The sequence below is a fragment of the Variovorax sp. MHTC-1 genome (assembly GCF_003984645.1).
Classification (GTDB): Bacteria; Pseudomonadota; Gammaproteobacteria; order Burkholderiales; family Burkholderiaceae_C; genus Variovorax.
On the sequence record NZ_RWKI01000007.1, the window covers coordinates 168,137 to 279,785 of the forward strand.

Annotated in this window: 106 protein-coding genes, 1 tRNA gene and 1 pseudogene (2 of these 108 cut by a window edge); 77 read left to right on the top strand and 31 right to left on the bottom strand. The window is 67.0% G+C overall.

The window, feature by feature from the left end:
• A protein-coding gene (locus EJI01_RS14460; RefSeq protein WP_126837846.1) for an indolepyruvate ferredoxin oxidoreductase family protein crosses the window boundary here: on the top strand, positions 1-22 show its end. The gene continues 3,476 nt to the left of window position 1, outside the view; the window shows 22 of its 3,498 coding nt (coding positions 3,477-3,498); its start codon lies beyond the left edge, outside the window; it ends in the stop codon at positions 20-22.
• A 176-nt stretch (positions 23-198) separates the two neighbouring features.
• On the opposite strand, the gene EJI01_RS14465 is transcribed toward EJI01_RS14460, so the two are convergent.
• Positions 199-729, bottom strand: coding sequence for a dual specificity protein phosphatase family protein (locus EJI01_RS14465; protein ID WP_126837847.1), 531 nt, complete (start codon positions 727-729; stop codon positions 199-201).
• A gap of 63 nt (positions 730-792) precedes the next feature.
• Positions 793-1,704, bottom strand: coding sequence for a LysR family transcriptional regulator (locus EJI01_RS14470; protein WP_126837848.1), 912 nt, complete (start codon positions 1,702-1,704; stop codon positions 793-795).
• A gap of 91 nt (positions 1,705-1,795) precedes the next feature.
• Between EJI01_RS14470 and EJI01_RS14475 the strand changes: the two genes are divergently transcribed.
• The 4 genes and pseudogenes from EJI01_RS14475 to EJI01_RS14490 all read left to right on the top strand — a co-directional run bounded on the left by EJI01_RS14475 (position 1,796) and on the right by EJI01_RS14490 (position 6,747).
• Positions 1,796-3,175, top strand: coding sequence for an acyclic terpene utilization AtuA family protein (locus tag EJI01_RS14475; protein WP_126837849.1), 1,380 nt, complete (start codon positions 1,796-1,798; stop codon positions 3,173-3,175).
• Complete coding sequence (locus EJI01_RS14480) at positions 3,172-3,537, top strand: hypothetical protein (protein ID WP_126837850.1); 366 nt, start codon at positions 3,172-3,174, stop codon at positions 3,535-3,537. The genes EJI01_RS14475 and EJI01_RS14480 overlap by 4 nt, the downstream gene beginning before the upstream one ends.
• A 38-nt stretch (positions 3,538-3,575) precedes the next feature.
• Positions 3,576-4,541 (top strand): Bug family tripartite tricarboxylate transporter substrate binding protein, encoded by a 966-nt coding sequence (locus EJI01_RS14485; protein WP_185878923.1) that lies wholly within the window; start codon positions 3,576-3,578, stop codon positions 4,539-4,541.
• 36 nt (positions 4,542-4,577) lie between these two features.
• A pseudogene (locus EJI01_RS14490) lies at positions 4,578-6,747 on the top strand (alpha/beta hydrolase domain-containing protein).
• Between the two features lie 18 nt (positions 6,748-6,765).
• Here EJI01_RS14490 and EJI01_RS14495 read toward each other — a convergent pair.
• Positions 6,766-8,121, bottom strand: coding sequence for an aspartate aminotransferase family protein (locus EJI01_RS14495; RefSeq protein WP_126837851.1), 1,356 nt, complete (start codon positions 8,119-8,121; stop codon positions 6,766-6,768).
• 92 nt (positions 8,122-8,213) lie between these two features.
• On the opposite strand from EJI01_RS14495, the gene EJI01_RS14500 reads away from it, so the two are divergent.
• The 3 genes from EJI01_RS14500 to dusA all read left to right on the top strand — a co-directional run bounded on the left by EJI01_RS14500 (position 8,214) and on the right by dusA (position 10,550).
• Positions 8,214-9,194 (top strand): LysR family transcriptional regulator, encoded by a 981-nt coding sequence (locus EJI01_RS14500; protein WP_126837852.1) that lies wholly within the window; start codon positions 8,214-8,216, stop codon positions 9,192-9,194.
• A gap of 107 nt (positions 9,195-9,301) precedes the next feature.
• Entirely contained in the window at positions 9,302-9,454 is a 153-nt protein-coding gene (locus EJI01_RS28775; RefSeq protein ID WP_185878924.1) for a hypothetical protein, read from the top strand.
• 106 nt (positions 9,455-9,560) lie between these two features.
• A complete protein-coding gene (dusA, locus tag EJI01_RS14505; protein ID WP_126837853.1) occupies positions 9,561-10,550 on the top strand; it encodes a tRNA dihydrouridine(20/20a) synthase DusA in 990 nt (329 codons plus the stop codon).
• Positions 10,551-10,574: 24 nt separating this feature from the next.
• On the opposite strand, the gene EJI01_RS14510 is transcribed toward dusA, so the two are convergent.
• Complete coding sequence (locus EJI01_RS14510; protein ID WP_126837854.1) at positions 10,575-11,222, bottom strand: GntR family transcriptional regulator; 648 nt, start codon at positions 11,220-11,222, stop codon at positions 10,575-10,577.
• 126 nt (positions 11,223-11,348) lie between these two features.
• On the opposite strand from EJI01_RS14510, the gene scpA reads away from it, so the two are divergent.
• From scpA to EJI01_RS14540, 6 genes are all read left to right on the top strand, one after another.
• Entirely contained in the window at positions 11,349-13,508 is a 2,160-nt protein-coding gene (gene scpA / locus EJI01_RS14515; RefSeq protein WP_126837855.1) for a methylmalonyl-CoA mutase, read from the top strand.
• A gap of 2 nt (positions 13,509-13,510) precedes the next feature.
• Entirely contained in the window at positions 13,511-14,599 is a 1,089-nt protein-coding gene (gene meaB, locus EJI01_RS14520; RefSeq protein WP_126837856.1) for a methylmalonyl Co-A mutase-associated GTPase MeaB, read from the top strand.
• Entirely contained in the window at positions 14,596-16,128 is a 1,533-nt protein-coding gene (locus EJI01_RS14525; protein ID WP_126837857.1) for an acyl-CoA carboxylase subunit beta, read from the top strand. Before meaB ends, EJI01_RS14525 begins: the two co-directional genes overlap by 4 nt.
• Before the next feature lie 132 nt (positions 16,129-16,260).
• Positions 16,261-18,318, top strand: a complete 2,058-nt coding sequence (locus EJI01_RS14530) for an acetyl/propionyl/methylcrotonyl-CoA carboxylase subunit alpha (RefSeq protein ID WP_126837858.1) — start codon at positions 16,261-16,263, stop codon at positions 18,316-18,318.
• On the top strand, positions 18,318-19,346 hold the full coding sequence (gene bioB / locus EJI01_RS14535) for a biotin synthase BioB (RefSeq protein ID WP_126837972.1): 1,029 nt from the start codon (positions 18,318-18,320) through the stop codon (positions 19,344-19,346). The genes EJI01_RS14530 and bioB overlap by 1 nt, the downstream gene beginning before the upstream one ends.
• Entirely contained in the window at positions 19,343-19,810 is a 468-nt protein-coding gene (locus EJI01_RS14540; RefSeq protein WP_126837859.1) for a VOC family protein, read from the top strand. Before bioB ends, EJI01_RS14540 begins: the two co-directional genes overlap by 4 nt.
• A gap of 38 nt (positions 19,811-19,848) precedes the next feature.
• Here the strand turns inward: EJI01_RS14540 and EJI01_RS14545 are convergent, their stop codons facing one another.
• The 3 genes from EJI01_RS14545 to EJI01_RS14555 all read right to left on the bottom strand — a co-directional run bounded on the left by EJI01_RS14545 (position 19,849) and on the right by EJI01_RS14555 (position 23,164).
• Positions 19,849-20,469: an RnfABCDGE type electron transport complex subunit B gene (locus EJI01_RS14545; protein WP_126837860.1), complete on the bottom strand. Its 621-nt coding sequence runs from the start codon at positions 20,467-20,469 to the stop codon at positions 19,849-19,851.
• Between the two features lie 13 nt (positions 20,470-20,482).
• Positions 20,483-21,871, bottom strand: a complete 1,389-nt coding sequence (locus tag EJI01_RS14550) for a polyhydroxyalkanoate depolymerase (protein WP_126837861.1) — start codon at positions 21,869-21,871, stop codon at positions 20,483-20,485.
• A 96-nt stretch (positions 21,872-21,967) separates the two neighbouring features.
• Positions 21,968-23,164 carry an amino acid aminotransferase gene (locus EJI01_RS14555; RefSeq protein ID WP_126837862.1) on the bottom strand — a complete coding sequence of 399 codons (1,197 nt, stop codon included), beginning with the start codon at positions 23,162-23,164 and terminating at the stop codon, positions 21,968-21,970.
• 109 nt (positions 23,165-23,273) lie between these two features.
• Between EJI01_RS14555 and uvrB the strand changes: the two genes are divergently transcribed.
• From uvrB to EJI01_RS14625, 14 genes are all read left to right on the top strand, one after another.
• Positions 23,274-25,406: an excinuclease ABC subunit UvrB gene (gene uvrB, locus EJI01_RS14560; RefSeq protein WP_126837863.1), complete on the top strand. Its 2,133-nt coding sequence runs from the start codon at positions 23,274-23,276 to the stop codon at positions 25,404-25,406.
• A 218-nt stretch (positions 25,407-25,624) separates the two neighbouring features.
• Entirely contained in the window at positions 25,625-26,161 is a 537-nt protein-coding gene (iscR, locus tag EJI01_RS14565; RefSeq protein WP_126837864.1) for a Fe-S cluster assembly transcriptional regulator IscR, read from the top strand.
• Positions 26,162-26,239: 78 nt separating this feature from the next.
• Positions 26,240-27,460 (top strand): IscS subfamily cysteine desulfurase, encoded by a 1,221-nt coding sequence (locus EJI01_RS14570; protein WP_126837865.1) that lies wholly within the window; start codon positions 26,240-26,242, stop codon positions 27,458-27,460.
• Between the two features lie 20 nt (positions 27,461-27,480).
• Positions 27,481-27,894: a Fe-S cluster assembly scaffold IscU gene (iscU, locus tag EJI01_RS14575; RefSeq protein ID WP_126837866.1), complete on the top strand. Its 414-nt coding sequence runs from the start codon at positions 27,481-27,483 to the stop codon at positions 27,892-27,894.
• A gap of 1 nt (position 27,895) precedes the next feature.
• Positions 27,896-28,219: an iron-sulfur cluster assembly protein IscA gene (gene iscA, locus EJI01_RS14580; RefSeq protein WP_026346233.1), complete on the top strand. Its 324-nt coding sequence runs from the start codon at positions 27,896-27,898 to the stop codon at positions 28,217-28,219.
• 147 nt (positions 28,220-28,366) lie between these two features.
• The gene (gene hscB, locus EJI01_RS14585) at positions 28,367-28,885 is read left to right on the top strand and encodes a Fe-S protein assembly co-chaperone HscB (protein WP_126837867.1); all 519 of its coding nucleotides are present in this window, start codon (positions 28,367-28,369) and stop codon (positions 28,883-28,885) included.
• A 93-nt stretch (positions 28,886-28,978) separates the two neighbouring features.
• On the top strand, positions 28,979-30,835 hold the full coding sequence (gene hscA / locus EJI01_RS14590) for a Fe-S protein assembly chaperone HscA (RefSeq protein WP_126837868.1): 1,857 nt from the start codon (positions 28,979-28,981) through the stop codon (positions 30,833-30,835).
• A gap of 8 nt (positions 30,836-30,843) precedes the next feature.
• Positions 30,844-31,182 carry an ISC system 2Fe-2S type ferredoxin gene (gene fdx / locus EJI01_RS14595; RefSeq protein WP_126837869.1) on the top strand — a complete coding sequence of 113 codons (339 nt, stop codon included), beginning with the start codon at positions 30,844-30,846 and terminating at the stop codon, positions 31,180-31,182.
• The gene (gene dnaQ / locus EJI01_RS14600) at positions 31,182-31,901 is read left to right on the top strand and encodes a DNA polymerase III subunit epsilon (RefSeq protein ID WP_126837870.1); all 720 of its coding nucleotides are present in this window, start codon (positions 31,182-31,184) and stop codon (positions 31,899-31,901) included. Before fdx ends, dnaQ begins: the two co-directional genes overlap by 1 nt.
• 86 nt (positions 31,902-31,987) lie before the next feature.
• A tRNA-Val gene (locus tag EJI01_RS14605) sits at positions 31,988-32,062 on the top strand.
• 109 nt (positions 32,063-32,171) lie between these two features.
• On the top strand, positions 32,172-32,318 hold the full coding sequence (locus EJI01_RS14610) for a stereocilin (RefSeq protein WP_126837871.1): 147 nt from the start codon (positions 32,172-32,174) through the stop codon (positions 32,316-32,318).
• Between the two features lie 34 nt (positions 32,319-32,352).
• Positions 32,353-33,450, top strand: coding sequence for an NAD(P)/FAD-dependent oxidoreductase (locus EJI01_RS14615; protein WP_126837872.1), 1,098 nt, complete (start codon positions 32,353-32,355; stop codon positions 33,448-33,450).
• 93 nt (positions 33,451-33,543) lie between these two features.
• The gene (locus EJI01_RS14620) at positions 33,544-33,852 is read left to right on the top strand and encodes a glycine zipper domain-containing protein (RefSeq protein WP_126837873.1); all 309 of its coding nucleotides are present in this window, start codon (positions 33,544-33,546) and stop codon (positions 33,850-33,852) included.
• Between the two features lie 45 nt (positions 33,853-33,897).
• Positions 33,898-34,587, top strand: a complete 690-nt coding sequence (locus EJI01_RS14625; RefSeq protein ID WP_126837874.1) for a phage holin family protein — start codon at positions 33,898-33,900, stop codon at positions 34,585-34,587.
• 13 nt (positions 34,588-34,600) lie between these two features.
• On the opposite strand, the gene EJI01_RS14630 is transcribed toward EJI01_RS14625, so the two are convergent.
• Positions 34,601-35,668, bottom strand: coding sequence for a quinone-dependent dihydroorotate dehydrogenase (locus EJI01_RS14630; protein ID WP_126837875.1), 1,068 nt, complete (start codon positions 35,666-35,668; stop codon positions 34,601-34,603).
• A gap of 40 nt (positions 35,669-35,708) precedes the next feature.
• Here EJI01_RS14630 and rpiA point away from each other — a divergent pair, with 40 nt between their 5' ends.
• Positions 35,709-36,410: a ribose-5-phosphate isomerase RpiA gene (gene rpiA / locus EJI01_RS14635; protein ID WP_126837876.1), complete on the top strand. Its 702-nt coding sequence runs from the start codon at positions 35,709-35,711 to the stop codon at positions 36,408-36,410.
• Positions 36,411-36,507: 97 nt separating this feature from the next.
• Here the strand turns inward: rpiA and EJI01_RS14640 are convergent, their stop codons facing one another.
• The 5 genes from EJI01_RS14640 to EJI01_RS14660 form a co-directional block, all read right to left on the bottom strand.
• Positions 36,508-37,137, bottom strand: a complete 630-nt coding sequence (locus EJI01_RS14640) for a glutaredoxin family protein (RefSeq protein ID WP_126837877.1) — start codon at positions 37,135-37,137, stop codon at positions 36,508-36,510.
• 58 nt (positions 37,138-37,195) lie between these two features.
• Positions 37,196-39,253, bottom strand: a complete 2,058-nt coding sequence (locus EJI01_RS14645; protein WP_126837878.1) for a M3 family metallopeptidase — start codon at positions 39,251-39,253, stop codon at positions 37,196-37,198.
• A gap of 5 nt (positions 39,254-39,258) precedes the next feature.
• On the bottom strand, positions 39,259-40,110 hold the full coding sequence (folD, locus tag EJI01_RS14650) for a bifunctional methylenetetrahydrofolate dehydrogenase/methenyltetrahydrofolate cyclohydrolase FolD (protein ID WP_126837879.1): 852 nt from the start codon (positions 40,108-40,110) through the stop codon (positions 39,259-39,261).
• A 77-nt stretch (positions 40,111-40,187) separates the two neighbouring features.
• Positions 40,188-40,820, bottom strand: coding sequence for a response regulator transcription factor (locus EJI01_RS14655; RefSeq protein WP_126837880.1), 633 nt, complete (start codon positions 40,818-40,820; stop codon positions 40,188-40,190).
• Positions 40,817-43,360, bottom strand: coding sequence for a PAS domain-containing sensor histidine kinase (locus EJI01_RS14660; protein WP_126837881.1), 2,544 nt, complete (start codon positions 43,358-43,360; stop codon positions 40,817-40,819). Before EJI01_RS14660 ends, EJI01_RS14655 begins: the two co-directional genes overlap by 4 nt.
• 226 nt (positions 43,361-43,586) lie before the next feature.
• Between EJI01_RS14660 and aceE the strand changes: the two genes are divergently transcribed.
• Genes aceE through lpdA (EJI01_RS14680) form a run of 4 tightly spaced genes read left to right on the top strand, consistent with a single transcriptional unit; the run spans position 43,587 to position 50,431 of the window.
• The gene (aceE, locus tag EJI01_RS14665; RefSeq protein WP_126837882.1) at positions 43,587-46,313 is read left to right on the top strand and encodes a pyruvate dehydrogenase (acetyl-transferring), homodimeric type; all 2,727 of its coding nucleotides are present in this window, start codon (positions 43,587-43,589) and stop codon (positions 46,311-46,313) included.
• Between the two features lie 46 nt (positions 46,314-46,359).
• Entirely contained in the window at positions 46,360-48,012 is a 1,653-nt protein-coding gene (gene aceF, locus EJI01_RS14670; protein ID WP_126837883.1) for a dihydrolipoyllysine-residue acetyltransferase, read from the top strand.
• Positions 48,009-48,599: an MFS transporter gene (locus EJI01_RS14675; protein ID WP_126837884.1), complete on the top strand. Its 591-nt coding sequence runs from the start codon at positions 48,009-48,011 to the stop codon at positions 48,597-48,599. The genes aceF and EJI01_RS14675 overlap by 4 nt, the downstream gene beginning before the upstream one ends.
• Entirely contained in the window at positions 48,596-50,431 is a 1,836-nt protein-coding gene (gene lpdA, locus EJI01_RS14680) for a dihydrolipoyl dehydrogenase (protein WP_126837885.1), read from the top strand. Before EJI01_RS14675 ends, lpdA (EJI01_RS14680) begins: the two co-directional genes overlap by 4 nt.
• Before the next feature lie 61 nt (positions 50,432-50,492).
• Here the strand turns inward: lpdA (EJI01_RS14680) and EJI01_RS14685 are convergent, their stop codons facing one another.
• Positions 50,493-51,089, bottom strand: a complete 597-nt coding sequence (locus EJI01_RS14685; RefSeq protein WP_409513950.1) for a C40 family peptidase — start codon at positions 51,087-51,089, stop codon at positions 50,493-50,495.
• A 255-nt stretch (positions 51,090-51,344) separates the two neighbouring features.
• On the opposite strand from EJI01_RS14685, the gene EJI01_RS14690 reads away from it, so the two are divergent.
• Together EJI01_RS14690 and EJI01_RS14695 are read left to right on the top strand one after the other, a co-directional pair.
• Positions 51,345-52,406, top strand: coding sequence for a PQQ-dependent sugar dehydrogenase (locus EJI01_RS14690; protein WP_260602466.1), 1,062 nt, complete (start codon positions 51,345-51,347; stop codon positions 52,404-52,406).
• A 70-nt stretch (positions 52,407-52,476) separates the two neighbouring features.
• A complete protein-coding gene (locus EJI01_RS14695) occupies positions 52,477-53,076 on the top strand; it encodes an isochorismatase family protein (protein WP_126837886.1) in 600 nt (199 codons plus the stop codon).
• Between the two features lie 13 nt (positions 53,077-53,089).
• Here EJI01_RS14695 and EJI01_RS14700 read toward each other — a convergent pair whose 3' ends face one another.
• Entirely contained in the window at positions 53,090-54,019 is a 930-nt protein-coding gene (locus EJI01_RS14700) for a LysR family transcriptional regulator (protein ID WP_126837887.1), read from the bottom strand.
• A 106-nt stretch (positions 54,020-54,125) separates the two neighbouring features.
• Here EJI01_RS14700 and EJI01_RS14705 point away from each other — a divergent pair, with 106 nt between their 5' ends.
• Positions 54,126-55,652, top strand: a complete 1,527-nt coding sequence (locus tag EJI01_RS14705; RefSeq protein ID WP_126837888.1) for a CoA-acylating methylmalonate-semialdehyde dehydrogenase — start codon at positions 54,126-54,128, stop codon at positions 55,650-55,652.
• A gap of 6 nt (positions 55,653-55,658) precedes the next feature.
• Here EJI01_RS14705 and EJI01_RS14710 read toward each other — a convergent pair whose 3' ends face one another.
• A complete protein-coding gene (locus tag EJI01_RS14710; protein WP_126837975.1) occupies positions 55,659-56,774 on the bottom strand; it encodes a 3-deoxy-7-phosphoheptulonate synthase in 1,116 nt (371 codons plus the stop codon).
• Positions 56,775-56,886: 112 nt separating this feature from the next.
• Here EJI01_RS14710 and EJI01_RS14715 point away from each other — a divergent pair, with 112 nt between their 5' ends.
• The 8 genes from EJI01_RS14715 (at position 56,887) to EJI01_RS14745 (ending at position 67,978) form a co-directional block, all read left to right on the top strand.
• Positions 56,887-57,918 carry an isocitrate/isopropylmalate dehydrogenase family protein gene (locus EJI01_RS14715; protein WP_126837889.1) on the top strand — a complete coding sequence of 344 codons (1,032 nt, stop codon included), beginning with the start codon at positions 56,887-56,889 and terminating at the stop codon, positions 57,916-57,918.
• A 33-nt stretch (positions 57,919-57,951) separates the two neighbouring features.
• A complete protein-coding gene (locus EJI01_RS28780; protein WP_185878932.1) occupies positions 57,952-58,140 on the top strand; it encodes a hypothetical protein in 189 nt (62 codons plus the stop codon).
• Positions 58,085-60,100 carry a propionate--CoA ligase gene (locus EJI01_RS14720; RefSeq protein ID WP_126837890.1) on the top strand — a complete coding sequence of 672 codons (2,016 nt, stop codon included), beginning with the start codon at positions 58,085-58,087 and terminating at the stop codon, positions 60,098-60,100. The genes EJI01_RS28780 and EJI01_RS14720 overlap by 56 nt, the downstream gene beginning before the upstream one ends.
• A 166-nt stretch (positions 60,101-60,266) precedes the next feature.
• Positions 60,267-63,152 (top strand): 2-oxoglutarate dehydrogenase E1 component, encoded by a 2,886-nt coding sequence (locus tag EJI01_RS14725; RefSeq protein ID WP_126837891.1) that lies wholly within the window; start codon positions 60,267-60,269, stop codon positions 63,150-63,152.
• A 51-nt stretch (positions 63,153-63,203) separates the two neighbouring features.
• Positions 63,204-64,472 carry a 2-oxoglutarate dehydrogenase complex dihydrolipoyllysine-residue succinyltransferase gene (odhB, locus tag EJI01_RS14730; protein ID WP_126837892.1) on the top strand — a complete coding sequence of 423 codons (1,269 nt, stop codon included), beginning with the start codon at positions 63,204-63,206 and terminating at the stop codon, positions 64,470-64,472.
• A 177-nt stretch (positions 64,473-64,649) separates the two neighbouring features.
• Positions 64,650-66,080 (top strand): dihydrolipoyl dehydrogenase, encoded by a 1,431-nt coding sequence (gene lpdA / locus EJI01_RS14735; RefSeq protein ID WP_126837893.1) that lies wholly within the window; start codon positions 64,650-64,652, stop codon positions 66,078-66,080.
• Between the two features lie 153 nt (positions 66,081-66,233).
• Positions 66,234-67,331, top strand: coding sequence for a cell division protein ZapE (zapE, locus tag EJI01_RS14740; RefSeq protein ID WP_126837894.1), 1,098 nt, complete (start codon positions 66,234-66,236; stop codon positions 67,329-67,331).
• A complete protein-coding gene (locus tag EJI01_RS14745) occupies positions 67,328-67,978 on the top strand; it encodes a hypothetical protein (protein WP_126837895.1) in 651 nt (216 codons plus the stop codon). Before zapE ends, EJI01_RS14745 begins: the two co-directional genes overlap by 4 nt.
• A 22-nt stretch (positions 67,979-68,000) precedes the next feature.
• Here EJI01_RS14745 and EJI01_RS14750 read toward each other — a convergent pair whose 3' ends face one another.
• Positions 68,001-68,816, bottom strand: coding sequence for a PP2C family protein-serine/threonine phosphatase (locus tag EJI01_RS14750; protein WP_126837896.1), 816 nt, complete (start codon positions 68,814-68,816; stop codon positions 68,001-68,003).
• Positions 68,817-68,905: 89 nt separating this feature from the next.
• Between EJI01_RS14750 and EJI01_RS14755 the strand changes: the two genes are divergently transcribed.
• Together EJI01_RS14755 and EJI01_RS14760 are read left to right on the top strand one after the other, a co-directional pair.
• The gene (locus EJI01_RS14755) at positions 68,906-69,109 is read left to right on the top strand and encodes a DUF465 domain-containing protein (RefSeq protein ID WP_126837897.1); all 204 of its coding nucleotides are present in this window, start codon (positions 68,906-68,908) and stop codon (positions 69,107-69,109) included.
• Positions 69,109-71,109, top strand: a complete 2,001-nt coding sequence (locus tag EJI01_RS14760; protein ID WP_126837898.1) for an ATP-dependent DNA helicase — start codon at positions 69,109-69,111, stop codon at positions 71,107-71,109. Before EJI01_RS14755 ends, EJI01_RS14760 begins: the two co-directional genes overlap by 1 nt.
• A gap of 37 nt (positions 71,110-71,146) precedes the next feature.
• Here the strand turns inward: EJI01_RS14760 and EJI01_RS14765 are convergent, their stop codons facing one another.
• The gene (locus EJI01_RS14765; protein ID WP_126837899.1) at positions 71,147-71,956 is read right to left on the bottom strand and encodes an outer membrane protein assembly factor BamD; all 810 of its coding nucleotides are present in this window, start codon (positions 71,954-71,956) and stop codon (positions 71,147-71,149) included.
• A 23-nt stretch (positions 71,957-71,979) separates the two neighbouring features.
• Here EJI01_RS14765 and EJI01_RS14770 point away from each other — a divergent pair, with 23 nt between their 5' ends.
• The 20 genes from EJI01_RS14770 to EJI01_RS14870 all read left to right on the top strand — a co-directional run bounded on the left by EJI01_RS14770 (position 71,980) and on the right by EJI01_RS14870 (position 92,438).
• Positions 71,980-72,996, top strand: coding sequence for an RluA family pseudouridine synthase (locus tag EJI01_RS14770; RefSeq protein ID WP_409513953.1), 1,017 nt, complete (start codon positions 71,980-71,982; stop codon positions 72,994-72,996).
• A gap of 128 nt (positions 72,997-73,124) precedes the next feature.
• Positions 73,125-73,889 (top strand): SMC-Scp complex subunit ScpB, encoded by a 765-nt coding sequence (gene scpB, locus EJI01_RS14775; RefSeq protein ID WP_126837900.1) that lies wholly within the window; start codon positions 73,125-73,127, stop codon positions 73,887-73,889.
• Positions 73,886-75,517, top strand: a complete 1,632-nt coding sequence (locus EJI01_RS14780; RefSeq protein ID WP_126837901.1) for a pseudouridine synthase — start codon at positions 73,886-73,888, stop codon at positions 75,515-75,517. Before scpB ends, EJI01_RS14780 begins: the two co-directional genes overlap by 4 nt.
• Before the next feature lie 150 nt (positions 75,518-75,667).
• Positions 75,668-76,087, top strand: a complete 420-nt coding sequence (ndk, locus tag EJI01_RS14785; RefSeq protein WP_126837902.1) for a nucleoside-diphosphate kinase — start codon at positions 75,668-75,670, stop codon at positions 76,085-76,087.
• Positions 76,088-76,106: 19 nt separating this feature from the next.
• Positions 76,107-77,255, top strand: a complete 1,149-nt coding sequence (rlmN, locus tag EJI01_RS14790) for a 23S rRNA (adenine(2503)-C(2))-methyltransferase RlmN (protein ID WP_126837903.1) — start codon at positions 76,107-76,109, stop codon at positions 77,253-77,255.
• 4 nt (positions 77,256-77,259) lie between these two features.
• Positions 77,260-78,093, top strand: coding sequence for a type IV pilus biogenesis/stability protein PilW (gene pilW / locus EJI01_RS14795; RefSeq protein WP_126837904.1), 834 nt, complete (start codon positions 77,260-77,262; stop codon positions 78,091-78,093).
• Complete coding sequence (locus EJI01_RS14800) at positions 78,086-79,027, top strand: helix-turn-helix domain-containing protein (RefSeq protein WP_126837905.1); 942 nt, start codon at positions 78,086-78,088, stop codon at positions 79,025-79,027. The genes pilW and EJI01_RS14800 overlap by 8 nt, the downstream gene beginning before the upstream one ends.
• Positions 79,024-80,316, top strand: coding sequence for a flavodoxin-dependent (E)-4-hydroxy-3-methylbut-2-enyl-diphosphate synthase (gene ispG, locus EJI01_RS14805; RefSeq protein WP_126837906.1), 1,293 nt, complete (start codon positions 79,024-79,026; stop codon positions 80,314-80,316). The genes EJI01_RS14800 and ispG overlap by 4 nt, the downstream gene beginning before the upstream one ends.
• Positions 80,317-80,328: 12 nt before the next feature.
• Positions 80,329-81,639, top strand: a complete 1,311-nt coding sequence (gene hisS, locus EJI01_RS14810) for a histidine--tRNA ligase (RefSeq protein WP_126837907.1) — start codon at positions 80,329-80,331, stop codon at positions 81,637-81,639.
• 6 nt (positions 81,640-81,645) lie between these two features.
• Positions 81,646-82,338 carry a YfgM family protein gene (locus tag EJI01_RS14815; RefSeq protein WP_126837908.1) on the top strand — a complete coding sequence of 231 codons (693 nt, stop codon included), beginning with the start codon at positions 81,646-81,648 and terminating at the stop codon, positions 82,336-82,338.
• Positions 82,335-83,477: an outer membrane protein assembly factor BamB gene (gene bamB, locus EJI01_RS14820; protein ID WP_126837909.1), complete on the top strand. Its 1,143-nt coding sequence runs from the start codon at positions 82,335-82,337 to the stop codon at positions 83,475-83,477. The genes EJI01_RS14815 and bamB overlap by 4 nt, the downstream gene beginning before the upstream one ends.
• A gap of 18 nt (positions 83,478-83,495) precedes the next feature.
• The gene (gene der / locus EJI01_RS14825; protein ID WP_126837910.1) at positions 83,496-84,842 is read left to right on the top strand and encodes a ribosome biogenesis GTPase Der; all 1,347 of its coding nucleotides are present in this window, start codon (positions 83,496-83,498) and stop codon (positions 84,840-84,842) included.
• Between the two features lie 205 nt (positions 84,843-85,047).
• Entirely contained in the window at positions 85,048-85,293 is a 246-nt protein-coding gene (gene hfq, locus EJI01_RS14830; RefSeq protein ID WP_126837977.1) for an RNA chaperone Hfq, read from the top strand.
• Positions 85,294-85,346: 53 nt separating this feature from the next.
• Positions 85,347-86,528: a GTPase HflX gene (gene hflX, locus EJI01_RS14835; RefSeq protein WP_126837911.1), complete on the top strand. Its 1,182-nt coding sequence runs from the start codon at positions 85,347-85,349 to the stop codon at positions 86,526-86,528.
• A gap of 75 nt (positions 86,529-86,603) precedes the next feature.
• Entirely contained in the window at positions 86,604-87,941 is a 1,338-nt protein-coding gene (hflK, locus tag EJI01_RS14840; RefSeq protein ID WP_126837912.1) for an FtsH protease activity modulator HflK, read from the top strand.
• A 92-nt stretch (positions 87,942-88,033) separates the two neighbouring features.
• Positions 88,034-88,939, top strand: coding sequence for a protease modulator HflC (hflC, locus tag EJI01_RS14845; RefSeq protein ID WP_126837913.1), 906 nt, complete (start codon positions 88,034-88,036; stop codon positions 88,937-88,939).
• An 88-nt stretch (positions 88,940-89,027) separates the two neighbouring features.
• The gene (locus EJI01_RS14850; RefSeq protein WP_126837914.1) at positions 89,028-89,216 is read left to right on the top strand and encodes a DUF2065 domain-containing protein; all 189 of its coding nucleotides are present in this window, start codon (positions 89,028-89,030) and stop codon (positions 89,214-89,216) included.
• A gap of 44 nt (positions 89,217-89,260) precedes the next feature.
• Positions 89,261-90,412: an ATP phosphoribosyltransferase regulatory subunit gene (locus EJI01_RS14855; protein WP_126837915.1), complete on the top strand. Its 1,152-nt coding sequence runs from the start codon at positions 89,261-89,263 to the stop codon at positions 90,410-90,412.
• A gap of 20 nt (positions 90,413-90,432) precedes the next feature.
• Positions 90,433-91,764, top strand: a complete 1,332-nt coding sequence (locus tag EJI01_RS14860; protein ID WP_126837916.1) for an adenylosuccinate synthase — start codon at positions 90,433-90,435, stop codon at positions 91,762-91,764.
• A gap of 149 nt (positions 91,765-91,913) precedes the next feature.
• Complete coding sequence (locus EJI01_RS14870) at positions 91,914-92,438, top strand: phosphoribosyltransferase (RefSeq protein WP_126837917.1); 525 nt, start codon at positions 91,914-91,916, stop codon at positions 92,436-92,438.
• 4 nt (positions 92,439-92,442) lie between these two features.
• Here EJI01_RS14870 and EJI01_RS14875 read toward each other — a convergent pair whose 3' ends face one another.
• A complete protein-coding gene (locus EJI01_RS14875; protein WP_126837918.1) occupies positions 92,443-92,886 on the bottom strand; it encodes a VOC family protein in 444 nt (147 codons plus the stop codon).
• Positions 92,887-92,957: 71 nt separating this feature from the next.
• The gene (locus EJI01_RS14880) at positions 92,958-93,776 is read right to left on the bottom strand and encodes a helix-turn-helix domain-containing protein (RefSeq protein WP_126837919.1); all 819 of its coding nucleotides are present in this window, start codon (positions 93,774-93,776) and stop codon (positions 92,958-92,960) included.
• 48 nt (positions 93,777-93,824) lie between these two features.
• Here EJI01_RS14880 and EJI01_RS14885 point away from each other — a divergent pair, with 48 nt between their 5' ends.
• Together EJI01_RS14885 and EJI01_RS14890 are read left to right on the top strand one after the other, a co-directional pair.
• Positions 93,825-95,018 (top strand): PLP-dependent transferase, encoded by a 1,194-nt coding sequence (locus EJI01_RS14885; RefSeq protein ID WP_126837920.1) that lies wholly within the window; start codon positions 93,825-93,827, stop codon positions 95,016-95,018.
• 69 nt (positions 95,019-95,087) lie between these two features.
• On the top strand, positions 95,088-95,291 hold the full coding sequence (locus EJI01_RS14890; protein WP_126837921.1) for a hypothetical protein: 204 nt from the start codon (positions 95,088-95,090) through the stop codon (positions 95,289-95,291).
• Positions 95,292-95,370: 79 nt separating this feature from the next.
• Here EJI01_RS14890 and EJI01_RS14895 read toward each other — a convergent pair whose 3' ends face one another.
• The gene (locus EJI01_RS14895) at positions 95,371-96,003 is read right to left on the bottom strand and encodes an arylesterase (RefSeq protein ID WP_185878926.1); all 633 of its coding nucleotides are present in this window, start codon (positions 96,001-96,003) and stop codon (positions 95,371-95,373) included.
• Positions 96,004-96,041: 38 nt separating this feature from the next.
• On the opposite strand from EJI01_RS14895, the gene EJI01_RS14900 reads away from it, so the two are divergent.
• Positions 96,042-96,746 (top strand): ABC transporter ATP-binding protein, encoded by a 705-nt coding sequence (locus tag EJI01_RS14900; protein ID WP_126837922.1) that lies wholly within the window; start codon positions 96,042-96,044, stop codon positions 96,744-96,746.
• 21 nt (positions 96,747-96,767) lie between these two features.
• The gene (gene rlmB / locus EJI01_RS14905; protein WP_126837923.1) at positions 96,768-97,520 is read left to right on the top strand and encodes a 23S rRNA (guanosine(2251)-2'-O)-methyltransferase RlmB; all 753 of its coding nucleotides are present in this window, start codon (positions 96,768-96,770) and stop codon (positions 97,518-97,520) included.
• 14 nt (positions 97,521-97,534) lie between these two features.
• On the opposite strand, the gene EJI01_RS14910 is transcribed toward rlmB, so the two are convergent.
• The 7 genes from EJI01_RS14910 to EJI01_RS14940 form a co-directional block, all read right to left on the bottom strand.
• Complete coding sequence (locus tag EJI01_RS14910; RefSeq protein WP_126837924.1) at positions 97,535-97,846, bottom strand: hypothetical protein; 312 nt, start codon at positions 97,844-97,846, stop codon at positions 97,535-97,537.
• Positions 97,847-97,912: 66 nt separating this feature from the next.
• A complete protein-coding gene (locus EJI01_RS14915; RefSeq protein ID WP_221885673.1) occupies positions 97,913-98,293 on the bottom strand; it encodes an Hsp20/alpha crystallin family protein in 381 nt (126 codons plus the stop codon).
• Between the two features lie 14 nt (positions 98,294-98,307).
• Positions 98,308-98,745: an Hsp20/alpha crystallin family protein gene (locus tag EJI01_RS14920; protein ID WP_126837979.1), complete on the bottom strand. Its 438-nt coding sequence runs from the start codon at positions 98,743-98,745 to the stop codon at positions 98,308-98,310.
• 121 nt (positions 98,746-98,866) lie between these two features.
• Positions 98,867-99,037, bottom strand: a complete 171-nt coding sequence (locus tag EJI01_RS28555; protein ID WP_139191699.1) for a SoxR reducing system RseC family protein — start codon at positions 99,035-99,037, stop codon at positions 98,867-98,869.
• Positions 99,038-99,128: 91 nt separating this feature from the next.
• Complete coding sequence (locus EJI01_RS14925) at positions 99,129-100,094, bottom strand: aldo/keto reductase (protein ID WP_126837926.1); 966 nt, start codon at positions 100,092-100,094, stop codon at positions 99,129-99,131.
• A gap of 21 nt (positions 100,095-100,115) precedes the next feature.
• Positions 100,116-100,715 carry a chromate transporter gene (locus EJI01_RS14930; protein ID WP_126837927.1) on the bottom strand — a complete coding sequence of 200 codons (600 nt, stop codon included), beginning with the start codon at positions 100,713-100,715 and terminating at the stop codon, positions 100,116-100,118.
• Positions 100,716-100,963: 248 nt separating this feature from the next.
• Complete coding sequence (locus EJI01_RS14940; protein ID WP_126837928.1) at positions 100,964-101,551, bottom strand: chromate transporter; 588 nt, start codon at positions 101,549-101,551, stop codon at positions 100,964-100,966.
• Between the two features lie 77 nt (positions 101,552-101,628).
• Between EJI01_RS14940 and EJI01_RS14945 the strand changes: the two genes are divergently transcribed.
• The gene (locus EJI01_RS14945; protein ID WP_126837929.1) at positions 101,629-102,519 is read left to right on the top strand and encodes a YihY/virulence factor BrkB family protein; all 891 of its coding nucleotides are present in this window, start codon (positions 101,629-101,631) and stop codon (positions 102,517-102,519) included.
• Between the two features lie 16 nt (positions 102,520-102,535).
• On the opposite strand, the gene EJI01_RS14950 is transcribed toward EJI01_RS14945, so the two are convergent.
• The gene (locus EJI01_RS14950) at positions 102,536-103,081 is read right to left on the bottom strand and encodes a DUF924 family protein (protein WP_126837930.1); all 546 of its coding nucleotides are present in this window, start codon (positions 103,079-103,081) and stop codon (positions 102,536-102,538) included.
• Positions 103,082-103,186: 105 nt separating this feature from the next.
• Between EJI01_RS14950 and EJI01_RS14955 the strand changes: the two genes are divergently transcribed.
• From EJI01_RS14955 to EJI01_RS14965, 3 genes are all read left to right on the top strand, one after another.
• Complete coding sequence (locus EJI01_RS14955; protein WP_126837931.1) at positions 103,187-103,636, top strand: CHRD domain-containing protein; 450 nt, start codon at positions 103,187-103,189, stop codon at positions 103,634-103,636.
• Between the two features lie 44 nt (positions 103,637-103,680).
• Positions 103,681-104,898: a DUF3734 domain-containing protein gene (locus tag EJI01_RS14960; RefSeq protein ID WP_126837932.1), complete on the top strand. Its 1,218-nt coding sequence runs from the start codon at positions 103,681-103,683 to the stop codon at positions 104,896-104,898.
• Between the two features lie 109 nt (positions 104,899-105,007).
• Entirely contained in the window at positions 105,008-105,790 is a 783-nt protein-coding gene (locus EJI01_RS14965) for a 3-hydroxybutyrate dehydrogenase (RefSeq protein ID WP_126837933.1), read from the top strand.
• Here the strand turns inward: EJI01_RS14965 and EJI01_RS14970 are convergent.
• Complete coding sequence (locus EJI01_RS14970; RefSeq protein ID WP_126837934.1) at positions 105,780-106,742, bottom strand: helix-turn-helix domain-containing GNAT family N-acetyltransferase; 963 nt, start codon at positions 106,740-106,742, stop codon at positions 105,780-105,782. The two genes, EJI01_RS14965 and EJI01_RS14970, sit on opposite strands and share 11 nt — an antisense overlap.
• A 154-nt stretch (positions 106,743-106,896) precedes the next feature.
• Between EJI01_RS14970 and EJI01_RS14975 the strand changes: the two genes are divergently transcribed.
• The 3 genes from EJI01_RS14975 (at position 106,897) to EJI01_RS14985 (ending at position 111,285) form a co-directional block, all read left to right on the top strand.
• A complete protein-coding gene (locus tag EJI01_RS14975; protein ID WP_126837935.1) occupies positions 106,897-109,230 on the top strand; it encodes a YgiQ family radical SAM protein in 2,334 nt (777 codons plus the stop codon).
• 200 nt (positions 109,231-109,430) lie between these two features.
• Positions 109,431-110,342 (top strand): DMT family transporter, encoded by a 912-nt coding sequence (locus tag EJI01_RS14980; RefSeq protein ID WP_126837936.1) that lies wholly within the window; start codon positions 109,431-109,433, stop codon positions 110,340-110,342.
• Positions 110,343-110,412: 70 nt separating this feature from the next.
• Positions 110,413-111,285 carry a hypothetical protein gene (locus EJI01_RS14985; RefSeq protein WP_260602460.1) on the top strand — a complete coding sequence of 291 codons (873 nt, stop codon included), beginning with the start codon at positions 110,413-110,415 and terminating at the stop codon, positions 111,283-111,285.
• Here the strand turns inward: EJI01_RS14985 and EJI01_RS14990 are convergent, their stop codons facing one another.
• On the bottom strand, positions 111,286-111,649 hold the 3' portion of the coding sequence (locus tag EJI01_RS14990) for a universal stress protein (protein WP_126837938.1). Its footprint extends 83 nt past the window's final position; 364 of the gene's 447 nt are visible here — the last part of the coding sequence; its start codon lies off the right edge, out of view — the gene reads right to left on this strand; it ends in the stop codon at positions 111,286-111,288.

Consider the following 111,649-nt stretch of genomic DNA (forward strand, 5'->3'; position numbering starts at 1 on the left):
GCCTGCCTTGAGGATGGCCTGAGCGCGAAATATTCCGCAGGCGCGCGGCCGAACCGGCCGCCGCCATCGATGCCTGCGGTTTTTGCCGAATCCTTCACGCGGCACTCGGGCCGGTTGCGCCGACACTGCGACCAGGTTCTCTGGGGGATTGCTGACCGCAATCATTCGGCCCGCTTCGTGCGGGCCTTTTTTTGCCTGTCAGCGTGGCCGACGGCCGTAGGCCAGCGTCTTGAAATCGTCGAAGCTCGGCAATGTCCAGTCGACGTCGTCACGGGAGAAGCGATAGTCGTCGAGCCACGCCGTCCAGCAGGCGAACTGCGGCGGCGAGGGCGCCACGATGGGGCGCTGTTTCTTCATCAGTTCGAGCGCCTCGAGCGGCGCATGGCCGCGGTGCACCAGCAGGCACAGCGCCAGCGTGGCGGAACGGCCGATGCCGTATTCGCAATGGATGAGCACGCGCTGCCCCGCGTCGAGGAACTCGTTCGCGAAGCGGATGCCGTGCTCGACGTCCCCCATCCGTACGCCGCACATGTCCTCGGTGGGCAGGTGCAGCAGCGCGATGCCGTGCCGGCGCAGCACATGCGGATCGGGAATCGCTTCGCCGCGCAGGTCGATCACGGCCTGGATGCGATGCTCGCGCGCGAGCTGCTCCGCGGAGTCGTAAGGGAAGCTGCCGCCGACGGCGAGCAGATCGGTGATCCAGCTGAAGTTCGGTTGCCAGGTGTCCATGGACGAAACCTAGCGCCTTCTGGCCGGCGTTCGCGTAGGGCGTTGTTGAAAGAGATCGCCTCGCTAGACTGACAGCGACCCCAGCCGCGCCACCACCATGTCGTGCAGCGCCCGCGCCGCCGCCGAGAGGCTGCCTTCGCGACGCTGCACGAGGTAGATCCGGCGCGTGAGCTGGGGCATCGGAAGCGGCCGGGTCGCGATCGTCTCGCGCCGGAACTGGTAGAGCGTGAGCGTCGGGACGACGCTGATGCCGAGGCCCGCCTCGACCATGCCCATCACGGTGGCGAGCTGCTCGACCTCGAGCACGGTGTTCATGGCCAGCGGATGCAGCGCCGCCTCAAGCGCCTGCCGCACGCTGCTGTTGCGCGTCATGTGGATGAAGGGCCAGGGCGCGAGCTTGCGCAGCGTCAGCCGCGGCTCGGAAGCCAGCGGGTGGTCGGCTCGGCAAACGAGGTGAAAGCGATCGGTGCACAGCACGCGCGTGCGCAGCTCGGCCGCATCCGCGACGCGCGTGCCGCCCGAGGCCAGCGCGAAATCGGCCTGGCCGCCGCGCACCAGGTCGATGCAGGCATCTGACAGCTGGTCGCTCAAGACCAGCTCGATGCCCGGCCAGGTCTGGTGGAACTCCGCGAACAGCGCCGGCAGCCAGCCTGCCGCGAGCGAGGGCAGGGCCGCGATGTGCACGCGCCCCTTGCGCCGCTCCACGTGGTCGCCCAGGTCGCCCAGCGCACGGCCCATGTCGGCGAGCAGGCGGCGCGCAGAGGGCTCGAACAGCCGGCCCTCGGGCGTCAGCTGCACGCTGCGCGTGTTGCGGTCGAACAGGCGCGCGCCCACCGATTCCTCGAGCGCGCGAACCAGGGTGCTGAAGGCCGGCTGGGAGAGATGGCAGGCCTCGGCAGCCCGCGTGAAGTGGCGCAGATCGGCGAGCGCGAGAAAGGCGCGCAGCTGCCGGGCGGAAAGGTCCGGTGATGCCATTGATTCGATTCGTGAATGAATCCATCCAAACTTTCGATTGTACGGATGAAGTCTCACAACCTACATTCGGTCGCACCACGATATCGTAGACATGAGCAACTTGCCCGCTTCCCCCCTGCTTGTCGGCTGTGCGGCCGGCTTTTCGGGTGACCGCACCGATGCCGCCGGGCCGGTGGTGGACACGCTGATCGCGCGCCTGCAGCAGGGCCCCGCGGAGCAGCGCGCTTTCCTGATCTTCGAAACCCTGGCCGAGCGAACGCTGGCGCTGGCGCAGTTGCGCCGGCGCGCCGATCCCGAAGCGGGCTTCGAGCCGCTGCTCGACGCGATGCTGCGCCCGGTGCTTGCGCGCTGTCTGGCGCACGGCATTCGCATCGTCAGCAACTTCGGTGCGGCGAATCCGCGTGCCGCCGCCCGCCACATCGCCCGCATGGCGCGCGAGCTCGGCACGCCCGCGCCGCGCATTGCGGTGGTGGAGGGCGACGACCTGTCGGCGCCCGCGCAGCGCGCGCTGCTGCGTCAACAGCTGGGCGCCGAGATGGACCGCATGCGCCTGGTCAGCGCCAACGCCTACATCGGCGCCGAGCCGATCGGCGCGGCGCTCGATGCCGGCGCGCAGATCGTGGTGTGCGGGCGCGTCGCCGACCCGTCGCTGACGGTGGGCCCGGCCATGTCGCATTTCGGCTGGCGTGCCGACGACTGGGACCGGCTCGCACGCGCCACCATGGCCGGCCATCTGCTCGAATGCGGCGCCCAGGTCTGCGGTGGCTACTTCGCCGATCCCGGCTACAAGGAGGTGCCGGGCCTGGAGGCGATCGGCTTTCCGATCGCCGAGATCGACGGCGAGGGCCGCTGCATCATCGGCAAGGCCGATGCCACGGGCGGCCTGCTCAGCGAGGCCACGGTCAAGGAGCAGCTGCTTTACGAGGTGCACGACCCGGCCGCCTACCTGACGCCCGACGTGGTGGCCGACATCGGCGAAGCCGAGGTGAGCGCCGCCGGGCCCGACCGCGTCGCACTGGACGGCGTGCGCGGCCATGCGCGGCCCGCCGACTACAAGGTCAACGTCTGCTACGAGGGCGGCTGGCTGGCCGAAGGCGAGATCTCCTACGCCGGCGCGCGCGCCGAGGCGCGGGCGCGGCTGGCCGCCGACATCCTGCGCAAGCGGCTCGCGGGCCTCGCGCTGCGGGTCGACCTGATCGGCGCGATCAGCATCTTCGCGGACGACGCCGGCCTCATGCTCGACGCCGTGGCCGAGAGCGGCACGCGCGACGTGCGGCTGCGCGTGGCCGCCACGCACGAGGACCGCGGCGAAGCCGAGCGGCTCACGCGCGAGGTGATGGCGCTCTACACCTGCGGCCCGGCCGGAGGCGGCGGCGTGCGCACCGCGCTAACGCCGCGGCTCAACACGCGCTCGTGCCTGCTGCCGCGGGCGCTGGTGCCGGTGCGCTTCGAGATCGTGGAGGCGGCATGACGCAAGTGCACAAAGTCGCGCTCTTCCGGGCCGCCCACGGCCGCACCGGCGACAAGGGCAACCGCTCCAACATCAGCGTGATCGCCTGGCATCCGGAGCTCTATCCCTTGCTGGTCGCGCAGCTCACGCCCGAGGCCGTGGCCGCGCAGTTCGGCCACCGGCAACCGAGCCGCGTGCAGCGCTTCCTGCTGCCGAAGCTGCACGCGATGAACTTCGTGCTCGACGACGTGCTGGACGGCGGCGTCAACGATGCGCTCAACCTCGACGCGCACGGCAAGGCGCTGTCCTTCCTGCTGCTGGACATGCCCATCGAGGTGCCCGTCTCGCTCGCACATCGCCTGGCCGGCCCGCCTGGCACCTGACTTCCCCATTCGTTCATTCATCCAGGAGACACAACATCATGATTCGCTTTCAATCCCCGACGCTCGCCTTGGCCGCGCTGCTGGCCGCCGGCGCCGCAGCGGCGCAGACCTTTCCCGACAAGCCCATCACCTTCGTCGTGCCTTTCGCCGCCGGCAGCGCGACAGACCAGATCGCGCGAGCGCTCGGCAACGGGGTGACAGCGGAGACCAAGCAGCCGGTGGTGATCGACAACAAGGCTGGCGCCAGCGGCTTCATCGCCTCGCAGCAGGTCGCGAAGGCGCCGGCCGACGGCTACACGGTGCTGATCACCACCAACACCACGCATGCCGCCAACGAGCACCTGTTCAAGAAGCTGCCCTACGACCCGGTGAAGGACTTCAGCCCAGTCGCCGCCTTGGGCAAGGGCGGCCAGATCATGGTGGTGAATCCGAACTCGCCGGCCAAGACGGTGGCCGAGTTCGTCGCGCTCGCGAAGAAGGAGCCCGGCAAGCTGAGTTTCGGCAGCGGCAGCTCCTCGAGCCGCATGGCCGGCGAGCTGCTGCAGCAGTTGGCCGGCATCAAGCTGCTGCACGTGCCCTATAAGAGCAACCCGCTCGCGGTGACCGACCTCCTGGGCGGCCAGATCGACATGATGATCACCGACACCGCGACCGGCCTGCCGCAGGTCAAGGCCGGCAAGCTGCGCGCGCTCGGTGTTTCGGGCGCGCAGCGCTCGCCGCTGGCGCCGGAGGTTCCGACCATCGCCGAGGCCGGCGTCAAGGGCTACGAGATGGGCTACTGGTTCGCGGCCTACGCGCCCGCGAAGACCCCGCCGGCGGTGGTCAAGCGGCTCAACGAACTGCTGGTGAAGGCGGCCAAGAGCGAGGCGTCGAAGACCTCCTTCTATGAGCCGAGCGGCACCGAAGTGTTCACCACCTCGCCCGAGGACCTCGCGAAGTTCCAGGCCGCCGAGTCGCAGAAATGGGGCCGCATCATCAAGGCGGCGGGCATCGAGGCCGAGTAAGCGCCGCTGTCCGAAGAGGCAGCCAAGGAGACAAAAATGCAGACAACAAACACTGGGCGCTGCCGCGTCCTGTGCGCAGCCGTGCTCGCGGCAGTGATGACACTGGCCTGTGGCGGTGGTGGTGGGAATGGCGGCGGCATCGTTGCGCCGCCGGCGTCCGCATCCGCGGCGCCGCAGATGAAGCTGACGATCAGCGCCACCACCGACATGCCGGGCAGCTTCGGCAGCGTCGGCAGCTACGAGCGGCTCACCGGCACCATCAGCGGCGAGGTCGATCCGAAGGACCCGAAGAATGCCGTGATCCAGGACCTGGATCTCGCGCCGGTCAATGGGCGCGGCATGGTCGAGTACAGCGCCGATTTCGTAATGCTCAAGCCCAAGGACATGAGCAAGGCCAGCGGTGTGCTGCGCTACGACGCGCCGAACCGCGGCAACATCCTGACGATGCCGAATCTCACGGCCAACCCGAGCGACGCCGTGTTCTTCGAGCGCGGCTACGTGTGGATGTTCTCGGCCTGGCAAGGCGACGTTCCGAAGAGCTCGCCGCAGCGTTTGACGGTCACGGCGCCGGTCGCGAAGAACAAGGACGGTTCGTCGATCACCGGGCCCTACGCCACCGAGCTGCTGACCTCGGCACCTGCGCCTTCGCTCAGCCTGCCCGGCGGTGTGTTCAACGGCACGATGGTTCCGTATGCGCCCGCGAGCCTCGACAACACGCAACCCGGCTATCTGCTGACTCGCCGCGTGAACGAAACCGACCCGCGCATTGCGATCCCCGCCGGGGACTGGAAATTCGCAAACTGCAACGCTGTCGACAACCCGTTTCCCGGCCAAGCGGATCCCGCACGCATCTGCCTGAAAGGCGGCTTCCAGCCGAACACGCTGTACGAGCTCCAGTACGTCGCGAAGGATCCCAAGGTGATGGGCGTGGGCCTCGCGGCGCTGCGCGACACGATCGCCTTCTTCCGGACCCAGCAGGCCGATTCGGCCGGCACCCCGAATCCGATCGCCGGCAAGATCAGCCATGCGATCGGGCAGGGCACCTCGCAATCGGGCAATGCGATGAAGACCTTCCTGCACCTGGGCTTCAATCAGCGGCTCGACGGCGGACAGGTCTTCGAGGGCATCTACGCGCATGTCGCGGCGCGTCAGACCAACATCAACACGCGCTTCGCGGTGCCCGGCGGCGGCGGGGGCTTGCGCACCGATCACCGCGCCTTCGGCCAGACCGCGCCGCGCGGGCTCGCGGCCGACTACGCCGACGCGATCTCGGGTCGCACGGGCGGCGTGATGAAGCGCTGTACCGAAACCGCCACCTGTCCGAAGTTCTTCCTCGGACTCTCGGGCACGGAGTTCTGGCAACTGCAAGGCTCGCCGGTGCTGACCGATGCACTCGGCGGCTCGGACCTCGTGCAACCGGCCAACGCGCGCATCTACTACTACGCGAGCACGCAGCACGGCAGCGGCACGGGTGGGCTGGCGACCGGGATCAACTTCAATCCGGCATCGGCGGTGTATCCGATCGGTTCGATGACGGACCATGCCGATACCTTCCGTGCCCTGTTCGTCGATCTCGAGGATTGGGTCGTGAAGAATCTCGAGCCGCCTGCGAGCCAGGTGCCGAAGGTCGCCGACGGCACGCTGGTGCGGCCCGATCGGCTGGCTTTCCCGATCATGGCGGGCGCAACCTGGCCGCTCGCGGGCGGCGGCGCGCCGACGGCGATCCCGGCCTTCAACTACCTTGCGCGCTACAACGGCTTTCCGCTGCTCGACTACGGCCCGCTGTACAGGCCGCAGGACGAGTCCGGCATCCCGACGGTGGTTCCGCCGTCCTACATGGGCAAGGACTACGCAATCCTCGTTCCGCAGGTCGACCCGGCCACCGGCCTCGCCAAGGCCGGCATCCGCAACGTCGACGTGCAGGCGCCGCTCGGCACCAGCATCGAGTTCAACTATGTGGCGACGCCGGGCATCGTCGACCTGGCGAACCTGGCGGGCAGCTTCATTCCCTTCCACAAGACCGAGGGCGGCGCGCATCGCGGCCGGCGACACGCGGCCGTCGATCGAATCGCTGTACGGCAACCAGGCCGGTTTCGTGACCGCGGTAACCGGCGCGGCCAACAGCCTGGTGGCCCAGCGCTTCCTGCTCCAGCGCGACGCGGACCGGAGAATCGAGCGGGCACAAAACACCGTGGTGCTGCCTTGAGCGAAGCGCTCGGCCGGATCAGGCGGTCTCTGCGAGCGCGTCGCCCAGCGCATTGACCAGGCGGTCGATCTCGGCCTCCTCGGCGATGAAGGGCGGCGCGAGCTGGATGGTGTCGCCGCCGTAGCGCACGTAGAAGCCCTTCTTCCAGCAGTTCATCGCGATCTCGTAGGGCCGGCGTGCCGGCTCGCCCGGCAGAGCGGCGATCGTGATGCCGGCGGCCAGGCCGAAGTTGCGGATGTCGGCCACGTGCTTGCTGCCCTTGAGGCTGTGCACCGCGTTCTCGAAATGCGGCGCCAGCGCCTTCGCGCGGCCGGGCATGTCTTCCTTTTGCAGCACGTCGAGCGCGGCGATGCCGGCCGCGCAGGCAACCGGATGCGCCGAGTAGGTGTAGCCGTGCGGGAACTCGAGCATGTAGTCGGGGCCGCCGGCGGCCATGAAGGTGTCGTAGATCTCCTTGCTCGCGATCACTGCGCCCAGCGGCTGCGCGCCGTTGGTGACCTGCTTGGCCACGTTCATGATGTCGGGCACCACGCCGAAGGCATCGGCGCCGGTGAGCGCGCCGCAGCGGCCGAAGCCGGTGATGACCTCGTCGAAGATCAGGAGGATGTTGTGGGCGGTGCAGATCTCGCGCAGCCGCTGCAGATAGCCGCGCGGCGGGATCACCACGCCGGCCGATCCTGCGAAGGGCTCGACGATCACGGCCGCGATGTTCGAGGCGTCGTGCAGCGCGATCAGGTCGAGCAGGCGCTCGGCGAGTTCGGCGCCGTGCTCGGGCATGCCGCGTGAGAAGGCGTTGGATGCGAGCTGCGTGTGCGGCAGATGAGCCGCTTCCACGCCCTGGCCGAAGAGCTTGCGGTTCGCGCCGATGCCGCCGACCGAGATGCCGCCGAAGTTGACGCCGTGATAGCCCTTTTCGCGGCCGATCAGCCGTGTCTTGCCGGCGAGGCCCTTGGTGCGCCAATAGGCGCGCGCCATCTTGAGCGAGGTGTCCGCGGCCTCGGAGCCCGATCCGGTGAAGAAGACGTAGTCGAGCCCGGCGGGCGTCAGTTCCTTGAGCTTGTTGGCGAGCTCGAAAGACAGCGGATGGCCGTGCTGGAACGCCGGCGCGTAGTCGAGCTTGGCGATCTGGCGGCTCACTGCCTCGGTGATCTCGGGGCGGCCGTGGCCCAGGCCCGAACACCACAGGCCCGAGAGGCCGTCGAAGATCTTGCGGCCGTCGCCATCGGTGAAATAGGCGCCCTTGGCTTCCACGATCATCCGCGGGTCGGCCTTGAAGTTGCGGTTGCCGGTGTAGGGCATCCAGTGCGCGTCGAGCCAGGCGGCGTCGGTGCGCGGGGCAGGGTTCGGTTCGAGGGCGGTCGATGCGGTGCTCATGGGCGCTTCCGAAAGGTGATGGGAGTGCGTCGATTGTTCGCACCGCCTTCAGTGTGGAGAATGGCGCAATATCAATCTTCACTTGACGATCCATGCAAGTAAAAGCGCCGCGCGAAAGCGCCGCCAGGAACCGTGCCGTGCTCGGCCAACTGAGCGACATGGACCTGCGCCTGCTGAAGGTGTTCAAGAGCGTGGCCGAGTGCGGCGGCATGGCGGCCGCCGAGCTGGAGCTCAACATCGGCACCTCCACCGTGAGCCGGCATGTGAAGGATCTCGAAACCCGGCTCGGGCTGGTGCTGTGCCGGCGCGGACGGGCCGGCTTTTCGCTCACCGCGGAAGGGCAGCGCGTCTACGACGAGACGCTGCGCCTGCTCGCCTCGGTGGACGCCTTCCGCGGCAGCATCGACGACATCCACAACCGCATGGGCGGGCAGCTCGAAGTGGCGCTGTTCGACAAGACGGCGAGCAACCCGCAGGCGCGCATCAGCGAGGCCATCGCGCGCTTCACGCAGCTCGCACCCGAGGTGAGCCTGAGCGTTCACGTGGGCTCGATCAGCGCCATCGAGCAGGGCGTGCTGGAGGGCAAGTTTCAGATCGGCATCATTCCGGCGCACCGCACGTCGAAGAGCCTGGTCTACGCCGACTTGTTCGGCGAGACGATGCTGCTGTACTGCGGCGCGGGGCATCCGCTCTTCGACAGCAGCCATGCGAAGCTGAGCTGGGCGCGGCTGCGCGAGCATCACTTCGCCGGGCTCGGCTACCACTCGCCCAACATGCAGCTCAGCCATCGCGCGAAGCTCACGCGCAAGGCCACCGGCTTCGACCAGGAGGCGATCGCGACCCTGATCCTCTCTGGGCGTTTTCTCGGCTTTCTGCCGGACCACTACGCGCAGGCCTTCGAGCAGCGCGGCCTCATGAAGGCCGTGCTGCCGGCGCACTTCAATTACGCCTGCCGCTTCGTCAGCGTGCTGCGGCGATCGCCCAAGCCCTCGCGCGCGGTGCTGGCTTTTCAGGGCTGTCTCGCGGCAGCGCATGCGCCCCAGGCAACCGGTCCACAGGCTTTCCGGACCTGAACCGATGAATCGCCAGCCTGCGCCGACAGGCTCGCGCAGTCGACGTCTCCTTCCTACAGATCGCACGCGTACTCTGTCGTAGCGTTGGGCCATAGGAGCAAGCCGCCATGACCAATCCGAAACTGCCGCCCGACGATCCCATCCAGCTACCGGTCGAACCGGAATTCCCGACAAACGACGCGCCGGCCAATCCTCACACGGATGAAGGCGAGCCTGGCGCGGACGAAAATGGAGCAGGCTTCGTCAAGCCGAAGCTCTGATCGCCATCGCTCGAGGGGGCAGACATGGCGGGTCCCGCAGGGGCATCGGACCAGCCAGGGCGACTGCATTCGGTCCGCGAATGCGTGGAAAATCCACGCTCTCGCTATGAAATCAACTACTTATCCGATGTGCCGTGTCAGCGTGGCGCCAATGATGGACTGGACCGACCGTCACTGCCGCTACTTCCACCGGCTGCTGACGCGCCGCGCCTTGCTCTACACCGAGATGGTCACGACCGGCGCGCTGGTGCATGGCGACGTGCCGCGCCATCTTCGTTTCAATGCCGAGGAGCATTCGGTCGCGCTGCAGCTCGGCGGCAGCGAGCCGGGCGAGCTCGCGCATTGCGCCAGGCTCGGCGAGGACTGGGGCTACGACGAGATCAACCTCAATTGCGGCTGCCCGAGCGAGCGCGTGCAGCGCGGCGCTTTCGGCGCCTGCCTGATGAACGAGCCGCAGCTGGTGGCCGACTGCGTGAAGGCGATGGTCGACGTGGTGAAGGTGCCGGTCACCGTCAAGCACCGCATCGGCATCGACAAGACCGAGAGCTACGAGTTCGTGCGCGATTTCGTCGGCGCGGTCAGCGAGGCGGGCTGCCGCACCTTCATCGTTCACGCGCGCAACGCCTGGCTCAAGGGCCTGTCGCCCAAGCAGAACCGCGAAGTGCCGCCGCTGCGCTACGAGCTCGTGCACCGGCTGAAGCACGACTTTCCCGAGCTCATGTTCTCGATCAACGGCGGCTTCGACGACAGCGCGCAGATGCACGCGCACTTGCGCCTGCTCGACGGCGTGATGATCGGGCGCGAGGCCTATCACAACCCGTGGTGGCTCAGCGAATGGGACGCGGTCTTCTACGAGGAAGCGCCTTTTACGCTCACGCGCGAAGAGGTCGAGCTCAAGATGTGCGACTACATGGCGCGCGAGGCGGCCGAGCACGGCACGCCATGGTCGAACATCGCACGCCACATGCTGGGCCTGCGCAACGGTCTCGCGGGTGCGCGCCGCTGGCGGCAGGTGTGGAGCGACCACAAGCTCAAGGCGCTGACGCCATACGAGGTGATGGCGCTCGCGCACGAGCCGGTGGCGCAGGCGGCCTGATCAGGCCGCCATCAGCCGCGCGCTTCAGGTCGCGGCTTCGAGCCCATTCTTGAAGTGCTGCTGCATGCGCGCCATCGCGCCGGCAGGGTCGCGCGCCTTGAGCGCGGCCATGATCGCGCGGTGCTCCTTCAACGACTCGGCGATGCGGCCGGACTTCAACAGCGAGTTGTGCCGGTTGAGCTTCATCACCTTGCGCAGGTCGGCCACCATCTGGTCGCGCCAGCGGTTGTCGGCGATCGCAAGCAGCCGCATGTGGAAGCGCTCGTTGACGGCGAAGAAGTGGGCGCGGTCCACCTTGCCGGGGGCGGCAGCGGCTTCGAGTTCGGCGTGCAGCGCTTCCAGCTCGGCCATCTGCGCCTCGGAAACGTGCTCGGCCACCACGCAGGCGGCATCGCTTTCGAGCAGGCTCAGCAGGTGATAGACGTCCGCCAGATCCTTCTCCGACACCTCGGTTACATAGGCGCCGCGCCGCACCTTCATCGTGACCAGGCCTTCGGCCGCCAGCACCTTCAGCGCCTCCCGCAGCGGCGTGCGGCTGATGCCGTATTCCTCCGCCAGCTTGAGCTCGTCGATCCAGCTGCCGGGCTCGAGCTCGCGGTTGAAGATGCGCTGGCGCAGCAGCTCCGCCACCTCTTCGTAGAGGGCGCGCGGGGTGAGGGTGAGGGCGGACATGCCCGGAATGTACCGCAAGTACGGACTCTGAATTAATAATTACAGATGGGTTAGACTCGCCTTGAACTGTCTCGTCCCTGCGCGGACACTCCCTCGACACTTGCACGACCTCGCAAAGCGGCGCCCATGAGCAAATCCGACCCGAACTTCAAAACCGCGAACCTCGACGCCTGGACCCAAGCCGCTGCCAAGTCTGCGCCGGGCGGAGACTTGAACGCGCTGAACTGGATCACGCCCGACGGCATCACCGTCAAGCCGCTCTACACCGCCGCCGACCTGCGCGGGTTGAAATACACCGACACGCTGCCGGGCTTCGAGCCCTACCTGCGCGGGCCGCAGGCCACCATGTACGCGGTGCGCCCCTGGACCATCCGGCAGTACGCCGGCTTCTCGACCGCCGAGGAGTCGAACGCCTTCTATCGCAAGGCGCTGGCCGCGGGCGGGCAGGGCGTGAGCGTGGCCTTCGACCTGGCCACGCACCGCGGCTATGACAGCGACCATCCGCGCGTGACCGGCGACGTCGGCAAGGCCGGCGTGGCGATCGACAGCGTGGAGGACATGAAGATCCTGTTCGACCAGATCCCGCTCGACAAGGTCAGCGTCTCCATGACCATGAACGGCGCGGTGCTGCCGGTGCTCGCGGGCTACATCGTGGCGGCCGAGGAGCAGGGCGTTGCGCAGGACCAGCTCTCAGGGACCATCCAGAACGACATCCTCAAGGAGTTCATGGTCCGCAACACCTACATCTTTCCGCCCGAGCCTTCGATGCGCATCATCGGCGACATCATCGAGTACACGGCCCAGAAGATGCCGAAGTTCAACTCGATCTCGATCAGCGGCTATCACATGCAGGAGGCCGGCGCGAACCAGGCCTTGGAGCTCGCCTTCACGCTGGCCGACGGCAAGGAGTACGTGAAGACCGCGCTGGCCAAGGGCCTGGACGTCGACGGCTTCGCCGGGCGCCTGAGCTTCTTCTGGGCCATCGGCATGAACTTCTACCTCGAGGTGGCCAAGATGCGCGCGGCGCGCCTTCTGTGGTGCCGGATCATGAAGGAGTTCAACCCCAGGAATCCCAAGAGCCTGATGCTGCGCACCCATTGCCAGACATCGGGCTGGAGCCTGACCGAGCAGGACCCGTACAACAACGTGGTGCGCACCACCATCGAAGCGATGGCGGCGGTGTTCGGCGGCACGCAGAGCCTGCACACCAACGCGCTCGACGAGGCCATTGCACTGCCGACCGAGTTCAGCTCGCGCATCGCGCGCAACACGCAGCTCATCATCCAGGAGGAGACGCACATCACGAACGTGATCGACCCCTGGGCCGGCAGCTACATGATGGAAAAGCTCACGCAGGACATGGCCGACGCCGCCTGGGCCATCATCGAAGAGGTAGAGGCCATGGGCGGCATGACCAAGGCCGTAGACAGCGGCTGGGCCAAGCTCAAGATCGAGGCGGCCGCTGCCGACAAGCAGGCCCGCATCGACTCGGGGCGGGACGTGATCGTCGGCGTCAACAAGTACAAGCTCAAGACCGAAGACACGCACGACATCCTGCAGATCGACAACGTCAAGGTGCGGGACGGCCAGATCGCCAGGCTCAAGGCCATTCGCGAGAAGCGTGACGGCGCCGCGGTGCAGGCGGCGCTCGATGCGTTGACGGCGGCCGCAGAAAGCGGCACGGGCAACCTTCTCGAGTTGAGCATCCAGGCGGTGCGTCTGCGCGCCACGGTCGGCGAGATCAGCGATGCGCTCGAGAAGGCCTATGGCCGGCACCGTGCCGACACGCAGAAGGTGACCGGCGTCTATGCCGCCGCCTACGACTCGGCCGAAGGCTGGGAAGCGCTGCAGCACGAGATCGCCGCCTTCGCCGAAGAGCAGGGCCGGCGCCCGCGCGTGATGATCTCCAAGCTCGGCCAGGACGGCCACGACCGCGGCGCCAAGGTCGTTGCCACGGCCTTCGCCGACCTCGGCTTCGACGTCGACATGGGTCCGCTGTTCCAGACCCCCGAAGAGTGCGCGCGCCAGGCGATCGAGAACGACGTGCATGCGGTGGGCGTGAGCACGCTGGCTGCGGGCCACATGACTTTGGTGCCGGCGATCATCCAGGAGCTGAAGAAGCAGGGCGCCGACGACATCATCGTGTTCGTCGGCGGCGTGATTCCGCGCCAGGACTACGGCTTTCTGTACGAGGCGGGTGTCAAGGGCATCTATGGTCCGGGCACGCCGATTCCGGCCAGCGCAAAGGACGTCCTGGAACAGATTCGCGCGGCGGTCGCCGCCTGAGCATGCCGGCGGCTCGAACACCGGTCACGGCCGAAGCGCTGGTTGAGGCAGACGGCCCGCAGCAGCGCCGCGCCATCGCCAAAGCCATCACGCTGCTCGAATCCACGCGCCCCGATCACCGCGCGCAGGCCGACGAGCTGCTGACGGCGCTGCTGCCGCACACCGGCAAGTCCTTCCGGCTCGGCATCTCGGGCGTGCCCGGGGTCGGCAAGTCGACCTTCATCGAGACGCTGGGCCTGTACCTGATCGGCCAGGGCCATCGCGTTGCGGTGCTCACGATCGACCCTTCGTCCACGGTCTCGGGTGGCTCCATCCTCGGCGACAAGACGCGCATGGAAAAGCTGTCGGTCCATGAGCGCGCCTACATCCGGCCCAGCCCCTCGAGCGGCACGCTGGGCGGGGTGGCCGAGAAGACGCGCGAGGCGATGCTGGTGTGCGAAGCGGCCGGCTACGACATCGTGATTGTCGAGACCGTGGGCGTCGGCCAGAGCGAAACCGCGGTCTCGGGCATGACCGACATGTTCGTGCTGCTGCAGCTGCCCAACGCGGGCGACGATCTGCAGGCGATCAAGAAGGGCGTGATGGAGCTGGCCGACCTGGTCGTCATCAACAAAGCGGACATCGACAAGGATGCCGCAACGCGTGCGCAGGCCCAGATCACTTCGGCGCTGCGGCTCTTCGGCCACCACGGCAATCCGGCGCACGCGCAGGCCCTGCACGCGGCCCATGCGGTGCCGGGATCGCCCGAAGCGGAGATCCGCTTCTGGCTGCCCAAGGTGATCCAGCTGAGCGCACTGCTGGGCACCGGCGTCGATGCCTTCTGGGACGCGGTGCTGCAGTTCAAGGCCCTCCAGACAGCCAACGGCAAGCTCGCTACGCGCCGCGAGAAACAGGCGCTCGCGTGGATGTGGGAACGCATCGACGCGGGACTCAAGCAGGCCTTCCGCCAGCATCCGCAGGTGCGCGAGCTGCTGCCGGAAGCCCTGGCCCAGGTCGCGGCCGGCACGCTGCCGGCCTCGACTGCCGCACGCAATCTGCTCGCAGCCCAGGCGGGACGGGCGCAGTTCAACACTTCCGACGGGACGACATGAAAGAAATCCTCGAACAACTCGAAAAGCGCCGCGCGCAGGCGCGGCTCGGCGGTGGCCAGAAGCGCATCGAAGCCCAGCATGCCAAGGGCAAGTTGACGGCGCGCGAGCGCATCGAGCTCCTGCTCGACGACAACACCTTCGAAGAGTGGGACATGTTCGTGGAGCACCGCTCCAGCGACTTCGGCATGGCCGACAACAAGATCCCGGGCGATGGCGTGGTCACCGGCTACGGCATGATCAACGGCCGGCTGGTGTTCGTCTTCAGCCAGGACTTCACCGTCTTCGGCGGCGCGCTCAGCGAGGCGCATGCCGAGAAGATCTGCAAGGTGATGGACCAGGCCATGAAGGTCGGCGCACCGGTCATCGGCCTCAACGACTCGGGTGGCGCCCGCATCCAGGAGGGCGTGGCCTCACTGGGCGGCTATGCCGAGGTGTTCCAGCGCAACGTGATGGCCTCCGGCGTGGTGCCGCAGATCAGCATGATCATGGGCCCGTGCGCGGGCGGCGCAGTGTATTCCCCGGCCATGACCGACTTCATCTTCATGGTGCGAGACAGCTCGTACATGTTCGTCACCGGCCCCGATGTCGTGAAGACGGTGACACACGAGGACGTGACCGCCGAGGAGCTCGGCGGCGCATCGACACACACCACCAAGAGCGGCGTGGCCGACATGGCCTTCGAGAACGACGTCGAAGCGCTGATGATGCTGCGCCGGCTCTACAACTACCTGCCGCTCAACAATCGCGAGAAGGCGCCGGTGCGCCCGAGCGGCGATCCGGCCGATCGCGCCGACCTGTCGCTCGACACGCTGGTGCCCGACAACCCGAACAAGCCCTACGACATGAAGGAGCTGATCGTGAAGGTGGTCGACGACGGCGAGTTCTTCGAGCTGCAGCCCGACTACGCGAAGAACATCGTGATCGGCTTCGCGCGCATGGAGGGGCAGAGCGTCGGCATCGTCGCCAACCAGCCGCTGGTGCTGGCCGGGTGCCTGGACATCAAGTCCTCGATCAAGGCTGCGCGCTTCGTGCGCTTCTGCGATGCTTTCAACATCCCGGTCGTCACCTTCGTCGACGTGCCGGGCTTCATGCCCGGCACCAGCCAGGAGTACGGCGGCATCATCAAGCACGGCGCGAAGCTGCTCTATGCGTACGCCGAGTGCACGGTGCCGAAGATCACGGTGATCACGCGAAAGGCCTACGGCGGCGCCTACGACGTGATGTCATCGAAGCACCTGCGCGGCGACGTCAACCTCGCCTGGCCGCGTGCCGAGATCGCGGTGATGGGCGCCAAGGGCGCGGTGGAGATCATCTTCCGCGAGGACAAGAACGACCCGGAGAAGCTGGCGGCGCGCGAGGCCGAGTACAAGGCGCGCTTCGCCAATCCCTATGTGGCGGGCACGCGCGGCTACATCGACGACGTGATCCTGCCGAGCGAAACGCGCAAGCGCATCTGCCGCAGCCTGGTGATGCTGCGCGAGAAGAAGCTCGACAACCCCTGGCGCAAGCACGGGAACATTCCTCTGTGAACAGGCTCTCCCACAGGCTACGCGCACTTCGTGTCGCTACGCCAACCCCCTCACCGGGGGCAACACCAGCGGCCCGGCAAAGCCGGTTCCGCGGTGTTCCCCGAAAAGCCATTGCTTTCACTGGATACGACCATGTTTAAGAAGATCCTTATCGCCAATCGCGGAGAGATCGCCTGCCGCATCATCAAGACGGCGAAGAAGATGGGCATCCAGACCGTTGCGGTCTATTCGGACGCCGACAAGGACGCGCGCCATGTCGAACTGGCCGACGAGGCCGTGCACATCGGCGGCTCGCCCAGCCGCGAGAGCTACCTGCAGGCCGAGCGCATCATCGCCGCCTGCAAGAAGACGGGCGCCGAAGCCGTGCACCCAGGCTACGGCTTCCTGTCGGAGAACGAAGGCTTCGCGAAGAAGGTCGAGGAAGAGGGCATCGTCTTCATCGGACCCAAGCACTACTCGATTGCGGCCATGGGCGACAAGATCGCCTCGAAGAAGCTCGCGAACGAGGCCAAGGTCAACACCATCCCGGGCTGGAACGATGCGATCGAAACGGCAGAGCGCGCAGTCGAGATTGCGCGCGAAATCGGCTATCCGGTGATGATCAAGGCCTCGGCCGGCGGCGGCGGCAAGGGCCTGCGTGTGGCGCACGACGACAAGGATGCCTTCGACGGCTTCACCTCCTGCCGCAACGAGGCGCGCAACAGCTTCGGCGACGACCGAGTGTTCATCGAGAAGTTCGTGGAGGAGCCGCGCCATATCGAAATCCAGGTGCTTGGCGACGCGCACGGCAACGTGATCTACCTGAACGAGCGCGAGTGCTCGATCCAGCGCCGCCACCAGAAGGTGATCGAGGAGGCGCCGTCACCCTTCATCAGCGAGGCGACGCGCAAGGCCATGGGCGAGCAGGCCGTGGCGCTCGCCAAGGCGGTGGACTACCAGAGCGCCGGCACGGTGGAGTTCGTGGTCGGCAAGGACCAGAGCTTCTACTTCCTCGAGATGAACACGCGGCTGCAGGTGGAGCATCCGGTGACGGAGGCGATCACCGGGCTCGACCTGGTCGAGCTCATGATCCGAGTGGCCGCGGGCGAGAAGCTGCCGCTGGCGCAGGAAGAGGTGCAGCGCAACGGCTGGGCCATCGAGTGCCGCATCAACGCCGAAGATCCGTTCCGCAATTTCCTGCCGTCGACTGGACGGCTGGTGCGCTTCCAGCCGCCGCAGGAAACCCTGTTCGCGGCCGAGCGCCCGGCTTCGAGCGCTTACGGCGGCGTGCGGGTCGACACCGGCGTCTATGACGGCGGCGAGATCCCGATGTTCTACGACTCGATGATCGCCAAGCTGATCGTGCACGGGCGCGACCGCAACCATGCGATCGCGCTGATGCGCGAGGCGCTCAACGGCTTCGTGATCCGCGGCATCAGCAGCAACATCCCGTTCCAGGCCGCGCTGCTCGCGCATCCCAAGTTCGTGAGCGGCGAGTTCAACACCGGCTTCATCGCCGAGCACTACGGCAAGGGTTTCCATGCCGAGGACGTGCCGCATGACGATCCGGATTTCCTGCTCGCGCTGGCAGCCTACATGCACCGGCGCTACCGCGCGCGCGCCTCGGGCATCAGCGGGCAGCTCGAGGGGCACGGCGTGAAAGTGGGCGAGCAGTTCGTGGTCGTCGTGCTAGACGCCGCGGGGCAGCATGCGCACACGCCCGTCACCGTCACCGATTTCCAGGGGCGGACCGGCTCCAGTGCGGTCGCGGTGGGCGCCCACAGCTACAAGATCGACAGCCAGGCGCCGCTCGGCAGCGTCCGTGTCGAGGGCACGGTCAACAGCCGCGCGTTCACCGCGCAGGTCGAGCGCGGCGCCGGCAAGAATCCGCTGGCGCTGCGCGTTGCGCACAACGGCACGCAGATCGAGGCGTTGGTGCTCTCGCCGCTCGGTTCGCGCTTGTTGAAGCTCATGCCCTACAAGGCGCCGCCGGATCTCAGCAAGTACCTGATGTCGCCGATGCCGGGTCTCCTGGTCGAGGTCTCGGTGCAGCCGGGCCAGCAGGTGCAGGCCGGCGAGAAGCTCGCGGTGATCGAAGCCATGAAGATGGAGAACGTGCTCTTCGCCACGCAGGACGGTGTGGTCGGCAGCATCTCGGCGGCCAAGGGCGAATCGCTCGCGGTCGATCAGGTGATTCTGGAGTTTGCATGATGGGTGCCAGCGATCTTTCGGCGGCGAAGTCCGTCATGCTTCATCGGCCGGCCGCCAGGCCGACGGTGCGCGGCCCGTGGCCGGTCGAGGCCGTGCAGGCCTTGCTCGACAAGCCCTTCAACGACCTTCTGTTCGAGGCGCAGACCGTGCATCGTGCGAACTTCCCCGAGGGCGACATCGAGCTGGCGACGCTGCTGTCGGTCAAGACCGGCGGCTGTCCCGAGAACTGCGGCTATTGCCCGCAATCGGCCGAGTTCGACACCGGCGTGAAGGCGCAGAAGCTGATGGAGGTCGACGAGGTCGTGCGCGCCGCGCAGGCCGCCAAGGACGCCGGCGCCACGCGCTTTTGCATGGGCGCGGCCTGGCGCGCGCCCAAGGACCGAGACGTCGAGAAGGTGGCGGTGCTGGTGGAAGCAGTCAAGGGCCTGGGCCTGCAGACCTGCGCCACGCTGGGCATGCTCGAGCCGCAGCATGCGAAGCAGCTCAAGGCCGCGGGTCTGGACTACTACAACCACAACCTCGACACGGCGCCCGAGTACTACGGTGACATCGTCGACACGCGCACCTACCAGGACCGGCTCGACACGCTGGGCCATGTGCGCGCCGCCGGTATCAGCGTGTGCTGCGGGGGCATCGTCGGCATGGGCGAGACGGCGGTGCACCGTGCGGGGCTGATCGCGCAGCTGGCCAACCTCGACCCCTACCCCGAGTCGGTGCCGATCAACAGCCTGGTGCGCGTGCCTGGCACGCCGCTGGCCGATGCGGACCCGATCGATCCGTTGGATTTCGTGCGCATGATCGCCGCGGCCCGCATCACGATGCCCAAGGCCCGCGTGCGGCTGTCGGCCGGCCGGCAGCAACTGGGCGAGGCCGTGCAGGCGCTGTGCTTCCTGGCCGGCGCCAACTCGATCTTCTATGGCGACAAGCTGCTGGTGACCGGCAACCCGGACGTGGAAGCCGACGTGCAGCTGCTGCGCAAGCTGGGGCTCGAGGCGCGGCGGACCAGCGAACAAGGAGCATGTGCATGAACCGTCCTTTCAAGGTGCTCGGCATCCAGCAGATCGCGATCGGCGGACCCGACAAGACACGCCTGCAAAAGCTCTGGGTCGAAATGCTCGGCCTCGAAGTGACCGGCACCTTCAAGAGCGAGCGCGAGAACGTCGACGAGGACATCTGCGCCATCGGCAGCGGCCCCTTCAAGATCGAGGTCGATCTGATGCAGCCGCTCGATCCCGAGAAGAAGCCGGCCGTCCATGCCACGCCGCTGAACCACGTGGGCCTGTGGATCGACGATCTTCCGGCCGCCGTCGGATGGCTCGGTGCCCAGGGCGTGCGCTTCGCGCCGGGCGGCATCCGCAAGGGCGCCGCCGGTTTCGACATCTGCTTTCTGCATCCCAAGGGCAACGAGGAGTTCCCGATCGCAGGCGAAGGCGTACTGATCGAACTCGTGCAGGCGCCGCCGGAAGTGGTAGAGGCTTTTTCGGCCCTCTGACCCACGAACGCCGAGGCAGGGCAGCAGGGTGTAGTGGATCAGGTTTTCTTGCCGTCGGCGCGCGTTGCGGCCGTCGCGCGCGCGCGTGCCAGGGCGGCTTCGATCACGGCACGCTTGCGGTCCGGCGCCGCTTCGGGCGCTTTGGCGACCCTGGGTTCGTCACGCTTCTCGCGCCGCTTGCCGTGCGCCTCATAGCGCTTGCGTGCCTGATCGGCCTGCGCCTGCGACCAGGCTTGCCAGCCGCTCTTGCCAGGCGTCGCCACTTCAAGCGATATGCAATCGACCGGGCAGACCGGAATGCAGAGTTCGCAGCCTGTGCAATGCGCTTCGATCACGGTGTGCATGCGCTTGTGGATGCCGAGGATCGCATCGGTCGGGCAGGCATCGAGGCACAGCGTGCAGCCGATGCACCAGGCTTCGTCGATCACGGCCAGGGCGCGGGGGCCCTCGCTGCCGAACTGCGGGTCGATCGGCCGCACCGGCTGGGCGGTGAGTTGCGACAGGCGCGCCACGCCTTCAGCGCCGCCCGGCGGGCATTGGTGGATGCCGGCACCGCCGTCTGCGATGGCTTGTGCGTACCCCGCGCAATCGGGATAGCCGCAGCGCGTGCACTGCGTCTGGGGCAGTGCGTCGAGGATGCGTGCGGCCAGCGCGTTCACGGCCCCGCGGTCGTCAACGCGCAGCGCCGCGCGTCCGCCGCGCCGGTGCGGACTTGCGCGCCACGGTAGGGCGCTTGGCCGCCGCAGCGGCCTTGACCGTGTCTTCGGCCGTCACGATGGAGCGACCGACGCGCTTTTGCGGCTTGTCGTGCGCGGCGATGAAGGCCTTCACCTCGGGGTAGACCCGTTCGCGCCAGCGGCGGCCGCTGAAGATGCCGTAGTGGCCGGCGTCCTTGACTTCGTAGTGCTGCTGGTGATCCGGCGTGATGCCGGTGCACAAGTCGTGCGCGGCGCGGGTCTGGCCGGAGCCCGAGATGTCGTCCAGTTCGCCTTCGATGGTCAGGAGGCCGGTCGAATGGATGTCCTGCGGTCGTACGCGCTCGAGCACGCCTTCGGGGTTCTTCACTTCCCAGGTGCCGTTGACGAGCTCGAACTTCTGGAACACGGTCCGGATGGTGTCGAGGTAGTAGTCCGCATCCATGTCGAGCACGGCGTTGTACTCGTCGTAGAACTTGCGGTGCGCTTCGGCGCTCGCGTCGTCGCCTTTGATCAGGTCCTTGAAATAGTCGTAGTGGCTGGTTGCATGGCGATCCGGATTCATCGCGACGAAGCCGGTGTGCTGCAGAAAGCCAGGGTACACGCGGCGGCCGACGCCCGGAAAGCCCTGCGGCACCCGATAGATCACGTTGTTCTCGAACCACTCGTAGCTCTTGTTCATCGCCAGGTTGTTGACGGCGGTGGGCGACTTGCGGGCATCGATGGGGCCGCCCATCATGGTCAGCGACAGCGGAACCTTTTCGCCGCGGCTGGCCATCAGCGACACCGCGGCCAGTACCGGCACCGTGGGCTGGCAGACGCTGATCACGTGGCAGTGGCCGTACTCGGCCTCCAGGTGCCGGATGAACTCCTGGACGTAGTTGATGTAGTCGTCGAGGTGGAATTCGCCTTCGGACAGCGGGACAAGGCGGGCGTTGACCCAGTCGGTGATGTAGACCTTGTGGTCCTGCAGCAAGGTGCGCACGGTGTCGCGCAAGAGCGTTGCGTAGTGCCCAGACAACGGCGCCACGATCAGCACCACGGGCTGGCTCTTGAGCGTCTGCAGGGTGTGCGGCTCGTCGGTGAAGCGCTTAAAGCGCCGCAGCTGGCAGAACGGCTTCTCGATCTCGATGACTTCCTGGATCACCACATCGTCGCCGTCGACCTTCACGGTCTTGATGTCGAACTCGGGCTTCTCGTAGTCCTTGCCCAAGCGGTAGAGGAGGTCGTAGCCGGCAGCCATGCGCTGCGAAAGCGGCGTCTGGCCGAAGACGGCGCCTTGGCCGTAGAGCTTGGAGGCAGCCTGCGCGAAGTCGGCGAACGGCTCCATCAGGGAGCGTTGTGCTTCGTAGAGTTGGTACAGCATGAGGTCTGCGTGTTAGGAGATGTTGCGATGCAATATATCAGCGGCGCAGACCAAAAGTGCTAGGCACAAACACCCAATTGGTCTGGCCAATTCGTATCAGATGACCTTGGCGATACTCTGGCAGACGTAGTCGATGTTCTTGCTGTTGAGCGCGGCCACGCACATGCGGCCGGTGTCGGTGCCGTAGACGCCGAACTCTTCGCGCAGGCGCACCATCTGGTCCTTGCTGAGGCCCGAATAGCTGAACATGCCGATCTGGGCGGTGATGAAGCTCATGTCTTGCTTGACGCCGGCAGCCTTGAGGCCGTCGACCAGCTTCTGGCGCATCGCCTTGATGCGCACGCGCATCTCGCCGAGCTCCTTTTCCCACAGCGCACGCAGCTCCGGCGTGCCGAGCACAGTCGCGACCACGGCGCCGCCGTGCGTCGGCGGGTTGCTGTAGTTGGTGCGGATCGCGATCTTGAGCTGGCTCAGCACGCGCGCGGCCTCTTCCTTGCTCTCGCACAGCACCGAGAGAGCGCCGACGCGTTCGCCATAGAGGCTGAAGCTCTTGGAGAAGGAGGTCGAGACGAAGAAATCCAGGCCGGCAGCGACGAACTTGCCGATGGCAGCGCCGTCTTCCTGGATGCCGTAGCCGAAGCCCTGGTAGGCCATGTCGAGGAAGGCCACAAGCTTCCTCGACTTGACGGCCTCGACCACCCGGTCCCACTGGGCCGGCGTGATGTCGTAGCCGGTCGGGTTGTGGCAGCAGGCGTGCAATACGACGATGGTGCCGGCCGGCGCGGCGTTCAGCGCGCTCAGCATGCCGTCGAAGTCGATGCCGCGCTTGGCGGCGTCGTAGTAGGGATAGCTTTCGACCGGGAAGCCGGCGTTGGTGAACAGCGCGCGGTGGTTTTCCCAGCTCGGGTCGCTGATCAGCACCTTGGCATTGGGGTTGAGCTTCTTGAGGAAGTCGGCGCCGACCTTGAGGCCACCGGTTCCGCCCAGGCCCTGAATGGTCGCGACGCGGCCGGAATTCACCGGCTCGCTGTCGGCGCCGAACACCAGGCCCTTCACTGCGTTGTCGTACGCCGCGATGCCGTCGATCGGCAGGTAGCCACGCGCCGTGGGTGTCTTGGTCATGCTTTGTTCGACCGCCTGCACGCACTGCAGCAGGGGCAGCTTGCCGTTGTCGTCGTAGTAGACGCCGACGCCGAGATTGACCTTGTTGGGATTGCTGTCGGCGGCGAATTGCTCGTTGAGGCCCAGGATCGGGTCGCGCGGCGCCATCTCGACGGCGGTGAACATTGACATGGAAAGTCCTTTGGGGGGTGATCGATGCACGGAACGCCGGATCAGCGTTTAAGCTTTCCGGTTGCCTTGAATTTTACCGGCCGCGCCGCCAACTCCCAGGGTCCACGCCATGCCAGAAGCCACCGAAGTCATTCCCGAGCCGCAACACGCCGACCCCGTCGGTCCTGCGAAGCAGGGCGAATTCATCAAGTTCCCCGGTTCGCCCTTCGAGCTTTACCAGCCTTATCCGCCTGCGGGCGACCAGCCGGACGCGATTGCCGGCCTGGTCGAGGGCGTGCAGGACGGCGAGGTGTTCCAGACCCTGCTCGGCGTCACCGGCTCGGGCAAGACCTTCACCATGGCCAACGTGATCGCCCGGCTGGGCCGGCCGGCCATCGTGTTCGCCCCCAACAAGACGCTGGCGGCGCAGCTCTACAGCGAGTTCCGCGAATTCTTCCCGAAGAACGCGGTCGAGTACTTCGTGAGCTACTACGACTACTACCAGCCTGAGGCCTATGTGCCGCAGCGCGATCTGTTCATTGAGAAGGACAGCTCGATCAACGAGCACATCGAGCAGATGCGGCTGTCGGCCACCAAGAGCGTGCTGGAGCGGCGCGACACCGTGATCGTGGCCACGGTGAGCGCGATCTACGGCATCGGCACGCCCGAGGATTACACGCAGATGCGCTTCATCATGCGCACCGGCGATAAGATCGGCCAGCGCGACGTGATCGGACGGCTGATCCGCATGCAGTACACGCGCAACGAGCAGGATTTTTCACGCGGCTCCTTCCGCGTGCGCGGCGACACCATCGACGTATTCCCGGCCGAGCACAGCGAGCTGGCGATTCGCATCGAGCTCTTCGACGACGAGATCGAGACGCTGCAGCTTTTCGACCCGCTCACGGGGCGCATCCGGCAGAAGATCCCCCGCTTCACGGTGTATCCGTCGAGCCACTACGTGACGCCGCGCGACAAGGTGCTGAGCGCGGTCGAGACCATCAAGCTCGAGCTCGACGCGCGGCTCAAGGAATTCGTGAGCCAGGGCAAGCTGGTCGAGGCGCAGCGGCTCGAGCAGCGCACGCGCTTCGATCTTGAAATGCTGGCCGAGATCGGCCATTGCAAGGGCATCGAGAACTACACGCGGCACCTTTCCGGCGCCGCGCCGGGCGAGCCGCCCGCGACGCTGACCGACTATCTGCCGAAGGACGCGCTGATGTTCCTCGACGAGAGCCACCAGATGATCGGCCAGCTGGGCGGCATGTACAACGGCGATCGTGCGCGCAAGACGACGCTGGTCGAGTACGGCTTCCGGCTGCCTTCGGCGCTCGATAACCGGCCGCTCAAGTTCGACGAGTTCGAAACCCGCATGCGACAGTGCATCTTCGTCTCCGCCACGCCGGCGCAGTACGAGAAGGACAATGCCGGCAACGTGGTCGAGCAACTGGTGCGGCCGACCGGACTGATCGACCCCGAGGTCGAAGTCCGACCCGCCACTCACCAGGTGGACGATGTGCTGCAGGAAATCCGCCTGCGCGTCGACAAGAACGAGCGCGTGCTGATCACGACGCTGACCAAGCGCATGGCCGAGCAGTTGACCGACTACTTGGGCGACAACGGCGTCAAGGTGCGCTACCTGCACAGCGACATCGACACGGTGGAGCGCGTCGAGATCCTGCGCGATCTGCGTCTCGGGACCTTCGACGTGTTGGTCGGCATCAACCTGCTGCGCGAGGGCCTCGATATTCCCGAGGTGTCGTTGGTGGCGATCCTCGATGCCGACAAGGAAGGCTTTCTGCGTGCCGAGCGTTCGCTGATCCAGACCATCGGCCGGGCGGCGCGCAATCTGAACGGCAAGGCCATCCTCTATGCCGACCGCATGACCGACTCGATGGTCAAAGCCATCGGCGAGACCGAGCGGCGGCGCGCGCGGCAGATCGCCCACAATGAAGCCCACGGCATCACGCCGCGCAGCATCGTGAAACAGGTGCGCGACCTGATCGACGGCGTCTACAGCGAAAAATCGACCAAGGAAGCCGCCAAGCGCGATCTCGAGCGCGCGAAGGTCGAGGACATGTCCGAAAAGGACGTAGCGCGCGAGATCAAGCGGCTGGAAAAGCTCATGCTGGAACATGCGCGCAACCTCGAGTTCGAGAAAGCCGCCCGGGTGCGCGACCAGCTGGCGTTGCTGCGCGAGCAGGCTTTCGGGGCACCCGGCAAGGACAACATCGCCATACCGGCCGCGGACGACGCGGGCGCTTAACGCTGTCCGAGCTTTCAATCGGGTTTACCCGAGCAAGCCGGAGGGCCTTCTGCTATACTTGAGCGAAATACTCAAGAAAACGAACTTCGCGATGAAGAACCGGCTCCTACCGACTGGATCACCAGCGGAAAGTGGGTCGGGAAGGGCGGAGACGGCGTCACCGAAGCCCACGACAGCCGCGGTGTCATTTCAACGGTAAGCACTCAAAGGAGCTTGCGATGCGTCTCACTACCAAAGGCCGTTTTGCGGTCACAGCCATGATCGATCTGGCACTGCGCCAGAACACCGGTCCCGTCACGCTGGCCGCGATCAGCCAGCGGCAGCAAATCTCCCTTTCCTACCTTGAACAGCTGTTCGGCAAGCTGCGCCGCCATGAGTTGGTCGAATCGACTCGTGGCCCGGGCGGCGGCTACTCGCTCGGCCGCAAGGCAGCGGACATCACCGTGGCCGACATCATTGTTTCTGTCGACGAACCCATCGATGCCACGCAGTGCGGCGGCAAGGAAAACTGCCTGGGTGAGGCCGGTCGTTGCATGACGCATGAGCTGTGGGCCTCGCTGAACCAGCGCATGGTCGAGTTCCTCGATTCCGTCACCCTGCAGAAGCTGGTGGACGACCAACTCGCCAAGGGCGTGCAGATCGAGAACAAGCCGGCGGTCAAGCGCGCGATTTCGAGCCAGCCGGTGGTCAAGCCGATCCGGGTCAACGCCCCGAATTCGGTGTTCGCACTCGGCAACGCCTTCGCCAAGTCGTGATCCGGGGCGCCTCACGGCGCCCGCTCGATCCGCTTTGACCCCGTTTCGACAAGATAAACCCGCCAGCCTGAGCCAGCTATGGACGTCACTCCCCATTTCCCGATCTATCTCGACTACGGCGCGACGACGCCAGTCGATCCGCGCGTCGTCGACGCGATGATTCCCTGGTTGCGCGAGCATTTCGGCAACCCGGCGTCGCGCAGTCATGCCTGGGGTTGGGAAGCGGAAGAAGCCGTCGAGAAGGCGCGTGCCGACGTGGCGGACCTGATCGGCGCCGACCCGCGCGAAATCGTCTGGACTTCGGGCGCCACCGAGTCGAACAACCTCGCGCTCAAGGGCGCGGCGCACTTCTACAAGGGCAAGGGCAAGCACCTGATCACGGTCAAGACCGAGCACAAGGCCGTGCTCGACACCATGCGCGAACTCGAGCGCCAGGGCTTCGACGTGAGCTACCTGGACGTTCAGGAGAATGGCCTGCTCGATCTCGAGGTCTTCAAGGCCGCGATTCGTCCCGACACCATCCTCGCGAGCGTGATGTTCGTGAACAACGAAATCGGCGTGATCCAGGACGTGGTGACGCTCGGCAACATCTGCCGCGAAAAGGGCGTGATCTTCCACGTCGACGCGGCGCAGGCCACCGGCAAGGTCGAAATCGACGTCAAGAACCTGCCGATCGACCTCATGAGCCTGGCTTCGCACAAGACCTACGGCCCCAAGGGCATCGGCGCGCTGTACGTGCGCCGCAAGCCGCGCGTGCGGCTGGAAGCCCAGATGCACGGCGGCGGTCATGAGCGCGGCATGCGCTCGGGCACTTTGCCCACCCACCAGATCGTCGGCATGGGCGAGGCTTTCCGCCTCGCCAAGCTCGAGATGAAGGAAGACATTGCCAAGGCGCGTGCCTTGCAGCAGCGTCTGCTCAACGGCCTGAAGGACGTCGAGCAGGTCTTCATCAACGGCGACCTCGAACACCGCGTGCCGCACAACCTCAACATGAGCTTCAACTATGTCGAGGGCGAGTCGCTGATCATGGGCATCAAGGGCCTGGCGGTGTCGAGCGGCTCGGCCTGCACGTCGGCCAGCCTGGAGCCCAGCTATGTGCTGCGCGCGCTCGGCCGCAGCGACGAGCTTGCGCACAGCAGCCTGCGCATGACGATCGGCCGTTTCACGACCGCTGAAGAAATCGACTACGCGATCTCGACCATCAAGCACAACGTCGCCAAGCTCCGCGAGCTGAGCCCCCTGTGGGAGATGTTCCAAGACGGCATCGACATCAGCACGATCCAGTGGTCGGCGCATTAACCAAGATTGAGAGGTACACCATGGCATATTCATCCAAGGTCATTGACCACTATGAAAACCCCCGCAACGTCGGTTCCTTCGAGAAGGGCGACGACTCGGTGGGCACGGGCATGGTCGGCGCACCGGCGTGCGGCGACGTCATGAAGCTGCAGATCAAGGTCAACCCCGAAACCGGCGTGATCGAAGATGCACGCTTCAAGACCTACGGTTGCGGCTCGGCGATCGCGTCCTCTTCCCTCGTGACCGAATGGGTCAAGGGCAAGACGCTCGACGAAGCGGCCGCGCTGAAGAACGCGCAGATCGCCGAAGAACTGGCGCTGCCGCCGGTCAAGATCCATTGCTCGATCCTCGCGGAAGACGCGATCAAGGCGGCCGTCAGCGACTACAAGGCTAAGCACGGCGTTGCCGTGGCAAGCACGGAAGCCGTTCACTGACATGGCTGTGACCCTGACCGAAGCTGCTGCGCGCCACGTCACCCGCTACCTCGGGAAGCGAGGCAAGGGCGTGGGCGTGCGGCTGGGTGTCAAGACCACGGGTTGCTCGGGCCTAGCCTACAAGCTCGAGTACGTGGATGAACTGGCGCCCGAAGACGTGGTGTTCGAAGACCATGGCGTGAAAGTGCTGGTCGACCCCAAGAGCCTGGCCTACATCGACGGCACGCAGCTGGATTTCGTGCGGGAGGGCCTCAACGAGGGCTTCAAGTTCAACAACCCGAACGAACGCGACCGCTGCGGCTGCGGCGAAAGCTTCCGTATCTGATTGCCGATCGGCTTCGCCTCCGAGCCGCCAGCATGTCATGTGCTGGCGGCTTTTCAATGAGCAAATGCCCCCACGTTCGGCACTACGTGCCCTCTCTGCCCCCGGGGGGGCGCAGGCCGTCCTAGGGGCGGCCCGGCGGACTGCCTGATGAATCTGAACGACACCGACTTCGAACTTTTTGCCGTGCCTGCCCGCTTTACGCAGGACCGTGCCGCGCTGGACGCGCGCTGGAAGGAATTGCAGCGCGAGGCGCACCCCGATCGCTTCGCGGCCCAGGGCGCTGCGGCCCAGCGTGTCGCGATGCAGTGGTCGGTGCGCATCAACGAGGCCTATCAGCGGCTCAAGGACCCGATCAAGCGGGCGAGCTATTTGTGCGCGCTGAACGGCTCCCCCATCGATGCCGAGAACAATACGGCGATGCCTTCGGATTTCCTCCATCAGCAGATGGAATGGCGCGAGGAGCTCGATGACGCGCGCGACGCCGCCGCGCTCGACAAGCTACGCGCAGAGGTCGAGGCTGGCCGCGCGCGTGCGCTTTCGTCACTCGAGTGGCTGATCGACGAGAAGGGCGATTACCCCGGCGCTGCACGACAGGTGAGAGCCCTCATGTTCATAGAGCGCTTTGCCGAAGATATCGAAGCCAAGTCCGAGCAGTGGGGACAATAGCGGGATGACTTGCCCCCACGCTCATCACTTCGTGTATTCGCTGCCCCCGGAGGGGGCGCAGGCCCCCCTTGGGGCCGCCCGGCGGGAGGCCTGATGGCATTGCTCCAGATTTCAGAACCGGGCCAGGCGCCCGATCCGCACCAGCGCCGCATCGCGGTCGGCATCGACCTGGGCACCACGCATTCGCTGGTGGCGGCGGTGCGCAGCGGCGTGGCCGAATGCCTTCCCGACGCCGAAGGCCGCGTGGTGCTGCCGTCGGCCGTGCGCTACCTCGACAAGGATCGCCGCCAGATCGGCTTCGAGGCACTGGCCGCACGCGCCATCGATCCCGCCAACGTCATCACCTCGGTCAAGCGCCTCATGGGGCGCGGCGTGCAGGACATCGCGAATCGCGATGCCATGGCCTACCGCCTGAGCGGCGATGCGGGCATGGTGAAGGTGCAGACCGTGGCGGGCGAGAAGTCGCCGGTCGAGGTGAGCGCCGAAATCCTCGCGACCTTGCGCTACCGGGCCGAAGACACCTTCGACGACGAGCTCTACGGCGCCGTGATTACCGTGCCTGCGTACTTCGACGAGGGCCAACGCCAGGCCACGAAGGACGCGGCCCAACTCGCCGGGCTCAATGTATTGCGCCTGATCAGCGAGCCGACGGCGGCCGCGATCGCGTACGGCCTGGACAACGCGAGCGAAGGCCTCTACGCGGTCTACGACCTCGGCGGCGGCACCTTCGACATCTCGATCCTGAGGCTCACGCAGGGCGTGTTCGAGGTCATCGCGACCGGCGGCGACTCTGCGCTGGGCGGCGACGACTACGACCATGCGCTGGCCGATCTCGTGCTGGCGCAAACCCGACGCGAGACGCAGAGCGACATCGACAAGGCGGTACTGCTGGTCGCCGCCCGGGCGGCCAAGGAGGCACTGTCGGACGCCGAATCCACCGCCTTTACTGCTGACCTAGCAGGCGCCCCGATGCGCGTCGAAATCCGGCGCGAGCAGTTCGAGGCGGCCACCGCCAGCCTTACCGCACGCACCATTGCAGCCGTGCGCAAGGCGCTGCGCGACGCGCGCCTTCAGCCGGGCGAGTTGCAAGGCATCGTGCTGGTCGGCGGCGCCACGCGCATGCCGCAGATTCGTCGTGCCGTCGCCGACTTCTTCGGCCGCGAGCCGCTCGTCAACCTGAACCCCGACGAAGTCGTCGCGCTGGGCGCCGCGATCCAGGCGAATCAACTCGCCGGCAACGGAGGGGTCGACGACTTGCTGCTGCTCGACGTGATTCCGCTCTCGCTCGGAATAGAGACCATGGGCGGGCTGGTCGAGCGCATCGTGCCGCGCAACCAGACCATCCCGACGGCCATGGCGCAGGACTTCACGACCTACCAGGACGGCCAGACCGCGCTGGCGCTGCACGTGGTGCAGGGCGAGCGCGACCTGGTGGCCGATTGCCGCAGCCTGGCGCGCTTCGAGCTGCGCGGCATTCCACCGATGGCCGCGGGCGCCGCGCGCATCCGCGTCACCTTCACCGTCGATGCCGATGGGCTGCTCAGCGTAAGCGCGAAGGAGCAGGGCAGCGGTGTGGAAGCGAGCGTCACGGTCAAGCCGTCCTACGGCCTCTCCGATGACCAGATCGCTGCCATGTTGCAGGAAAGCTTCTCGACCGCAGAGCAGGACATGCAGGCGCGCGCGCTGGTCGAGGCGCGCGTCGATGCCGACCGCATGCTGCTGGCCACGCAGAGCGCGCTGGACGCCGACGGCGAGCTCCTGAGCGCCGAGGAGCGCCGGGCGATCGAGGCGCTGATGGCGGCGCTGCGCGAGGCGCGAAGAGCCAATGACGCTGCGGTCGTCGAAGCAGCGACCAAGGCGTTGGCGGACGGCACCGAAGCTTTCGCTGCCGAGCGGATGAACGCGGGCATTGCGCGTGCGCTCTCGGGCCGTCAGATCGAATCCCTCTAGAACTCCCAATGCCCACGATCAAGATCCTTCCCCATTCCGAATACTGCCCGCAAGGCGCGGAGATCAGCGTGCCGGCCGGCACCTCGATCTGCGAGGCGCTGCTGGAGAACCACATCAATATCGAGCACGCCTGCGAAATGAGCTGCGCCTGCACCACTTGTCACGTCGTGGTGCGCAAGGGGCTCGAATCGCTGAACGAGGCAGAGGAGGGGGAGGAAGATCTGCTCGACCGCGCCTGGGGACTGGAGCCGCAGTCCCGGCTGAGCTGCCAGGCGATACTTGCGCAAACCGACCTGACGGTCGAGATCCCCAAATATTCGATCAACCACGCCAAGGAAAACCACTGATGTCGCGCCAGATTGTCCTGGACACCGAAACCACGGGACTTTCGGCAGAGAACGGCGACCGGGTCATCGAACTGGGCTGCGTCGAGCTGTTCAATCGCAAGCTCACCGGCAACGACCTGCACATCTATTTCAATCCGGAGCGCGAGAGCCACGAAGACGCGCTCAAGGTACACGGGCTGACGACCGATTTCCTGCGCGACAAGCCGAAGTTCGCCATGTTGGCGAACGACATCGTCGAGTACCTGCGCGACGCCGAGCTGATCATCCACAACGCGGCCTTCGACGTCGGTTTCCTCAACAAGGAATTCGAGCTTGCCGGCCTGCCGCCGCTGCGCAGCTTCGTCGGCGAGGTCACCGATACGCTGGCGATGGCGAAGGCGGTCTATCCCGGCAAGCGCAATTCGCTGGACGCGCTGTGCGACCGTTTCGGCGTCGACCGATCGAACCGGACCTTCCACGGCGCCAAGCTGGATGCGCAGTTGTTGGCGGACGTCTACATCAACCTGACGCGCGGCCAGGATGCGCTTCTGATCGACATCGCGTCGAACGAGCCGACGACGGGCGCGGTGGTGCTGATCGACCTGCGCAGCTTCGAGCTGCCGGTGCTGATGGCGACGGAGCACGAACTTTCCGCGCACGAAGAACTGCTGGCGCAGCTCGACAAAGCCAGCAGGGGCCAAACGCTTTTCCGGCAAATCGACGAAAGCGCTGTGGCATAATTGCGGGCTTCGCGCCACACGGCACGAAAATCCATCCGACGCACCGCGCGTCGGACATCATTTGATTCGACGCCGACGGCGTCGAGGGGCGGTTAGCTCAGGGGTAGAGCACAGCATTCACACTGCTGGGGTCGGAGGTTCGAAGCCTCCACCGCCCACCAATTTCCTTCCTCGTCTGTTCGTGTCGGCTGGTGCCGACGCGAACTGCGGCTGTGCGCTGGTTGTCGCGCGCCGCAAAGCGCGTAGACACGAGGGAAAGGAGAAGCGACCATGGCCACGAGTCCCGATCTTCCGACGCCCATCACCCCCGATCCGCCCGACGTGCCGGAGCTTCCGGTCGAGCCGGACCAGGGTCCTGTGACGCCGCCGGGCAATCCTTCCGATCCCGAAAACCCGTTCACCGTAGAGCCGGAATGAGCCACGCGGACGTGCGCCCGCTTAAGCTCGCCGAATGGATGAATTCGATTGCGCCGTCATCGGCGCCGGTGTCGTGGGCTTGGCCGTCGCCCGAGCGCTTGCGCAAAAAGGCCGCGAGGTCATCGTGCTCGAGGCTGAAGGGGCCATCGGCACCGGCACCAGTTCCCGCAACAGCGAGGTGATCCACGCGGGCATCTATTACCCGGAGGGTTCGCTGAAGGCGCGGCTGTGTGTCGAAGGCAAGCAACTGCTCTACGACTACGCGACCAAGCGCGGCCTGCCGCATCGTCGCTGCGGCAAGCTGATCGTGGCCACGGCGCCGGCGCAGGTCGCTCAGCTGGAGGCGATTGCCGCCAAGGCGCGGGCCAATGGCGTCGACGATCTCGTGCTTCTTTCGCGCGAGGAGGCGCGCGCGATGGAGCCGAATCTCGAATGCCTTGCCGCCCTGCATTCGCCGAGCACAGGCATCGTCGACAGCCATGCACTGATGCTGAGCCTGCAGGGCGATCTCGAGGATGCGGGCGGCGTCGTGGCCCTCAAGTCGGCGGTCGTGCGCGCAGAGTGCGCGGACGATGCGATCGTCCTGCTGGCCCAGGACGGCACTGCCTTGCATTGCAACAGCGTCGTGAACGCGGCCGGCCTGGCCGCGCCCGCGCTTGCACGGCGCTTCGAAGGCTTGCCCGCGAGCGCGGTGCCGTCCGCCCATTTCGCCAAGGGCAGCTACTTCACGCTGGCGGGCCGCGCGCCATTCAGTCACCTGATCTACCCGGTGCCTGAAGCGGCAGGCCTTGGCGTGCACCTGACGCTCGATCTGGGCGGCCAGGCCAAGTTCGGTCCCGATGTCCAGTGGGTCGACTCGCCCGACGACCTGGTCGTCGATCCGAAGCGCGGCGACGGCTTCTATGCCGAGGTGCGCAAGTATTGGCCGGCGCTGTCCGACGGCGCGCTCATCCCTGGCTATGCGGGCATCCGGCCGAAGATCTCCGGTCCGGGCGAGCCTGCGCGCGATTTTTTGGTCGAAGGCCCCGCCACCCATGGCGTCCCGGGGTTGGTCAATCTGTTCGGCATCGAGTCGCCGGGACTCACCAGCAGCCTGGCGATCGGCCGGCATGTGGCCGCATTGCTGCCGTAGACCCGCGAGGCCATGTACCATGGAACGCCACGCCGCTTGCCGGCGTGAATCCGCCGGCGCGGTGCCGGTGCAATCCTCGGAGGGAAGATTTCAATGACTGCATCCTCAAATCTCGAAGCGGCGGCCAACGCCGTGGCCGAAGACATTGCCAGCGACGTTCGCGGCGTGCTCGCTAGCAAGGATCTCGACACCTTGCCCCACATCAAGGCCTTGCGCCAGCGCATCGACAGCAAGCTGGCCATCGCCCGCGAGCTCGCGGCGGAGAAGAGCAAGCTTGCCGCCAAGAAGGCGCGTGAAGCGGCCAACACCGCGAATGCCTACGCCCATGACGAGCCGTGGCAAATCGCCGGTGCAGCCTTGGCGGTGGGCGTGCTGGTGGGTTTGCTGCTTGGTCGCCGCTGAACTTCGCCGATTCGGCCCGAACGAGGGCGGCCCCGGGGGCTTCGCATGAAGCTCCTGTCCCTGTTCGGGCTGGAATCCCGCCTTCGCCGGCTGCGCATCGCAGCCGGCGAAGGTGCCCTGGCTGCCGAAGACCGTGTGCAGTTGCTGCGGCTGGCATGGGAAGAGGAAAAGCAGCGCCTGCAGCTGATGCTGGTCCTGGTGATCGCGGTGATCGGGCTCACGACGGTGGCCGTCGCCTTGCTGTCGGTGGCTGTGGTCGTGCATTTCTGGGAGACGCCTACCCGCGTTGCAGCCGCCTGGACGGTGGCCGCGGTGTGGATAGGGCTCTGGCTGGTTGCGGCCGCGGCGTTGATGCGCACCTTGCGCAAGACCTCGGAGGCCTTCGACCCGGCACGCGGCGAGTTCGAGCGCGACTGGGAATGGGTTCAAGGCCGCTTCGGGCTCGGCGACGAGGGCGAGGCGCCACCGCGTGAACCCAGGCCCCGGACCCGTGAGGAACTGCTCCAGCGCATCGCGCGCCAGCGCGAGCGCATCGCGACGCTGCAAGGCGCATCGTCGGAAAAGGCCGATGCACCCCCTATGGACGAGTCCCCCAGCGCTGCAGCGCTGCGGATCGCGCGCGAGCATCCGGTGGCGACCGGTGTCGTGACGGCCGCTGTCGTGGCGGTGCTCGGCCCGCGCCGCGTGCTGCGCTGGGCGGCTGTGGTCGTCCCGGTGCTGTGGCGGATGCGTTGATCCGGATTGCGGCTCAGGCGCTGCGCTTGCGCAGCGCCTGGGCGGCCTGGCGTACAAGCGCCGGACCACGATAGATGAGGCCGGTGTAGATCTGCACGAGATCAGCGCCGGCGGCGATCTTCGCCTCGGCATCCGCTGCGCTCAGAATCCCGCCGACGCCGATGATCGGAAAATCACTGCCTAACGCCGATCGCAGCTGACGGATCACGCGGTTGCTCGCTTCCCTGACCGGCGCACCCGAGAGGCCGCCAGCTTCGTTCGCATGCGGCAGGCCCGCCACCGCGTCGCGCGCCAGCGTGGTGTTGGTGGCGACGACGCCGTCCATGCCGTGGCGGCGCAGCGTGGCCGCGATCACCCGAACCTGGGCCTCGTCGAGATCCGGTGCGATCTTCACGAACAGCGGAACCCGCTTGCCATGCCGTGCGGCGAGTGCAGCGCGCTTGTCCGCCACCGCGCCGAGCAGCGCATCGAGCGCCTCGTCGCTCTGAAGCGAACGCAGATTGGCGGTGTTGGGGCTGGAGATGTTGATGGTCACGTAGTCGGCATGCGGGTAGACGCCGTCCAGGCACACCAGGTAGTCGTCGACCGCCCGCTCGATCGGCGTCGCGGCGTTCTTGCCGATATTGAGCCCCAGCAGCATCGGCCTCTTCGAATCGTCCCGGCGAAAGCGCGCGCGCTGAACGTTGGCCAGGAAAGCGTCGAGCCCTTCGTTGTTGAAGCCGAGCCGGTTGATCAGCGCGTCGCGCTGCGGCAGGCGGAACATGCGCGGCTTCGGATTTCCGGGCTGCGCCTTCGGCGTGACCGTGCCCACCTCGACGAAGCCGAAGCCCATGGCGGCAAAGGCGTCGATACAGCGCGCGTTCTTGTCGAGTCCGGCAGCGAGCCCGACCCGGTTCGGGAACGAAAGGCCGGCCAGCGTGCGCCGGTCCTCGATGCGGGGTGCCGCGTAGACGCAGGCCAGCGGCGTGTTCTGCGTGCGCGCCAGCGCGTCGAGCGTCAGCTCATGGGCGTGCTCGGGATCGAAGCCGAAAAGGAAAGGTCGGGCAAGACCGTAAAGAGAGGAGGGGAGCAGCAGGGACATCGGATAATTCTGGACTTCGTAGCCCCAAGGATTCTCTCCGATGACTTCCCCCGCTCCCGCATCGGCCCTGACCCAGGACGAACTCAAGGCGCAGGTCGGCCGCGCAGCCCTCGCCCACGTGGTGAAAGGCGAGATCGTCGGCGTCGGCACCGGCTCGACGGTGAACAAGTTCATCGACGCGCTGGCGACGATCAAGGGCGACATCCGCGGCGCGGTATCCAGCTCGGTGGCGTCCACCGAACGCCTCCATGCGCTCGGCATCCCGGTGTTCGACAGCAACGAGGTCGAGGAACTGGCCGTCTACATCGACGGCGCCGACGAGATCGACGGCCGCGGCTACATGATCAAGGGCGGCGGCGCCGCGCTCACGCGCGAAAAGATCGTTGCCGCCCAGTCCAGGCGCTTCGTCTGCATTGCGGATTCATCCAAGCGCGTGAATACGCTCGGCGGATTCCCGCTGCCGGTCGAGGTGATCCCGATGGCGGCACAGCGCGTGGTACGGCAGTTCGCGCGGCTCGGCGGCATGGCCCAGGTGCGCGAGAAGGACGGCGTGGCGCTGGTCACCGACAACGGCCAGCACATCATCGATGTGACGGGCCTCCGGATCACCGACCCCCTCGGCTTCGAGAGCGAGGTGAATCAATGGCCCGGCGTGGTCACCGTGGGGGTGTTCGCCCACCAGCGGGCCAACGTGTGCCTGCTGGGCACGCCGTCCGGCGTGCAGACGCTTCGCTTCGACTGAGCGGGCGGTCAGGCCGGCACCGGGCGCCCCAAAGCGGCCTGCGGCCCCCTCGGGGGGCAGCGAGTACGCGAAGCGACGGAGCGTGGGGGCTATTGATTCAGAACTTGATGCCGGCCGGATTGCTCGGCGTCGGGCCGGTCGCGGCGGCGGGCGGCGGCGGGTTCGACGGTGCAGGCGCAGCGCGCTGGGGCTGTTGGGCAGCGGGCGCCGGCTGCACGGCCACAAGGGGCTGCGCCGGAGGATTGCGGTAGCTGGCCGGCAACTGGCCGCTCTTGGGATAGCCGGCCGCATCGAGGTACTGCGACCATTCGGCGTCCGAGAAGCCCTTGAGTTGCTGCGATCCGATGGTCAGCAGCGGCAGCGAGGCTTGGCCGCTCAAGCGCTGCAGCGCCTCCACGTCCTCGTTGCTCTTGACCGTCCGTTCGTCGAAGGGGATTCCGCGCGTCACCAGCAGCGAACGGCCCGCGCCGCAGGGCCCGCACTCGTCGCTGGTGTAGAGCGTGACCGGGTAGCGCTGCGCAACCTGCCGCAGCTCGTAGGGCAGGCCGGCGCCGGCGCTCGCCACGCTGCCGCCGCGCGGCGCCGCGGGTTGCGCATTGGCGGCAGGCGGCTGGTCCGAGAAGGTGACCTTGCCATTCTTGTCGACATGGCGGTAGACCGGCTGCGCCAGGGCGGCGCCGGCGGCAAGCAGCAGGGCGAGGCCTGAAAGATGTGTCTTGAGCTTCATCGATGACTTTCGTGATCCGATGGAGCGGAGTATCTCAGGCCGCGCGGGCCGCGCCGCATCAGGCCGGCTGCGCCTCGGTCATTCCCTGGTGGCGCAACAGCGCGTCGAGCTGCGGCTCGCGGCCCCGGAAGGCCTTGAAGGACTCCATCGCGCTGCGGCTGCCGCCGGCTTCGAGGATGGCCTGGCGGTACTTGCGGCCGGTCTCGATGCTCGGCTCGCCATTGGCGCCGGCGGTTTCCTCGAAGGCCGCGTAGGCGTCGGCACTCAGCACCTCGGCCCACTTGTAGCTGTAGTAGCCGGCCGCGTAACCGCCCGAGAAAATGTGGCTGAAGGTATTGGGCGTGCGGCTGAAGGGCGGCGAAGGCATCACCGCGACCTCGTCGCGCACCTTGCCGAGCAGCGCCATCACGTCGCCCGGCTGGGCATTGGCGGCGTCGTACTCGGTATGCAGCAGCATGTCGAACAGCGAGAACTCGATCTGGCGCAGCGTCTGCAGCCCGCTCTGGAAGTTCTTGGCCGCGGTCATCTTGTCGAACAGCGCGCGCGGCAGCGGCTCGCCGGTGTCGACGTGCGAGGTCATGTGCGCGAGCACATCCCACTCCCAGCAGAAGTTCTCCATGAACTGGCTCGGCAGTTCGACCGCATCCCATTCGACCCCGCTGATGCCCGAGACGTCACGCTCGTCGACCTGCGTGAGCATGTGATGCAGGCCGTGGCCGAATTCGTGGAACAGTGTCGTCACGTCGTCATGCGTGAGAAGCGGCGGCTTGCCGTCGACGCCTTCGGCGAAGTTGCAGACCAACTGCGCGACCGGGGTCTGCAGCGTGCCGGTGTCCGGCCTGCGCCAGCGGGCGCGCACATCGTCCATCCAGGCGCCGCCGCGCTTGGCGGCACGGGCGGCAGGGTCCAGATAGAACTGACCGACCTTCTGCCCCGCGCGTTCGATGCGGTAGAACTCGACGCTCGGATGCCACACCGGGGCGCTGTCGCGACGGATCGAGACTTCGAACAGCGTTTCGACGATCTTGAACAGGCCGGCCATGACCTTCGGCGCGGTGAAGTACTGCTTGACCTCCTGCTCGCTGAAGGCGTAGCGCGCTTCCTTGAGCTTCTCGCCGATGTAGCTCCAGTCCCACGGCTGCGGGTCGACGATGCCGAGCTGCTGGGCCGCGAATACGCGCAAGTCCGCCAGATCGCGCTCGCCGTACGGCTTGGCCTTGGCCGCGAGGTCGCGCAGAAACTTGACGACCTGTCCGGCCGACTCCGCCATCTTGGGCACGATAGAAAGCTCGCCGAAGTTGGGATAGCCCAGGAGCTTCGCCTCTTCCTGCCGCAGTGCGAGGATCTCGCGGATCAGCTCGGTATTGTCGAAGGCCGGGTCGCCGAATTCGCTGGCGCGCGTGACGTAGGCGCGATAAAGCTTCTCGCGCAGCGCGCTGCTCCTGGCGAACTGCATAACCGGCAGGTAGGAGGGCATCTTCAGCGTGAGCTTGTAGGCCTCCTTGCCCTCGGCTTCGGCCGCCGCGCGCGCCGCGCTGACGACATCTTCCGGCAGGCCCTCGAGCTCGCCGAGCGGGGCGTAGTACGCGAACGCATCGGTCGCGTCGAGCGCGTTCTCGCTGAACTTCTGGCTCAGCTCGGCCTGGCGCTCCTGGATTTCAGCAAAGCGTTTCTTCGCGTCGCCTTGCAGTTCGGCGCCGCCGAGCACGAAGTTGCGCACGGCGTAGAGGTGCGCCTGGCGCTGCTCTGGATTCAGCGTTGCCGGATCGATTGCCTTGTACTTGGCGTAGAGGCGCTCGTCGGAGCCCAGGCGCGTCCAGAAGGCGGTGACGCGCGGCATCGCTTCGTTGTAGGCGGCGCGCAGTTCCGGCGTGTCGGCGACCGCGTTGAGATGGCCCACGGCGCCCCAGGCGCGGCTGAAACGTTCCGAGGCGACGTCGAGTACCTTGGCGATCGCGCTCCAGTCGGCCGGGAACTCGGGCGTGGTCACCGTTTGCAGCGCGGCCTCAGCGTCGGCGAGCAGCACATCGACGGCGGGCGCGACATGCTCCGGCCTGATCCGGTCGAACAGCGGGAGGTCGTTGAAGTCGAGGAGGGGGTTGTCGTTCATGGCCATGGTGATCAGTTGGCGGCGCGCTCGGCCGCTTCAAGGGTGTTGGCGAGCAGCATGGCGCGGGTCATCGGGCCCACACCACCGGGTACGGGAGTGATCCAGCCGGCCACTTCTTTCACGCTTTCAAAGTCCACGTCGCCTGCGAGCTTGCCGTCGTCCCGGCGGTTCATGCCGACGTCGATGACCACGGCACCCCGTTTCACCATGTCCGCCGTCAGGATGTTGCGCTTGCCGACCGCGGCGACGACCACATCGGCCTGGCGCGTGAGGGCTGCGAGATCCTGCGTCGCGCTGTGGCAGATGGTGACGGTGGCGTTCTTCGCCAGCAGCATCATGGCCATCGGCTTGCCGACGATGTTGCTGCGGCCGATCACCACTGCGTGCCTGCCGCGCAGTTCATAGCCGATCGATTCGAGCATCTTCATGCATCCGTGGGGCGTGCACGGCCAGAAACCCGGCTGACCCACCATCAGCGCACCCGCGCTTGCGACGTGGAATCCGTCCACGTCCTTGGCGGGCGAAATGGCCTCGATGACCCGGTGGCTGTCCATGTGCCGCGGCAGCGGCAGCTGAACCAAGATGCCATGCACCTTGGGATCGTCGTTGAGCGCGCGGATGCGCGCCAGCAGCTCTGCCTCGGTCATCGAAGCGGGGTAGCGTTCGAGGTTCGCCGCGAGGCCGGTTTCGCTGCTGTCGTTGACCTTGTGCTTGACGTAGACCTGGCTCGCGGGATCGTCGCCGACCAGGACGATGGCGAGCGTGGGCTCTATGCCGCGCGCTTTCAGTGCCGCGATGTGGCCTGACACGTCGCCGCGGATTTTTCGGGAGAGGGCGTTGCCGTCGATCAATTGGGCTGTCATCGGATTTGGATTTTCCAAGTAAAAACGCCCGCTTGCGCAGGCGTCGAAGATCGGTATGGCTATCGGGACGATAGCCGCTAGGCTGCCTTGCCGGGCGCCGCCTGTCCCAAGGCGATCTTGAGCAGGTCGGCCACGGTGTTCGCGTTGAGCTTTTCCATGATGTTGGCGCGATGCGCTTCCACCGTCTTGATGCTGATGCCGAGGTCGTCGGCGATCTGCTTGTTGAGCCGGCCGGCGACGATGCGCTCGAGCACCTGCGCCTCGCGGCCGGTCAGCTTGGACAGCAGCGCATCGCGGCTGGCCGACTGCTGGTGCTGCGCGAAGGCGCCGCGTGCGTGTTCGAGCATGCGTTCGACCAGCGCCACCAGCGCCTCGTCGTTGAAGGGCTTCTGGATGAAATCCATCGCGCCCTTCTTCATGCTGTCGACCGCCATCGGCACGTCGCCGTGGCCCGTGATGACGACGATCGGCAGCGGCGAACGGCGCTCGATCAGGCGGTCTTGAAGTTCGATGCCCGACATGCCGCCCATGCGGATGTCGACGATCAGGCAGGCAACCTCGCGCGGGTCGTAGCGGGACAAGAAGGACTCGGCCGAATCGAAGCAGCGAACGCGGTAGTCCTTGCCTTCGAGCAGCCATTGCAACGAATCGCGGACCGCTTCGTCGTCATCGACGACATAGACCGTGCCCTTCTTGGGAATCAAACTCATGCGGGTACCTTCGCCTCGTTGCTTGCTACGGAATCAATAGCGTCCAACACCGGAATCCAGAAGGAAAAACGGCATCCGACCACGTCCGGGCCATTGTAGATGTTCTCTGCCTTCATCCGGCCGCGATGCGACTCGACGATGGTGCGGCAGAGGTTGAGCCCGATGCCCATGCCTTCTGGCTTGGTGGAGAAGAAGGCTTCGTAGAGCCGATCCATCACCTCCGGCGCGAGGCCCATGCCGGTGTCCTGCACCGAGAATTCGACCGCGTTCTGGCCGTCGATGACCTTGGGCAGCACGCGCAGTTCGACGCTGCGGCGCGCCAGCGGCCGGTCGGCCAGGTCGATCGATTCGGCCGCGTTCTTCAGCAGGTTGACCATCACCTGCTCGATCAGGATCGGGTCGACCCGCACCACCGGAAGCCGCGCTGCCACGTAGTGGTTGAGGCGCACGTTGCGGCGCCGCAGCTCGATGCCGGCGAGCTCGACTGCTTCGCTCACCATGGTCGAGACCTCGGCCGGCGTCCGGTTCGGCTCGCTGCGCTTCACGAACGAGCGGATGCGCTGGATGATCTGGCCCGCGCGCTGCGCCTGCTTGGAGGTCTTGTCGAGCGCCGCGAGCAGCGCTTCGGAATCGATCTGCTGCCCGCGGATGCGCGACATCATGCCGTTGCAGTAGTTGGTGATGGCGGTCAGCGGCTGGTTGAGTTCGTGCGCGACGCTGGACGCCATCTCGCCCATGGTGATCAGCCGGCTGGCGGCCTGCGCGCGGTCGGCCTGCGCAGCCGACAGGTCTTCGGCATCGCGCCGCGGCGTGATGTCGGTGGCGATCACGAGTTGCGCCAGCCGCCCGTCGACCCAGGTCAGGTAGCGCGAACGCACCTCGAGCCACTTGCCGAGCTCGGGCACGAAGATCTCGTTGTTGGCCGGCTGCGCGGCGGTCAGCTGGTCGATCGGCAGGCCGGCGAAGGGGTCGACGTCGTCGAGCGCGTCGTCGTGCGCATGCGAGGCCGGCACGCCGGCCTGCGCCACCATGCCCAGGTGCCCGACGGTGTCGGAGCCGAACCAGAGCCGGTACAGCTTGTTGGCGAACAGCAGTTCCTCGCTGCCGAGGGGCGCCACCGACACCGAGGCGTCCAGCGCCTCGAGCACCGTGGTGAAGCGCTCGTAGGACGCCGACAGTTGCTCGCGGATGCGGGTGGGCTCGGTGATGTCGGTCATCGAGGTCATCCAGCCGGTCTGGTGGCCGCGCGCATCGATCAATGGCGACACGTAGAGACGGGCGTTGAACACGCTGCCGTTCTTGCGCTTGACGCGCACCTGGAAGCCGCCGGGCAGCGCGCGGCCGTGCAGCTCTTCCTCGAGACGCTCGTTCATGATCTCGCGGTCGGATTCCAGCCAGTAGGGGAAGGGCGGGGTCTGGCCCACGAGCTCGCTCTCGTCCCAGCCCGTCATCGCGCAGAAGGCCGCGTTGACGTAGGTGATGCGGCCCTCGAGGTCGAGCACGCGCATGCCGGTCAGCATGGAGTTCTCCATCGCGCGCCGGAAGTTGGTTTCGGCCACGAGGGCCTGCTGGGCCTGGAGGCGCCGGCGCGTGTGGCGCCAGGTGCCGATCAGCATCCAGCTCGTGAGCACGCTGAGCGCGCCTACCAGCCAGAACAGGCCATTGCCGACCACGCCTTGCGAAGTGCGGTAGGCCTGCGCGCGCAGCACCAGCGCGTTGCCCACCGGCGAAACCGGGACTTCGTATTCGTTGGTCTGTTCGGACCAGGGCAGAAGGCGGGTTTCGGCCTCGCGCGGGCTCGCGACCGTGTTGCCGGCGATCAGGCCGCCCTTGGCATCCAGCAGCGACACCGCGTAGCGCGCCGACACCTCGGAGGGCATGCCGTAGCGCAGCAGCCCGTCGATCGAGAACTCGCCCAGCACCATGCCCGCGAACAGGCCCTGGTCGAAGAAGGGAATGTGCAACTGAAGCATGGACGGCGGATCGCTGCCGGCCACCGGTTGCGAGAACACCGGCTGGCGCAGCTCGCGCGCCAGTGCGTAGTTGCTCTCGATGTCGCCCGGCCGCAGGACGTCGCCTACCGCATGCTGCTGCGCCGGATGGACGCTGGGCGCCGCGTAGCCTGCCTTGAAACGGCGCCGGTCGTCGATCCAGCTGATCGCCTGCAGCTCGGGAAACTGGCTGACCAGCGATTCTGCGCGGCTCGCGAACTCGGTGGCATCGATCTCGCGGTTGGAGGCATCGCGCGCCAGGCGCATCAGTTGCTCCTGCCGCTCCAGAAGCCGAAGGCGCACGCGCTGCTGCGCGTACTCCACATCGCGCCTGACCGACTCCTGCTCGCGCTCCAACTCTTCCGCGCGCAGGTACCAGAAGGCCGCGACGATGGCTGCAAGAAAGAGCAGCACCGCCGCCAGCGGCGCCAGCATCGCGACCGCATCCTGCAGCACCGGCGTCTGCCGGCGCCACCAGCGCCGCCACCAGGACAGCGGCGACGCATTGACAGCGCTGCGCGCGACCGCGATCGGAGAGGAAAAGGGCATCGCGCGAGTTTAGGGGAAGGGCCTGCCGCGGGAGCGGCAGGCGTGCAGTGCCATGGCTGCGAACGAGGCCGTGTGCTTCATTTCTCCATTGATGAAATTCAATGAATTTCATAATAAGAAAACGTTGCGCACTATTTGAAATTCGGATATTTCTGTGAGAAACTCCCGCGCGCTGCCGGATACGGCACTAAATTACCCAGCCACACCCTTCAAAAAGGAGACAAGCATGTCGGCAATTCCCGAGAACCGGTTCGGTTCGGCCGCGAACGACACGGACGCCCAAGAAACCCGCGAGTGGATGGACGCCCTGTCCGCTGTCATCCAAAGCGAAGGGCCCGATCGCGCGCACTTTCTGCTCGAGCAACTGCTCGAACACGCACGCCAGAACAGCATCGACAAGCCGTTCTCGGCCAATACCGCCTACGTCAACACCATCGAGACGGACCAGGAGGAGCGCTGCACCGGCAATCTGGAGATCGAAGAGCGCCTGCGCGCCTACATGCGCTGGAACGCGATGGCGATGGTCGTGAAGGCCAACCGCCACCATCCTCCTGAAGGGGGTGACCTGGGCGGCCACATCGGCTCCTTCGCCTCGCTGGCCAACATGTTCGGCGCCGGCTTCAACCACTTCTGGCATGCGGAGAGCGAGAACCACGGCGGCGACTGCCTCTACATCCAGGGGCACGTCTCGCCCGGCATCTATGCCCGCGCCTATCTCGAAGGCCGCCTGAGCGAAGAGCAGTTGCTCAACTTCCGCCAGGAGGTCGACGGCAAGGGCCTGTCGAGCTATCCGCATCCGAAACTGATGCCCGAGTTCTGGCAGTTCCCGACCGTCTCGATGGGCCTGGGCCCGCTGATGGCGATCTACCAGGCGCGCTTCCTCAAGTATCTGCATGCCCGCGGCATCGCCAACACCGAGAACCGCAAGGTCTGGGTGTTCTGCGGCGACGGCGAAATGGACGAGGTCGAATCGCTGGGCGCCATCAGCCTGGCGGCGCGCGAGCGGCTCGACAATTTGATCTTCGTCATCAACTGCAACCTGCAGCGCCTGGACGGTCCGGTGCGCGGCAACGGCAAGATCATCCAGGAGCTCGAAGGCGAATTCCGCGGCTCGGGCTGGAACGTGATCAAGCTGATCTGGGGCAGCAGTTGGGACCCGCTGCTCGCGCGCGACAAGGACGGCGTGCTGCGCAAGATCATGATGGAGACGAACGACGGCGACTACCAGTCGTTCAAGGCCAACGACGGCGCCTACGTTCGCAAGCACTTCTTCGGTCGCGATCCGCGCGCGCTGGAGATGGTCGCCAAGATGACCGACGACGAGATCTGGAACCTGCGCCGCGGCGGCCATGACTCGCAGAAGGTGTATGCGGCCTTCGCCGCGGCGGTCAAGCACACGGGCCAGCCTACGGTGCTGCTGGTCAAGACCGTCAAGGGCTTCGGCATGGGCAAGGTCGGCGAGGGCAGGAACACGGTGCACCAGACCAAGAAGCTCGGCGACGAGGACATCAAGGCCTTCCGCGATCGCTTCAACATCCCGATCCCCGACAGCCAGATCGCCGACCTGCCGTTCTACAAGCCGGCAGACGACACGCCGGAGATGAAGTACCTGCACGAGCGCCGCAAGGCACTCGGCGGCTACCTTCCCGCTCGCCGCACCAAGGCCGATGAGAGCTTCACCGTGCCGACGCTGGACACCTTCAAGGCCGTGATGGAGCCTACGGCCGAGGGCCGCGAGATCTCGACCACGCAGGCCTACGTGCGCTTCCTTACGCAGCTGCTGCGCGACAAGGCGCTGGGCCCGCGCGTGGTGCCGATCCTGGTCGACGAAGCGCGCACCTTCGGCATGGAAGGCCTGTTCCGCCAGATCGGCATCTACAACCCCGATGGCCAGCAGTACACCCCGGTCGACAAGGACCAGGTCATGTACTACAAGGAGGACAAGAGCGGCCAGATCCTGCAGGAAGGCATCAACGAGGCCGGCGGCATGTCGAGCTGGATCGCCGCAGCCACCTCGTACAGCACCAACAACCGCATCATGGTGCCGTTCTACGTCTACTACTCGATGTTCGGCTTCCAGCGCATCGGCGACCTGGCCTGGGCAGCGGGCGACATGCAGGCGCGCGGCTTCCTGCTGGGCGGCACCTCGGGGCGCACCACGCTCAACGGCGAGGGCTTGCAGCACGAAGACGGTCACAGCCACATCCTCGCGAACACCATCCCGAACTGCGTGAGCTACGACCCGACCTTCGCGCACGAGGTCGGCGTGATCCTGCACCACGGCCTGAAGCGCATGGTGGAGAAGCAGGACAACGTCTACTACTACCTGACGCTCTTGAACGAGAACTACCCGATGCCCGGCCTGCAGCCCGGCACGGAAGAGCAAATCATCAAGGGCATGTACCTCTGCAAGCAGGCCCCGGTGGTCAAGGCTGCGAAGGGCAAGGAGGCGCCGACGGTGCAACTGCTGGGCAGCGGCACGATCCTGCGCGAGAGCATCGCGGCGCAGGAACTGCTCGAGAAGGACTGGGGCGTCAGTGCCTCCGTGTGGAGCTGCCCGAGCTTCAACGAGCTCACGCGCGACGGCCAGGAGGTCGACCGCTGGAACCTGCTGCATCCGACCGACGAGCCACGCCTGTGCTTCGTCGCCGAGCAGCTTTCGGCGAGCACCGGCCCGGTCGTGGCGTCGACGGACTACATGAAGGCCTACGCCGAGCAGATCCGGCCTTTCATTCCGAAGGGCCGCACCTACAGGGTGCTGGGTACCGACGGCTTCGGGCGCAGCGACTTCCGCAACAAGCTGCGCGAGCACTTCGAAGTCAACCGCCACTACATCGTGGTGGCGGCGCTCAAGGCGCTGGCCGACGAGGGCACGGTGCCGGCGGCCAAGGCGGCCGAGGCGATCAAGAAGTACGGCATCAACGCTGAAAAGATCAACCCGCTCTACGCGTAAACAACAACCAACAATCAACTGCGCCTCTAGGGCGGGAGACACTTTTATGGCAACAGTGGAAGTCAAGGTGCCGGACATCGGCGATTTCGATGAAGTCGCAGTGATCGAAGTGCTGGTGAAGGTGGGCGATTCGGTAGCCGCCGAGCAGTCGCTCATCACGGTGGAGTCGGACAAGGCTTCGATGGAAATTCCATCGAGCCAGGCCGGCGTCGTGAAGGAACTCAAGGTCCAGGTCGGCAGCAAGGTCAAGGAAGGCTCGGTCGTGCTGGTGCTCGAAGGCGAGGGCGCAGCTGCGGCACCTGCTGCATCCACGCCTCCTCCGGCCGCGGCGCCGGCGCCTGCAGCGTCTGCACCGGCGCCGGCTGCGGCTGCGCCGGCTGCGGCCACGGGCCCGATCGAGGTCAAGGTGCCGGACATCGGCGACTTCAAGGACGTCGCCGTGATAGAGGTGCTGGTGAAGCCCGGCGACACCGTCAAGGAAGAGCAATCGCTGATCACGGTCGAGTCGGACAAGGCGTCGATGGAGATTCCATCTTCTGCAGCCGGCGTGCTCAAGGAACTCAAGGTCAAGGTCGGCGACACCGTCAACATCGGCGACCTGATCGCGATCGTCGAAGGTTCGGGCGGAGGCGCTGCCGCTGCTTCGGCGCAGGCTGCTGCGGCGCCCGCATCCGCGAGCGCATCGGCACCTGCGCCCGCCGCCCCGGCACCATCCGCTGCGCCGGCCGCCGCGCCGCCCGCGCACGATCCGACGGTCGCCCCCAGCGGCAAGCTGCCGCATGCATCGCCCTCGGTACGCAAGTTCGCGCGCGAGCTCGGCGTGCCGCTCGAAGAGGTCAAGGGCAGCGGCCCCAAGGGCCGCGTCACGCAGGAAGACATCCAGAACTTCACCCGCGCGGTGATGAGCGGCGCGGCCGGCACCAAGGCCGCGGCGGTCAAGGCGCCCGCGGGCGGCGGCGGCGAAGCCCTCGGCCTGCTGCCGTGGCCCAAGGTCGACTTCACCAAGTTCGGCACCGTCGAGCGCAAGGACCTGTCGCGCATCAAGAAGATCAGCGGCGCCAACCTGCACCGCAACTGGGTGATGATTCCGCACGTCACCAACAACGACGAAGCCGACATCACCGAGCTCGAAGCCTTCCGCGTTTCGACCAACAAGGAGAACGAGAAGTCCGGCGTCAAGGTGACGATGCTGGCTTTCGTGATCAAGGCGGTGGTCTCGGCGCTGAAGAAATACCCCGAGTTCAACACCAGCCTGGACGGCGACACGCTCGTCTACAAGCAGTACTACAACATCGGCTTCGCGGCCGATACGCCCAACGGGCTCGTGGTGCCGGTGCTCAAGGATGCCGACAAGAAGGGCGTGCTCCAGATCAGCCAGGAGATGGGCGAGCTCGCGAAGAAGGCGCGCGACGGCAAGCTCGGCTCGGCCGACATGCAGGGCGGCTGCTTCTCGATCAGCTCGCTCGGCGGCATCGGCGGAACGCACTTCACGCCGATCATCAACGCGCCCGAAGTCGCGATCCTCGGCCTGTCCAAGAGTGCGACCAAGCCGGTGTGGGACGGCAAGGCCTTCCAGCCGCGCCTGATCCTGCCCTTGTCGCTGTCCTACGACCATCGCGTCATCGATGGCGCCTCGGCCGCGCGATTCAATGCGTACCTGGGCCAGGTCCTCGCCGACTTCCGCCGCGTTCTCCTATGACGACCGTCGTGGCCGTCCGTAAAGGCGGCCAAGTGGTGATGGCGGCCGATGCGCTGGTGACCTTCGGGGATACGCGCCTGTCCTTCAATGCCGAGGCGAACCAGAAGCTCTTCAAGGTCGCCGATGCTGAGGGCGAGAGCGTCTTCGCCGTTGCCGGCGCGGCTGCGCACTTCCTCGTGCTGCAGCAGGCGCTGGCGGCCCAGCCGGCGGATGCGCTGCGCTTCGGCAGCAAGGACCAGATCTTCCGCACCTTCACGCTGCTGCATCCGGTGCTGAAGGAGTCCTTCTTTCTGCAGACCAAGGAAGACGAGCACGATCCCTACGAATCGAGCCAGTTCACGATGCTGCTTGCCAACCCGAGCGGCATCTACGGGATCTACAGCTACCGCGAGGTCTTCGAGTTCAAGCAGTTCTGGAGCATCGGCTCGGGACGCAGCTTTGCGCTCGGCGCCATGCACGCGGCCTACGACAAGGCACGCTCGGCGCGCGAGATTGCGGAAGCCGGCGTCGCCGCGGCCTGCGAATTCGATCGCAATTCGGCAGCCCCCATCGACGTTCTCACACTCAAACTGAAGGTGTCCAAATGAGCGAACAGCAAATCAAGGTGCCGGACATCGGCGATTTCGACGAAGTCGCGGTGATCGAGGTGCTGGTGAAAGTGGGCGACACGGTGAAGGCCGAGCAGTCGCTGATCACGGTGGAGTCGGACAAGGCTTCGATGGAAATTCCTTCCTCGCATGCCGGCGTCGTGAAGGCGCTGGCCGTGAAGGTCGGCGACAAGGTGAGCGAAGGCTCGGTGGTGCTGACGCTGGATGTGGCGGAAGGCGCCGCGGCGCCGGCACCTGCGGCAGCAGCACCGGCAGCACCGGCAGCGCCGGCCGCGGCACCCGCCGCCGCGGCGCCGAAGCAGGCGCCGGCGCCCGCGCAAGCGCCGGCCGTGGCGTCGAGCTACACCGGGTCGGTCGACCTCGAATGCGATCTGCTGGTGCTGGGCGCCGGCCCCGGCGGCTATTCGGCCGCCTTCCGCGCGGCCGACCTCGGTCTGAAGGTGGTGCTGGTCGAGCGCTATGCGACGCTGGGCGGGGTCTGTCTCAACGTCGGCTGCATTCCTTCGAAGGCCTTGCTGCACGTGGCCGCGGTGATCGACGAGGTCAGGCATTTCGCCGACCTCGGCGTGAGCTACGACGAACCCAAGGTCGACCGCGCCAAGCTGCTCGGCCGCAAGAACAAAGTGGTGGGGAAGCTCACCGGCGGCCTCTCCGCGATGGCGAAGATGCGCAAGGTAACGACGGTGCGCGGCATCGGCGAATTCGTCGACCCATACCACGTCAAGGTGCAGGAAACCACGGGCGACGGCAAGGCCACCACCGACAAGGCGCAGACGGTCAAGTTCCGCCACTGCGTCATCGCTGCCGGCTCGCAGGCCGTGCACCTGCCCTTCATGCCCAAGGACCCGCGGGTGGTGGATTCGACCGGCGCGCTGGAGCTCGGCGTCGATCCCAAGCGCATGCTGATCCTGGGCGGCGGCATCATCGGCCTCGAGATGGGCTCGGTCTACTCCACGCTGGGTGCCCGGCTCGACGTGGTCGAGATGCTCGACGGCCTGATGCAGGGCGCCGACCGCGACCTGGTCAAGGTCTGGCAGAAGCTCAATGCGCCGCGCTTCGACAACATCATGCTGAAGACCAAGACGGTCGGTGCCGAGGCCACCAAGGACGGCATCCGCGTCAGCTTCGAAGGCGAGCAGGCGCCGAAGGAACCGCAGCTCTACGACCTGGTGCTGCAGGCCGTGGGCCGCAGCCCCAACGGCAAGAAGATCGGCGCCGAGAAGGCCGGCGTGAACGTCAGCGATCGCGGCTTCATTCCGGTCGACATCCAGATGCGCACCAACGTGCCGCACATCTTCGCGGTCGGCGACATCGTCGGCCAGCCGATGCTGGAGCACAAGGCGGTGCACGAGGCGCACGTGGCGGCCGAGGTGATCGCCGGCGAGCAGAAGGGCGACAAGGAACTGGCGAGCGCGGCCTTCAACGCCCGCGTGATCCCCAGCGTGGCCTACACCGACCCCGAGATCGCCTGGGTCGGGCTCACCGAAGACCAGGCCAAGGCCGAGGGCGTGAAGATCGAGAAGGGCCTGTTCCCTTGGACCGCTTCGGGACGCGCGATCGCCAACGGCCGGGACGAGGGTTTCACCAAGCTGCTGTTCGATGCCGAATCGCACCGCATCGTCGGCGGCGGCATCGTGGGCACGCACGCTGGCGACATGATCGGAGAGATCGCCCTGGCGATCGAGATGGGCGCCGATGCGATCGACATCGGCAAGACGATCCACCCGCACCCGACGCTCGGCGAGAGCATCGGTCTGGCGGCGGAGGCGGCGCACGGCCACTGCACGGATCTGCCGCCAGTCAAACGCTGAAGACATCCGCCCAAAAAGAAACCCGCCGGCCGGCGGGTTTCTTTTTGGGTGAGCGCTCGACTCAGTCGCCGGTGTTGGCGTTGATCTCGCCCTGCGCCGCCTGCACGCGGCGGGCACCGCTGAAGCGGCGCTGCCAGTAGCTTCCGCTCATGTCTTCGACACGGACCTGCGCGCCGGGCTTGGGAGAATGGATGAACTTGCCTTCGCCGACGTAGATGCCCACATGGCTGAATGCGCGGCGCATGGTGTTGAAGAACACGAGGTCGCCGGGCTTGAGTTCGCTGCGATCGATTTTCTGGGTGGCGGCGGCCTGTTCTTCGGCGCGGCGCGGCAGCAGGTATCCGACCGTCTGGTTGTACATCGCGCGCACGAAGCCGCTGCAGTCGAAGCCGGTTTCCGCCGTGTTGCCGCCGCGCCGGTAGGGCACGCCCAGGAAACCGATGGCGGTAACGACCAGATCGGATGTTCGGTCGACGACGGTCTGGCGAACCTGCTGGAGCTGATTGACCAGCCCCTTGTCGGCAAGCAGGGAGTCCAGTTCTTCAGTGCGGTCTTGTTGCGGTGCGGCATGAGCGGCGAATGCAATCAAGAGGCAGACAGGTAGGAGAAATCGCATGGCGCGTAGGATATGGATGACAAATAGTGATGTCAATTTCATGCGGTTTCGGGATTCTGCACGCAACCCGTTGTTGCGGCTACACTTTTTACATACGCTGATTTTATGAAATGTAAAGCTCTCCGTTATCAGCCATAAGTTGTTCCCTGATGTAAAGCAAAAGGTTTTAGTTATGGGCGATACTTTTTTGCCTGATGCGCTTTCACTCATTTCGAAGGATCCGGCATGAATTCATCGAAAGTATTCAAGATGACGTGGTTTCGGATTGCGTTGGCGGCGGGTCTGGCGACCGCCGCAATGGGTCTCGCGATGGCGGCGCCGCGGCCGGAAGTGGTCGCGTCGGGCCTTGAAAATCCCTGGGGCGTGGGCTTTCTCCCAGACGGGCGCTTCCTGGTGACCGAGAAGTCCGGCCGCATTCGCGTCGTCGGCGCAGACGGCAAGCTCGGCGCACCGCTCGCCGGCCTGCCCGCCATCGCCAGCGGCGGCCAGGGCGGGCTGTTGGATGTGCTGGTCGATTCCGCCTTCGCCAGGAACCGTACCTTCTATTTCTGCTACTCCGAACCCGAAGCGGGCGGCTCGGCCAACGGCACGGCTCTGGCGCGCGCACAACTGTCGTCGGACGGCAGCCGCCTCGAAGGCCTGAAGGTGATCTTCAGCCAGCGTCCCAAGGTCGCCAGCCGCAACCATTTCGGCTGCCGCATCGTCGAGGCGAAGGACGGCAGTCTGTTCCTCACGCTGGGCGACCGCTTCAGCCGCAAGGAAGACGCGCAGAAGCTCGACAACCACGTGGGCAAGCTCCTGCGCATCGCCAAGGACGGCAGCGCGCCCGCGGACAATCCCTTCGTCGGCCGGGCCGGTGCGCTGCCCGAGATCTGGAGCTACGGCCATCGCAACGGCCAGGGCGCCGCACTGGCACCCGACGGGAAGCTCTGGATGCACGAGCACGGCCCGCAGGGCGGCGACGAGATCAACATCCCCGAGGCCGGCCGCAACTACGGCTGGCCGGTAATTACCTACGGCGAGAACTACGGCGGCGGCAAGGTTGGCGACGGCATCACGCGCAAGGAGGGGATGGAGCAGCCGCTGCACTACTGGGCCCCTTCGATCGCTCCTTCGGGCATGGCCTTCTTGACCAGCGACCGCTACGGCGCGGGCTGGAAGGGCAATCTCTTCGTGGGGTCGCTCAAGTTCGGCTACCTCGACCGCATCGAGCTCAAGGGCGGCAAGGTCGTCGCCGAACACAAGATGCTGGAAGAAGGCAGGGCGCGCATCCGCGATGTGAAGCAAGGCCCGGACGGGCTGCTCTACATCCTGACGGACGAATCCGACGGCAAGCTGCTGCGCTTGCGGCCGAACTGAGCGGGGCGACCAGGCCATCGGTTCGGTGGTACGGTCTAGCCCCTCGCTTTTCGTGAAAGACGTTCGCTCCATGCTGCTCGATGCATCGCAATCCCAACTGGTCCTGGTCGACTACCAGGCGCGCCTGATGCCGGCGATCTTCGAAGGGGAGGCCGTGGTCGAGAACGCGGTGCGGCTCGGCCGGATGGCCCGCGTGCTCGACGTGCCGGTCTGGGGCACCGAGGAGAACCCGTCGAAGCTCGGCGAGAACCTGGCCGACATCCGCGCCCTGTGCCAGCGCACGCTGGCCAAGATGCATTTCAGCGCGGCGGAAGAGGGGCTGGGCGAATGGCTGCGCGCGCCTGCCAAGGCGCCGCAGGGCAATGCGCGCAGCCTGCCCAAGCACCTGCAGAAGCCGGCCGCCGCCGAAGAACGAAACACCATCGTGATCGCGGGCTGCGAAGCCCATGTGTGCCTGCTGCAGACCGCCCTCGATTTGCTCGAGGACGAGTTCGAAGTCTGGGTGGTGACCGATGCCTGCAGTTCGCGCACGGAGCGCAATCGTGATGCCGCCTTCGACCGCCTGGCCGGCGCCGGCGCGGAACTCGTGACCACGGAAATGGTCGGCTTCGAGTGGCTGCGAACGGCCGAGCATCCGCGTTTCGATGACGTGTTGGCGCTGATTCGCTAGAGGACTCGGGACCTCAGGCCGCGAAGCCGGCCGCAAACGCCTCCCGCAGATACGCGACGAAGGCCTCCACCGCGCGCGGCACATGGGCGGAGTAGGGGCGGATCGCATACAGGCGCTCGCCGAAGGCCCCGACCGGCCGCCATTGCGGCAACACCTCCACCAGCTTGCTTGCCTGCAGGCCGGATTGCGCGCTGAAGTCCGGCAGGAGCGCGATGCCGAGGCCGGTCGCCGCCGCATCGCGCAGCGCCTCGCTGTTGTTGGCGGCGAACGGGCCGTTGACCGGCACCGTTGCCTGTTCGCCATCGGCGTCGCGCACGAAGCTCCAGGCCGGTGTGTCCTGCGTCCGCGGGTAGTGCAGGCAGTCGTGCTTCGCCAAATCCTGCGGCGATTCCGGTGTGCCGCGGCGGCGCAGGTAGGCGCGGCTGGCGACCAGCACCGAGCGGGTGGGCGCCAGCATCCACGCCACATGCGTCTCCGGCGGCGCGGCGGTGTGGCGCACGGCGAGGTCGAAGCCCTCCATCGCGAGCGAACGCAGGCGATCCGACATGTCCAGCTCCAGGCGGACTTCAGGGTAGGCGCGCAGGAAGTCTGCGAGGCGCGGCACCAACTGCTGGCGCGCGAAGGCCACCGGTGCCGTCACCCGCAGCAGGCCGCGTGGCGCGCTGGCCAGGTCGCGCACGCCGGCGAAGCTGTGCGCGATCCGCTCGAAGGGCGTGCGCATGTCGTCGACCAGGCGCTGGCCCGCCTCGGTGAGGCGCACGCTGCGCGTGGTGCGGCGCACCAGCGGCACGCCGGCAGCGCGCTCCAGCTCGGCGATGCGCTGGCTCATGGCCGCCTTGCTCACGCCCAGCCTGGCGGCCGCGGCCGTGTAGCTGCCCTGCTGCTCCAGGACGGTCAGCCAGTGCAGGTGGGTCCAGAGCAGTTCCACTTTTTTGTCGTCCATCGCTCTATTGTTCACTATGGCAAACAATCAATTCAGCGCCAGCGCCTAGGCAAGGGCGGCGCGGCTTTCTAGACTGGCCGCCTTTCCCTTCATTACCAGCCCGGCCATGACCACCAAGATCTCCGTTCCCACCCCGATCGCGCACTACATCGCGGGCTGCCGTGCGGGCGGCGCCTCGCCGCGCACCCAGGACGTCTTCAACCCCGCGACCGGCACCGTGACCGGCAATGTCGCGTTGGCCAGCCGCGCCGACGTCGATGCGGCGGTGGCCGCCGCCCAGGCCGCCTTTCCGGCCTGGGCCGACACGCCGCCGATTCGCCGCGCGCGCGTGATGTTCAAGTTTCTCGAGCTGCTCAATCGCCATCGCGACGAGCTGGCGCACCTGATCACGGCCGAGCACGGCAAGGTCTTTACCGATGCGCAGGGCGAGGTCACGCGCGGCATCGACATCGTCGAGTTCGCCTGCGGCATTCCGCAGCTGCTCAAGGGCGACTACACCGACCAGGTCTCGACCGGCATCGACAACTGGACGCTGCGCCAGCCCTTGGGCGTGGTGGCCGGCATCACGCCCTTCAACTTCCCGGTGATGGTGCCGATGTGGATGTTCCCGGTCGCGATCGCGGCCGGCAACACCTTCGTGCTCAAGCCCAGCCCGACCGACCCCAGCCCCTCGCTGCGCATGGCCGAGCTGCTGAAGGAAGCCGGCCTGCCCGACGGCGTGTTCAACGTCGTGCAGGGCGACAAGGAGGCGGTCGACGCGCTGATCGAGCATCCCGATGTCAAGGCGATCAGCTTTGTCGGCTCGACGCCGATCGCCAACTACATCTACGAGACCGGCGCGCGCCACGGCAAGCGCGTGCAGGCGCTGGGCGGCGCGAAGAACCACATGGTGGTGATGCCCGACGCCGACGTCGAACAGACGGTGGACGCGCTGATCGGTGCGGGCTACGGTTCGGCCGGCGAGCGCTGCATGGCGATCAGCGTCGCGGTGCTGGTGGGCGATGCGGCCGACAAGATCATGCCGAAGCTGATCGAGCGCGCGAAGACGCTCAAGGTGCTCGACGGCGAGAACCTCGCGGCCGAGATGGGCCCGATCGTCACGCGCGCGGCGCACGAGCGCATCACCGGCTACATCGTGCAGGGCGAGAAGGAAGGCGCGAAGCTGCTGGTCGACGGCCGGCAGTTCGACGCAACGCAGGCAGGCGAGGGCTGCGCTGACGGCTTCTGGATGGGCGGCACGCTGTTCGACCACGTCACGCCCGAGATGCGCATCTACAAGGAAGAGATCTTCGGCCCGGTGCTTTCCTGCGTGCGCGTGCACGACCTCAAGGAAGCGGTGGATCTGATCAACACCCACGAGTTCGGCAACGGCGTGGCCTGCTTCACGCGCGACGGCAACGTGGCGCGCGAGTTCTCGCGCCGCGTCCAGGTCGGCATGGTGGGCATCAACGTGCCGATCCCGGTGCCGATGGCCTGGCACGGCTTCGGCGGCTGGAAGAAGAGCCTGTTCGGCGACATGCACGCCTATGGCGAGGAGGGCGTGCGCTTCTATACCAAACAGAAGTCGATCATGCAGCGCTGGCCCGAGAGCACGCCCAAGGGCGCCGAGTTCGTGATGCCGACAGCGAAGTAGGCAGCGTCAAAGCCGTCGCCGCGACTTCACCGCCGCGGCAAGTTCCTGCAACACCGGCACGGTCTGCGAAAAACCGATGCACGCATCGGTGATCGATACCCCGTGCCTGAGCGCTACGCCTGGCACCAGGTCTTGCCGGCCTTCCTCCAGGTGGCTTTCGATCATCACGCCGGCGATGCGTCGCTCGCCGGCGGCGATCTGCCCGGCCACGTCGTGCGCGACCTCGATCTGACGCTGGTACTGCTTGCTGCTGTTGCCGTGGGAGACGTCGATCATGACCTGCTCGCGCAGGCCCAGCGCGCGCAGCGCCTCGCAGGTGGCGGCCACCTCCGCGGCGGCGTGGTTGGGCGTCTTGCCGCCGCGCAGGATGACGTGGCAATCGTCGTTGCCGCGGGTTTCGAAAATCGCGGCCATGCCCATCTTCGTCATGCCCATGAAGGCATGCGGCGCCCGCGCCGCGAGGATCGCGTCGGCCGCAACCTTGATGCTGCCGTCGGTGCCGTTCTTGAAGCCCACGGGGCAGCTCAGTCCCGAGGCCAGCTGCCGGTGGCTCTGGCTCTCCGTCGTTCGCGCACCGATGGCGCCCCAGGCAATCAGGTCGGCGATGAACTGCGGGCTCAGCAGGTCGAGGAACTCAGTGCCGGCCGGAAGGCCCATCGTCGTCAGCTCAAGCAGCAGGCGCCGCGCCCGCTCGAGTCCTTCGTTGATCGCGAAACTGCCGTCGAGGTGTGGGTCGTTGATGTATCCTTTCCAGCCCACCGTGGTGCGCGGCTTCTCGAAGTAGGTGCGCATCACGATCAGGAGGTCGTCCTGCAGCTCGTCGGCCACAGCCTTCAGCCGGTGGCCGTATTCGAGCGCCTGGTCATGGTCGTGGATCGAGCAGGGCCCCACGACCACGACGAGCCGGTCGCTGCGCCCGTGCAGCACATCGGCGATCGCTGCGCGGCTGGCTTCCACCAGCGCGAGCGTGTCGTCGCGCACCGGCACGCGTTCCTGCAGCAGCGCAGGCGTCATCAGCGGGCGGACGGCGCCGATGCGCACGTCGTCGATGCGGGTGGTGTCGATCGTGCTGTCGCGGGAGCCGATCTCGGCGTCGTGGAGGGGGTCGTCAAGTCGGGTCATGTGTTCGATCGCGGCGCGGTTCATGCGTGGGGACCACCGGATTGTCCGCCGATAATCGCCCGGTCCGCGCCGCCGAACCGAGCGCTCTTTCACTTCCCCCTGGAGTCATCCCATGTCCGCTGTCATTCCCGCAACCTTGATCGCCGGGGACGGCATCGGCCCCGAGATCGTCGATGCGACGCTCGCGGCCCTCGACGCGCTGCAAGCGCCTTTCGAATGGGACCGCCAGGTGGCAGGCCTCGGGGGCGTGCAGCAGGCCGGCGATCCGCTGCCGGCGGCCACGCTGGACAGCATCCGCCGTACGCGTCTCGCGTTGAAGGGGCCGCTCGAAACGCCGTCGGGCGGCGGCTACCGCTCCTCGAACGTTCGCCTGCGCGAGGAGTTCCAGCTCTACGCCAACCTGCGTCCCGCGCGCACCATCATTCCCGGCGGCCGCTTCGACAACATCGACCTGACGGTCGTGCGCGAAAACCTCGAAGGCTTGTACATCGGCCACGAGCACTACGTGCCGATCGACGGCGACCCGCATGCGGTCGCGATGGCCACCGGCATCAACACGCGCCAGGGCAGCCGCCGCCTGCTCGAATATGCCTTCGAGACCGCCGTCGCGACAGGCCGCAAGAAGGTCACGATCGTGCACAAGGCCAACATCATGAAGGCGCTGACCGGCATCTTCCTGGAAACCGGCCTCGACCTGTACGAGCGCAAGTACAAGGGCAAGTTCGAACTCGACACGGTCATCATCGACGCCTGTGCGATGAAGCTGGTGCTCAATCCGTGGCAGTTCGACATGCTGGTCACGACCAACCTCTTCGGCGACATCCTGTCCGACCTGGTGGCCGGACTCGTCGGTGGCCTGGGCATGGCGCCTGGCGCCAACATCGGCGCCGACGCGGCCATCTTCGAAGCGGTGCACGGTTCTGCGCCCGACATTGCCGGCAAGGGCATCGCGAATCCCACGGCGCTGCTGCTGGCCGCCGCATTGATGCTCGACCATTGCAAGCTGCCGGAACTGGCGACGCGCTTGCGCAAGGCCATCGACCAGACGCTCAACATCGACAAGGTGCGCACGGGCGACCTGGGCGGCAGCGCCGGCACCGCCGCTTTCACCAAGGCGCTGGTGAGCCGGATCGCCGGCGGCTGAGGAAGGGGGCGGCCGCCGCTCGTAGGAAGGCAATTGCTTCACGCCGCGACGAACTTCTTCGATCAGGGCGAGCAGCTCCCTTCGCGCGACGATCGAAATGCGATCGTCGAACAGAGACTCAACGGCGCGCGCGTGGCACAGATGTTCCTCGATCGTCTGGCCGCTTATGCCGACATGCGCTGCAGTGTCGATTTGCCGCCGGAACGACCTCGGGATAGTTAAGAATTCGGTCTCAAGGACAAGCCGTAAGGCCCCGAACTGGAGACAAGCCATGAGCCGCTACGCAGACTTCTATCGCCGGTCCATCGAAGCGCCCGAAGCCTTCTGGGCCGAACAGGCCCAGCTCATCGACTGGCAAACGCCGCCGCAGCAGATTCTCGATGCCGGCAACCCGCCCTTCGTGCGCTGGTTCGCAGGCGGCACGACCAACCTCTGCCATAACGCGGTCGATCGCCACCTGGCCGCGCGCGGCGATCAGCCCGCCCTGATCGCCATCTCCACCGAAACCGGCACCGAAAGGAGCTACAGCTTCAAGGAGTTGCACGCCGAAGTGCAGCGCGTGGCTGCGAGCCTGATGGAGCTCGGGGTCGGCAAGGGCGACCGCGTACTGATCTACATGCCGATGATCCCAGAGGCCGCCTTCGCGATGCTGGCCTGCGCTCGCCTGGGCGCGATCCACTGCGTGGTGTTCGGCGGCTTCGCCAGCGGCTCGCTGGCTTCGCGCATCGACGATGCGACGCCGAAGGTCGTGGTGAGCGCCGATGCCGGGTCGCGCGGCGGCAAGGTGCTCGCGTACAAGCCGCTGCTCGACGAGGCGATCCGGCAGTCCTCGCACAAGCCCGAGGCGGTGCTGCTGGCCGATCGCGGCCTGGCGCCGATGGCCCTGACCGAAGGGCGCGACCATCTGATGGCCGCGCTGGTCCAGAAGCACCGCGATGCGCACGTGCCCTGCACCTGGCTGGACGCGACCGACATCAGCTACACCATCTACACCAGCGGCACCACCGGCCGGCCCAAGGGCGTGCAGCGCGACACCGGCGGCTATGCCGTGGCCCTGGCCGCCAGCATGAAGCACATCTTCGACGGCCGGGCCGGCGAAACCTATTTCTCGACCAGCGACATCGGCTGGGTGGTGGGCCACAGCTACATCGTCTACGGCCCCCTGATCGCGGGCATGGCCACCCTCATGTACGAGGGGCTGCCCACGCAGGGCATGGACCGGCAGCCCGACGGCGGCATCTGGTGGCGGCTGGTGGAGAAATACAAGGTGACCGTGATGTTCAGCGCGCCGACCGCGGTGCGCGTGCTCAAGAAGCAGGACGCGGCGCTGTTGAAGAAGTACGACCTCTCCAGCCTGCGCGCGTTGTTCCTGGCCGGCGAGCCGCTCGACGAGCCCACGGCACGCTGGATCAGCGAGGGCCTGGGCGTGCCGATCATCGACAACTACTGGCAGACCGAATCGGGCTGGCCCATCCTCACGGTGGCCAACGGCGTCGAGCAGACGCGAAGCAAGTTCGGCAGCCCAGGCGTTCCGATGTATGGCTACAAGGTGAAGATCCTCCACGAATCGACCGGCGAGGAATTGAGCGGCGCCAACGAGAAGGGCGTGGTGGTGATCGAAGGCCCGACGCCGCCGGGCTTTATGCAGACCGTGTGGAAGGACGACGAGCGCTTCGTCGACACCTACTGGAAGACCGTGCCGGGCAAGCTGGTGTATTCGACCTTCGACTGGGGCATCCGCGACGAGGACGGCTACTTCTACATCCTCGGCCGCACCGACGACGTGATCAACGTCGCCGGCCATCGGCTCGGCACGCGCGAGATCGAGGAAGCGATCTCGGGCCATGCGAAGGTTGCCGAGGTCGCGGTCGTCGGCGTCGCCGATGCGCTGAAGGGGCAGGTGGCGATGGCCTTCGTCGTGCCGAAGGACGCCGCCGCCGCGAGCGACGAGAAGACAGCCCTCCTGCTCGAAGGGGAAATCATGAAGCAAGTGGCCGACCAGCTCGGCGCACTGGCGCGGCCCGCGCGTGTGCGCTTCGTCAGCGCGCTGCCCAAGACGCGAAGCGGCAAGCTCCTGCGCCGCGCGATCCAGGCGGTGTGCGAAGAGCGCGATCCGGGCGACCTGACCACGATAGAAGACCCCGGCGCCCTCCAGCAGATCAGGCAGTCGCTCTCCGCTTGAGGCTTGCGAAGGCGCTTTCCGCCGTCACATGGCTGCCATGGCACAATGCCAGGGTACTCAGGCCCTTCCCCAGCCACAGTCGCATCCGCCAACCGGTTCAGCCGTGTCGCGGAAGGTTTCTTAAACCAGCTAGTGCTTCCTCAAGGGAAGCGAAGGTCAGCGGAATATGAGCGATTCATCGTCGACGCCCGGGGCGTCCGTCTATCACGCCTACCAAGGCAACACCTACCTCTTCGGCGGCAATGCGCCCTATGTCGAGGAGATGTACGAAAACTACCTCAGCAATCCCGGCAGCGTGCCCGACAACTGGCGCTCGTACTTCGATGCGCTGCAGCACGTGCCCGCCACCGACGGCAGCACCACCCGTGACGTGCCGCACCAGCCGGTCATCAATGCCTTCGCCGAGCGCGCCAAGCAGGGCACCACGCGAGTGGTGCAGGCCAGCGGCGCGGATTCCGAGCTGGGCCGCCAGCGCACCGCCGTCCAGCAGCTGATCGCGGCCTACCGCAACGTCGGCGCCCGCTGGGCCGACCTCGATCCGCTGAAGCGCACGGAGCGCCCGTCGATTCCTGAGCTCGAGCCCTCGTTCTACGGTTTCACCGATGCCGATCTCGAAACGGTGTTCAACACGAGCAACACCTTCTTCGGCAAGGACACGATGTCCCTGCGCGACCTGCTCAACGCGCTGCGCGAGACCTACTGCGGCACGATGGGTGTCGAGTACATGTACACCACCGACCAGAACCACAAGCGCTGGTGGCAGCAGAAGCTCGAAAGCGCGCGGACCAACCCGAAGCTCAGCACCGAGCAGAAGAAGCGCGTCCTCGAACGCCTGACGGCGGCCGAAGGCCTGGAGCGCTTCCTCCACACCAAGTACGTCGGTCAGAAGCGCTTCTCGCTCGAAGGTGGAGAGAGCTTCATCGTCTCGATGGACGAGCTGATCAGCCAGGCCGGCATCAAGGGCGTGCAGGAGATCGTCATCGGCATGGCCCACCGCGGCCGCCTCAACGTGCTGGTCAACTCGCTCGGCAAGATGCCGGCCGACCTGTTCGCCGAGTTCGACCACACGGCGCCCGAAGACCTGCCGAGCGGCGACGTCAAGTACCACCAGGGCTTCAGCTCCGACGTTTCGACGCCCGGCGGTCCGGTGCACCTGAGCCTGGCCTTCAACCCCTCGCACCTCGAGATCGTGAATCCGGTGGTCGAAGGCTCCGTGCGCGCGCGCATGGACCGCCGCGCCGACCCGCTCGGCAAGCAGGTGCTGCCGGTGATCGTGCACGGCGACGCCGCTTTCTCGGGCCAGGGCGTCGTGATGGAAACGCTGGCACTGGCCGAAACGCGCGGCTACTCCACCGGCGGCACGGTCCATATCGTGATCAACAACCAGATCGGCTTCACCACCAGCGACCCGCGCGACAGCCGCTCGACGCTGTACTGCACAGACATCGTCAAGATGATCGAGGCGCCGGTGCTGCACGTGAACGGCGACGACCCCGAAGCAGTGGTGCTCGCGACCCAGCTCGCCCTCGAGTTCCGCATGGAGTTCCAGAAGGACGTGGTGGTCGACATCATCTGTTTCCGCAAGCTCGGCCACAACGAGCAGGACACGCCCTCGCTGACCCAGCCGCTGATGTACAAGAAGATCGCGGCGCACCCGGGCACGCGCAAGCTCTATGCCGAGAGACTCGCCGCCCAGGGCCTGGGCGACACGCTGGGCGACGACATGGTGAAGGCGCAGCGCGCGGCCTTCGACGCCGGCAAGAACACCACGAATCCGGTGCTGACCAACTTCAAGAGCAAGTACGCCGTCGACTGGAGCCCCTTCCTCAACAAGAAGTGGACCGACGCCGGCGACACCGCCATCCCCACCGCGGAATGGAAGCGCCTCGCCGAGCGCATCACCAAGGCGCCGGAAAACTTCACCGTGCATCCGCTGGTCAAGAAGGTGCTCGACGACCGTGCGGCCATGGGCCGCGGCGACGTCAACGTCGACTGGGGCATGGGCGAGCACATGGCTTTCGCTTCGCTGGTGGCAAGCGGCTATCCGGTGCGCCTCTCGGGCGAGGACAGCGGCCGCGGCACCTTCACGCACCGCCACGCCGTGCTGCACGACCAGAACCGCGAGAAGTTCGACGAGGGCACCTACGTGCCGCTTTCGAACGTGGCCGACAACCAGGCGCCCTTCGTCGTCATCGACTCGATCCTGTCGGAAGAAGCGGTGCTCGCCTTCGAATACGGCTACGCGTCGAACGATCCGAACACGCTGGTGATCTGGGAAGCGCAGTTCGGCGACTTCGTCAACGGCGCGCAGGTCGTGATCGACCAGTTCATCGCCTCGGGCGAAGTGAAGTGGGGCCGCGTCAACGGCATCACGCTGATGCTGCCGCATGGCTACGAAGGGCAGGGCCCCGAGCACAGCTCGGCGCGCCTCGAGCGCTTCATGCAGCTGGCGGCCGACACCAACATGCAGGTGGTGCAGCCCACCACCGCGAGCCAGATCTTCCACGTGCTGCGCCGCCAGATGGTGCGCAACCTGCGCAAGCCGCTGATCATCATGACGCCCAAGTCGCTGCTGCGGAACAAGGACGCGACCTCGCCGCTGTCCGAGTTCACCAAGGGCAGCTTCCAGACCGTCATTCCCGACAACAAGGACTTGAAGGCCGAGAAGGTCAAGCGCCTCATCGCCTGCTCCGGCAAGGTCTACTACGACCTGGCGAAGAAGCGCGAGGAAAAGGGCGCCGACGACGTGGCGATCATCCGCGTCGAGCAGCTCTACCCGTTCCCGCACAAGGCCTTCGCCACCGAACTCAGGAAGTACCCGAACCTCGCGGACGTGGTGTGGTGCCAGGACGAGCCGCAGAACCAGGGGGCCTGGTTCTTCGTGCAGCACTACATCCACGAGAACATGCTGGAAGGCCAGAAGCTCGGCTACTCGGGCCGCGCCGCCTCGGCGTCGCCCGCGGTCGGCTATTCGCACCTGCACCAGGAACAGCAGAAGGCGCTGGTCGACGGCGCCTTCGCCAAGCTCAAAGGCTTCGTGCTGACCAAGTAAGAAGAACCACATCCACACCTACGAAGAAACACGAAGCGGAGCACATCAGTAATGTCTATCGTTGAAGTCAAAGTCCCCCAGTTGTCCGAATCCGTGGCCGAGGCCACGATGCTGCAGTGGAAGAAGAAAGCCGGCGAAGCCGTCGCGATCGATGAGATCCTGATCGAGATCGAGACCGACAAGGTCGTGCTGGAAGTACCGGCTCCGGCCGCCGGCGTGCTGGCCGAGATCGTGGCGGGCGACGGTGCCACCGTCACCGCCGACCAGCTGATCGCGAAGATCGACACCGAGGGCAAGGGTGCGGCAGCCGCGCCCGCCGCCGCTCCGGCGGCAGCGCCTGCTGCCGCGGCGGCGCCGGCCGCAGCAGCCGCACCGTCCGGCGGCTCGAAGTCCGATGTCGCCATGCCCGCGGCAGCCAAGCTCTTGGCCGACAACAAGCTCACGACGGGCGACGTTGCCGGCACCGGCAAGGACGGACGCGTCACCAAGGGCGACGTGCTCGGTGCAGTCGCCTCCGGTGCCACGGCCAAGGTCGCTGCGCCGGCCGCCATCCCCACGGGCGCGCCCAAGACAGCGCTGCCGCAGGTCGCTGCGCCCGCCCGCGCGCCGGACCTCGGCGAGCGCCCGGAAGAACGCGTGCCGATGAGCCGCCTGCGCGCCCGCATTGCCGAGCGCCTGCTGCAATCGCAATCGACCAACGCCATCCTGACCACCTTCAACGAGGTCAACATGGCGCCGGTGATGGAAATGCGCAAGCGCTACCAGGAGAAGTTCGAGAAGGAGCACGGCGTCAAGATCGGCTTCATGAGCTTCTTCGTGAAGGCCGCAGTGCATGCGCTCAAGAAGTACCCGGTGATCAATGCCTCGGTGGATGGCAACGACATCGTCTACCACGGCTACTTCGACATCGGCATCGCCGTCGGTTCGCCGCGCGGCCTGGTGGTGCCCATCCTGCGCAATGCCGATCAGATGAGCTTTGCCGACATCGAGAAGAAGATCGCCGAGTATGGCCAGAAGGCCAAGGACGGCAAGCTGGGCATCGAGGAGATGACCGGAGGCACCTTCTCCATCTCCAACGGCGGCGTGTTCGGTTCGATGCTGTCGACGCCGATCATCAATCCGCCGCAGTCCGCCATCCTCGGCGTGCATGCGACCAAGGACCGCGCCGTGGTCGAGAACGGTCAGGTTGTCGTCCGCCCGATGAACTACCTCGCGATGTCCTATGACCACCGCATCATCGACGGCCGCGAAGCTGTGCTGGGCCTGGTTGCCATGAAGGAGGCGCTGGAAGATCCTGCCCGCCTGCTGTTCGATATTTGACCCACCCCCGTTGCTTGCTCACTTCGTGTAGCCGCCTCCCCCCTCCAGGGGGCGACCCCAGCGGCCCGGCAAAGCCGGCTCCGCGGGGTCTTCCGAACGGGCTTCGCTGCGCTTGCCGCGGATGCCACGACCCGTGCGAGGCGACGAACACGAACAACAACATCTGAAAGTACCCCAATGTCCAACAAGCAATTCGACGTCATCGTCATCGGTGGCGGCCCCGGCGGCTACGTTGCGGCCATCCGCGCGGCGCAACTCGGTTTCAACGTCGCCTGCGTCGACGAGTGGAAGAACGCCAAGGGCGGCCCGGCCCTGGGCGGCACCTGCACCAACATCGGCTGCATTCCCTCGAAGGCGCTGCTGCAGTCGTCCGAGAACTACGACCATGCCGGCCATCACTTTGCCGACCACGGCATCAAGGTCGAGGGCTTGAGCCTCGACCTTGCCAAGATGCTCGCGCGCAAGGACGCGGTCGTGAAGCAGAACAATGACGGCATCGTCTACCTGTTCAAGAAGAACAAGGTCACGTTCTTCCACGGCCGCGGCTCGTTCGTGAAGGCCGCGGAAGCGGGTTACGAGATCAAGGTCGCGGGCACCGCCGAGGAGAGCATCAGCGGCAAGCACATCATCCTGGCAACCGGCTCCAATCCGCGCCCCTTGCCGGGTGCCGATTTCGACGAGGAGAACATCCTCTCGAACGACGGCGCGCTGCGCATCGCTGGCGTGCCGAAGAAGCTGGGCCTGATCGGCTCCGGCGTGATCGGCCTCGAGATGGGCTCGGTCTGGCGCCGCCTGGGCGCCGAGGTCACGGTACTCGAAGCGCTGCCGACTTTCCTCGGCGCGGTCGACGAGCAGATCGCCAAGGAAGCGCACAAGGCATTCACCAAGCAGGGCCTGAAGATCGAGCTCGGCGTCAAGGTGGGCGAGGTCAAGTCGGGCAAGAAGGGCGTCAGCGTCGCCTGGACCAACGCCAAGGGCGAGGCGCAGACGCTCGAGGTCGACAAGCTCATCGTCTCGATCGGCCGCGTGCCCAACACCATCGGCCTCAATGCCGAGGCGGTTGGCCTCAAGCTCGACGAGCGCGGTTCCATCATGGTCGACGACGAGTGCAAGACCAGCCTGCCGAACGTGTGGGCCATCGGCGACGTGGTGCGCGGCCCGATGCTCGCGCACAAGGCCGAGGAAGAGGGCGTGGCGGTGGCCGAGCGCATCGCGGGCCAGCACGGGCACGTGAACTTCAACACCATCCCGTGGGTGATCTACACCTCGCCAGAGATCGCGTGGGTCGGCCAGACCGAGCAGCAGCTCAAGGCCGAAGGCCGCGCCTACAAGGCCGGCACCTTTCCCTTCATGGCCAACGGGCGTGCCCGTGCGCTCGGCGACACGACCGGCCTGGTCAAGTTCATCGCCGATGCGACGACCGACGAGATCCTCGGCGTGCACATGGTCGGACCCATGGTGAGCGAGCTGATCTCCGAGGCGGTGGTGGCGATGGAATTCAAGGCCAGCGCCGAGGACATCGCGCGCATCTGCCATGCGCATCCATCGCTGTCCGAAGCGACCAAGGAAGCGGCCCTCGCAGTCGACAAGCGCACGCTGAATTTTTGACCACCCCCGTTGCTTGCTCACTGCGTGTAGCCGCCTCCCCCCTCAAGGGGGCAACTCCAGCGGCCCGGCAAAGCCGGTCCCGCGGTGTTTCCCGAACGGGCCTCGCTCCGCTCGCCGCGAGGCAAGCGGGTCACCTTCACTTGTTGCATCGATATGTCCGTCAAGGCCGCTTACGAGGCTGAGCTGAGCGCCCGTGGTTTTCAGAGCGACCCCGCGCAGCTGCGCGCCGTCGAGGCGCTCGACCGCTGCGCCGGCGAGTGGGCCGATTACAAGGCGCAGCGCTCCAACGCATTCAAGAAGCTGATCAACCGGCTGGAGATTCCGCGCGGCGTCTACATGTTTGGCGGCGTCGGGCGCGGCAAGAGCTTCCTGATGGACTGCTTCTACAACGCGGTGCCGCTCAGGCGCAAGACGCGGCTGCACTTCCACGAGTTCATGCGCGAGGTGCACCGCGAGCTGGCCGATCTGCAAGGCACGGTCAACCCGCTCGACGAACTCGGGCGCCGGATCGCCAGGCGCTACAAGCTCATCTGCTTCGACGAATTCCATGTCGCCGACATCACCGATGCCATGATCCTGCATCGGCTCTTGACCGCGCTGTTCGAGAATGGGGTGGGCTTCGTCACGACCTCGAACTTCATGCCCGACGATCTCTATCCCGGCGGGCTGCACCGCGACCGCATCCTGCCTGCGATCGCGCTCCTCAACGAGCGGCTCGAGGTGATCAGCGTCGACAACGGCACCGACTACCGCCGCCGGACGCTGGAGCAGGTGCGCCTCTATCTCACGCCCAACGGCGCGGCGGCCGACAAGGAGATGCGCCACGCCTTCGAACGCCTCGCCGAAAGCGCGGAAGAAAACCCCGTGCTGCACATCGAGTCGCGCGAGATCCATGCGCGCCGCAAGGCCGGCGGCGTGGTTTGGTTCGACTTCAAGACCCTGTGCGGCGGTCCGCGTTCGCAGAACGACTACCTGGAGATCGCGACCCAGTTCCACACCGTGCTCCTGTCCGACGTACCGCACATGCCGGTGCGCATGGCGTCCGAAGCACGTCGTTTCACATGGCTGGTCGACGTGTTCTACGATCGGCGCGTGAAGCTCATCATGTCGGCGGAGGTCCCGCCGGAGGCGTTGTACACCGAGGGTCCGCTGGCCCACGAATTTCCACGCACCGTGTCCAGACTCAACGAAATGCAGTCGACCGAATTCCTCGCGCTCGAGCGCCGCGTCGTCGACACCCGCCTCACATGAAGAACACCATCCTCGCGCTCTCGATGGCCTTGACCGCGCTGCCGTTGTGGGCGCAATCCACCGCCACGACCGGCAACATCGACTTCGATGCGGAGCGCGCACGCCTGTCGCAGGAGCGCAAGGTGGTCGACGAGCGCTTCCAGGCAGAGCAGAAGGCCTGCTACCAGAAATTTGCGGTCGAGGGCTGCCTGGAAGACAGCCGCCGGCGCAGGCGTGCCGCCACCGACGACATCAAGCGGCAGGAAGCCGCCATCAACGACATCGAACGCAAGCGCCGCGGGGCGGACGCGCTCGATCGGCTGGAGGAGAAGAAAGCCAGCCCGCGGCCGCAGGACACGCCCTCGCAGCGCGAGCAGTCGATGAAGAACCAGGAGGGGCGCGAGCAGCGCGCGGCCGATCATGCCGAGACGCGCGCCCGCATGGCTTCCGACGCCGCCTTGCGCAAACGCGAGTTCGAAGACAAGCAGCGCGCGCATGCCGAAGACCAGGCCAAGGCCGCTGCCAGGCGCGCCGAAGCGCCGGCCGAGCGCGAAGCCTACGAGCGCAAGCAGCAGAGGGCAGCGGAGCATCGCGCCGATCGCGAGCGCCGCAATGCCGAGAAGACGAAGGACAAGACCCGCTCGGCGCCCTTGCCGACGCCGCCTTGAGCGCGTAGCGGTCGACTCCGCCTCAGTCCGCGGCGTCCGCAGCCACCGGAAGCGCCTCGAGCTTCAGCACGACCAGCGAAATATTGTCCCCGGTGCCCCGGGCGCGGCGCCGCGCTTCCGAGACCAGCAGTTCGGCGGCTACGCGCGGCGATTGTTCGTGCAGCACCCGGCCCATCTCCTCCGGCGTGAAGTAGTGCCATAGCCCGTCGCTGCAGGCCATCAGCAGGTCGTCGGGTTCCAGCTTGGGGACCAGGTGGATGTCGACCGGCGGCGGCGTGGACTTCATGCCGAGGCAGCCGAGCAGGATGTTCCCTTGCGGGTGGATGTTGGCTTCCGCCTCGGTGATCTCGCCGCGGTCCACCAGCGCCTGCACGTAGGAGTGGTCCTTGGTGCGCTTGATCAGCCGGCCGTTGCGGAAATGGTAGATGCGCGAATCGCCCGCATGGATCCAGGCGCAGTCGCCTCCGGGATTCATGAGGAACGCCGCCAGCGTGCTGTGCGGCTCCTCCTCGCTGGAGATCGCGGTGAGCTTGATCACCGTGTTGGCGTCTTCCAGCAGCTGCCGCAGTATGGCCACGGCCTCGTCGCGACCCGGCTTGTAGCGCGAGAACAACTGGCGTGCCGTCATCAGCACCTGGTCCGAGGCCTTGCGCCCACCGCTGCGTCCACCCATGCCGTCGGCGACGACGCCGAGCACGCAACCCGGCGTGCGTGGGTGGTTCATGATCAGAACCTGGTCCTGCTGGTAGGGGCGGTCCCCCTTGTGAAGACCGGTGGCCGCCGCGAGTCGAAAGCCTGGGGTCGTGGGCGCGGAGGCGACGGTGGCTCGGTCTTTCATGTGGTCGTGTGGTGGAAACGAAGACGTATTATCGAGTCAACCCTGCGCGAAGCCCGAATCGCCGCTGCATCGTCTTCGCACCGCCCCCGTTGGACTCCAATCTTCACTCCTTTTCCCGCCAGCTGATCGAACTGCGCATCGAGCACGCCGACCTGGACGCCACCATCGACCGGCTCGTCGAGGCCGTTCCGCGGGACGAATTGCTGCTGCGGCGTTTGAAGAAAAGGCGGCTCGCCCTGCGCGACCAGATCGTCCGCCTCGAGCGCATGCTCGATCCGCAAGAGCCCGCCTGATGTCGCTCGATCAACTGGTGCGCGACGCCTTCGCGCAGGACGGGGTGCTGTCGCACGCGGCCGAACAGTTCCGCGAGCGCGAGGGCCAGACCCAGATGGCGTTGGCCGTCGCCCGAACTATCGACCAGGGCGGCGTGCTCGTGGTCGAGGCCGGCACCGGCGTCGGCAAGACCTTCTCCTACCTGGTGCCGGCGCTGCTGAGCGGCGAGCGCGTGCTGTTGTCGACCGCCACCAAGACACTGCAGGACCAGCTTTTCGGGCGCGACCTGCCGCGGCTGGTCGAGGCGCTGGGTCTGCCGATGCGCACCGCGCTGCTCAAGGGGCGTGCGAGCTACCTGTGCCTGCATCGCCTCGACCTGGCGCGCCATGATCCCTCCCTGCCCGAGCGCGGCAGCGTTCGCACGCTGGCCAAGATCGAGCAGTGGTCGAAGGCCACCCGCACCGGCGACCTGGCCGAGCTGCCGGGCCTGGACGAGCGCTCGCCGCTGATCCCGCTGGTGACCTCCACGCGCGAGAACTGCCTGGGCGCGCAGTGCCCGCAGTTCAAGCCCTGCCACGTCAACCTGGCGCGCCGCGAGGCGATGGCGGCCGACGTAGTGGTCATCAACCATCACCTGTTCTTCGCCGACCTGGCGGTGCGCGAATCGGGCATGGCCGAGCTGTTGCCCACCGTGCGCGTGGTCGTCTTCGACGAGGCGCACCAGCTCAACGAGACCGGCGTGCAGTTCCTCGGCGCGCAGCTCGGCAGCGGGCAGGCGCTGGATTTCGCGCGCGACATGCTGGCCGCGGGCCTGCAGCAGGCGCGCGGGCTGGCCGACTGGCAGCAGCTGGTGGGCGCGGTCGAACGCGGCGCGCGCGAACTGCGGCTCGCGGTCGGCAAGCAATGGCCCGGCGCCAAGCTGCGCTGGGCAAGCGCTTCACCCGAAGGAGTCCCGGTCGACGAATGGCAAGCCGCGCTCGACGCCCTGCAGCAGGCTTTCGAGCACGCAGCGCAGGCACTCGACACGATGAGCGAACTCTCGCCCGATTTCGTGCGCCTGCACGAGCGTGCGGAGCAGCTCGCGGAACGCGCGACCCGGTTTGCGCGGGCCTGCCCTGCGGAATCGGTGCGCTGGGTGGATGTGGGCACGCAGCTGCGGCTGGTGGAGTCGCCGCTCGACATCGCCGAGGCGGTGCGCACGCGCGTGCTCAAGGCCGACGCGAGCGACCCGCGGGAGCAGGGGCGCGCCTGGGTGTTCACCTCGGCCACGCTCGGCGACGACCCGAAACTGCGCTGGTTCACCGAACCCTGCGGGCTCGACGACGCCGAGGTGCTGCGCGTCCAGAGTCCCTTCGACTACGCGCTCCAGGCTGCGCTCTACGTGCCGCGCGCATTTCCCAAGCCCAACGATCCGGCGCACAGCGCCCAGGTGGCGCAGCTCGCGGCCCGCGGCGCGGGCGTGCTGGGCGGACGCACGCTGGTGCTCACCACCACGCTGCGTGCGCTGCGCACCATCGGCGATGCCATCAGGCAGCAGTTCGAGCGGCTGGATGCCGGGCGCCGGCTGGAGGTGCTGGTGCAGGGGGAACTGCCCAAGCGCGTGCTGATGGACCGCTTCCGCGAGGGTGCAGCCGACGGGCGCGCCGGCTGCGTGCTGGTGGCCTCGGCCTCGTTCTGGGAAGGATTCGACGCACCTGGCGATGCGCTGCAGCTGGTCGTGATCGACAAGCTGCCTTTTCCGCCGCCGAACGATCCGCTCGTCGAAGCGCGTTCGCAGCGCCTCGAATCGCAAGGCCGCAGCGCCTTCGGCGACTACTCGCTGCCGGAAGCGGCCGTGGCCCTGAAGCAGGGCGCGGGGCGCCTGATCCGCCGCGAGACCGACAAGGGCATCCTGGTGATCTGCGACACGCGGCTGGTCTCGATGGGCTACGGGCGGCGGCTGCTGGCGGCCTTGCCGCCGATGCGCAGGCTGGACAGCGAAGACGCGTTCGACGCCGCGCTGCTGGAACTCGCGGGCTGAAAACAACAAAGGCCCTTTCGGGCCTTTGTTCGAGTGCTTACCATAGCTTCCACCAGGGGTCGTCCTTCGCCCTGAAGCCGCGCGTCAGATATTCGCTTTTCGGGTAGTTGCTGGTCAGGACGCGCTTGGCGTCATCGCGCAGGTCGGTCAGGCCGAGCGCGTCGTAGGACTGGACCATGATGTAGAGCGCCTCTTCGAGCGCCGGCACCTCGCGGTAGTCGGCCAAGGCCAGCTGCGCGCGGTTGATGGCCGCCAGGTAGGCGCCGCGCGTGTAGTAGTAGCGCGCCACGTGCACTTCGTACTGGGCCAGCGAGTTGACGATGTAGTTCATGCGCAGGCGCGCATCGGGCGTGTAGCGCGATTCCGGGAAGCGGGTGATCAGTTCCTTGAACGCCTCGAAGGACTCCTTGGCCGCTTTCTGGTCGCGCTCGGACAGGTCTTGCCGCGTCATCCACGCGAACATGCCGAGGTCGTCGTTGAAGTTGATCACGCCCTTGAGGTAGATCGCATAGTCGAGCGCGGGGCTGGCCGGGTGCAGCTTCATGAAGCGATCGAGAGTCGCAATGGCGGCGGGCTTTTCGCCGGCCTTGTACTGCGCATAGGCCTTGTCCAACTGCGCCTGCTGCGCGAGCGGCGTGCCGGCGGCGCGGCCTTCGAGCTTCTCGAACAGGGGCACGGCCTTGTCGTAGGCGCCCGAGCTGGATTCTTCCTTGGCTTCGGAGTAAATGCGGTTGGGGCTCCAGTTCGCGGTCCGATCGACGGTGGTCGACGAGCAGCCGGCCACGAGCCAAGCGGCCGCGCAAAGGGCCAGCCAGCCGGGGACAACCGATAATTTGGCGCGAAACATCACATAAGGCTTTCGTGAAACAGGTGCCGTCAATTATATCGGCCGACCCCTCGGACGAATTCGTGGGCGCGGTCGAGCACGACGAGGGCGCGGAGCTGTCCGAGCCGAGCGAGATCCGCAATTTTCTGATCGGCCAGGACGAGCACGGGCAGCGGCTCGACCGCGCGCTGGCCGCGCTGGTGCCCGAGTTCTCGCGCAGCTATCTGCAGCAGCTGATCGAAGCCGGCATGGTGGCGATCCAGGGCCGGGTGCTCACCAAGGTTTCGACCGCGGTGCATGCGGGCGCCGCCGGGCGCATCGAGCTGCGGCCCACGCCGCAGAGCCAGGCCTTCCGGCCCGAACCGATGCCGATCACCGTGCTGCACGAGGACGAGCATTTGCGCGTCATCGACAAGCCGGCCGGCCTCGTGGTTCATCCGGCGCCCGGCAACTGGAGCGGCACGCTGCTCAACGGCCTCTTGGCCCTGGACCCGCGGGCCGCGCTGCTGCCGCGGGCCGGCATCGTGCACCGGCTCGACCGAGACACCAGTGGCCTGATGGTGGTCGCACGCAGCCGCGCCGCAATGGATGCGCTGGTGGCGCTGATTGCGGCACGCGAGGTCACGCGCCAATACCTCGCGCTTGCGCATCGCAGCTGGCAGGGCGCCGCTGCGCGCCACGTGGATGCCGCGATCGGGCGCGATCCGCGCAACCGGCTGCGCATGGCGGTGGTCGACCTGCACCGGCATTCGGGCAAGCCCGCCCGGACGCTGATCGAAGCGCTGGACAGCAACGAGCAGGGCTGCGCGGTGCGCTGCACGCTGGAGACCGGGCGCACGCACCAGATCCGCGTGCACATGGCTTCGATCGGCCATCCGCTGGTCGGTGACACGCTCTACGGCGGTGCCGCGGCGGGCGGCCTTGCGCGGCAGGCGCTGCATGCCTTCAGGCTCGCGTTCGTGCATCCGGTCACGCACGAGCCGATGGAGTTTCGTGCGCCGCCCCCACCCGATCTGGTGCAGGCGTTGCAGGCCTGGGGCCTGGATTACAATCGCGCCTGACGGCCCCGAGGGCCGCGCCGGCCACCCGATGCCGGCCTTGCTGCAAAGCGCCTGCGGGCCGGCAGCGTCTCTTCATCCTTCTGAAATCAAGCGTCCTTCGTGGCGCCTTTTCCCGGATACCGCGAACCATGAATACGGCGGATGCCAAGCGCATTCTCGAAACCGCCTTGATCTGTTCGACGCAGCCCTTGCCGGTGCGCGAACTGCGCGTGCTGTTCGACGACGAACTGGGCGCCGACACGATCAAGTCGCTGTTGCTCGAATTGCAGGAAGACTGGTCGCAGCGCGGCCTGGAGCTCGTGAGCGTCGCCACCGGATGGCGCTTCCAGAGCCGCCCCGAACTGCGCGATCACCTCGATCGCCTGCATCCGGAGAAGCCGCCGCGCTACACGCGTGCCGCGCTCGAGACGCTGGCGATCATTGCCTACCGCCAGCCGGTCACGCGCGGCGACATGGAGGACATCCGCGGGGTCACCATCAACTCGCTGATCCTGAAGCAGCTCGAAGACCGCAACTGGGTCGAGGTGATCGGCCATCGCGAGACGGTCGGCCGGCCGGCGCTCTATGCGACCACGCGCCAGTTTCTCGACGACCTGGGCCTGGCGTCGCTGGACCAGTTGCCGGTCATCGAATCGCCGGCGCAGCAGGGTGCCTTGATCGACGCGCTCGCGCAGGCCGCCGGCGACCAGCCGGCCCTGCCGATCGACGAGTCCTCCGTCGAGACGGCAGGGGCCGAAAGCGGGGGTGAAACCGAGCCGATCGCCGAAACCTTGGCCGAGCCAGAGCCAGAGCCAGAGCCAGAGCCCGAATTCCAATCCTCGTCCCCCATCGAGCCCGATGCCGCGCCCGATGAGGTCGACACCACCGTCGTCTCCTCCGGAACCCGACCATGAGCCCATCCGAACCCGATGACGCAGCGACGCTGCCGGCCGAACCTGTTTCCGAAGATCAAGCGGCGGCGTCCGCCGCGCCGCCCGCGGAGTCGGTGACCGAGCCGAGTCCCGAAGGCGCAAGCGAGGCGCCTCGCAAGCGGCGGCCGCGCCGGCGCAAGCCCGCGGGCCAGGCCCCCGTCGAGGCGGCGGCGGAAGAGGCCGAATACACCCCGCCGGTGGCCGCCGAAGCGCAGGACGCGGCCGAGGACGACCTGGACGACGACGAAGAGCCGGACGAGGAAGAGGACGACCTCGACCGGGCCCGCCGCGCCGCCGAGCGCGAGCAGCGCAATGCGCCGCCGACCGAGCCGATCCGTTTTGCCGACGTCATCTCGGGCCAGTTCGACGCCGACGAGGAAAGCCCCGAGGTCCCGCCGCTCAAGCGCGTGCTGCTGCCGGAAGCCGATTCGCCCAAGCTGCACAAGGTACTGGCCCAGGCCGGCCTCGGCTCGCGGCTTGAGATGGAGCAGCTCATCCTGCAGGGCCGCATCTCCGTCAACAATGAGCCGGCCCACATCGGCCAGCGCATCCAGTTCGGCGACCAGGTCAAGATCAACGGCAAGCCGATCCGCTACCGCATCGCGCCCCCGCCGGCGCGCGTGATCGCCTATCACAAGCCGGTCGGCGAAGTCGTCACGCACGACGACCCGCAGAACCGGCCGACCGTGTTCCGCAAGCTGCCGCGCCTGCAGCAGGGCAAGTGGCAGTCGGTCGGGCGCCTCGACCTGAATACCGAAGGCCTGCTGCTTTTCACCAGCTCGGGCGAGCTGGCCAACCAGCTCATGCACCCGCGGTTCGGGCTCGAGCGCGAGTACGCGGTGCGTGTGTTGGGCGCCCTCAGCAGCGAGGAGAAGCAGCGCCTGCTCGAAGGCGTGCGGCTCGACGACGGCATGGCGCACTTCGGCACCATCGAAGAGGGCGGCGGCGAAGGCTCGAACTGCTGGTACCGCGTCACCATCTCCGAAGGCCGCAACCGCGAGGTGCGCCGCCTGTTCGAATCGGTCGGCCACGCGGTCAGCCGCCTGATCCGCATTCGCTACGGTGCGATGGTGCTGCCGCGCGGCCTCAAGCGCGGCGCCTGGATGGAGCTCGACGAGCGCGACATCCGCGCGTTGTTCCAGGCGGCCGGCGGTGCCGGCGAACGGCCGGGACGCACCGGTGGCGGCCCGAAGGGCCCGGGCCAGGAGGCCAGCGGCGGCCGCAACAACCGCAACCGCAAGCGCCGCGGCAACCGCAACGGCGGCGGTGCGCAGGCCGAAGGCCGCGAGCCGCCGATCCCGAATCCGCTGAGCAGCGGTCCGGCGCTGCGGGGGGACCGGAACCGGGGGGGCGGCAATGGCGGTCCTCCGCCTCAGCAGGGCCGCCGCAACCGCCGCGACGACCGACAGGGTGGCAACCGCGGCGAAGATCGTCCACCGAGCGGCGCCAACCAGCCCGACCCGATGAAGACCTCGCTCGGCTACATCGGTGCCGACAGCTTCTCGCGCCAGCGCAAGGAACAGCGTTCCGGCCCGCGGCGCGGCGGCCCGCCCGGCGGTGGCGGGGGCAATTTCGGCGGGCAGGGCGGCGGGCGCCGCCGCGGCCGCTGAAATCGCGCATCAGCCGCGGTCTTTCATCGGCCCGTCACGGGTGGTGTCGGGCGCGCCGGTTAAAATCAGAGGCTTTGTCAAGGCAGCGCAGCCGAAGCGCTGCGGCTTGACGGAACTCATCGAAATTCAAGCTCTCAGGAAATCACTTCAATGGCCATCGAACGCACCCTCTCCATCATCAAGCCCGACGCCGTGGCGAAGAACGTCATCGGCAAGATCGTCTCCCGCTTCGAGGCTGCGGGCCTCAAGATCGTGGCCGCCAAGCTGGTGCATCTGTCGCGCGCCGACGCCGAGCAGTTCTACGCCGTGCACAAGGAGCGCCCCTTCTTCAAGGACCTGGTCGAGTTCATGATCTCCGGCCCGGTGTTCGTGCAGGCGCTGGAGGGCGAGGACGCCATCACCAAGAACCGCGACCTGATGGGCGCGACCGATCCCAAGAAGGCGGCCCCGGGCACCATCCGCGCCGACTTCGCCGACAGCATCGACGCCAATGCCGTGCACGGCTCCGACGCCGTCGACACCGCGAAGGTCGAAATCGCCTTCTTCTTCCCCGAGCTCAAGGCACGCTGAGGCGGAGCCTTCCCACGCAATGACCACGGCCAACCTGCTCGACTTCGATCTCGAGGGGCTGGCTGCGTTCTGCGAAAGGCTCGGCGAGAAGCGCTTCCGCGCCACCCAGCTGTTCCGCTGGATCCACCAGCGCGGGGCGAGCGACTTCGCGCACATGACCGACCTCGCCAAGTCGCTGCGCGAGAAGCTCGCAGGCAGCGCACGCGTCGAGGCGCTGCCGATGATCACGCAGCACGAGTCGGCCGACGGCACCATCAAGTGGCTGTTCGACGTCGGCGACGGCAACGCGGTCGAGGCGGTGTTCATTCCCGAGGACGACCGCGGCACGCTGTGCGTCTCTTCGCAGGCCGGCTGCGCCGTCGGCTGCCGCTTCTGCTCGACCGGGCACCAGGGCTTCAGCCGCAACCTGACGACGGGCGAGATCGTCGCCCAGCTGTGGTTCGCCGAGCACTTCCTGCGCAAGCACCTCAAGCGCGACGAGCGTGTGATCTCCAACGTCGTAATGATGGGCATGGGCGAGCCGCTGCAGAACTATGCGGCGCTGGTGCCGGCCCTGCGCACGATGCTCGACGACAACGCCTATGGCCTGTCGCGCCGCCGGGTGACGGTGTCGACCTCCGGCGTGGTGCCGATGATCGATCGCCTGGGCGCCGATTGCCCGGTGGCGCTCGCGGTGTCGCTGCATGCGCCCAACGACGCGCTGCGCGACGACCTGGTGCCGCTCAACCGCAAATATCCCATTGCCGAACTGCTCCAGGCCTGCCAGCGCTACCTCGCGCACGCGCCGCGCGACTTCATCACCTTCGAGTACTGCATGCTCGACGGTGTGAACGACCAGCCCGAGCACGCGCGCCAACTGGTCGATCTGGTGCGCTCGCAGGGCATCTCCTGCAAGTTCAACCTGATTCCTTTCAATCCTTTCCCGGCGTCCGGCCTGCTGCGTTCGCCGCAGCCGCGGGTGCTGGCCTTCGCCAAGGTCCTGAGCGAGGCCGGCATCGTGACCACTGTGCGCAAGACGCGCGGCGACGATATCGATGCGGCCTGCGGCCAGCTGGCGGGCGACGTGAAAGACCGGACCCATGCGGCCGAGCGCATGGCGCAGCGGCGCACTGTCGTGCTGCACCCGGCCCGCAAGCAGGCCGCCACAACCACTGCCCAGGAGCCATGAACCGATGAGCCAGGCCTTTCCGATCGTGCACCAGCGAGTGATGCAAGCGCTCTTCGGCTTTGCGGCCGTGTTCCTGCTCGCCGGCTGCGCCACCAGGGACCCTTCCGCGCCGGGCACGGGCAGCAGCAACGCCGCCCCCATCATCACGGCCTCGGACGAAACCAACGCCCGCAAGCGCGCCCGGCTGCGCGTCGAACTGGCCATCGGCTACTTCGAGCAGGGGCAGACCACCGTGGCGCTGGACGAGATCAAGCAGGCCGTGGCCAACGATCCGACCTTTGCCGATGCCTACAACCTGCGCGGCCTGGTCTACATGCGTCTCGACGACGCGGCCCAGGCCGAAGACAGCTTCCGCCGCGCGATCGCGCTCAACCCGCGCGAGCCGAACACCTTGCACAACTACGGATGGCTGTTGTGCCAGCAGAACCGGTTCGGCGACGCGCAGCAGCAGTTCTCGGCTGCGCTGGCCATCCCTACCTACGGCGACCGTGCCAAGACGCTGATGACGCAGGGCGTGTGCCAGCTGCGGGCCGGACAACGCGCCGAGGCGGAGCGCAGCCTGACGCAGGCCTACGAGCTCGATGCCGGCAATCCGGTGGTCGGCTTCAACCTGGCCTCGCTGCTGGCGCAGCGCGAGGACTGGTCGCGTGCGCAGTTCTATATTCGCCGCGTCAATAACGGTCCGTCGGCCAATGCCGAGACGCTCTGGCTCGGCATCAAGATCGAACGCCGGCTCAACAACCGTGAAGCGATCGCGCAGCTCGCAGGCCAGTTGCAGCGACGCTTCCCCCAGTCGCGGGAGGCAATGGCGTACGAGCGCGGGAATTTCAATGATTGAGAAGGCGAGCGAGTTCGGAGCCTCGGCCGCGGTGCCGCTGGTGACCGGCGACAGCACCTTCATGACGGCCGGCGACATGCTGCGCGAGGCGCGCGAGGCCCACGGCCTGCACATCGACATGGTGGCGGCTGCGCTCAAGGTATCGACGCAGAAGCTGGCCGCTCTGGAGGCCGACGACATCGACGCCTTGCCCGATCCGGTGTTCGCGCGTGCGCTGGCCGCGAGCGTGTGCCGGGCGCTGCGCATCGATCCTGCACCCGTGCTGGCCAAGCTGCCCGGCGCTCAGCCGGCTGGCCTGGCGGAGGCCGACCGCACCATCAGCAAGAGCCTGCGCTCGGCCGTGCCGCGCTCGGGTGGCGTCGGCGGTTCGAACGGGCAACCGTCGCGCGCGCTGCTGATCGTGGTCCTCATGCTGCTGATCGGCGCGGCGGTGCTGTTCTGGCTGCCGCAGTCGGTCTTCGATCGGATCGGCGAGTCGATCTCGCGCCTGACGGCCGCAAGCAGCAGCGCCGACGCGTCGGCGGAGCCGCCGGCTGCTGCCGCGCCGAGCGCGAGCGGGATGGTCGTCGAGTCGGTCCCGCCGGCGGCACCGGTCGCCGCTGCGACGGCGCCCGTCGCGCCCCCTCCCTCGGCAGCGATCCCGCCGGTCCCGGCGACGCCGGCTGCGGCCACGGCGCCCGCGGCTCCCGGAGCCAATTTGATCGTCTTCGTCGCGCGCGAGGATTCGTGGGTCACGGTGAACGAAGCGAACGGCAAGTCCTTGCTGCGGCGTACGGTGCAGGCCGGCGAGACTGTCGGCTTGACGGGCGCGCCGCCGCTGTCGGTGGTCGTGGGCCGTGCTTCGGGCATCGACGTGCAGGTGCGCGGCAAGCCGTTCGACCTGGCGCCTCTGACACGCTCGGGCGGCGTGGCGCGTTTCGAGGTCAAGCCATGAGCGACGACACATCGAGCCCCCTGAACTGCCTGCCGATCGAATCCGCCGCGCCGCGGCCGCGCCGTTCGCGGCAGGCCAGCGTGGTCTGGGGCCCGCGCACCGTCACGGTGGGCGGCGATGCGCCGGTGCGCGTGCAGTCGATGACCAATACCGACACCGTCGACGCGATCGGCACCGCGATCCAGGTCAAGGAACTGGCGCTGGCCGGCTCGGAGATGGTGCGCATCACCGTCAACACGCCCGAAGCCGCGGCACAGGTGCCCTACATCCGCGAACAGCTCGACCGCATGGGTGTCGACGTGCCGCTGATCGGCGACTTCCACTACAACGGCCACCGCCTGCTCACCGACTACCCGGCCTGCGCCGAGGCGCTCAGCAAGTACCGCATCAACCCCGGCAACGTCGGCAAGGGCGACAAGCACGACCGCCAGTTCGGGCAGATGATCGATGCGGCCATGCGCTGGAACAAGCCGGTGCGCATCGGCGTCAACTGGGGCAGCCTCGACCAGGAACTGCTGTCCGGCCTGATGGACATCAACAGCCGGCGCCCCGAGCCGTGGGATGCGAAGCAGGTGATGTACGAGGCGCTGGTGAGCTCGGCCATCGATTCCGCGAAGCTCGCCGAGTCGATGGGCATGAACGGAAGCCAGATCATCCTGAGCTGCAAGGTCAGCGGTGTGCAGGACCTGGTCTCGGTCTACCGCGAACTTGCGAAGCGCTGCGACTACGCGCTGCACCTGGGCCTGACCGAAGCCGGCATGGGCACCAAGGGCACGGTGGCTTCGGCCACGGCGCTGTCGATCCTGCTGCAGGAAGGCATCGGCGACACGATCCGCGTGTCGCTCACGCCGCAGCCCGGCGAATCGCGCACGCAGGAAGTGCTGATCGCCAACGAGATCCTGCAAGCCCTCGGCCTTCGTGTCTTCGTGCCCAGCGTCACAGCCTGCCCGGGCTGCGGCCGCACGACCAGCACCACCTTCCAGGAACTCGCCAAGGAGATCGACGACTACCTGCGCATGCAGATGCCGGTCTGGCGCACCAAGTACCCGGGCGTCGAGACGATGAAGGTGGCCGTGATGGGCTGCATCGTCAACGGCCCGGGCGAGAGCAAGCACGCCGACATCGGCATCAGCCTGCCGGGCACCGGCGAGGCGCCGGCGGCGCCGGTTTTCATCGACGGCGAGAAGGCGCTCACGCTGCGCGGCGAGAACATCGCCGCCGAGTTCCATCAACTGGTCGAGAACTACATCGAGAAGCGTTTCGGCGGCCACGCCGCCGAAGTCGCTTGAACCCCAAGAACAATGGCTGACAAACTGAATGCCGTCAAAGGCATGAACGACACATTGCCGCCGGAATCGGCGCGCTGGGAGTGGCTCGAGGCCACCGTGCGCGAGCTGATGGCGCGCTATGCCTACCGCAACGTCCGCACGCCGATCCTCGAGCACACGGCGTTGTTCGTGCGCGGCATCGGCGAAGTGACCGACATCGTCGAGAAGGAGATGTATTCCTTCCACGACCGTTCGGACAAGTACGGCGACAACGACCACCTGACGCTGCGCCCCGAGAACACCGCCGGCATCGTGCGCGCCGCGATCGAGCACAACATGCTCTACGACGGCGGCAAGCGCCTGTGGGCCATCGGCCCGATGTTCCGGCGCGAGAAGCCGCAGCGCGGGCGCTTCCGCCAGTTCCATCAGATCGACGTCGAGGCGCTGGGCTTCGCCGGGCCGGATGTCGATGCCGAGCTGATCCTGCTGGCCAGCGGCCTGTGGAAGGCCATCGGCCTGACCGACGTGCGCCTGGAAATCAACAGCCTGGGCCAGCCGGCCGAGCGGGCGCAGCACCGTGCCCAGCTCATCGCGCACTTCGACACGCACGCCGACCAGCTCGACGAGGATGCCAGGCGCCGCCTGCACAGCAATCCGCTGCGCATCCTCGACACCAAGAATCCGGCGATGAAGGCGGTGGTGGAATCGGCGCCGAAGCTGATCGACTTTCTCGGGCCTAAGTCGTTGGCGCACTTCGAGGGGCTGAAGGCCATCCTCGACGCGAACGACATCGCCTACACCATCAACCCGCGCCTGGTGCGCGGCCTCGACTACTACAACCTCAGCGTCTTCGAGTTCGTGACCGATCGGCTCGGCTCGCAGGGCACGGTGTGCGCCGGCGGGCGCTACGACGGCCTGTTCGAACAGCTCGGCGGCAAGCCCGCGCCGGCGGTGGGCTGGGCCATCGGCGTGGAGCGTGTGCTCGAGTTGCTGAAGGAGCAGGGGACCGCGGTTCCCGTGTCGACCCCCGATGCCTTTGCGGTGGTGCCGGATGCGGCGGCGATGCCGGTCGCGCTGCGCACGCTGCAGCAGCTGCGCGACGCCGGCGTGCGCGTGCAGATGCATGCGGCCACGGCCGACGGCCTCGGCAGCTTCAAGTCGCAGTTCAAGAAGGCCGACAGCAGCGGTGCCACCTATGCGCTGATCTTCGGCGCCGACGAACTCGCGCGCGGCGAGGTCACGGTCAAGGCGCTGCGCGACGGCAGCGGGGCGCAGACCGCCCGTCCGCTGGCCGAGCTGCCCGCCTGGGCCGCCACCCTACAATCCCCGGCTCCCAACAACTGACAGCGCATGGCAACCCATCTCGACCTCGAAGAACAGGAACAGCTCGACCAGCTCAGGCATTTCTGGAACACCTACGGCACGCTGATCACCTGGCTCGTGCTGCTGGTGGCCGGCGCCTTCATGGCGTGGAACGGCTGGCAGTATTTCCAGCGCGACAAGGCGGCGCGCGCCTCGGTGCTCTACGACGAGATCGAACGCAGCGCGCAGGCGGGCGACGTGGCCCGCATCGAGCGCGCGCTGGCCGATATGAAGGAGAAGTTCGCCGGCACCGCCTATGCCCAACAGGCCGGGCTGCTGGCGGCCAAGACCTTGCACGAGAAGGGCAATGCCGACGCCTCGCGTTCGGCGCTCGCGTGGGTGGCCGAGCATGCGGTCGATCCAGGCTACCAGGCGGTTGCCAAGCTGCGCCTGGCCGCCGAACTGCTCGAAGCCAAGTCCTACGACGAGGCGCTCAAACAACTGGCGGGCAACGTGCCCAAGGAGTTCGAAGCGCTGGTGGCCGACCGCAAGGGCGACATTCACCTGGCCCAGGGCAAGCGTGACGAGGCCAAGGCCGAGTATCAGAAGGCCTGGGCCGCGTTCGGCCCCGGTACCGATTACCGCCGCCTGGTCGAGATCAAGCTCAACGCCGTCGGCGTCGACCCGAAGAGCCTGGAATCGGCCGCTGCCGGCGCCACCCCTGCCAAGACCAAACCATGAATTTCAAGCGCTTGTTGACTCCTGCATTCATCCTGCGCGCCGCTGCGGCCGCGGCCGTGGTCGGCGCGCTCGCGGCCTGCTCGGGCACGCCCAAGCCCAAGCCCGCCGAACTGCCAGCCAACCCGGCGCTGCTAGGCATCCGGCAGGCCTGGAGCGTGCGCATTCCGGCAGTCAGCTTTCCGCTGGCGACCGATGTCAGCGGCGACATGGTGGCGGTCGCCGCCACTGACGGCACGGTGGTCATGATCGATTCGCGTTCGGGCCAGGAATCGTGGCGAGCCAATGCCGGCGCGCCGCTGGTGGCCGGCGTGGGTAGCGACGGAACGCTGGTCGCGGTCGTCACCGTCAACAATGACCTGGTCGCCATGCAAAGCGGCAAGGTGCTGTGGAAGCAACGCCTCACCGCCCAGTCGTACACCGCGCCGCTGGTGGCCGGTCGCCGCGTCTTCGTGCAGGCTGCCGACCGCAGCACCAGCGCCTGGGACGGCCAGAGCGGCCGCCGCCTCTGGGCGCAGCAGCGCACCGCCGAAAACCTCGTGCTGAAGAGGCCCGGCGTGCTGATCGCCGTGGGCGACACGCTTGTGACCGGCGTGGGCGGCCGGCTGGTCGGCATCAATCCGGTCAACGGCACCTCGCGCTGGGAATCGCCGATCGCTGCGCCGCGCGGCACCAACGATGTCGAGCGCCTGGTCGACCTGACCGGCAGCGTGAGCCGCGACGGCGACACCGTCTGCGCGCGCGCCTACTACGCGAGCGTCGGCTGCGTGGACACCACGCGCGGCGCGCTGCTGTGGAGCAAGCCCGCCACGGGCGCGGACGGTGTGAGCGGCGACGACCGCTTCATCTACGGCACCGAGGAAAACGGCAATGTGGTGGCCTGGCGCCGCGCCGACGGCGAGCGCGCCTGGCAGTCCGAGCGCTTCAAGTACCGCACCCTGACCGCGCCGCTCGCGGTCGGCCGCTCGCTCGTCATCGGCGACAGCACCGGTCTCGTGCACGTGATCTCGCGCGAGGACGGCGCGCCGCTGAACCGGCTCACGCCCGACGGCTCGGCCATCGCCGCGACGCCGGTGCTCGCCGGCAACACGGTCGTGGTCGTCACCCGCAATGGCGGCGTGTTCGGCTATCGGCCTGAATAATCGATCGAAAGCCCGACCATGAAACCGGTCATTGCACTGGTCGGGCGTCCCAACGTCGGCAAGTCGACGCTGTTCAACCGCCTTACCCAGACGCGCGACGCCATCGTCGCCGACTTCGCCGGACTCACGCGCGACCGCCACTACGGCAACGGCCGCCAGGGCAGGCACGAGTTCATCGTGATCGACACCGGCGGCTTCGAGCCCGACGCGGGTAGCGGCATCTTCAAGGAAATGGCCAAGCAGACGCGCCAGGCCGTGGCCGAGGCCGACGTGGTGATCTTCGTGGTCGATGCGCGCGAGGGACTCTCCGCGCAGGACCACGACATCGCCAACGAACTGCGCCGGCTCGGCAAGCCCTGTGTGCTGGTGGCCAACAAGGCCGAAGGCATGCAGGACGGCACCAGGCTGGTCGACTTCTACGAACTCGGCTTCGGCGAGGTGCACGGCATCTCGGCGGCGCACGGGCAAGGCATCCGCAGCCTGGTCGAACTCGCACTCGAACCGCTCGGGCTGCCCGATCCCGAGGATGAGGCCGAAGAGGAAGAGGCCAACAACAAGCCGATCAAGCTCGCGGTCGCCGGTCGCCCCAACGTCGGCAAGTCGACGCTGATCAACACCTGGCTCGGCGAGGAGCGCCTGGTCGCCTTCGACCTGCCCGGCACCACGCGCGACGCGATCGCCGTGCCCTTCGAGCGCAACGGCCAGCGTTTCGAGCTGATCGACACGGCAGGACTGCGCCGCAAGGGCAAGGTGTTCGAGGCGATCGAGAAGTTCTCGGTGGTCAAGACCCTGCAGGCGATCGAATCGGCCAACGTGGTCCTGCTGCTGCTCGACGCCACGCAGGGCGTGACCGACCAGGACGCCCACATCGCAGGCTACATCCTCGAAAGCGGGCGCGCAGTGGTGATCGCGATCAACAAATGGGACGCGGTCGACAGCTACCAGCGTGAGCAGATCCAGCGTCAGATCGAAACGCGGCTGCCCTTCCTCAAGTTCGCTGCGCTGCACTTCATCTCGGCCATCAAGCGGCAGGGACTGGGGCCGGTCTGGCAGGCCATCGCCCAGGCCCACAAGTCCGCCACGCGCAAGATGTCGACCCCGGTGCTGACGCGGCTGCTGCTGGAGGCGGTGCAGTTCCAGGCACCCAAGAAGTCCGGCATGTTCCGGCCCAAGCTGCGCTACGCCCACCAAGGAGGCATGAACCCGCCGGTGATCGTCATCCACGGCAATTCGCTGGAACATGTCACCGACGCCTACAAGCGCTTCCTCGAGGGGCGCTTCCGCAAGGAGTTCGACCTGGTCGGCACGCCATTGCGCATCGAGCTCAAGACCTCGCACAATCCGTACGCCGATAAGGAGGGCTGAGGCCTGCGTGCTCCTGGATGGGCGCGTCGGCAACGGTGCCGCGTGGCTTGGCCTCCATTGAGCGCCGTTGAGCGATCCCGGCGCCCGAAGTTCCGGCTTTTAAGTGCCGTTATTTTTCGAAGGCCATTCGGGTTTCGTGCTGCGGTGCGGAAGTGCTGTGTTAAGGTGACTGGTCCAACAACTACTCTTGAACACGGAGAATATCGTGAGCAATAAAGGGCAACTCCTACAAGACCCCTTCCTGAACACCTTGCGTCGCGAGCATGTGCCGGTTTCGATTTATCTGGTCAACGGCATCAAGCTGCAAGGTCAGATCGAGTCGTTCGACCAGTACGTCGTGTTGCTTCGCAATACGGTGACCCAGATGGTTTACAAGCACGCCATCTCCACCATCGTGCCGGGTCGGGCCGTCAACTTCTCGGCTGCCGAGAGCGACGAAGCTGCCGCCTGAACGGCACGGAGCGCGGCGGTCCGCCCGCCGCGCTTCTTCCAATTTGATCCCGCTTGTCTGAACTGATTTCCCGGAAAGAGGGCGCCGTCGTACTCGTCGGTGTCGATTTCGGGTTGCCCCATTTCGACGGCGAACTCGAGGAACTCGGTCTGCTCGCGCAGACCGCCGGTCTCGAGCCGGTCGCGCGCCTGGTGTGCAAACGCAAGGCGCCCGATGCGGCGCTGTTCGTCGGCAGCGGCAAGGCCGACGAGATTCGCGACCTGGCCGATCTGCATCGCGCCAGCGAAGTGGTTTTCGACCAGGCGCTGAGCCCTGCACAGCAGCGCAACCTCGAGCGCCAGCTCGGCGTGGCGGTGTACGACCGCACCTTTCTGATCCTGGAGATCTTCGCCCAGCGCGCACGTTCGCACGAGGGCAAGCTGCAGGTCGAGCTCGCCCGGCTGCAGTACCTGAGCACCCGGCTGGTTCGGCGCTGGTCCCACCTGGAGCGCCAGCGCGGCGGCATCGGCACGCGCGGCGGCCCGGGCGAAACGCAGATCGAACTCGACCGCCGGATGATCGGCGAGGCCATCAAGCGCACGCGCGAACGGCTCGCCAAGGTTCAGCGCCAGCGCGGCACCCAGCGCCGCCAGCGCGAGCGGCGCGACACCTTCAATATCTCGCTCGTCGGCTACACCAACGCCGGCAAGTCCTCGCTGTTCAACGCGCTGGTGAAGGCGCGCGCCTATGCGGCCGACCAGCTGTTCGCGACGCTGGACACCACCACGCGGCATCTCTACCTCGGCCACAACGAGGATGGTCGCCGCCGCAAGGTGTCGATCTCCGACACCGTGGGTTTCATTCGCGAGCTGCCGCACGGCCTGATCGATGCCTTCAAGGCCACCCTGCAGGAGGCGGTCGACGCCGACCTGCTGCTGCACGTGGTGGACGCTTCCAACCCCCACCATCCCGAGCAGATGGCCGAGGTGCAGGCGGTGCTGAAGGAGATCGGCGCCGACACCGTGCCGCAGCTGCTGGTGTTCAACAAGCTCGATGCACTTGAAAGTACGCAACATCCCCTGCATCTGCGCGACGAGTTCGACATCGACGGTGTGCAGGTGCCTCGCGTCTTCTTGAGCGCCCACACCGGCGAAGGCGTTCCGGCGCTGCGCGCCGAGCTCGCACAGCGGTCGCAATCGATGGGCGAGGCCATGACCCCAGAGTACGACGCCGAATTGCACGATGCCGCCAACTGATTGGCACAATCCCCCTCACTGACGAGAGAACAGAACCGAATGAATGCAAAGCCAGTGTGGAGACGATTTCAGGGCATGTTCAACCTGAATGACGGACGATGGGGCCGGGGCGATGAGCCCTCCTCGAACGGCGACCGTCCGAATGCGAACCGCCCCGACGACGAGCCGACGCCTCCGCCCGGCAACAACAATCGCCCGCGCGGCCAAGGCCCGAACCAGGGGCCGCCGGATCTCGACGAACTCTGGCGCGACTTCAATCGCAAGCTCGGCGGCCTGTTCGGCGGCCGCGGCGGCGGCAACGGCGGGCGCCCGAACGGCGGCAACGGCGGTGGCCTCAAGCCCGACATGAAGAACGCGGGCGTCGGCCTGGGCCTGGTCGCAGCGGTCGCGGTTCTGATCTGGCTGGGCACCGGCTTCTTCATCGTCAACGAAGGCCAGCAGGCCGTGATCACGCAGTTCGGCCGCTACAAGGCAACTGTGGGCGCGGGCTTCAACTGGCGGCTGCCTTACCCGATCCAGCGCCACGAGCTCGTGGTCGTGACCCAGATCCGCTCCACGGACGTCGGGCGCGACACCATCGTGCGTTCCACCGGCCTGCGCGAATCGGCCATGCTGACCGAGGACGAGAACATCGTCGAGATCAAGTTCGCCGTGCAGTACCGCCTGAGCGATGCGCGCGCCTATCTCTACGAGAGCAAGACCCCGGCCGACACCGTGGTGCAGGTCGCCGAGACGGCGGTGCGCGAAGTGGTCGGCAAGATGAAGATGGACGCCGCCCTCGCCGAGGAGCGCGACCAGATCGCGCCGCGCGTGCGTGCGCTGATGCAGACCATCCTGGATCGCTACAAGGTCGGCGTCGAAGTCGTCGGCATCAACCTGCAACAGGGCGGTGTGCGTCCGCCCGAGCAGGTGCAGGCTTCTTTCGACGACGTGCTGAAGGCCGGGCAGGAGCGCGAGCGCGCCAAGAACGAGGCGCAGGCCTATGCCAACGACGTGGTGCCGCGCGCCACCGGTACCGCTTCGCGCCTGATGGAAGAGTCCGAGGCGTACAAGGCGCGGATCATCGCGCAGGCGCAGGGCGATGCGCAGCGCTTCGCCTCGGTGCTGACCGAATACCAGAAGGCACCGCAGGTCACGCGCGACCGCATGTACACCGACGCCATGCAGCAGATCTACGCCAGCACCACCAAGGTGCTGGTCGACTCCAAGCAGGGTTCGAACCTGCTGTACCTGCCGCTCGACAGGCTGATGCAGATGAGCGGCCAGGGCGGCGCCGGCACGCCGGTCGACGGCGCCAATCCCAACGTCGCCGGCACCGCGCCGCCGCAGTCGTCCGTGATTCCGGTCGTACCACCTTCATCCGGCGACGCGCGTGCGCGCGACGGCCGCTCGCGTGACCGCGACGTGCGCTGAGGAAAAAACATGTACCCCCAAGCTCATATTCATTCGCTGCCCCCCGAGGGGGCGCAGGCCTCCCTTGGGACGGCCCGGCGCGAGGCCCGACCATGAACAGAATCGGATTCATCGCATCGTCGATCCTCGTGGTGCTCGCACTCCTGAGCTCCACGCTCTTCGTGGTCGACCAGCGCCAGTTCGGCGTCGTCTACGCCCTCGGCCAAATCAAGGAAGTGATCACCGAGCCGGGCCTGAACTTCAAGCTGCCGCCGCCGTTCCAGAACGTGTCGTACATCGACAAGCGCCTGCTCACGCTGTCTAGCCTCGACCCGGAGCCCATGCTCACGGCGGAGAAGCAGCGCGTGGTGGTCGACTGGTACGTGCGCTGGCGCATCACCAATCCCTCGGAATACATCCGCAACGTCGGCCTGGACGAGAACGCCGGCGCCATGCAGCTCAACCGCGTGGTGCGCAACGCCTTCCAGGAGAACGTCAACAAGCGCACCGTGCGCGACCTGATCTCGGTACGCCGCGAGGCCCTGATGGCCGACGTCCAGCGCGAAGTGCTGGCCGTGGTGAAGGGCGCCAAGCCCTGGGGCGTTGACGTCATCGACGTGCGGATCACGCGGGTGGACTATGTCGAGGCGATCACCGAATCGGTCTATCGCCGCATGGAGGCCGAGCGCAAGCGCGTGGCCAACGAGCTGCGCTCGACCGGCTTCGCCGAAGGCGAAAAGATTCGTGCCGATGCCGACCGCCAGCGCGAGGTGATCGTGGCCAATGCGTACCGCGACGCGCAGAAGATCAAGGGCGAGGGCGATGCGACCGCGGCAGCTGCCTACGCCGGCGCCTTCGGGCGCGATCCGCAGTTCGCGCAGTTCTATCGCAGCCTCGATGCCTACAAGCAGAGCTTCAACAAGAAGAGCGACGTGATGGTGCTGGACCCTTCGTCGGACTTCTTCCGCGCCATGCAGGGGTCGGGCGCCGCGGCTACTCCTCCTCGTAGACAACCGTGACAGCCCCCTGGCTTGCCACTCCGTGTGCTTCGCTACCCCCCGAGGGGGAGGCTCGGCCGCCTTGGGGCGGCCCGGCGGCGACCTAGGCGTGAGCGCCGAGACTTTCTGGAGCGCGCTCGCGCTCGTGCTGGTGATCGAAGGCCTCCTGCCATTCCTTTCGCCGGGCAGCTGGCGACGCGGCTTCAGCCAGCTCCTGCAGCTGCGCGACGGGCAGCTGCGCTTCTTCGGCCTGTGCAGCATCCTGCTGGGTGTGTTCCTGCTCTGGATTCTGGGGTGACCCGGGGCCGGTAGAATTCCGGTTTAACCACGCCCCCGATCCCCATGTCCGCCTGGGTCCTCCCGGATCACATTGCCGATGTGCTGCCTTCCGAGGCGCGCCACATCGAAGAACTTCGACGCCAGCTGCTCGATACCGCCCGTGGCTATGGTTACGAGCTGGTGATGCCGCCTCTGCTCGAGCACCTGGAATCCCTTCTTTCGGGTACCGGCGAGGCGCTCGACCTGCAGACCTTCAAGCTGGTCGACCAGCTGTCCGGGCGCAGCATGGGCCTGCGCGCCGACACGACGCCGCAGGTCGCGCGCATCGATGCCCACCTGCTCAACCGCCGCGGCGTGGCGCGCCTGTGCTACTGCGGGCCGGTAGTGCACACCCGGCCCGACCGCCCGCACGCGACGCGTGAGCCGCTCCAGTTCGGCGCCGAGATCTACGGCCACGCGGGGCTCGAAGCCGATACCGAAGTCCTGCTTCTCGCGCTCGACAGCCTGCATGCGGCCGGCGTGCAGGGCCCCGTCATCGTCGACCTGGCCGACGCACGCATCGTGCGTGCGCTGTTCGCCGGCGTGCCGGTCGATGCTGCGGCCATCGCGCGCGTGCATGCGGCGCTGGCAGCCAAGGACTCGAGCACCCTGCGCGAGCTCACGGCCGACTTTCCCGTGGCGTCGCGCGACGGGCTGCTCGCGCTCGTGCAGCTCTATGGCGATGCGTCGGTGCTCGAGGAGGCCGATCGCGTGCTCCCGGCCTCCGCCGGCGTGCGCACCGCGCTGTCGGACCTGAAGCAGCTGGCAAGCCGGCTCGACGGCGCCCGCGTCAGCTTCGACCTGGCGGACCTGCGCGGCTATGCCTACTACAGCGGCATGCGCTTCGGCATCTACACCGACGGCGCCAGCGACGCTCTGGTGCGCGGCGGCCGCTACGACGAGGTCGGCGCCGTGTTCGGCCGCAACCGACCGGCGGTGGGCTTCAGCCTCGACGTGCGCGAGCTGGTCGGCGTGCTGCCGGCGCGGCCGCTGCGCGCCGCCATCCGCGCGCCCTGGAGCGACGGCGCGGGCCTCGGCAAGACCATCGCCGAGCTGCGCAGCCGGGGCGAGACCGTGGTCTGCGTGCTGCCCGGCCACGAAAGCGAAATCGACGAATTCCACTGCGACCGCGAGCTCGTCGAGCGCAACGGCCAGTGGACCGTGCAAGCCATCTGAATCTTCTTTATCGGAACATCATGAGCGTTACCACCGGACGAAACGTGGTCGTCGTCGGCACCCAATGGGGCGACGAGGGCAAAGGCAAACTGGTCGACTGGCTGACCGAGAGCGCGCAGGGCGTCGTGCGCTTTCAGGGCGGCCACAATGCGGGCCACACGCTGGTAATAAACGGCGTCAAGACCGCGCTGCACCTGATCCCGAGCGGCATCATGCGCCCCGGCGTCAAGTGCTACATCGGCAATGGCGTGGTGCTCTCGGCGGCCAAGCTGTTCGAGGAGATCGAAGGGCTGGAAAAGGCCGGCGTCGAAGTGCGCTCGCGCCTGCGCATCAGCGAGGCCTGCCCGCTGATCCTGCCTTTCCATGCGGCGCTCGATATCGCGCGCGAGACCTACCGCGAGAAGGGCGGGGTCGAGAAGATCGGCACCACCGGCCGCGGCATCGGTCCGGCCTACGAAGACAAGATCGCGCGCCGCGCGCTGCGCGTGCAGGACTTGAAGCACCCCGAGCGCTTCGCCGCCAAGCTGCGCGTGCTGCTCGACCTGCACAACCACGTGCTGACGCAGGTGCTGAGCGCGCCGGCGATCGAGTTCGACGCCGTGTACGACGAGGCGATGCGCCATGCGGAGCTGCTCAAGCCGATGATGGCCGACGTCTCGCGCGAACTCAACGACGCGCACCGCGCCGGCGCCAATCTGCTGTTCGAAGGCGCGCAGGGCACGCTGCTCGACGTCGACCACGGCACCTACCCGTATGTGACCTCCAGCAACTGCGTGGCCGGCAATGCGGCCGCCGGCTCGGGCGTCGGCCCGGGCATGCTGCATTACGTGCTGGGCATCACCAAGGCCTACTGCACGCGCGTCGGCGGCGGGCCGTTCCCGACCGAGCTCGACTGGGCGACGCCCGGCACCGTCGGCTATCACCTGAGCACGGTCGGCGCCGAAAAGGGCGTGACCACCGGCCGCAGCCGCCGTTGCGGCTGGTTCGACGCGGCGCTGCTCAAGCGCTCGGCGCAGGTCAACGGGCTCTCCGGCATGTGCATCACCAAGCTCGACGTGCTCGACGGCCTCGAGGAGCTGCAGCTGTGCACCGGCTATCAGCTCGACGGCGAATACACCGACATCCTGCCGATGGGCGCCGACGAGATCGAACGCTGCACGCCGGTCTACGAGAAGCTCGAGGGATGGAGCGAGAGCACGGTGGGAATCACCCAGTACGACAAGCTGCCGGTCAATGCGAGGCTTTATCTGCAGCGCATCGAACAGGTCACGGGCGTACCGATCCACATGGTGTCGACCAGCCCCGACCGCGATCACACGATCATGATGCGCCACCCCTACCTAGCAGATTGAATGACGCACACCCCCAGACTGCGCGCACTTCGTGTCGCTCCGCCAACCCCCTTGCAGGGGGGAACACCAGCGGCCCGGCAACGCCGGTTCCGCGGTGTTTCCCGCGAAGATATCGAGACCCGCACCAAAGCAATGATGGAGAAGAGCGCATGTTGACCGAAGACGGCAAACACCTCTACGTGAGCTATGACGAGTATCACAACCTGATCGAGAAGCTCGCGATCAAGGTACACCAGTCGGGCTGGGAGTTCGACACCATCCTGTGCCTGGCGCGCGGCGGCATGCGGCCGGGCGACGTGCTGTCGCGCATCTTCGACAAGCCGCTGGCGATCATGTCCACCAGCTCCTACCGCGCCGATGCCGGCACGATCCAGGGCCACCTGGACATCGCGCGCTACATCACTACGCCCAAGGGCGAGATCGCCGGCAAGGTGCTCCTGGTCGACGACCTTGCCGATTCCGGCCACACGCTGCACGCGGTGGTGGAGATGCTCAAGAGCAACTACACGCCCATCACCGAGCTGCGCAGCGCCGTGCTCTGGACCAAGGCACTGTCGACCTTCACGCCCGACTACTCGGTGGAATACCTGCAGACCAATCCCTGGATCCACCAGCCCTTCGAGAGCTATGACTCGATGGGGCCGGAGAAGCTCCTGGAGAAGTGGTCGGTCTGAAAGCTCACTCGGCCTTCAGCATCGCCGTGTAGCGCCGCTGCATCTCTTCGGTCGATACCTCCTCGATGCTGTGGCCGACGTTCCAGCGATGCCCGAAGGGGTCGCGGAACGAGCCGGAGCGCTCGCCGTAGAACTGGTCCTGTATCGGGATCTCGAGCGTGGCACCGGCCTTCAGTGCGCGCTCGATCACTGCATCCGCGTCGTCGACGTGCAGATGGATGGTGACCGCGGTGGCGCCGATCGACTTGGCGCCGAGGATCCCATACTCCGGAAACTCGTCGCTGAGCATCAGCGTGGCGCCGTCGAAGTCGATCTCGGCATGGCCGATGCGGCCGCTGGGCTCGGTCAGCCTGAACTTCTCGCGCGCGCCGAACACCTCGCCGTAGTAGGCGATCGCCGCCGCGGTGTCGTGCACGCAGAGGTAGGCAAACAGTTCGTGGGTGGCCATCGTGTCTCCTATGGTGGGCTGGTCGCGATTCTGCGCATGTTGCACGCTCGCCGTCTTGAACGAAATTGACCTCAGGCCCGCACGTGATTCGGCGAATCGGGCGAGGCGCGGGCGTAGGACCGCGGCGTCATGCCGGTGATCTCCAGGAAGTCGCGATTGAAGTGGGGCTGGTCGCTGTAGCCGGCCTGCAGGGCGAGGTCGATCCAGGGGAGGGTGTCCCTGCGGGTCCATGCTGCCATCACGCGCTGGAAGCGCAGCACCCGTTCCAGGCGCTTGGGAGGGAGCCCGGCAGCGTCCCGGAACAGCGCGATGAAACGCCGGTGGCTGTAGCCGCTTGCGGCCACCAGTTCGCGGATGGGCGCGCCGCCGCCGAGCCGGGCCAGCGCCTGCGCGATGGCGGGGTGCATGGCTTGCGGGCGGGTCCGCAGCCGCTCGGTCAGCAAGGCTTCGAATACGGCGAGCTGCGCTGCGAGGGTGCCGGCCGCATGAACACGTTCGAGCACCTCCTGCACGGCAGCAGCACCCCAGAGCGCATCCAGCGGCGTGTGCCGCTCGGCCAGTTCATGCGCGGGCAGGCCGAACAGCGCGCGTGCCGCGCCGGGCTGCAGCTGCACGCCCACCGAGCGGCTCGGGACGGACACGTCGCGCGCGTAGAAGGACGAGCGTGTGCCGCCCACGATCGCATAGCCCACCGTATAGCCCGCGCGGTCCGCACCACCGGCGAACAGCCGCAGCGGCGGACCGGAAAGCCGAAACACCAGGTGCATGTCGCCCGTCGGCAGCACGTGTTCGCGCAGCGTCGTATTCGACGCTTCGGCGGCGGGCTCCATCGCCCACATCGATCGGACGTAGGAGCGTAGCCAGAGGCCGGGTGGGCGCGTCAGCAGCATCGGGCCATTGTCCGGCACCCGGCTTTTCGCGTCGACTAGCATGGCGGCATGCGAAAGCCCATCACCGACCTGATCCACCATCCCTACACCCCGCCCGCGAAATTCGCCGCGCCTCAGCCCGGCGTGTTCAAGGCCTCCACCGTGTTCTTCGCCGACGTCGCGGCGATGCGCGCGCGCGACTGGAAGACCAAGGCCGGCTACACCTACGGCCTGCACGGCACGCCGACCACCTTCACGCTCGAGGAGCGGCTCGCCACGCTGGAAGGCGGCACCGAATGCCTGCTCGCACCGAGCGGTCTGGCGGCCATCGCACTGGTCGCCTTCGCCTTCCTGAAGACCGGCGACGAGGTGCTGATCCCGGACAACGCCTACGGCCCCAACAAGGCGCTGTGCAGCGGCGAACTGGCCAACTTCGGCATCACCCACAGGCTGTACGACGCGATGAATCCGGCCGATCTCGCGGCCAAGCTGTCGGATCGCACCAGGCTGGTCTGGGTCGAGGCCGCGGGTTCGGTCACCATGGAATTTCCGGATCTGCCGGCGCTCGTGGGCGCCTGCCGCGCGCGCGGCGTGATCACGGCGCTCGACAACACCTGGGGCGCCGGTCTTGCCTTTGCGCCTTTCGACTTCAACGGCAGCGGGCAGGGTGTCGACATCTCGATCCAGGCGCTCACCAAGTACCCCAGCGGCGGCGGCGACGTTCTGATGGGCAGCGTCATCACGCGCGACGAGCGCCTGCACCGCGCGCTCAAGCTGAGCCACATGCGCATGGGCTTGGGCATCGGCGTCGGCGACGTCGAGACGGTGCTGCGCTCGCTGCCGAGCATCGCGCTGCGCTACCAGGCGCACGACCGCAGCGCGCGCGAACTCGCGGCCTGGCTCGACGGCCGCGCGGAGATCGCGCAGGTGCTGCATCCGGCGCTGGAGGGCTCGCCGGGCCATGCGCACTGGCTGCGCTTGTGCGGCGCGAGCGACCTCGCGGCCGGCCTGTTCTCGGTGGTTTTCGACGCTCGCTACAGCGCCGAGCAGGTCGACCGTTTCTGTGACAGCCTGAAACTTTTCCGGCTCGGCTATTCCTGGGGTGGGCCGATCAGCCTGGTCGTGCCCTACGACATCGGCCTCATGCGCGATGCCAGCGTTGCGCGCTGGCCGCACAAGGGCACGCTGGTGCGCTTTTCGGTCGGGCTGGAGGACGTGGACGACCTGCGCGTCGACCTCGATCAGGCCCTCGCGGCTCTCTGAACCGCGCCGGTTATCGCGTACAGTCGGACACGCGCAGTCATCGTGACTGCCTCGCCTCAAGGAGAAGCAGTGGCAACACCCAATTACGGCTACGAGAAGCGCCAGAAGGAGTTGGCCAAGAAAAAGAAGAAGGAAGACAAGCTGCGGGAAAAGGCTGCCCGCAAGCTCAGTCCGAGCAGCGAAGGCCTGGCCCAGGGCGATCCGGAAACCGACGTGGCCTCGCTGGAGCACGACCCTCCCACCATCCCGACGCTGCCGACCAAGAACGGCTGATCCGTTCCGGGCCCGGATTCACGGCACCCACGAAAAAGCCGCCGCGGGCAGGGCCTGCGGCGGCTTTTTCCTTCTCAGATCACTTGCCGGCGAGCAGCTTGCGCAGCGCCGGCCACACGTTGTCCAGCATGCGCGGCTGCGCCGCTGCCGTCGGATGGATGCGGTCGGCCTGGAACAGGCCCGCCGCGTCGGGGCCGTCCGCCACGCCTTTGAGCAGGAAGGGCACCAGGGCCGCCTTGGTGCTGCCCGATACCTTGGTGAAGACCGCCTCGAAGCGCCGTGTGTAGTCGCTGCCGTAGTTGGGCGGGACCTGCACTCCGACGATCAGCACCTGCGCGCCTGCGGCCTGGGCCGCCTTGGTCATCTGCGTCAGGTTGTCCTCGGTCCCGGTGAGCGGCAGGCCGCGCAGCGCATCGTTGGCGCCCAACTCCAGCACCACGTGCGTCGGTTCGTGCTGGGCCAGCAGGCCGCCAAGCCGCGCCCGGCCGCCCGCAGTGGTGTCGCCGCTGATGCTGGCGTTGATCACCGTGGCGGCGATCTTCTGCTCGGCCAGCCGCTTCTCCAGCAGCGGGACCCAGCCCTCCCCGCGCTTGAGGCCGTATTCGGCGGAAAGCGAGTCGCCGACGACGAGAATCACGGGCTTCCTGCCGGCCGCCGTCTGGGCCTGGGCATGCAGCCATGACCCCGCACTGCCGGTCAGTGCAGCGCTCAAGATAAAGTGACGTCGATTCACCACGCGAAAACCTTTCAATGTCCAGCACCCGATCCGAAGAAGCAATTGTTGCCGTCGAACATGTTTTCAAGTCTGTCACCGACTCCGCCGGCACGCTGGACATTCTGCAGGACATCGACTTCACGCTGGGCGCCCGCGAGACGGCCGCCATCGTCGGCGCCTCGGGCTCGGGCAAGAGCACGCTGCTGTCGATCGTCGCCGGCCTCGACACGCCCACCCGCGGCACTGTGAAGCTGGCGGGCGAGGACCTGTTCGCGATCGACGAGGACGAGCGCGCCGCGCTGCGCGCCCGCAAGGTCGGCTTCGTGTTCCAGAGCTTCCAGCTGCTCGGCAACCTGAGCGCGCTCGAGAACGTGATGCTGCCGCTCGAACTGGCCGACCGGCGGGACGCACGCAAGTCCGCGACCGAGATGCTCGGCCGCGTCGGCCTCGGGCAGCGCCTGGGCCACTATCCCAAGGTGCTCTCGGGCGGCGAGCAGCAGCGCGTGGCGCTGGCGCGCGCCTTCGTCGTGCAGCCTGCGCTGCTCCTGGCCGACGAGCCCACCGGCAGCCTCGACTTCGCGACCGGCGAGCAGGTGATGCGGCTGATGTTCGACCTCAACCGCGAGCTCGGCACCACGCTCGTGCTCGTCACGCACGACCGCGGTATCGCCGCACAGTGCGAGCGCCGCATCACGATCGAGGCCGGGCGCGTGGTCCCCGGTGACGAGAACGGCGTCTGACCCCGGCTCGATAATCCTCGGATGTCTTCCCCCAAAGTGATCTTCGGCTTCCATGCCGTGGGCGTGCGCATCAAGACCGCGCCCAAATCGGTGATCGAGGTGCTGTTCGACGCCAGCCGGCGTGATGCGCGCATGCGGCAGTTCGTCGCCCGCGCCCAGGAGGCCGGCGTGCGGCTGGTCGAGGCCGACGGCCTGCGCCTATCCAAGCTCAGCGGCAGCCACGGCCACCAGGGCGTGGCCGCGCGCGTCGAGCCGATCCAGCAGACTCATTCGCTCGACGAATTGCTCGAAGGGCTGGAGGCGGCCGGCACGGTGCCCCTGCTGCTGGTGCTCGACGGCGTCACCGATCCGCACAACCTGGGCGCCTGCCTGCGCGTGGCCGACGGCGCGGGCGCGCACGCGGTGATCGCCCCCAAGGACCATGCGGCCGGCATCAATGCCACCGTGGCCAAGGTCGCGAGCGGCGCGGCCGAGACGGTGCCGTACTTCATGGTGACCAATCTCGCGCGCACGCTGGGCGAGCTCAAGGAGCGCAACATCTGGTGCGTCGGCACCAGCGACGACGCGCCCGGCACGCTCTACCAAAGCGACCTCAAGCGTCCTCTGGCGCTCGTATTGGGCGCCGAGGGCGAGGGCATGCGGCAGCTCACGCGCAAGACCTGCGATGAACTGGTGAGCATTCCGATGGCCGGCGCGGTCGAGAGCCTCAACGTCTCGGTCGCGAGCGGCGTGTGTCTCTACGAAGCGATGCGCCAGCGAAGTCTCGTGACTTAGGCCTGTGAACAGCCCTAAAGGCTGACGAAGCCGGTGTTGCCCGTGTGGTCGCGGGAGCTCCAGTCGTCGACCCAGTCCCTGGCCTTGCGTTCCAAGGCGTCGCAGGCCTGCGCCTCGTCCGCAAAGCGGCCCGACAACGCGACGCGGCACAGGTGAGCGCCTTCTCGCCACAAATCGGCATGTCCGGCCGTCTGGCCATCGGCCCCCAGGGCACTCAGGCAGACGCGAATCTCCCAATCCGCATAGACGAAGCGTTTGACTTCGCCGTCTTCGTTCATGATTTCCTCGCTCAAGATCTCTTTGCTTCGATGGCCGAACTGATCCATGCGGAAGCTTAAACCTTCCGCATGGATCGCGCGCTACGCCTCGACCGCCGCCGGCGGTCGGAGTGCTCAGGCAACCTTGACGTCGATGCGCCGCGGCTGCGCCTGCTCCACCTTGGGTATGCGCAGCGTCAGCACGCCGTTGGCAAGCTCGGCCGAGACCTTCTCGGTGTCGAGCTCCTTGCTCAGCGTGAAGACGCGGTGGAAGCGCGCGAGGCCGACCTCGGCATGGCTCGACTGCAGGCCTTCGGGGACGCTCAGGTCCGACTCGGCGTCGATGGTGAGCGTGTCGGACTCCACCTGGAGCCGCAGCTTGTCCTTGGAGACGCCCGGCAGGTCGGCATAGAGCGTGATGCCGGTGCTGTCTTCCACCACGTCCACCGGCGGCGTGAGCGCCGCCTCGCCGTAGCCCGCCTTGTCCTTGCGGGCGAGGGTGTCAAGCTCGTTCATGGCAAGTGCTCCTTTCATTGGATGGCAATGCGACGGGGCTGCGCGGAAGCGCGGCGCTGGATCGTGATGTGCACGATGCCGTCGCGGTACTTTGCGTCGACGGCATCCGGGTCCGCGTCTTCCGACAGCGTGAGAACGCGGCGGAAGCTGCCCGCGAAACGCTCGTGGATGTGCACGGTGGAAGGCGAGTCGTCTTCCGGCAGCAACGACTTGCGCTCGCCCGCAATGGTCAGCAGGCCGCGGTCGAGCTGAATCTCGAGCGTGGCCGGATCAATGCCGGGAGCGAAGGCGTAAATTTCTACCGTTTGCTGCGTGCCGCCGACGTTCAGGGCCGGGAAACCGCCGCGGCCCAAACCTCGGATGCTCGGAGACAGATCGAAGGCCTGCTGCATTTCGCGTTGCAGGCGATCCATCTCGGCGAACAGATCGCGCGGGAACAGGGATCGATACATGGCGAAACCTCCATTTGGCTGATGAGACAAACGGAGCGCCGGAGACACCTCCGGCGCTTCCGGTGAAGGAGGTAGGAGCGATCCGCGCGGATTTCAAGAGGGGCGACGAAGCGCCAAACGCTCAGGAGGGATCCTTGCTGCGCGTGCGCCCCACGGCGGTGAAGATGCCGATGCCAAGCAGGATGAGCGCACCGATTCCAATATAGAGCGTCGGCACGCCGGCTACCGAGGCGCCCCAAGCCACGCCGGCCAGGAAGATCAGAAAACCGATCAGGTAGAGCGCAAAAGACATGGTTCTCTCTCCGATGTTTGGATCGAGCCAGTGTGTCCGGGGAAACGGCCGGGCAGGGCGGCTGGCGCCGCCAATGCGTGTCGGAGGGTGCCTACCGTTGCGTGCTCTCGACGCTTGCGGCGTCGAGCGCGGCGATGGTTTCGGCATCGAGCGCGAGGCTGGCGGCGGCCACCAGTTCGTCGAGCTGCTTCTGCGAAGTGGCGCTCGCGATCGGTGCAGTGATTGACGGGCGCGCGATCTGCCATGCGATCGCGACCTGGCCCGGCGTCGCGCCGTGCGCCCTGGCAGCCGCATCGAGCGCGGCCAGGATGCGCAGGCCGCGCGGGTTGAGGTACTTCTTCGTTGTGTTCGCGCCGCGCGCGCTCTTGGCGGCGTCGGCCTCGCTGCGATACTTGCCCGTGAGGAAGCCCGCCGCCAGCGCATAGAAATTGATCACGCCGACGCCGCGTTCGAGGCACAGCGGCTCCAGCGCGTCCTCGAACACGGCGCGATCGTAGAGGTTGTAGAGCGGCTGCAGGCTCTCGTAGCGCGGAAGGCCTTCGCGCTCGGCGACGTCGAGCGCCTCCGCCAGCCGCGGCGCGCTGTAGTTCGAGGCGCCGATGGCGCGCACCTTGCCGGCCTTGATCAGCTCGGCGAAGGCACCGAGCGTGTCGGCCAGGGGCGTCGCGGCATCGTCGTCGTGCGATTGGTAGAGGTCGATGTGGTCGGTCTTGAGGCGCTTGAGCGACGCATCGACCGCCTCGCGGATGTAGGCCGGCGAAAGCCCCTTCCTGCCTTCGCCCATCGGCTTGCCGACCTTGGTCGCGAGCACCACGCGGTTGCGCTTGCCGGTCTGGCGCAGCCACTTGCCGATGATGGCTTCCGATTCGCCGCCGCTGTGGCCGGGTACCCAGCTCGAATAGACGTCGGCGGTGTCGACGAAGTTGAAGCCGGCATCGAGCCAGGCATCGAGCAGCCGAAACGACAGCGGCTCGTCGACGGTCCAGCCGAAGACGTTGCCGCCGAAGGCCAGCGGCGAAACTTGAAGGCCGGAACGGCCGAGGGAGCGAAGTTGCATGTTTGTTTCCCTGGGGGCGGCTTACACGAAGCCCAGCGCGCCCAGGAGCGCGCCGGCGCCGAGCAGCCACAACAGATGGATGCGGGTGCGCCAGACGATAAATGCTGCGACGCCGGTGAGCAGCCAGAGGTGCCAGGCGGGCGCACCGCCGCCATGGTTGCCGGAGGCGAGCACCCAGCCGGTGGCGATCAGCAGGCCCACCACCACCGGCGCCATGCCCTGCTTGAAGGCGCGCACCTCGCGCCGCGTGCGGTTGCGATGACCCCAGCGTGTCGCGACGTAGGTCAGGGTGGTGCTCGGCAGCATGATGCCGACCATCGTGACCGCGAGGCCGAGCAGGCCGAGCCCCCAGGCCCGCGGGCCGGCGCCGATGCCGCCGCCGGCATTGAGGCCCACGTTCCATCCCATCAGCGCGACGAAGAGCACGTTGGGCCCCGGCGCGGCTTGCGCGATGGCGACCGAGGAGCTGAACTGCGCCTCCGTCAGCCAGCCATGCTGGGCGACCAGGTAGCGGTGCATGTCGGGCACGGTGGTGATGGCACCACTGATCGAGAGCATCGACAGCAGCAGGTACTGGCCGAAAAGGGCCAGCCAGTCGTGCCAGTCCATCACGATGGTCATATGGCCGCCCCCACGCTCGGCACTGGCGTGTCCTCGCTGCCCCCCGAGGGGGCTCTCGCGTCTTGGGGCGGCCCGGCGATGGTCATATGGCCCCCACGCTCGGCACTGACGTGTCCTCGCTGCCCCCCGAGGGGGCTCTCGCGTCTTGGGGCGGCCCGGCGATGGTCATATGGCCCCCACGCTCGGCACTGACGTGTCCTCGCTGCCCCCCGAGGGGGCTCTCGCATCTTGGGGCGGCCCGGCGATGCTCATGCTCCGATTCTTTTCCAGGTCCACATGCAGGTCACGCCGCCCACCGCCAGCAGCACCCACCCGAGCGGAATGCGCGCGAACGCGATGGCACCGAAGACCAGAGCCACGAAGCCCAGGCAGACGCCGAAGCCGAGCGGATGCCGGCGCAGCGCCGGGATCAGCTTGATGCCCGTGGCGGCGATTAGTCCGCCGGCGACCGCGCCCATGCCGCGCAAGGCGCCGGCCACCTGCGGATTGCCGGCGTAGTGGGCATAGAGCACGGCCAGCGCGAGGATCACGACCAGCGGCACCGCCAGCATGCCGGCTACCGCGGCGACGGCGCCGCGCAGGCCGAAGTAGCGGTCGCCGATCATCAGTGCCAGGTTGATGACGTTCGGCCCCGGCAGCACCTGGGCCACCGCCCAGTCCTCGAGGAACTCGTCGGCCGTGAGCCAGCGTTTCTTCTCGACCATCTCGCGCTGCACGATCGCGAGCACGCCGCCGAAGCCCTGCAAGGCGAGCCAGGTGAACGAAACGAAGAGCTCGCCGATGGATCGGGGTTGCGGTCGGTCGGGCGCCGCCGCATCGGTTGGGGCCGGGTGCATCGCGTCCGATTATGGGCGCAGAGCAACCGCGCCGTCTGCCGACACGCCGGAGCTGCACATGCTGCGACACTGGCGCCATGCAGCCGCGCGAACTCTTCGATCTCTGCAAGCAGGCGGTGATGTCCTGGAAGGCCGACTACGCGCCGAGCATGGGCGCGGCGCTGGCCTACTACACGGTGTTCTCGGTGGCGCCCCTGCTGCTGATCGTGATCTCGGTCGCCGGCCTGGCGTTCGGCCAGGAGGCGGCGCGCGGCGAGATCATGACGCAGCTCTCGGGCCTCATGGGCGAGCAGGGCGCGCGGGCGGTGCAGGGCATGCTGGAGGCCGTCAACAAGCCGAAGGAAGGCATCGTCGCCACCGTGATCGGCATCGCCTTGCTGGTGATCGGCGCGACCACGGTATTCGGCGAGCTGCAGGACGCGCTCGACCGCATCTGGCGCGCCCCCGCGCGCGACGAGAGCACGGGCCTGCTGAACCTGGTGCGCGTGCGCCTGCTGTCCTTCGGCATGATCATGGGCATCGGCTTCCTGCTGATGGTGTCGCTGGTGGCCAGCGCGGCGCTGGCGGCGCTCAGCAAGTGGTGGGCGCCCGTCTTCGGCGGCTGGGCCATGCTGGCGCAGGCGGTCAACTTCGTCTTCAGCTTCGCGATGGTGACGGTCGGCTTCGCGCTGATCTACAAGATCATGCCCCGCGCGCGCGTGCAATGGCGCGACGTCTGGGTGGGCGCCGCGGTCACCGCGCTGCTGTTCACCGTGGGCAAGCACCTGATCGGCCTCTACATCGGCAAGAGCAGCGTGGCTTCGGGATACGGCGCCGCGGGCTCGCTGGTGGTGGTGCTGGTGTGGGTGTACTACTCGGCGCAGATTTTTCTGCTCGGTGCAGAATTCACCTGGGTCTACGCGCACAAGTACGGGTCGCTGCGGAACGTCGAGCGGCCGGATGCGCCTTCCTCGCCGACGCGGGCCTAAGGCCTGTCAACAGGCCCTAACCCGCGAAGCCGCCATCGTCGAGAAACTTCTGTTCCTCCGCCGTGGTCTCGCGGCCCAGCGCCTTGTTGCGATGAGGGAAGCGCCCGAAGCGCGCGATGATGTCCCGGTGCAGCACCGCGTAGCGCTGCGTGTTGGCATCGAGCGCGGCGTTCAGCTCGACCGAGCGCTCCTGGTCCTCGAGCGACTCGGAATGCATGAAGGGCAGATAGAAGAAGGGCCGCAGCGCGGCGTCGACCTGCTGGTCCAGGCCCGTTGCGATCGCCGCGCGTGCAATGGCGCGCGCCTTGCCGTCGGTGGCGAACATGTGGCCGCTGTTGCGCCACGCGTTGCGCGGGAACTGGTCGAGCAGCACCAGGAGCGCGAGCGCGCCTTCGGCGTCGTGAGCCCAGGCATCGAGCGCGCCGGCGGCGGCGGCATGGTGGGCGGCCTCGAAGCGCGACTTGAATTCGGCATCGAAGGCCTCGTTCTTGGCGAACCATCGTTGCGGTCCGGCTTCGGTCCAGAAGGTCGCGACATCGTGGGCTGAGGGCAGGGATTTCATGGATCCGATGATGCCATCGGGCGCCGCGAAGTCGGGCTCGTGGCCGACACGCCGCGCGCCGCGCGCTGTCTATGCTGGGCGCTCTTGAAACTGACGGAGATCGCAATGAACAGATATGGCACCCTCTTGCGCATGGCCCTCGTGGCTGGCGCCGCGACGGCGGTACTTGCAGGCTGCGGAATGATGTCGAGGTCGAACACGGCGAGCTTCAGCGGCAGCATGAACGCCGCCAGCCAGGTGCCGCCCAACATGACGCGCGGCAGCGGCCTGGCCGAAGCCTGGCTGAACAAGGACACCAACGTGCTCAAGTACAAGATCGTCTATACCGGCTTGAGCGGTCCCGCCACAGCGGCGCACTTCCACGGCCCGGCCTCCGCCGGCGCCAATGCCGGCATCGTGCTGCCCTTCGCGAATCCCGCCAGCCCGATCGAGGGCCAGGCGACGCTGACGCCGGCCCAGGCGGCCGACCTCATGGCCGGCAAGTGGTACGCCAACGTCCACACGGCGGCCAATCCGGGCGGCGAGATCCGCGGGCAGTTGCTGCCGAAGATGTAGCCCTGCGAGACGCGGCGGCGCCGCGCATGGTGTCAAATCGATCCATGCCCGCCGCCAAGAAAACGAACTCGTTCGCCTCGCGCCCCTCGCGCACTTCTACCCCCCGCGTCGACATCACGACCGCCAAGAAAGCCCTGGTGCTCCAGGGTGGCGGCGCGCTGGGCGCTTACCAGGCGGGCGTGTACGCCGGCGTCTTCGAGAAGCACAAGGAGCTCGACTGGGTGGCCGGCGTGTCGATCGGCGCGGTCAATGCCGCGCTGATCGCGGGCAATGCGCCCGAACTGCGCGTGGCCCGCCTGCGCGAGTTCTGGGACCTCGTTTCCTCCGGTCCGGCCCAGCGCCTGCCGCCGGGCTGGGGCGACCGCGCGCTGTTCAACCAGTGGAGCGCGACCTCGGCCGCAGTTTTCGGCGTGCCGGGCTTCTTCACGCCGCGCCGCAGTCCGGCGCTGCTGCTCGGCGGCGCGGCGCCGGTACTGAGCTACTACGACACCGCGCCCTTGAAGTCCACGCTCGAGCGGCTGGTGGATTTCGACCGCCTCAACGACGGCGAGATCCGCTTCAGCGTCGGCGCGGTCAACGTACGCAGCGGCAACTCGGTCTATTTCGACAACAGGAAGCAGCGCATCGGCCCCGAGCACATCATGGCCAGCGGCGCATTGCCGCCCGGCTTTGCTCCGGTGCACATCGATGGCGAGGACTACTGGGACGGCGGCATCGTCTCCAACACGCCGCTGCAGTACGTGCTCGACACGCATCCGCGCAGCGAGCCGCTGATGGTGCTGCAGGTCGACCTGTTCAGCGCCCGCGGCACGATGCCGCGCACGCTGGCCGAGACCCTGGAGCGGCAGAAGGACATCACCTACTCGAGCCGCACGCGCATGAACACCGACGCCATGGCCTCGAACATGAACCTGCAGCAGGCGGTGGCCGACCTGATCGCCAGGCTGCCGGCCTCGCTGCAGAAGGACCCCAGCGTGGCCGCGGTGTGCGCCCAGCTGACGCACCAGCCGATCGAGATCGTGCACCTGATCTACCGCGACAAGCCCTATGAGCTCGACTCCAAGGACTACGAGTTCTCGCGTGCCTCGGTCGACGAGCACTGGGAGTCCGGCATGCGCGATATCTGCAACACGCTGGAGCACCCGGAGTGGCTCAGGAGCGCCTCGCAGGCCAACGGCGTGACCACCTTCGACCTGGCCGTACCCAACGCGCCAAAGGTCCGCCGTCCAATGCGGGTGCCTGCCATTCCGGCGGCGAATTGACGCGGCTCCTGGTCAGCTTCGCCCAAGACTCGAGGCGCACGCTTCGCGTCGCAGGCACACAGCTTGTACGCGCCTTCCCTCTCTTCACCTTTCATCCCAAGGAGATCCCATGCAACTCAAGGACAAGGTCGCTTTCATCACCGGCTCGGCCAGCGGCATCGGCAAGGAGATCGCCATCCTGTTCGCGCAGGAAGGCGCGAAGATCGTGATCGCCGACCTCAACAAGCAGGCGGCCGACGCCACTGCCGCCGAGCTCGAGGAAACCGGTGCGCAGGCGATCGGCGTCGGCGTCGACGTCACCAGCGAACAGCAGGTCGATGCGGCCGTCGAGGAAGCCGCCAAGGCCTTCGGCGGCATCGACATCCTGATCAGCAATGCCGGCATCCAGATCGTGCATCCGGTGGAGGAATTCAGCTTCGCCGACTGGAAGAAGATGCTGGCCATCCATCTCGACGGCGCCTTCCTCACCACCAAGGCCTGCCTGAAGCACATGTACGCGCAGGGCCGCGGCGGCAGCGTGATCTACATGGGCTCGGTGCATTCCAAGGAAGCCTCGCTGCTCAAGGCGCCCTACGTCACCGCCAAGCACGGCCTGATCGGCCTGGCCAAGACGGTGGCGAAGGAGGGTGCCAAGCACGGCGTGCGAGCCAACGTGATATGCCCGGGCTTCGTGCGCACGCCGCTGGTCGAGAAACAGATTCCCGAGCAGGCGAAGACGCTGGGCATCACCGAGGAACAGGTGATCAAGAACGTGATGCTCAAGGAGACGGTGGACGGCGAATTCACAACCACCGACGATGTGGCACGCGTGGCGCTGATGTTCGCTGCCTTCCCGACCAATGCGCTCACCGGCCAGTCGCTCGTCGTGAGCCACGGCTGGTTCATGCAGTGAGCTTGAGCTCCCAGGTCTCGCCGACCAGTTGCTGGCCGAAGCCCACGTAAGGCTCGGACTTGACGAGCTTGAAGCCGCGTGCGGCATAGATGCCGCGTGCGGCGACGAGGCAGCTGTTGGTCCACAGCACCATCTTTTTGTAGCCCTTGTGGCGCGCGAAGGCGATGCATTCGTCGGTGAGCCGCGCGCCGAGGCCCAGGCCGCGCGCCTGCGGCGTGAGGATCAGCAAGCGCAGTTGCGCCACAGTGGCCGACTTGCGCGCCAGGAACACGGCGCCGACGCGCTCGCCGTCGAGCTCGGCAATCCAGCAGCGCTCCCATTCGGGCTGGAACTTGCGCAGGAACTGGGCCGCAATCTCGGCCACCAGCGCCTCGAATTCGCTGTTCCAGCCGTACTCGCGCGCATAGATCTCGCCATGCTGCTGCACCACCCACCCGATGTCGCCGGGGCCGGGGTCGCGCAGCACGGCGGTGCGCGGCTTGGTCGGCGAATTCGCCGCGGGTTCGATCAGCGCCTGCACCGTATGCATCGCATCGATCAGCTGGCGCTGCTGCGGCGCGGACAGCGCCGAGAGCAGGGCGCGCGCCTCGTCGCGCGACTTCTGCTGCAGCGGTGCGAAGGCCGCATGGCCCGCCTCCGTAAGGCGCAGCAGGCTCTGGCGGGCATCCTTCGGATGCGTTTCCCGCGTGAGCCAGCCTGCGCCTTCGAAGCGGCGCAGGATGCGGCTCAGGTAGCCGCCGTCGAGGCCGAGGTCCTTGCCGATCTCGCTCGCCACCGCGCTTTCGCGGTGCGCCAGCTCGTAGAGCACGCGCACGTCGGTCAGCGACATGGCGCTGCCCAGGTAGGGATCGAGGGCGCCGATGCGGCGCGTGTAGAAGCGGTTGAACTGGCGCACCGCCTTGACGGCGGCCACGTCGGAGGAGGGAGGCGATTCGACAGACATGATTGCCATTGTCAGTTGAATAGTTGACCGAGGCAAGTATCTGACGAGTCCTGGCTGCACGCCCGCCAAGGCCTTTAGGGCGACAGACCCACCCCGAACCCGTAAAATCGCGGGTTGCCCGAAACGGGCCACCGCGGCATGTCCTGCCGCCACGCCTCCCCCGATGAACGCCCCTGTCGACGTCTCCTTCTTCCAGCGCGCTGCGAAGCCGCTCTCCAGCTACCGCAAGTACTGGGCAGCCCGCTTCGGCACGGCGAAATTCCTGCCCACCTCGCGAGCGGAGATGGATGCGCTCGGCTGGGACAGCTGCGACATCGTCATCGTCACCGGCGACGCCTACGTGGACCACCCGAGCTTCGGCATGGCGGTGATCGGCCGCATGCTGGAGGCGCAGGGCTTCCGCGTCGGCATCATCGCCCAGCCCGACTGGCACAGCGCCGAGCCCTTCAAGGCACTGGGCAAGCCGAACCTGTTCTTCGGCGTGACCGCCGGCAACATGGATTCGATGATCAACCGCTACACCGCGGACCGCAAGATCCGCAGCGACGACGCCTACACGCCCGGCGACGTCGGTGGCCGGCGGCCCGACCGGGCGGCCATCGTCTATTCGCAGCGCTGCAAGGAAGCCTGGAACGAGGTGCCGATCGTGCTCGGCGGCATCGAGGGCTCGCTGCGCCGCATCGCGCACTACGACTACTGGCAGGACAAGGTGCGCCGCTCAATCGTGGTGGACGCCAAGTGCGACCTGCTGCTCTACGGCAATGCCGAGCGAGCCATCGTCGAGATCGCGCATCGCCTCGCTGCGCGCGAGCCCGTGGCGCAGATCACCGACGTGCGCGGCACGGCCTTCGTGCGACGCGACACGCCGGAAGGGTGGTTCGAGATCGATTCGACCAGCGTCGATGAGCCCGGCCGCGTCGAAGCTCATGTGAATCCGTACCTCATGGTTTCGGAGCAGGCCAAGGCGAACGGCGCGACCTGTGCGAAGGAGGACGAGGCGCAAGCAGTGGCTGCCGCGGCCGAGGCGGCTGCTGCGGTCAGCCCTGCGATCAAGCCGCTGAACTTTGTCCCCAATCCGGCCTTGCAGGGTCGCAGCAAGCTCAAGGTCCCGCCACGCGACCGCTCCGTGATCCGCCTGCCTTCCTACGAGCAGGTGCGCGCCGATCCCGTGCTCTACGCCCACGCCAACCGCGTACTGCACCTCGAGACCAACCCCGGCAACGCGCGCGCCCTGGTGCAGGCGCATGGCGAAGGCACGACCGCGCGCGATGTCTGGATCAACCCGCCGCCGATCCCGCTCACCACGGCCGAGATGGACCACGTGTTCGACCTGCCGTATGCGCGCAGCCCGCACCCGCGCTACGCCGACGAACACGGCAGCCACGACGGCGCGACCAAGATTCCCGCGTGGGAGATGATCCGCTTCAGCGTGAACATCATGCGCGGCTGCTTCGGCGGCTGCACCTTCTGCTCGATCACCGAGCACGAGGGCCGCATCATCCAAAGCCGCTCGGAAGATTCGATCATCAAGGAGGTCGAGGCGATCCGCGACAGTGTGAAGGGCTTCACCGGCACCATCTCCGATCTCGGCGGGCCGACGGCCAACATGTACCGCATCGGCTGCAAATCGCCCGAGATCGAATCGGCCTGCCGCAAGCCCAGCTGCGTGTACCCGGGGATCTGCCCGAACCTCAACACGAACCACGATCCGCTGATCAAGATCTATCGCCGCGCGCGTGCGCTGAAGGGCATCAAGAAGATCCTGATCGGTTCCGGCCTGCGCTACGACCTGGCTGTGCAGTCGCCCGAGTACGTGAAGGAGCTGGTGCAGCACCACGTGGGCGGCTACCTCAAGATCGCGCCTGAGCACACCGAGCAGGGGCCGCTCACCAAGATGATGAAGCCCGGCATCGGCAGCTACGACAAGTTCAAGCAGATGTTCGAGAAATTCAGCGCGGAGGCGGGCAAGAAGCAGTACCTGATTCCGTACTTCATCGCCGCGCATCCAGGCACCAGCGACGAGGACATGATGAACCTCGCGATCTGGCTCAAGAAGAACGGCTTCCGCGCCGACCAAGTGCAGACCTTCTATCCGTCGCCGATGGCCACCGCGACGGCGATGTACCACACCAACAAGAATCCGCTGCGCAAGATCACACGCGAGAGCGAAACCGTGGACATCGTGCGCGGCGACAAGCGCCGCCGGCTGCACAAGGCCTTCCTGCGCTACCACGATGCCAACAACTGGCCGCTGCTGCGCGAGGCATTGAAGAAGATGGGCCGCGCCGACCTGATCGGCAACGGCAAGCACCACCTGATCCCGACCTATCAGCCGCTGACCGACGGCAGCTACCAGAGCGCGCGGCGCAAGAACTCGACCACGGTCGCATTGAAGCCCGTACAGCCCGTCAAGGGCCGCATCCTCACGCAGCACACCGGGCTGCCGCCGCGCGACAACGGCGCCGGGCGCGGCAAGCCGGCGCGCAAGGCGCGCTGAGTGCGCCGCGGTTCTTTATGATCCGCGCAATGCAGATCCACCGTTCTCCCCCTTCGCCGACCCTCGCCTGAGGTGTTGCGCCGCGAGCGCTGCGCCTAAGGCCCGCATGGGTGGCCGTCTTCGCTCCTTCGTTGCGAGCGCGGGCGGCCGGCGTAAGGACGCCTGCCGCCAAGAGCGCGGCAGGACTTGGAGAATTTTTCATGAACGAAAGAATGTTCGCCGGCCTGGCGTGGGGCGGCGTGTTGCTTGCCGGCGCCTTGTGGGGCGGCGGCGCGCTGGTGGCGCAATTCCTGATCGAGGGCGGCATCGCGCCGCAAAGCCTGTCGCTCGCACGCTTCGCGCTCGGCCTGCCGCTCTTGTGGTGGTGGCACTGGCGCGCACGCGAAATGCCGCGCGTGCAATGGCGCGAACTGGCGTACCGCGAGCGCGGGCAGGTGGTCGCCACCGGCGTGGCGATGGCACTCAACGTGAGCTGCTGGTTCGCCGGCATCGCCCACCTGGGCGCGGCACTGCCGACCGTGATCTCGATCTGCGGTGCGCCTGTGATCGTGGCTGCCGTGTCGCTGCTGCGCGGCTACGAGCGCTTCGGCGGCCGCCTGCTGGCGGGGCTGGTGCTGGCGTCGGCGGGCGTCGCGCTGGTCGTCTGGCCGTCGGCCGGTCTCGGCGCGCTGCCCGCTGGCTACCTGGCGGGCCTGGCCTGGTCCTTCGCTTCGGCCTGCTGTTATGCGCTTGTCGTCCTCGGCAATGCACGCATGCCGGTTCGCCTGCCTGCCGTCACCGCATCGGCTTGGGGCATGAGCGTGGCGGCGCTGTGCATGCTCGTTGCCGCTGTCTCGGCCGGCTTGACGTGGCCGGCCGGCGCGATGCAATGGCTCGGCGTGGGCTACACCGGCGTGGTGACGACCTCCGTCGCCTATCTCGCCTTTGCCTGGGGCGCACGGCGCCTGTCGCCCACGGCCGCAGTGGTCGGCACGCTGATCGAACCGCTGGTGGCCGCCGTGCTGGCGGCCTGGCTGTTCGAGCAGGCGCTCGCACCGCGCCAGTGGCTGGGCGCGCTTCTGCTCGGCGCGGCCATGTGGCTCCTCGCGCGACGCGGGCGCGCCGGAAGCTGAAGGCCAAGCCGTTGTATGGTGTGGTCCCATGAACCGCCATTTGGCCGCTTCGTGTCGCTGCGCCTCTCGCATGGCTCTGTGCATTGCGTGGGGTGCTTGGGCGCTCGGCGCGCAGGCGGGCCCGCAAGAGGCCGGTTCTGCGCAGGGCTTGCGCGAGCTGCACCACAAGCTGGCCGACCAGCTCGCGCGCAGCCCGATGAAGCGGCCCCTGCACCTGGAATCGGTCGAAACGGAGAACGGGCTGCAGGGCGATATCTACGCCGTCGTCGACCACCCGCTGGAAGACGTGCGCGCCGCACTCGCCAACGCATCGCAGTGGTGCGAGATGCTGCTGCTGCACGTCAACAACCGGCGCTGCCGTGTGGCCCGGCGGCCGGATGGCGACGTGCTCACGCTCAGCGTGGTGCGGCGCTACGACAAGCCGGTGGAGCAGGCCTTCGAGCTCGACTTCGTCCATCGCACGGCCAGCAGCACGCGCGATTACCTCGCGGTCGACCTGGCGGCGGAGGCGGGGCCGTTCGGCACCAGCCGCTACCGCGTGATGCTCGAAGCCACGCCGCTCGGCGCGCGCCAGACCTTCCTGCATTTCGGCTATGCCTACGAGCACAACATGATGGCGCGCTACGCCACCATGGCCTACCTCGCGACCTTCGGCAGCCACAAGGTGGGCTTCACCGTGGTCGGCAAGAGGCCCGACGGCCAGCCCGAATACATCCGCGGATTGCGCGGCCTGATGGAGCGCAACGCGATGCGCTACTTCCTCACCCTCGATGCCTATCTGGCCGGTCTCGGGGTGCCGGCGCCGGAGCGCCCGGAGAAGCGCCTGCAGCGCTGGTTCGAGGCCATCGAGCAGTATCCGGCCCAGTTGCACGAGATCGACCTCGCGACCTACCTCGCGCACAAGCACGACGACCGGCAGCGCGATTCCGGCGCCGTGCGTTGATCAGCGCAGCACCAGCACCGGCGTGTGCGAGTGCGTCAGCACATGCAGCGTTTCGCTGCCCATCAGCAGGCGCTGGATGCCGCGCCGGCCGTGAGAGGCCATGACGATCAGGTCGCAGCGGTAGTTGCGGGCGGCTTCGATGATGGCTTCCGAGACCAGCTCGGACTTCATGACGACGGCCTTGATGCTCTCGACGCCCTTGGCGAGCGCCTTTTCCTTCACGGCATCGACCACGCGCTGCGCTTCGGCATCGGCCTGCTCCTGCAGTCGCGTGACTTCCATCTGGTTCAGCAGCAGCGAGCCTTCGAAATAGCCGGTGGGGTAGTGGTGCACCACCTTGACGGCGACCAGCTCGGCTTTCATC

Excerpts from the sequence above, each read along its gene's own strand:
- EJI01_RS14880 (WP_126837919.1), bottom strand. The coding sequence starts at position 93,776 with ATGCTGCTGACGCGCCCACCCGGCCTCTGGCTACGCTCCTACGTCCGA.
- EJI01_RS14745 (WP_126837895.1), top strand. The coding sequence starts at position 67,328 with ATGAAGAACACCATCCTCGCGCTCTCGATGGCCTTGACCGCGCTGCCG.
- ispG (WP_126837906.1), top strand. The coding sequence starts at position 79,024 with ATGAGCGACGACACATCGAGCCCCCTGAACTGCCTGCCGATCGAATCC.
- hscB (WP_126837867.1), top strand. The coding sequence starts at position 28,367 with ATGAATCTGAACGACACCGACTTCGAACTTTTTGCCGTGCCTGCCCGC.
- EJI01_RS14710 (WP_126837975.1), bottom strand. The coding sequence starts at position 56,774 with ATGACCCGACTTGACGACCCCCTCCACGACGCCGAGATCGGCTCCCGC.
- EJI01_RS14625 (WP_126837874.1), top strand. The coding sequence starts at position 33,898 with ATGAAGCTCCTGTCCCTGTTCGGGCTGGAATCCCGCCTTCGCCGGCTG.
- EJI01_RS14475 (WP_126837849.1), top strand. The coding sequence starts at position 1,796 with ATGAGCAACTTGCCCGCTTCCCCCCTGCTTGTCGGCTGTGCGGCCGGC.
- iscU (WP_126837866.1), top strand. The coding sequence starts at position 27,481 with ATGGCATATTCATCCAAGGTCATTGACCACTATGAAAACCCCCGCAAC.
- EJI01_RS14950 (WP_126837930.1), bottom strand. The coding sequence starts at position 103,081 with ATGAAATCCCTGCCCTCAGCCCACGATGTCGCGACCTTCTGGACCGAA.
- iscR (WP_126837864.1), top strand. The coding sequence starts at position 25,625 with ATGCGTCTCACTACCAAAGGCCGTTTTGCGGTCACAGCCATGATCGAT.
- EJI01_RS14715 (WP_126837889.1), top strand. The coding sequence starts at position 56,887 with ATGTCCGCTGTCATTCCCGCAACCTTGATCGCCGGGGACGGCATCGGC.
- lpdA (WP_126837885.1), top strand. The coding sequence starts at position 48,596 with ATGAGCGAACAGCAAATCAAGGTGCCGGACATCGGCGATTTCGACGAA.
- pilW (WP_126837904.1), top strand. The coding sequence starts at position 77,260 with ATGAGCCAGGCCTTTCCGATCGTGCACCAGCGAGTGATGCAAGCGCTC.
- EJI01_RS14750 (WP_126837896.1), bottom strand. The coding sequence starts at position 68,816 with ATGAAAGACCGAGCCACCGTCGCCTCCGCGCCCACGACCCCAGGCTTT.
- hscA (WP_126837868.1), top strand. The coding sequence starts at position 28,979 with ATGGCATTGCTCCAGATTTCAGAACCGGGCCAGGCGCCCGATCCGCAC.
- aceF (WP_126837883.1), top strand. The coding sequence starts at position 46,360 with ATGGCAACAGTGGAAGTCAAGGTGCCGGACATCGGCGATTTCGATGAA.
- zapE (WP_126837894.1), top strand. The coding sequence starts at position 66,234 with ATGTCCGTCAAGGCCGCTTACGAGGCTGAGCTGAGCGCCCGTGGTTTT.
- EJI01_RS14700 (WP_126837887.1), bottom strand. The coding sequence starts at position 54,019 with ATGGACGACAAAAAAGTGGAACTGCTCTGGACCCACCTGCACTGGCTG.
- EJI01_RS14955 (WP_126837931.1), top strand. The coding sequence starts at position 103,187 with ATGAACAGATATGGCACCCTCTTGCGCATGGCCCTCGTGGCTGGCGCC.
- EJI01_RS14655 (WP_126837880.1), bottom strand. The coding sequence starts at position 40,820 with ATGAGTTTGATTCCCAAGAAGGGCACGGTCTATGTCGTCGATGACGAC.
- hisS (WP_126837907.1), top strand. The coding sequence starts at position 80,329 with ATGGCTGACAAACTGAATGCCGTCAAAGGCATGAACGACACATTGCCG.
- lpdA (WP_126837893.1), top strand. The coding sequence starts at position 64,650 with ATGTCCAACAAGCAATTCGACGTCATCGTCATCGGTGGCGGCCCCGGC.
- EJI01_RS14675 (WP_126837884.1), top strand. The coding sequence starts at position 48,009 with ATGACGACCGTCGTGGCCGTCCGTAAAGGCGGCCAAGTGGTGATGGCG.
- scpA (WP_126837855.1), top strand. The coding sequence starts at position 11,349 with ATGAGCAAATCCGACCCGAACTTCAAAACCGCGAACCTCGACGCCTGG.
- EJI01_RS14960 (WP_126837932.1), top strand. The coding sequence starts at position 103,681 with ATGCCCGCCGCCAAGAAAACGAACTCGTTCGCCTCGCGCCCCTCGCGC.
- folD (WP_126837879.1), bottom strand. The coding sequence starts at position 40,110 with ATGACAGCCCAATTGATCGACGGCAACGCCCTCTCCCGAAAAATCCGC.
- rlmN (WP_126837903.1), top strand. The coding sequence starts at position 76,107 with ATGACCACGGCCAACCTGCTCGACTTCGATCTCGAGGGGCTGGCTGCG.
- EJI01_RS14530 (WP_126837858.1), top strand. The coding sequence starts at position 16,261 with ATGTTTAAGAAGATCCTTATCGCCAATCGCGGAGAGATCGCCTGCCGC.
- EJI01_RS14900 (WP_126837922.1), top strand. The coding sequence starts at position 96,042 with ATGTCCAGCACCCGATCCGAAGAAGCAATTGTTGCCGTCGAACATGTT.
- odhB (WP_126837892.1), top strand. The coding sequence starts at position 63,204 with ATGTCTATCGTTGAAGTCAAAGTCCCCCAGTTGTCCGAATCCGTGGCC.
- EJI01_RS14870 (WP_126837917.1), top strand. The coding sequence starts at position 91,914 with ATGTTGACCGAAGACGGCAAACACCTCTACGTGAGCTATGACGAGTAT.
- EJI01_RS14685 (WP_409513950.1), bottom strand. The coding sequence starts at position 51,089 with ATGAAATTGACATCACTATTTGTCATCCATATCCTACGCGCCATGCGA.
- EJI01_RS14910 (WP_126837924.1), bottom strand. The coding sequence starts at position 97,846 with ATGGATCAGTTCGGCCATCGAAGCAAAGAGATCTTGAGCGAGGAAATC.
- EJI01_RS14495 (WP_126837851.1), bottom strand. The coding sequence starts at position 8,121 with ATGAGCACCGCATCGACCGCCCTCGAACCGAACCCTGCCCCGCGCACC.
- EJI01_RS14615 (WP_126837872.1), top strand. The coding sequence starts at position 32,353 with ATGGATGAATTCGATTGCGCCGTCATCGGCGCCGGTGTCGTGGGCTTG.
- EJI01_RS14860 (WP_126837916.1), top strand. The coding sequence starts at position 90,433 with ATGAGCGTTACCACCGGACGAAACGTGGTCGTCGTCGGCACCCAATGG.
- EJI01_RS14985 (WP_260602460.1), top strand. The coding sequence starts at position 110,413 with ATGGCTCTGTGCATTGCGTGGGGTGCTTGGGCGCTCGGCGCGCAGGCG.
- bamB (WP_126837909.1), top strand. The coding sequence starts at position 82,335 with ATGAATTTCAAGCGCTTGTTGACTCCTGCATTCATCCTGCGCGCCGCT.
- iscA (WP_026346233.1), top strand. The coding sequence starts at position 27,896 with ATGGCTGTGACCCTGACCGAAGCTGCTGCGCGCCACGTCACCCGCTAC.
- EJI01_RS14965 (WP_126837933.1), top strand. The coding sequence starts at position 105,008 with ATGCAACTCAAGGACAAGGTCGCTTTCATCACCGGCTCGGCCAGCGGC.
- EJI01_RS14760 (WP_126837898.1), top strand. The coding sequence starts at position 69,109 with ATGTCGCTCGATCAACTGGTGCGCGACGCCTTCGCGCAGGACGGGGTG.
- aceE (WP_126837882.1), top strand. The coding sequence starts at position 43,587 with ATGTCGGCAATTCCCGAGAACCGGTTCGGTTCGGCCGCGAACGACACG.
- scpB (WP_126837900.1), top strand. The coding sequence starts at position 73,125 with ATGAATACGGCGGATGCCAAGCGCATTCTCGAAACCGCCTTGATCTGT.
- EJI01_RS14690 (WP_260602466.1), top strand. The coding sequence starts at position 51,345 with ATGGGTCTCGCGATGGCGGCGCCGCGGCCGGAAGTGGTCGCGTCGGGC.
- EJI01_RS14480 (WP_126837850.1), top strand. The coding sequence starts at position 3,172 with ATGACGCAAGTGCACAAAGTCGCGCTCTTCCGGGCCGCCCACGGCCGC.
- EJI01_RS14645 (WP_126837878.1), bottom strand. The coding sequence starts at position 39,253 with ATGGCCATGAACGACAACCCCCTCCTCGACTTCAACGACCTCCCGCTG.
- EJI01_RS14640 (WP_126837877.1), bottom strand. The coding sequence starts at position 37,137 with ATGAAGCTCAAGACACATCTTTCAGGCCTCGCCCTGCTGCTTGCCGCC.
- EJI01_RS14915 (WP_221885673.1), bottom strand. The coding sequence starts at position 98,293 with ATGAACGAGCTTGACACCCTCGCCCGCAAGGACAAGGCGGGCTACGGC.
- bioB (WP_126837972.1), top strand. The coding sequence starts at position 18,318 with ATGGGTGCCAGCGATCTTTCGGCGGCGAAGTCCGTCATGCTTCATCGG.
- der (WP_126837910.1), top strand. The coding sequence starts at position 83,496 with ATGAAACCGGTCATTGCACTGGTCGGGCGTCCCAACGTCGGCAAGTCG.
- EJI01_RS14555 (WP_126837862.1), bottom strand. The coding sequence starts at position 23,164 with ATGTCAATGTTCACCGCCGTCGAGATGGCGCCGCGCGACCCGATCCTG.
- hflK (WP_126837912.1), top strand. The coding sequence starts at position 86,604 with ATGTTCAACCTGAATGACGGACGATGGGGCCGGGGCGATGAGCCCTCC.
- dusA (WP_126837853.1), top strand. The coding sequence starts at position 9,561 with ATGAAATCAACTACTTATCCGATGTGCCGTGTCAGCGTGGCGCCAATG.
- EJI01_RS14855 (WP_126837915.1), top strand. The coding sequence starts at position 89,261 with ATGTCCGCCTGGGTCCTCCCGGATCACATTGCCGATGTGCTGCCTTCC.
- EJI01_RS14510 (WP_126837854.1), bottom strand. The coding sequence starts at position 11,222 with ATGTCCGCCCTCACCCTCACCCCGCGCGCCCTCTACGAAGAGGTGGCG.
- EJI01_RS14705 (WP_126837888.1), top strand. The coding sequence starts at position 54,126 with ATGACCACCAAGATCTCCGTTCCCACCCCGATCGCGCACTACATCGCG.
- EJI01_RS14970 (WP_126837934.1), bottom strand. The coding sequence starts at position 106,742 with ATGGCAATCATGTCTGTCGAATCGCCTCCCTCCTCCGACGTGGCCGCC.
- EJI01_RS14875 (WP_126837918.1), bottom strand. The coding sequence starts at position 92,886 with ATGGCCACCCACGAACTGTTTGCCTACCTCTGCGTGCACGACACCGCG.
- EJI01_RS14765 (WP_126837899.1), bottom strand. The coding sequence starts at position 71,956 with ATGTTTCGCGCCAAATTATCGGTTGTCCCCGGCTGGCTGGCCCTTTGC.
- rpiA (WP_126837876.1), top strand. The coding sequence starts at position 35,709 with ATGACTTCCCCCGCTCCCGCATCGGCCCTGACCCAGGACGAACTCAAG.
- EJI01_RS14815 (WP_126837908.1), top strand. The coding sequence starts at position 81,646 with ATGGCAACCCATCTCGACCTCGAAGAACAGGAACAGCTCGACCAGCTC.
- EJI01_RS28555 (WP_139191699.1), bottom strand. The coding sequence starts at position 99,037 with ATGTCTTTTGCGCTCTACCTGATCGGTTTTCTGATCTTCCTGGCCGGC.
- EJI01_RS14725 (WP_126837891.1), top strand. The coding sequence starts at position 60,267 with ATGAGCGATTCATCGTCGACGCCCGGGGCGTCCGTCTATCACGCCTAC.
- EJI01_RS14930 (WP_126837927.1), bottom strand. The coding sequence starts at position 100,715 with ATGACCATCGTGATGGACTGGCACGACTGGCTGGCCCTTTTCGGCCAG.
- EJI01_RS14660 (WP_126837881.1), bottom strand. The coding sequence starts at position 43,360 with ATGCCCTTTTCCTCTCCGATCGCGGTCGCGCGCAGCGCTGTCAATGCG.
- EJI01_RS14630 (WP_126837875.1), bottom strand. The coding sequence starts at position 35,668 with ATGTCCCTGCTGCTCCCCTCCTCTCTTTACGGTCTTGCCCGACCTTTC.
- EJI01_RS14470 (WP_126837848.1), bottom strand. The coding sequence starts at position 1,704 with ATGGCATCACCGGACCTTTCCGCCCGGCAGCTGCGCGCCTTTCTCGCG.
- ndk (WP_126837902.1), top strand. The coding sequence starts at position 75,668 with ATGGCCATCGAACGCACCCTCTCCATCATCAAGCCCGACGCCGTGGCG.
- EJI01_RS14945 (WP_126837929.1), top strand. The coding sequence starts at position 101,629 with ATGCAGCCGCGCGAACTCTTCGATCTCTGCAAGCAGGCGGTGATGTCC.
- EJI01_RS14975 (WP_126837935.1), top strand. The coding sequence starts at position 106,897 with ATGAACGCCCCTGTCGACGTCTCCTTCTTCCAGCGCGCTGCGAAGCCG.
- EJI01_RS14500 (WP_126837852.1), top strand. The coding sequence starts at position 8,214 with ATGCAAGTAAAAGCGCCGCGCGAAAGCGCCGCCAGGAACCGTGCCGTG.
- EJI01_RS14920 (WP_126837979.1), bottom strand. The coding sequence starts at position 98,745 with ATGTATCGATCCCTGTTCCCGCGCGATCTGTTCGCCGAGATGGATCGC.
- EJI01_RS14465 (WP_126837847.1), bottom strand. The coding sequence starts at position 729 with ATGGACACCTGGCAACCGAACTTCAGCTGGATCACCGATCTGCTCGCC.
- EJI01_RS14980 (WP_126837936.1), top strand. The coding sequence starts at position 109,431 with ATGAACGAAAGAATGTTCGCCGGCCTGGCGTGGGGCGGCGTGTTGCTT.
- EJI01_RS14540 (WP_126837859.1), top strand. The coding sequence starts at position 19,343 with ATGAACCGTCCTTTCAAGGTGCTCGGCATCCAGCAGATCGCGATCGGC.
- EJI01_RS14485 (WP_185878923.1), top strand. The coding sequence starts at position 3,576 with ATGATTCGCTTTCAATCCCCGACGCTCGCCTTGGCCGCGCTGCTGGCC.
- hflC (WP_126837913.1), top strand. The coding sequence starts at position 88,034 with ATGAACAGAATCGGATTCATCGCATCGTCGATCCTCGTGGTGCTCGCA.
- EJI01_RS14620 (WP_126837873.1), top strand. The coding sequence starts at position 33,544 with ATGACTGCATCCTCAAATCTCGAAGCGGCGGCCAACGCCGTGGCCGAA.
- EJI01_RS14525 (WP_126837857.1), top strand. The coding sequence starts at position 14,596 with ATGAAAGAAATCCTCGAACAACTCGAAAAGCGCCGCGCGCAGGCGCGG.
- meaB (WP_126837856.1), top strand. The coding sequence starts at position 13,511 with ATGCCGGCGGCTCGAACACCGGTCACGGCCGAAGCGCTGGTTGAGGCA.
- EJI01_RS14940 (WP_126837928.1), bottom strand. The coding sequence starts at position 101,551 with ATGCACCCGGCCCCAACCGATGCGGCGGCGCCCGACCGACCGCAACCC.
- EJI01_RS14720 (WP_126837890.1), top strand. The coding sequence starts at position 58,085 with ATGCCGACATGCGCTGCAGTGTCGATTTGCCGCCGGAACGACCTCGGG.
- uvrB (WP_126837863.1), top strand. The coding sequence starts at position 23,274 with ATGCCAGAAGCCACCGAAGTCATTCCCGAGCCGCAACACGCCGACCCC.
- EJI01_RS14925 (WP_126837926.1), bottom strand. The coding sequence starts at position 100,094 with ATGCAACTTCGCTCCCTCGGCCGTTCCGGCCTTCAAGTTTCGCCGCTG.
- EJI01_RS14885 (WP_126837920.1), top strand. The coding sequence starts at position 93,825 with ATGCGAAAGCCCATCACCGACCTGATCCACCATCCCTACACCCCGCCC.
- EJI01_RS14570 (WP_126837865.1), top strand. The coding sequence starts at position 26,240 with ATGGACGTCACTCCCCATTTCCCGATCTATCTCGACTACGGCGCGACG.
- EJI01_RS14780 (WP_126837901.1), top strand. The coding sequence starts at position 73,886 with ATGAGCCCATCCGAACCCGATGACGCAGCGACGCTGCCGGCCGAACCT.
- EJI01_RS28775 (WP_185878924.1), top strand. The coding sequence starts at position 9,302 with ATGACCAATCCGAAACTGCCGCCCGACGATCCCATCCAGCTACCGGTC.
- EJI01_RS14695 (WP_126837886.1), top strand. The coding sequence starts at position 52,477 with ATGCTGCTCGATGCATCGCAATCCCAACTGGTCCTGGTCGACTACCAG.
- EJI01_RS14550 (WP_126837861.1), bottom strand. The coding sequence starts at position 21,871 with ATGCTGTACCAACTCTACGAAGCACAACGCTCCCTGATGGAGCCGTTC.
- rlmB (WP_126837923.1), top strand. The coding sequence starts at position 96,768 with ATGTCTTCCCCCAAAGTGATCTTCGGCTTCCATGCCGTGGGCGTGCGC.
- dnaQ (WP_126837870.1), top strand. The coding sequence starts at position 31,182 with ATGTCGCGCCAGATTGTCCTGGACACCGAAACCACGGGACTTTCGGCA.
- fdx (WP_126837869.1), top strand. The coding sequence starts at position 30,844 with ATGCCCACGATCAAGATCCTTCCCCATTCCGAATACTGCCCGCAAGGC.
- EJI01_RS14800 (WP_126837905.1), top strand. The coding sequence starts at position 78,086 with ATGATTGAGAAGGCGAGCGAGTTCGGAGCCTCGGCCGCGGTGCCGCTG.
- EJI01_RS14610 (WP_126837871.1), top strand. The coding sequence starts at position 32,172 with ATGGCCACGAGTCCCGATCTTCCGACGCCCATCACCCCCGATCCGCCC.